This window comes from Acinetobacter variabilis (assembly GCF_000369625.1).
GTDB classification, from domain to species: domain Bacteria; phylum Pseudomonadota; class Gammaproteobacteria; order Pseudomonadales; family Moraxellaceae; genus Acinetobacter; species Acinetobacter variabilis.
This window is the reverse complement of record NZ_KB850111.1, coordinates 1-115,343: the sequence shown is the minus strand read 5'-3', so window position 1 is coordinate 115,343 and position 115,343 is coordinate 1. Positions and strand designations below refer to the sequence as shown.

Below are 115,343 nucleotides of genomic sequence, written 5' to 3'. Positions count from 1 at the left end.
GGGTTTGTAGGAGCAACCTTTGCCATCTGGCTCACCACCCGTAAAACCTTGCCTTGTGCCCGTCTGATTCTAGGTGCTGTTCTGATGGGGCTAGGCATGTCAGGAATGTACTATGTGGGGATGCTGGGCCTGAATGTTAAAAATCATGTGACTACCTATCACCCTTTATTAATGATCTGTTCGATCCTGATTGCAACGAGTGGAGCGGGACTCAGCTTCTGGGTGGCATTCAAATATCGACAGGCAGTACAAAGTACGATCCGGATGAAGCTCGTGGTCGCGAGTATGCTTACGTTGACCATTGTCGGGATGCATTATACGGGTATGGCGGCACTCAGTTTTTATGAAGATGCCCATCCATTGAGCCAGATCAGTCATTCCCATTATGACTTGTTATTTTCAGTCATACTGATTAGTTGTCTGGTACTGGTGACTGCATTTGGTGTAGCCATGCTGGAGTTACGCTTTGAATCACGTAACCGTCAGCTGATGCTGGCCAATAAAGAGCTGGCGAATCAGGCGATTCAGGATAATCTCACCAAACTGCCAAACCGATTATATCTGGTCAAATATGCACAATTGCTATTTTCTGACCGGCAGCAAGATGCCCAGCATGAAATCGCTTTTCTATACATTGACCTAGATCGCTTTAAAGCCGTGAATGATGTATTTGGCCATCACGTTGGAGACCAGCTACTGATTCAGCTGGCTTATCGTATTCATCAAATTCTGGGAGATGATTCCAAACTGCTGTGCATCGGTGGTGATGAATTTCTGCTGGTGCTAGAAAATACTTCAGTAGAACAGGCCTCGAAAATATCAGAAAAGATTCTGGAACTGATTCAGGAAAGTTTCCAGATCAGTGGCAAGACCATTAATATCTCGGGCAGTATCGGGATCACCATGTATCCGAAGCATGGTCAGAATCTGCAGGATCTGCTGATCAATGCAGATGCCGCCATGTTGACTTCCAAGTATCAGGGACGGAATACCTATTCTGTTTTTAATTTCTCGACCGATCAGCATGAAAGCAAAAGCCAGAGCAAACTGATCAATGATCTGTATAAAGCAGTAGAAGAGCAGCAATTTATCTTGGTTTATCAGCCAAAATTTACCCATGATGAGCAGATCTGTGGTGTAGAAGCGCTAATCCGCTGGAAGCACCCATTGCATGGTTTGTTGGGTCCGAACATGTTTATTCCCGGAGCAGAAAAAACCGGTCTGATTATTCCGATGGGCTACTGGGCTTTGGAGCAGGCCTGTAAACAGATTCAGCTTTGGGAAGCTGATCATGCTGATTTTTTCCCGATCGGAGTCAATTTATCTGCAATTCAGTTTGAGCATAAGCATCTGATCAGTACGCTGGAGCAACTTCTGAATCAATATAAAATTGATCCTCAACATTTGATGATTGAGATTACTGAATCGACTGCCATGCATCATATTGATTCGAGTATCCGGACTTTGCAGCAGTTGCGTCAAATGGGCATCCAGCTAGCGATTGATGATTTTGGTACTGGGCATTCCAGCTTTCTGTATTTAAAAAACCTGCCTGTCGATGAGTTAAAAGTTGACAAGGAATTTATTCAGGGTCTGAGTGCAGGTTCCAAGGAAGAAATGATTCTGGAAAGTATTATTCAGCTGGCCATTAAACTCGGCCTGAAAGTAAAGGCTGAAGGAATTGAAACTGTGCAGCAAGCGGAAATTTTGACCCGTTTGGGCTGTCAGCAGATGCAGGGCTATCTGCTGGGTAAACCGATGGATGTTGAGCAACTTGAAGCTAGGACCTTTGTTTCTTAAATTCATTAAATCACTATTTAGAATTTTTTTTTATTAAACTAATCAATTGTAAATTATAAAATTTATGTGGTTATCGATTTATAATTTTTAGATTGAGTAGTGAATTCAATCTGCTAAATAAACGAGTCAAAAAAATATCAGTTCAACCGGAAAAGAGAATGGGAAACTACGATTTCTCCAGTTTATAGGGCTGCTTATTGGCTCTAGAAATCTGCTACAATATCGTCAATTTTTTCATATTGATCGTATTTGATCTTGAGCACTGCGGTTCTGCAGTAGGTATTTTCCATGAGTTTTAAAGATGAGTTAGCGGCGCAGGTCGCTCAGCGACGTACATTCGCCATTATTTCCCACCCAAATATTTGACACCATTTCAAGCCCATTTAACCTATTTCAAATATAATAATAAAACCATTGTAAGTACTGTAAAAATATAAAAATATTGTTATTCTTTGTCTGATATGTCTTTCAACCCCGTTCAATAGATTTCAAGTCTAGTCAGTATGTTTGTGTACATATGTGTGTACATATTTTCTAGAATTTTCTATTTGAAAAAAATATGTACACAGGTGGAGTAAAATGCCTTTAACAGATACGTGGCTTAAGAAGAATCTAGATCGTGAACGTTCAGCAATACATACGGAGCCTGATCAAGATGGATTGAGCGTTCGTGTTTCTCAAAAAGGAAAGCTCACTTTCCAGATGCGTTTTCGATATAACGATAAGCAAGCTCGTTTAGACTTGGGAACCTATCCAAATATGAGCCTTAAAGAAGCTCGTATTGAATTGCAGAAAATGAAAGCAATTTTAGAAAAGGGACATGACCCACGTATTCATAAAAAAGTAGAACTTCACAAGATCACAGAGGCTATAACTTTTGAAGCGTTATTTCGTGAGTGGCATACGAAATATAGTATTCCAAACAAAAAAAATGCAGATCAATATTTGAGATCATTTGAACTTTATGTTTTCCCAAAGTTAGGTAGCATACCTGCTGAGCAAATTACATTACATATGTGGTTAGATTTACTAGAAGAGCAATTTAAACAGTCGCCATCGATAACTGATCGCATTCTTACGAATACAAAGCAGTGTTTGGATTGGGGGATTAATCGAAAATTAATTGAGCGAAATCCCATAAGACATATCACTGGAAAGCGTGACTTAAATATTAAGAAAAATAAAACTGTTCGAGTATTACAAGATGATGAGTTGTCTTTAATTTTTAAAATTTGTGATGAGTCTAGAACATCATTAAGGAATGTTTTATTTCTCAAGTTATGTTTGTTTTATGGTAATCGATATAGTGAGTTGAGGCTTGCACGGAAATCAGATTTTGATTTTAGTAAAAATACATGGACAGTACCGTATGAAAATCATAAGACAGGAGAAAGTAAAGGTGACATTGTTCGACCTATTATTGATGAGATCAAACCGTGGCTTCAGTCTGCAATGGATTTGAGTAATTCTGAATACATTTTCCCACATGAAAATGGCAAAGAGCCAATGGGGCGTAGTGGGCCAACAGATACCCCTTATAACTTCATGCAATTTGCAAGGAAGAATTATAAAATTGAAATGGATCATTGGTCTATGCATGATTTGCGGCGTACAGCAAGGACAAATTTCAGTGCGTTTACAAGTAGGGATGTTGCGGAACTGATGGTTGGTCATGTGATGCCTGGGGAACAGGGGACATATGACTATTATGATTATCAAAAAGAGATGTCGAAGGCTTATAAAAAATGGTGGAAAAAATTAAGTAATCTGTCTAGATAGACAGATTACTCATTTGGTTGTTATTGAAATATTTGATTAGCCATTCGTTAAACGTTTCTTCATCCCAAAGGCTAGTAGAGCCAGCGCATTTCTTAATAGGTTGAGGCATTGGTTGCTCGAACATTTTTTGATTAGGTTGTTGGTAACGCCATAAAGTCGATGCAGAGCAATTTTTGAGTTTGTGGCGAATTTCTTTAGATGTTAAGTAGCCCATATCTTTGATCCTTTTGTGATTATCGCAATTAGAAAAAAGAACTAATTTTTTAACCTTAAATATTGGCTGGAAATCAACCTATAATGTTAAAACTATTAGATCAGTTCATTGATGGGGTAACTATAAAATTTAGAAAATGTTTAAAATAGAGCAGTACGCATATCTGGAAATATAGTAGTATTATGCTATGCAATTATCTGTATTTTAATAAATTATGATTGATAAAAAATTATCAAGGTTAGAGCAGTTTGAGCAGGATATATGGTTAAACTTTTGTTACTACTATCAGTGTGAATTGGATAATGAATTAATAGAAACGGAGAATCAATCATATATTGATCAAAAAGAAAAAATCATAAAAAGAATGCAGCAGAATGATTTTCCATTGAGTGAGCAGTCAGCTTTTCATTTAGAAATGATGGGGGATGTGGTTTCAATCCCTTTCAAGCCATTCCAGATTGCACAGCTTTTAATGCAGATAAATACATTAAGACCTGAGGTGAATAACTTGCCTGCCAAAATTTTCCAAAGGCATTATTCAGATATTTTAATTGCTTATGTGCAAATGCTTGGTGGGGTGGAGTTTATTCAGAACAGTACACTTGCCAAAAGTGCAAAGGCAATCATTGCAGTCAAAGCTCGTTACGACAAGCAGTTATACCCAAGACGTGAAATTATATATCGTATTTTAAGGGAACAAGTGGCACGTCATGGTAAATGGAAGAATCTAAATCAAGCTGTTCATTTTGTGCTTGATGATCTGGTCAAAGCTTTTGAGGTTTACGATATTGAGTGGCTTCAGTCTGAACTTGTGCTTAAGCAAAAAATGCTCAGTGAATGGCTTTGTTGCACAAAGCTGTTCTTAAGGACTCCTTCGGCAATATAATTTCCAAATGAAGAAGCCTACACACAAAATCTACCGCACAACCAATTGGCCCGCATATAACCGAGCTCTCATTAATCGTGGGAATATTGCCATTTGGTTCGATCCAAAAACACAATGGTATGCAGAACCTCAAGGCAAACAAGGTCGAAGTCAAACCTACTCCGACATAGCGATTCAATGCTGTTTGATGATCAAATCTCTATTTAGACTCACTTTACGCATGGTTACTGGTTTTGTTCAAAGCTTAATTAAACTTTGCGGATTAGATTGGACAGCACCAGACTTCACGACGCTTTGTAGAAGACAAAAGTATATTGATATTCAAATTAACTACCAGAAAAGTCGTGATGGGTTACATCTACTCGTCGACTCTACGGGTTTAAAATTTTTAGGTGAAGGCGAATGGAAGCGTAAGAAGCATCAGCCTGAATACCGTCGGCAATGGCGTAAACTGCATATTGGTATAGATGCTGAAACACTGCAAATACGTGCCGTTCAGCTTACGACAAATAATGTCAGTGATTCACAAGTACTTGGTGATTTACTCGATCAGATTCCTCAAGATGAGCATATTGACTCCGTTTATACCGATGGTGCTTATGACACAAAGCGGTGTCGCCAGTTGATCACAGATCGAAATGCCCATGCGATTATTCCACCCAGAAAAAATGCGAAGCCTTGGAAAGATACAAAAGTTCATTCGCTAGAGCGAAATGAATTACTTCGCACTGTTAAACGTTTAGGCAGGACACTATGGAAAAAATGGTCGGGCTACCATCAGCGAAGTCTGGTAGAAACCAAGATGCACTGCATCAAATTATTAGGCGATAAGCTCAGTGCTCGGAATTTTGATAGCCAAGTCAACGAGATTCATGCACGTGTGGCCATCTTAAATAAGTTTACGGAGCTCGGCCGACCTCACACCCAAGTTGTCACTTAAATTTAAACAACTTAGGAAAGCTCTATCTTTAAAATCTTTATGCAACAAAGCCGTATGAAAGTGGAAAGAAAACTTTGAATTTGTTGATTGAAACGAAAGATAAGGCAAACTACACCTTATCCGAAGAAGAGCAGCGTAAAATTAAACATGCAGAACTTTTATTTCAAAATGTCAGAGATGATGTAGACGTTGTTTTTAAAACTCAATTTGAAAGTGAAAAAGTCGTTGAAATTATTAAAAATGTTATTGGTAAAAAGGCTAGTAAAGGTTAGATTAAAGGCAATATTAATGTTGGCTTGATAAGCAAGTTGAGGGGATACATGAAGTTGGTTCATATTGTTGATAAAGATCAAAATATGTGGATTGATGTGAATGTATTCTTTCAACAGTCTGAAATGGAGCTGACTCAATGGCGTAGTCAAATAAGGGAGCGATATAAACGGGATAAAAACAAGCCTCATTTTACTTGCGCTTGGTGCCAATCCCCAGTGACCCTTGCCAGACGTATAGATCACATGGAGATCAATTCCTCGGCAACATTTTTTTTTAAACATATTCCTGAGTTGGAAAATAATCCAAACTTCCAATGTCCTGTAAAGCATATCAAACAGTTATCAGAGCAAGAAAAAACTGCTCTAAAGTATCAAATTGCGAAAGAAACTCAACAACATAAATTGCTGAAAGAGAACATATATAAAAGCCTTCAAGTAGATGAAGCTTTTAGTGATATTCATATTGAGCAAGTTCGTAAAAGTATTGATCTAAAGCAATGGCGTAGACCAGATGTATCTTCATTATATAAAAAGCAATTAGTTGTTTTTGAAGGACAACTTTCTACAACTTTTTTGAATGTGATTATTGATCGTAAGATTTTTTATCAAGATAACAATGCTTGCTTACTGTGGATTTTTAATCATTTTGAACCAACAGAAAAAGCGAAGAAGCAGTCAATGCAAGATATTTACTACAACAATAATGCAAATGCCTTTGTAGTGAATGATTCTACAGTCGCTCAATCAATTAAAACAAAAGTTTTTACTTTAGAGTGTCATTATTTAAAGCCTGAAATAAAGAATAATCAAATCATTAATCAGTGGAATACTGAGTTCGTCGAATTCCAAAACTTAGTCCAGAACGAAGCTACAAAGCAAATATACTTTTTTGATTATGAAGCTGAATATCAAAAGCTAAAGCAAAAATTAGGCTTACGTCATAGTTATTTACAAGAGAGTAAGAATCAAAAAGATAAACTAAAAGTTCAGAAATATATCGAATCACTAGAACAGGTTGATCTTGATACAAAAGTTCCATCAAAAACTAAATCTGAATTATTGGTCGAGTTTACTAAACTATGGATAAAAACTCATTACCTTACCGATAGTCAATTCAACTTTCAGTGGTTTTCCATCCGTAAAGAGCTTGAGCTAATGGGTATTAGTACACCTAAATACATTTTACATGCACCCTATAAAACAGTGGTCAACTCAATTTTAAGTGCAAAATTTGGTTACGTTGTAGGTAACAATATTAATGATATGGTGAGTGTAGCTCATAACTTGATGGAACATCATCCAGCTTACATTAAGCATTTGATGCTTACTTTAAAAGTAACAGGCAAACCCGATTTATTAAACGAGAGAGATAGTTCGGGTAAATGGAAAGAGCGTTATAAAAAATATGTTCAACAGCCAGAAGAGTTTAAAATTTATAAACATGATTTAAATCAATTTATTGAATTTTTAGTTCCTGAGTTTGAAGGACGCTTAATTGCTTGGGGTGAAAGCTGTGAACTTCATTCAAAAATAAATTTACCAAAGTAGGTCTATTATGAAATACCAACCGCCTTATACCATCACCTCAAAAATCATTCATCTGATTGCTCAGATCAGTGAAAATATAGGGCGTTTGACTGTTTTAGAGGAAATTCAGGACAGCTTAAAACTCAGAAAAGCCAATCGTATCCGTACTATTCAAGGTTCTCTTGCAATAGAGGGGAATACGTTAAGTACAGAACAAATCACGGCGATTCTAAATGGTAAGACTGTGATTGCACCTCCGAAAGAAGTTCAGGAAGTACGTAATGCCATTAAAGCCTATGAAGCATTTCAGCAGTGGCAACCAAGCCAAGAAAAAGACCTATTACAAGCGCACCAAATTTTAATGACAGGCTTAATTGATGAAGTCGGTCAGTATCGTCATGGTGGTGTCGGTGTAATGTCAGGTGATCGAGTAGTGCATATGGCTCCACCTGCGAATCAGATTAACCGTTTGATGGCTGATTTACTTAATTGGTTGAATGACAGCGATATACATCCACTGATTCAAAGTTCAGTATTCCATTATGAGTTTGAGTTTATTCATCCATTCGCAGATGGTAATGGTCGAATGGGGAGGTTGTGGCAGACATTGATTTTAAGTAGATGGAATCCAATCTTTGCCAATATTCCAGTTGAAAGCTTGATTTACCAAAATCAAAAAGCTTATTACGAAGCGTTGCAAGCAAGTACAGATCGTACTGATTCAGCCCCGTTTATAGAATTCATCTTACACATGATTTTAGATGCCATTCTTAGTTCAACTGATACCGCTCAAGATAGCGATCATGTTACCGCTCAAGTTAACGTACAAGTGAGCGACCAAGTTCAGCGTTTACTTTCGGCAATGAAGCAAGAAGATTATACTTTAGCTGAATTGATGCAATTGGTTGGATTAACTCATCGAGCAACATTCCAAAGGAATTACTTAAATCCTGCAATAGAAGCTGGTCTGATTAAACGCACCATTCCTGATAAGCCGAAAAGTCCGAAGCAAAGATATAGATTAAAAAGATAACAATACTTTCAATTGTGGATAAATCAAGACATATCCGCAATCAGTAAAATCCTATTCAAATCTGCTACAATTACGCCAATTTTGAATTCCCACTTTTTCAGTTTTAGTACATATTTAGAAATGTGTACATAACTGTGTACATATTGTAGATTTTTCTCATGTTTAAAGATCAATTAGCTAGAGAGGTAAAGGCTCGTAGAACCTTTGCTATTATTTCCCACCCCGATGCCGGTAAAACCACCATGACAGAAAAACTGCTGTTATGGGGTCAGGCCATTCAGGTTGCAGGTATGGTGAAAAGCCGTAAATCGGATCGTGCAGCCACTTCTGACTGGATGGAAATGGAAAAAGAGCGTGGGATTTCGATCACCACGTCCGTCATGCAGTTCCCGTTCAAGGACAAGATGATTAACCTGCTGGATACCCCGGGGCATGAAGATTTCTCGGAAGATACTTACCGTACCCTCACTGCGGTAGACTCAGCGCTGATGGTGATTGACGGTGCAAAAGGTGTCGAGGAACGTACCATCAAATTGATGGAAGTGTGTCGTATGCGTGACACTCCTATCATTTCTTTCGTCAACAAAATGGACCGTGAAATCCGTGAGCCTTTAGAGCTGCTGGATGAGATCGAAAATGTCCTGAAAATTAAATGTGTCCCGATTACCTGGCCACTCGGTACAGGACGTGACTTCGCTGGTGTCTATAATCTGCTCGAAGAAAAGTTCTATGTCTATAAAGCCGGTTTTGGTTCAGTGATTACTGATATCGAAGTTCGTGATGGCTATGACCATGCTGATTTACGTGAAAAAGTCGGTGAGCTGGCTTGGGCGGCATTTGAAGAATCATTGGAACTGGTACAAATGGCCAATGAGCCATTAGATCGTGAAGAATTCCTGGCAGGCCGTCAAACTCCAGTGCTGTTCGGTACAGCTTTAGGTAACTTCGGTGTCGACCATGTTCTGGATACATTTAGCGAATATGCACCGCCTCCCAAAGCGCATCCAACTCAAGACCGTAAAGTAGAGGCAGATGAAGAAGGTTTTACAGGCTTTATCTTCAAGATTCAGGCCAATATGGACCCGAAACACCGTGACCGTATCGCTTTCATGCGAATCTGTTCAGGTAAGTATGAAAAAGGCATGAAAATGAAGCATGTGCGTATCGATAAAGATATCCGCATTAGCGATGCCTTGACCTTCCTGGCTGGTGACCGTCAGCATCTGGAAGAAGCATGGCCGGGTGATATTATCGGTCTGCATAACCACGGTACCATCCAGATCGGTGATACTTTCACTTCAGGTGAAAAACTGCAATTTACCGGTATTCCGCACTTTGCACCGGAAATGTTCCGCCGTGTCCGTCTGAAAGATCCGTTGAAGTCAAAACAGCTGCAAAAAGGTCTGAAAGAGCTGTCTGAAGAAGGTGCAACTCAGGTCTTCATGCCACAAAACAGCAATGACCTGATTGTTGGTGCTGTGGGTGTGCTGCAGTTCGAAGTGGTGGCGTATCGTCTGAAAGAAGAGTACAAGGTGGACTGTATTTATGAGCCGGTGAGCATCAATACAGTACGTTGGGTATCTTGCGAAGATGAGAAGAAATTTAATGAATTCAAGAAAAAAGCCCATGACCAGTTATCTGTTGATGGTGGTGGTCATTTGACTTATCTTGCACCAAGCCGAGTGAACTTACAGCTGATGCAGGAACGTTATCCGGATATCGTATTCCGTAACACACGCGAACACTAAGCCTTCAGGCTTGGAAAATGTTAAACAGCTTCTCCGGAAGCTGTTTTATTTTGTGCTACATTTAGACGACTCATTACTTATATCTCTAAAAAATCATGAAGTTTAGTAAGGAAATCCTGCTCGGTTCAGTCATTGGCTGCAGTTTGTTACTTGGTGCATGTGATAAAAATGAAAAAGAACAGCCAGTGACGGAACAGAAAAAATCTGCAGCAGTCACCCCTGAAGAAAAAGCCAAAGTTTTGCCTTATCTGAATATCCAGGAGAAATCGGCCGATATTGCTTTGCCATTTTGTGAAACTAAAAACTGTATTAATCTGGATATTCAAACCTTAAAGACAGCTGATTCCTGGCTAAACCAGTCTATTGAAAAGCAGCAAGCAAAAGTCATTCAGGATCAGATTGGCCTAAAGCAGGATATGAGTCTGCAGCAGGCGGTTAATGCGTATGTAAAAAAATCAGATGCCTGGCAAGCCCAGCTCAAACTGAATAAAGCCTATGAGTTATCGCTGTATACCCGTATTCCTTATCAGCGCAATCAATTTGTGTTAATGCAAATTGGGGTAGACAGCACTCAGGAAAATATCCGCGTCAATGAACGCTATTATTTCTTTGTGGCTGACCGTGTGCAGCAAAAAATACTCAGTCCGCTAGATATTATCAATCCTGAGCAGCAATTGCAGATGGATCAGATTGTGCAGCAGGCTTACCAAAAATGGTTAAAGGACAATAATGCAGAAGTCCAGCAGAAAGCACCAAAAAAACTGTACTGGGGGCAGGCGGACTGGTTCTTCGATCAGGAAGGAATTGGCTTACATTATCGTAGTCAGGAAATTAGCAAAGATGCCAAACAACTGGACATCTATTTAACCAAAGAACAAACACAACAAGTCTTGAAAGTGGATATTTATCAGAATATGTTCTAACAGGTAGGTCCTGCAAGGATAAATAATGATGTTGAACAAAGGTTAATGCATGTCAAATTATAAGAATGTTTTATGTCTGTCAGTATTGGCATCAGCGGTTTTGCTGAGTGCCTGCCAGCCTAAGGAAAAAGAGCCGAAAGAGCCTGCTGCGCCTGAAGTGGTACAGGCTCAGCCTGAAGTGCTGAAGCTGAGTGGTGATACTGAGAAGCTGAAACTGGCCTTGCCTGAATGTGAAGGAAAAAACTGTCCTGAGATTTCTATCGAGAGATTGAAAAGCAATCAGCCATTTATCGATGAATGGATAGATCAGCAGATTCTGCAGCAGCTACAGGGCATTTTGTCTATTGATGCGATTGAACCGGCGAAAGCATCTGCAGCAAGTGAAGCTGAAGCCGCTGCTTCCGAACCAAAAACTGCATTAGCCAATGTCAAAACTCCAAAACAGCAGCTTGAACAGCAGATTCAGCCGCATATGCAGACTTTCCTGAATCTGGATAAGGAGTTGAAAGCACTCAGTGCCAGCCATAGTATCAGCTTGATGATCAAACCGAGAATTCTACAATCTGGTGATCCACTCGCGACTGTGGTCTTAAACAGTACCCATTATCTCGGTGGTGCGCATGGCGCTTCTGCTCAAACCTACTACAATTTTGATCTTGAGCAGAAAAAGCTGATTAAGCTGGATGATATCATTCTGCCTAAACAAAAGGCTCAGCTCGAAGCCAAAGCTTATGAGGCTTTTAAAATCTGGGTGATGGAATCCAAACTGGCCAATGATGTAGCTGAATATGAACAGGCCTGGAAATTTAAGCTGACAGATAATTTTTACCTGTCTAAACAGGGACTGGCGCTGCAATATGCCGAATATGAGATTGGTCCTTATGTGGTGGGTTTGCCACGTCTGGTCATTCCTTATGAACAGCTGAATGGCATTCTGAAACCTGAATATCTGCCTCAAACAGAGAACGCTGCTTCAGAAGCCGAGCCTGCAACTCCTGCCAAAGCACGCTGATGGTTTCGTTATTTGATACCCATACCCATTTTGATGTTCCCGATTTCGATCATGATCGGGAACAGCTGGCTTATGCATCCAAAGCAGCAGGGGTGGAGCATCTGGTCTTAATTGGTTTTTTACAGAGCCGGTTTAAGGATTTATTGCAGACGCATCATTTTATTAATCAGTTAGACAATGCGCCTCAAAGTCATCTGGCACCCGGCCTGCATCCATTTTATATTGAGCAGCATCAACCTGAGCATTTACAGGATCTGGAGCAGTTATTAAGCACAGAGCCTTGTATTGCCATTGGTGAAATTGGTCTGGATACTTTCGATAAACGGCATAAACAGCCGGAACTTTTTCAGAAACAGAAAGATTTTTTTGCTGCACAGCTGGAACTGGCGCAGCAGTTTGATAAACCTGTGTTACTGCATATCCGTAAATCTCATGCCGATGTTTTACAGATTCTAAAACAGCATCAGTTTAAACAGGGCGGTATTGCCCATGCCTTTGGTGGCGGGATTGAAGAAGCCAAAGCCTTTATCAAGCTGGGCTTCAAGCTTGGAATAACAGGACAAATCACCAATCCGAATGCTAAAAAACTGCATCAGGTGGTACAACAGGTAGGGCCGGAATATCTGGTGCTTGAAACCGATTGTCCGGACATGACGCCTTTATGTTGCCAGCATTCTACTGAGCAGCGAACTCGCAATACGCCTGCCAATCTGCCTTATGTCCTGCAAGGCCTGGCCAAGAGTCTGCACATGGATCAAGATGAACTAGCACAGCAGCTCTGGAAAAATACCCATCAGGCTTTACATCTGGCGATTTAAGATAAAACCCTACATCGGTCGGAAACTGGATTCCAATTTATGATCCAGTGAAAAAAGGCGCATTATGCAATTTCTAAAATGCTTTAGACTTGGCATCATGCATATAAATTATTTTGAGTGAGATTCACATGGCACAAGGACTATTGGCGGGTAAGCGCTTCTTGATCGCAGGTATTGCAAGTAAATTATCAATTGCTTTTGGTATTGCTCAGGCATTACATCGTGAAGGTGCAGAACTCGCTTTTACTTATCCAAATGAAAAGCTGAAAAAACGTGTAGATGATTTTGCTGCACAATTCGGTTCTGAATTGGTTTTTCCTTGTGATGTGGCAGTAGATGCAGAAATTGACAATGCATTTGCAGAACTGGCAAAACACTGGGATGGTCTGGATGGCGTCGTACATTCAATCGGTTTTGCGCCAGCACATACCCTAGATGGTGACTTTACTGATGTAACCGACCGTGAAGGTTTCAAGATTGCCCATGACATCAGTGCGTACAGCTTTATCGCGATGGCACGTGCTGCGAAGCCATTACTGGCTGTACGTCAAGGCTGCCTGTTAACGCTGACTTATCAAGGTTCTGAGCGTGTGATGCCAAACTACAACGTGATGGGTCTGGCGAAGGCCTCTTTAGAAGCAGGTGTACGTTACCTGGCATCTAGCCTGGGTGCAGAAGGTATCCGTGTGAATGCGATCTCAGCAGGTCCAATCCGTACATTGGCGGCGTCTGGCATTAAATCATTCCGTAAAATGCTGGATTTGAATGAAAAAGTGGCTCCACTAAAACGCAATGTGACCATTGAAGATGTCGGTAATGCAGCCTTGTTCCTGTGCTCACCATGGGCAAACGGGATCACTGGTGAAATCATGTATGTCGATGCGGGTTATAACACAGTAGGCATGAGTGCTGAACTGATGCTGGATGCAGAATAAGTCTTTTTAAAAGATCAATTTTCAGCAAAGAAAACCCCTCATTATTGAGGGGTTTTTATTTTTAACTTTAATTGTTAATGATGTAAGTCTGATGACAAGGGATACAAGAATTCGGATCAAAATAATTTATCTTTCAGGACTTTCCCACTAAGATGTTTAATATAAAAACAATACAGGATAATAAGGATGTTTAAAAATTTTTTAATCAGCATGATTTTTGTGATGGACACAGTGGGGATCACCACGTCGAGCATGGCAGAAGAAAATCACTATCATGACAATATGCATGAAATTGACCATCATTTAAAAAATTTCAAATCTGCCAAAGATAGCAAAGAGGCGCGGGCAGCATTGCAAGGTATGCAAAAATCTGTGGAAGTTTGCCAGAAAAATTTACCCTCAGGTCTGCAAAAGCTAAAATCCAAAGATGCGAAAGTTACGGCTTATCAGGGATTGTTAACTGACTTATTGAAAGAGATTAAACAAGCTGAACAATTTGTTGCAGCCAATCAGCTAACCAAAGCCCAAACTCTCACAGTGAAAATGGATCAGATTAAAAAGCAGGGGCATCAAGCCTTTAAATAAGCCATAAAAAAGACCGCTATTGCGGCCTTTTTTAACTTCAAGATCAAGTGATTAAGCTTGACCTTCAACAGCAGCAGCTTGCGCACGTTGCATGTTCGCTTCAAATTCAGCATCGAAGTTGATTGGTGTAAGCAGTAATTGCGGGAAGCTGCCTTTAGTCACCATATCATTCACCGCTTCACGAAGGAACGGGAACAGGATGTTCGGGCAGTAAGCACCAAGAATGTATGGCAGACGCTCTTCTTCAACGCCATCAATCAGGAAAATCCCTGCTTGAGTCACGTCAACGATAAACGCTGTATCACCTTCATTGGTCGCTTGAACCACAACTTTTAAAGCCACTTCAAAATGAGTCGGATCAATTTTTTCTGCAGAAGAAGAAAGGTTGATGTTTAACTCAGGTTGCCATTGCTTGGTAAAAACTTGTGCCCCAGGAACTTCAAAAGAAATATCTTTAGTGTAAATACGCTCTAATGCCAATTGTGGTTGAGCTTGTTGTTCTTCACTCATTCTTTAATCCTTGATATGAGGTAGGTTTTAGTAGATTAAGCCAATAATTCGTCTAGTTTGCCTTCACGCTCTAGGGCATAAAGTTGATCAAAACCACCGATAAATTGTTCATTAATAAAAATCTGTGGCACGGTACGATGATTGGTGCGTTGCATCAATTCAAGACGTACTTCAGGGGCTTCATTGGATAAATTAATTTCTTTAAATGCAACACCTTTGCGCTCAAGGAGCTGTTTTGCACGGATACAATACGGACATACTGTCGTCGAATAGATAGTAACTTCAGCCATGATCAATCTCCTGTTCGCAGATTATTTGCTTTTCACCAAAGGTAAACCTTGAGCTTTCCAGTTTGTAATGCCGCCATCCAGACGGTAGGCATCTGCATGACCTACCTGTTGAAGCGCAGAACCTGCAACTTGCCCAAGATTACAAATGAACACCAACGGGCGATCAGATGCTTTTAACTCATCAACGTGTTTTGTAATTTGGCTATATGGAATGTTACGGCTACCACTAATGTGACCTTCACGGAAGTCTTTGGCATCACGTAAATCAATCAGCATGGCATTTTTTGCTTTAACTAAAATTCCCAGCGATTGCGGAGAGATTTTGCGACCATTACGTTGACCTTCGATGATGAAGAATACAACCACGAGTACCGCGAGTGTTCCAAACAAGAAGGGGTGATTCCCCATAAACTCGAACCAACGTTCCACAATTCACCTAATTACAATTTTAAAATTGCCAAGAGTATAGCTCATAAATATGGTGATCAAAATCACCGCTTCAAGGGCTAAGCCTTAAGAAAATTAATTTTTTTGCTGCGCTTCGTTAATTTCGTCAATTAAACGTAAATAGCTGTCTAGTCGGCGCGGCAAAATTTCCCCTGTCGAGGCTGCCTGACGTAAGGCACACTGCTTTTCATGTTTATGTGTGCAGTTACGGAACTGGCAGTGACCGAGCAGGTTTTCAATTTCCGGAAAACCGCTTTGGACTTTGTCCAAGGTCAGATGCCAGAGACCAAATTCACGGATTCCCGGTGAGTCGATGAGAGCAGCGTCATTACCAAAGGAAATCAGACGTGTGGAGGTCGTGGTATGTTGCCCCAGTGCTGAGTTTTCAGAAATGACATTGGTTTTCTGTGCAGCATCCGGAACGATCGCATTAATCAGCGTACTTTTACCCACACCAGACTGACCGACAAACGCTACAGTTTCCTCATTCAGACGAGCGGACAGTTCTGTCAGATCGCCATCGGACTGGGTTTGCATGACTTCATAACCCAAATCTTTATATTCTTTAAACAAATCCAGAATCGGATCATTTTCCTTAAGCAAATCTGATTTATTGAGCACTAAAAGTGCTGGAATCTCTGCATCTGCACAAGCCACCAGATAACGGTCAATCAAACCCGGGGCTGGCTCAGGCAATGGTGCAAACACAATCACAATCAGGGAAATATTGGCGGCAACCGGTTTAACCTTGTGGTAACGGTCAGGACGGGTCAGCAAAGAAGTGCGCGGATGAATCGCCGTAATAATGCCGAGTCCGGTATTTGGATCAGCCTGCCATCTGACTCGGTCGCCTGTTACCAGCAATTCCAGGTTGGTTCGGGTATGGCAGCGCCAGACACTACCCAGTTCAATCGGCTTCCAGAAGGGCTCAGGTTCGCCTTCAGCCACGACCGGTTTTTCAGGATGCTGTTCAGGTACGGACAAGGCCTGGACTTCAAGCTGGCGGCCATAATGCTGCACGACCAGCCCTTCCAGGTCTTGAGAGGTATCGATCTCTTCCTGACGCGTTTTATGCTGTTTTTGAATACGACGTTGTTGTTGTTCAGTTAAACGACGTTTACGTATTAAAGCCATTCAAATCCTAAAAAACCATGGGAGCGAGATGGCAAAAATAGCATGAAGCGGGGTGTCAGTTACAGCATCGACGTAATAAATTTGCTACTATAAATGTTTTATAGCCTAATAAGATTGCACATTTATGAGCAGCACCCCGGATAGCCGCCTGATTTGGATTGACCTGGAAATGACAGGTCTGGATACAGACAATGACCAGATTATTGAAGTTGCCACGATTGTAACGGACGATAACCTAAATATTCTTGCCGAAGGGCCCGTGCTAGCTGTGCATCAATCTGACCGTATCCTGAATGCGATGGACGAGTGGAATACTCGCCAGCATGGTCAGTCTGGCCTGATTGAGCGCGTACGCCGCAGTAAATTGACTGCTCAGGATGCAGAACGTGAAACCATTGAATTCCTGAAAAAATGGGTGAATCCAAAAGTATCGCCTATGTGTGGTAACTCGATCTGTCAGGATCGTCGCTTTCTGCACCGTTTAATGCCTGAACTGGAACAGTATTTCCATTACCGTAATCTGGACGTATCTTCAGTAAAAGAGTTGGCAAAACGCTGGCGTCCTGAAATCATGAGTGGCCTGAAGAAAAATGCTTCGCATCTAGCCATGGATGACATTCGTGATTCGATTGCTGAACTGAAATATTATCGTGAATATTTCTTCATTATGAATAAATAATCCGAACAGTGAAAAAGAGGCGAAAGCCTCTTTTTTATTTGCTCGCAGAAAGTTTCTTGCGATAAAAGTTTTCACTACTCTCAAACAGTACCCAGGTCAGAAGCACCAGAGCAAGATGGGTCTGGGTTTCATATTGATCCAAAATAATCAAGGCAAATAATCCCAAAGTCAGGATACGGATCATGATACTAAGATAATAGTTTTTCTGCTTTTTAAAGGTTAAACCGTAAAGATAGAGCAGGAACAGTAAAACCATCAGGGCAAAAAGGGCGTTAAATAGCATGCTGATCTGACTCCCTTTAAGGTAATCCTAATTGAAATATTGTGAAGTTTATTATGGTTGTAATTTGATCGATTTTACGTGTTTTAGCGATGGCGCAAGAAGGCTTTTTTGACTGATTTTGTATCTGGATTTTAGTGGCAGTAAAGTGCCCATGATTTTGCTAAAATACTCTGGTGTTTTTCTTGCTATTGATGACCTATGACTGATCTGCTTCAAGATGATGAGTATGACCGCCGCTTTGCGGGTGTAGCCAAAATTTATGGTGACGATAGCTTTCATCATTATGAAAACAGTCATGTGATGGTGATCGGAATTGGTGGTGTTGGTTCATGGGCAGTCGAAGCACTGGCACGTACCGGGATTGGCGAGCTCACACTGGTCGATATGGATGTGGTCGCAGCATCGAATATTAACCGTCAGTTACCAGCCATGACCGCAACACTGGGATGTGAAAAAATCGAGATCATGGCAGAACGCTGCCGCTCGATTAATCCTCGAATTAAAATCAATCTGATTGATGATTATCTGACGCCAGAAAATGTGAAAGAAATTCTGTCAGGAAATCCTGACATCATTCTGGACTGTATCGATGACGTCAAAGCAAAGTTTGCCTTGATGCTGCATTGCCGTTTTAACAAGATTCCATTGATTGTATCCGGTGGAGCAGGCGGTAAACTGGATCCGTTAAAAATCCGGGTAGCCGATTTATCCAGAACCGAACAGGATCCAATGCTTGCAAAATTACGTGCGCAATTACGTGCTAAAGGCATCTGTAAAAAGCCAAAAGAAAAATTTGGGATCACTTGCGTCTACTCTATCGATAATCCATTCTCGAGTGCAGATGTTTGTGCAAGCGCAGGCTTGCGCTGTGGTGGTTATGGTTCTGCAGTGGTAGTGACTTCTAGCTTCGCCATGGTTGCGGTATCGGAAGTATTGAAAAAGCTTGATAGCAAAAGACTGAAAGCCTAATTAAGTCAACAAAAAAAGCACACAATTTGTGCTTTTTTTTATGCTAAGTTTAAAATGAATTTTTATACATATAACAAAAACAATCTTTTGGTTTTGGAGCAGCTATGTGGTTTTTGCTAGTGCTGGTTTTGGGGATTGGGGCTTTAGCAATCTGGATGTGGAAACGTCCTGATCCGGTGAAACGTGATCAGGCCAAAGCCGTGCATCATGATCTATGGATTGAGCAGATTGATGCTCAATTGAAATATGCAACCCGTCTAAGTACGGATCCACATTATCCGGATTATGAACGCGCCTATCAAATTTATCAGGGGCTGGCCCAGCAGCAGGAATTGCCACAGGCTTATGTGGGTATGGCCTTGATGCATTTAAACGGACAGGGGCGTGAGCAGAGCACGGAAAAAGCGATTAGCTTTCTTGAAAAAGCTTATAGTTTAGGTGGGGAAGATGCAGCCTATCATTTAGGTCAGATCTATGATGGTCATCAATACCAATTAAATAATCCTGAAAAAGCCTTGTACTGGTATCGGTATGCGGTCGCGCGCGGTCATCTGGATGCGCAGTATCGCATCACTGAGCTGTCCGAATCTGATCATGACACTGCAGAACAGCAACGTCTGCAACTGTTAATTCGAAATGCCGAGCAGGGACATGCCAATTCACAGTATCAGTTAGCCCAATATTATTTGGCAGATGGTGCAGCGCAAGATTTAAGTTTGGGGATCCATTATCTGTTTCTGGCAGCACAGCAGGATCACTTGGCGGCCAATCAGGATATTGCCGAAGCCTATGCAAATGGCAAAATCTTGCCCAAAGATCAACAGCAGGCTTTGAGTTTCATTAAACGCTGTATTCATCTTGGTGATCAGAGTGGTTTATATGATTACTATGCTGGCGTGTTACTCGGCACTATTGATCCTGATCAACGTCAACGGGTGTTTCAGCATCTATTACAGCAGTCCAAAGAACATAAAGATGCACAGGCCAAAACTCTGATCGGTCTGGCCTATTTTCATGGTTGGTATGTGCAAAAAAATGAAACCATGGCATTTCGTTACTGGTCTGAAGCAGCACAAACTCAGCATCCTCAGGCCTTGAGTCTGATTGCCGCACTATATTTTGAATCCTATCTGGTCGCACATGAACCGGAGAAAGCATTTGAACTCTATCAACATGCCTTGCAAAGCGATCCTGGTCATCGATTTAGTCATATGGGTCGGGCACTCTGCTATTTAAACGGAGTGGGGGTAGCCAAAGATACGACTAAAGCTACCCAAATGATTCAGGCAATCGCACAGCAAGAGCAACTTGCAGCACAGTCTGAAGCTGATCTGATTTATATAGTGGGACGTTTTTATGGCTTGCCTGAATATCCACTACCGACACGAGAAAAAGCAATTCAATATTTGAATCAGGCGGTGGCGAAAGGTTCAAGTAAGGCTGCCTGGTATTTGTATCAGGCTTATAGTGATTTTTATCCAGTCTTTGCAGTGAATGAGGAACAGGCCAAACGTTATCTGCATCAGGCAGCTCAATTGGGAAATGCACAAGCACAGGCCGAATTGGGCATGATGCATTTAAAGGGCAAGAAGGTGGAGCAAGATACGGCTTTAGGACTGAAGTATCTGCAACAGGCTGCGAGCCAGCATAATGGTCTCGCACTAAATGCTTTAGGTGAAGCTTTGGAACAAGGAATTGGTATTGAAGCCAATTTGGATCAGGCAATCCAGTGCTATCGTAAAGCGGCTGCGCAGGTGAATGCCGATGCTTATAGTCATCTGGGGTGCTTATATACCAAAGGCATTGGTGTAGGACGTGATATTGCAATTGCCCGTCAATGGCTGGAAAAAGGCAGTCTGTTAGGACATGAGCCTTCTATTGAACAGCTCAACAATGTAAATGCTTATCTGCATATGTAAACTTCAAAAAAAGCCGCTGACTAACAGCGGTTTTTTATTGAGTTAAATGTATTGCTTAAGGCAGTTGCTTGATCGGGCTACCCCCCAAAGCTTGCATCAGGGTCACATAAGCATTGTATTGGCTTTGTCGGGTTTGCACCAAAGACAGACGGGCATTACGTGTAGTCTCTTGTGCATCCAGCAGATTTTTCAATGCCACTGCACCATTACGATAACGCACTTCAGTCAAACGTTCTGTACGTTCAGCCAGTTCAACATTACGTTGTTGTAACGCAACCTGTTTGGTGAGTTCAGTGCGATTAGACAGGGCATTCTCTACATCGGCAAAAGCTTCGTACATGGTCTGACGATACTGGATAATTGCCTTTTCGTATTCCAGTTCATTCACCTGTAAATCACGTTTCATATCATTCCATTGCAGGAATGGCAGGCTGAGTCCTGCGCCTAAGGTCGCCACCGGATTTTTAAGTGCATCTGACAATGATGAACTGGTGCCTACGCCAGTACTTAGGCTGCCAGTCAGGCTGATCGAAGGATAATAACTGGCCTTGTTGGCATCCTTGTTGGCCAAGGCTTTACGCAAACGCAGTTCAGTGGCTCTCAAGTCAGGACGGCGGGAGAGAAGGCTAGCAGGCAAGCCAGCTTCAATCGACGGTAAGGCAATATTCGGTAAACGTTGAGGTTCCTGAATCGAAAGCTGTTGCACAGGCATATTCATGAGTACTGCCAGTGCCGTACGTGTTTCCACACGCTGCTGTTCAATTTGGCTTAAGGTCGCTTGCTGGCTTTGAATGGCCTGTTCAGCTTGAGTCAGATCGAGACCAGACACTGCACCGGCACGATACTGGACATTGACCAGATCATACGTACGCTGTGCAGTCGCCAGGTTTTGTTGAACCACGCTATAACGTTCATTTAGATAACCCAGCTGCCAGTACAGTTGAGCAGTCGTACCAATCAGACTTTGTGCAGTCGCCTGTAAGTCCTCTTCAGATGCCAGGGCCTCCCAACGCGCTGCTTCAGTCTGATTGGCCAGTTTACCGAACAGATCCAGTTCATAGCTTAAGCCAGGGAAATTAACCCCAAAACCGGATGAACTGCTGCCATCTTCCAGATCAAAGCTTCTACGTGTGGTTAAACCAGCATCACTGATACGTACACCTTGCTGGCTTTGTGTCTGTCTGGCTTGAATACGGGCTTGCTGCAAATTGATCCCGGCCACGGCCAGATCACTATTGGCTGCCAGTACGTCATTCACCAGACTATTTAATTGGGGATCTTTAAATAGAGTCCACCATTGATCTGCGAGAATATCAGCATGAATTTGCTGACTTACAGCTTTACTGTTTTGAAAGTTATTAGGTACCTGTACAGCAGGTTGTTCATACGGCGTTTTCACCACGGCCGCACAGCCGACCAATGAACTCCCTAGAATCAGGGCACTGGCAAGTTTGGTAAGAGTATGCATATCAGATTCCTTATTCTCGAGAAAGTGCATCGACCGGATTCAAACGGGCTGCATTACGTGCCGGGATAAAGCCGAACACAATACCGATCAGACTTGAGCAGACAAAGGCCGCGACAATCGATGTGGTTGAGTATGCCATCTGGAAGGTTCCTTCAGCAAAATGGGTAATCAGCTGACCGATACCGAGTGACAGCAATACGCCTAAGATACCGCCCAGAATACAAACCAGAACAGCTTCAATCAGGAATTGCTGCAGAATGTCACTTTGGCGCGCACCGACCGCCATCCGTACCCCGATTTCTTGCGTACGTTCAGTCACCGAAACCAGCATAATGTTCATCACACCAATACCACCGACCACTAGGGAAATGACGGCGATAGCCGAAACCAGAAGCGTCATGGTCTGAGTGGTTTCTTGAATGGTTTCACGAATACTGTCGGAGTTTTGCGTAAACACATCTTGAGCACCATGGCGTTGTACCAATAGGCTTAAAATGGCATTTTCCGCAGCCGCACTTGGATATTCATCTTTAATACGCACAATGATACTGCGTACATTGGATTGTCCCAGCATACGGCTCATGACGGTTGAATAAGGCAAATACACATTCAGGCTGTCTGAGTTGCCCATCATGCTTTTTTGTTCTTCAATGACGCCAATCACCCGACTCGGTACACTACCCAATAGAATGACTTGACCGACAGGATTAGTGCCATCCGCAAAGAAAGTGTTTTTGGTATTGCTATCAATCACCACGTCCTGAGCTTGTTCGGTCACACTTTCTTTATCAAAGGGCTGACCTGACTCGAAGTTCATACCTTTGACATAGAAGAAGTCTTCACTGACACCGTTGACCGTGGTCGATGCTTCGATCTCTTTGAAGCGTCCGGTGACACTACTGTTGACCGATGGACTGACACCATCGACATAAGGTTGTTCCGATAGGGCAGTAGCATCATCAGGAATCAAGGTTTTCACTTGTGCAGTTCGGGAATTATCCCCAAAGCCCCGGCCTTGGAACACGGTAATGGTATTGGTCCCAAGACTGCTGATATTTTCCAGAATCTGCTTTTGTGAGCCATTACCGAGGGCAACGACTGAAACCACCGACGCGATCCCGATAATGATGCCGAGCATGGTCAGGAAGGTCCGCATCCGGTGTGCATTCATGGCCAATAAGGCCATACGGAAAGCTTCACCGAGACGGTCTACTGCAGAACGCCAGCTCGAGATTTTCTTTTGTTCATTTCGAACCAGATTTTCTTTCTCGAAACCATCATCAACTTCAGGCACATTCGGTTTGTCTGAAATGATATTCCCGTCTGAAATTTCGATAATGCGCGTGGCATTTTTAGCAACGTTATGATCATGGGTAACCAAAATAATGGTATGACCTTTGGCATTCAGTTCACGCAAAATGCGCATGACCTCAATACCACTGTTTTTGTCCAATGCCCCGGTGGGTTCATCGGCCAAGATCACATCACCACCATTCATTAAGGCACGAGCAATCGATACACGTTGTTGCTGACCACCAGACAGTTGGCTCGGACGGTTTTGGGTTTTGTCTCCCAGTCCTAGATCGGTCAGTAATTGCTTGGCACGAGCATTACGCTCGGTCGCATCGGCACCGGCATAAATTGCGGGTACTTCAACGTTGCCCGTAGCATTTAAATCACCCAATAAGTGATAGCGCTGGAAAATAAAGCCGAAATACTCACGACGCAATTGAGCTAATTCATCAGGCTCAAGCTCGCGGGTTTCACGTCCTTTAACTTTGTAGCTACCGTTGGTGGGTTTGTCCAAGCAACCTAAAATATTCATTAAGGTTGATTTACCTGAACCCGACTGACCTACGATTGCCACTAATTCACCGGGATAAATCTCAAGATTAATCCCTTTAAGAATCTGAACAGTGCTTTCACCGGCGGGGAATTCACGAGTCAGATTCTTAACCTCAAGTAGAGGTGTTTGATTTTGACTCATAATTACATTCTCATTGGGCCGCCAGCACCACCACGATTGCTGCGTTTAGCTGAATCATTTGAAGTATCTGAACCATCTGCAATCACCACTTTATCGCCTTGATTTAAGCCGCGGATGACTTGAGCTGTGACGCGGTTATTCAGACCAATTAATACAGGTTGAGGTTTTGCAGAACCATCTGCTTGTAATACACGAACCATCGATACAGTTGCTTTTCCTTGTTTAACCAAGGCTTTTTCTGCTTCAGTGAGTTCTAAGCGTTTAGGTCGATCCGTTTTATTTTCACCTTGTTTCGCATCAGCAGGAGCGGCAGCATTATTGGCTTGTGTTTTATCGCTATCGGGACTTTGTGCACGGCGCTGCGGACGGTTTGAGGTTTGCACCGCTGCGGCAGGAATAGTCAGCACATTTTTCGCTTCATCTAAAATGATGTAGACCTGAGCAGTCATATCAATACGTAATTTACCATCTTCATTCGGTACATCAAATAGGGCGTTGTAATACACCGCAGTACTTGATGATGAAGTCGATGTGCTGTTGCTTTCGGTATTGATCGAGTCCGGTGCAGGTTCAACTTGACGTAATGTTGCATAGTGTTTGGTTTCACTGTCACCTAAAGTGGTGAAGTAAACACTTTGACCTTCCTGAACTTTCATCACATCGGCTTCAGAAATTTCCGCTTTAATGGTCATGGTATCCAGCTGCGCCAGTTTCACAATCGTTGGTGCACTTTGATTGGCGTTTACAGTCTGACCTTCTTCAGTCACGATCGCTACAATGGTTCCGTCCATTGGCGCCACAATTTGGGTATAACCGAGATCTTCTTTCGCAGTGGCTAGAGTTAAACGTGACTGTTCGATCTGTGCATTAATCGCGGTGATATCTGCCTGAGCGGTTTTGTAGCTGGCTAATGCAGATTCTAGTTCTGAACGCGAGGTTGCATCTTGGGCATACATGGCTTGCTGACGCTTATACTCGGCTTCCACCTTAGCGAGGTTGGCCTGTTTCACGGCAAGCTGTGCCATCTGGTTTTTAATACTGGCTTCAGCAGTCTTTAAATCATTTTCCTGACGAACAGAGTCAATTCGGGCAATCAGTTGGCCTTGTTTGACCTGATCGCCAAGTTGCACATACATTTTTTTAACCTGACCCGAAACCTGGGCACCGACACTGACCATTTTGGTGGCTTCAAGTACACCAGTTGCCAGTACCGAATTTTCGATATCCCCTTGGGTCACTTCAGCTGTAATGTATTGTGGCTGCTGCTCTTTAGGTTTCAGAAAATACCAGGCAGTGGCTGCCACCAGGATGGCAATTACAATCGCCATAATGAGTTTCGTAGGTTTTATTTTTGGCATATGGATTCAGATTTGGGTCGTAGGATAACAGTTGATTATAAAAGCGAAATTAGGATAAAACGTGAATTTTTTTTATTTAAAATGAGAACTATTTTCCACTGCCTGGTTTAAAAAAACATATAAGATAAAACCTGATTTTATATAAGGGATTCATTGAACTACTCCTATTAAAATCATCTTTTTTAGATGAAATTTTATACGATTTAGTTATCTGAAAAATATTGATCATATGATTAATCAATTAAAACTTCATGGGAGTATAAAGTACGTCTTAGATAGACTACATGCAAAAACCTGGCCACTAAACTGCTGATAAAAATACGCCATAATGCTGCTAATGAGCGAAAAAATAATACGACTTTACTAAGAAAATTGATGAGGTTCATAGATGGAATGAAAGTTACAATATTGGAATTGAGGTGATTGATCATCAACATCGCTAGATTCTGGACTATATAAATGCTTTAGAGCAGGTCAAAAGTACCGGAGATCGCGATAAAATCAGGGAGGTTTTAGACGATTTAATCGACTATACCCAGTCACATTTCAGCTTTGAAGAAAACCTGCTGGAACAGGTGAGTTATCAATATTTGACTTCACATCGCGGTATACATGAATTATTTGTCAAAAAATTAAATGATTATCGCCTGAAGTTTGAGCAAGGTCAGTCCATTGAAAAAGATTTGCATTGTCTTCTGTCCAAATGGCTCATCAACCATATTCAGCACGATGATCAGGATTATGTCGAAGCAGTACGGGACAATATGTTGAGTTATCTGCGAACACAGGAAAAGAAAAAAGGCAAAGGCTGGTTCGCGCGTTTCTTTAGTTAGGCACTCGGGGATGTAAACAAGCTTTGACCACACATTTCAGCAATGGCCTGCAAGATCAGATGTTCAGGGTTCTCTCTGGACATCCCTTTGATTGCAGCGTCGATCCGGATCAAAAGCTGAGGCCAGCTTAAAAAGCGCTGTGGACTTAAACGACGCAAGGCTTGCTGATATAAGCTCACTTTAGTCTTCCAGATACCGATTTGTAAGGCATTTTGTGGCTGTTCAAATAATTGCATCAATAGACGCATTTCTTTGCTGATACTCCACAAAATCAGGCTCATTGGCTCGCCTGATGCAATCAGATACTGGAAAATCTTAATTGATTGCGCTAGATTCCCATTGAGCAGGGCATCACTCAGGTCATAGGTGTTGTAACGGGACTGGTCCTGCAAGCAGGCATACAGATGGTCAATCTGGATAATATCTACTTCAGCAAAGGTATCCGCCACTCGCATCAGGCTATTTTTGGCAGCTAGTAAATTGTGTTCATGATGCTGCTCTAACCATTGCCAGGCATCATTGGCCAGCTTAATTCCCAGTTTTTCCGCTTCAATCCCGAGGATCTGTTGACGATCTTTTGGGTAGTTCGCTACCAGTGATACATTCACGCCATTGGCATCAATGGTCTGGAAAAAGCTGGATTTCAGACTGCTGGAATCCTGCTTCGGCATGACCACCAACAGCAGGTTATCACTGTCCTGTTGCAGATAGTTTTTTAACAGTTTGAGACCGCTGGCATCAGGTTTGATATTGCCATGCACTTCAATTGCCAATTGGCTAGAAAATAATGACAGGCTGTTTAAAGCATTGAAGACATTTTTCCAGTCAGAGGCAGAGCTAATATCATAACGCTGGCGTTCAACTTCACGGCTTTGCCAGCTGCTACGAAAGGCATCTACCAGATTCTGTTCCAGCAAAGGTTCCTGACCATGCAACACCCAGGCACCGCGAGCTTCATTGACACGTTTTAATGCCTGGAGGTAATCAAGTTTCATTGGGTCGTCTTATTTGGCTGGTTGAGTCGAAGTTTCTGGTTTTGCCAATGGCAAACGATTCGATGAAATTTGACGGGCAATCTGCTGGGCCACATCATCAATCAGGACCTGATTTAAGAATTTTTGTTCCTGGTCATCCGTATTCACGGTTTCAATATCATATTGATAGGTACGGGTCGCGATTACTGTACGAGGTTCAGTCACCGGATTGCCTTGTGCATCTTCAATTCGGAAAGTAACATTCAGACGCAATAAGGTTTCTACCAGTTTGCCATTCAATTCTAGACGGCGAGGGGTGTAATCTAGGACACGTAAGACATAAGCATTAGGTGCATTACTCAGCTGTACTCCGGCAGCACCCAGATAAACGGCTAGTTTTTCCTGAAGATCTTCAGTATTGTCAGGCAAGGCCAGACTCATGACTGAGTAAGCTACAGGTGCGGAACTCGGATTGGTTCCTTTTAAATGAAAGCCACAGCCAACGAGGCCTGCACTTAGACCACAAGTTAAAACAATTGCTGCTAAACGTTTGCCTAAATGCATGAGTATCCTCTTTTTCCCTCAGGGAAATATTTGAAATCCTGAACCGGATTGTAAAGTCAAAGCCCGTTGGCTGGCAACGGGCTTTGTTTGGAATTGTGAAATCCTTTCCCTCATCCAAACCTTCTTCCAAAGGGAGAAGGAATTTCCCTCTCCTACAAGGAGATGGTTAAGGATAGGTTAAATTTAATCCCTCCCGACCTCCCTTTAAAAAAGGGAGGAGACTTCATTTTTTATTTGAAGTGGGAAGTCCCTCTTTTGCAAAGGGGGATTTAGGGGGATTAAATTAAACCACCAAGTTCACTAGCTTATTCGGCACCACAATTTCTTTCTTGGTTGGACCAGTCAGGAATTGTTGAACTTCAGGCAAGGCTTTCGCTTGCGCAAGAATGTCATCTTTAGATGCATCCACAGACACTTCAAGTTTGCCACGAAGTTTACCGTTGACCTGAACCACGATGGTTTGGGTATTACGAGTCAATGCAGATTCATCCACTTGTGGGAACTGCGCTTGAGTTAACTCGATTCCAAACTGAGCCAATAAAGTCTGACTTAAATGTGGTGCAAATGGCGCAAGTAAAATTAAAAGCGTAGTGATCGATTCACGTGCTACAGCAACGTCATTATCATCTTTCGCTTCAAACTTGTTGTTCGCATTTAACAGTTCCATCATTGCTGCAATCGCAGTGTTGAATGCGTGACGACGTTCGATGTCATCACCCACTTTCTGAATGGTTTCGTGAGTCTTACGGCGTAAGTCTTGCGCAGCTGTAGAAAGAGCGGCTTTATCGAATTCAGTCGCAGTATTACCTTTTTCAAGGAAACCTGTTGCCAAACGCCATACACGTTTCAGGAAGCGGTTTGCACCTTCAACACCGGCATCAGACCATTCAAGTGATTGATCAGGTGGTGCAGCAAACATCATGAACACACGTGCAGTATCTGCGCCGTATTGGTCAATAATCGCTTGCGGGTCGATCCCGTTGTTTTTCGATTTCGACATCTTCTCTTGACCGCCAACGACAACGTCTTGACCATCTTCTTTGTATTTCGCAGAAGTGATACGACCTTTTTCGTCTTTTTCAAGCTCGATGTCCGCAGGGTTGAACCATGTTTTCTTACCTGATTCCGCTTCGCGGTAATACGTATCAGCAAGCACCATACCTTGGGTTAACAAGTTAGTGAACGGTTCGTTACCTTGTACCACACCTTCATCACGCATCAATTTGTGGAAGAAACGTGCATAAAGCAAATGTAGAATCGCGTGTTCAACACCACCGATGTATTGATTGACAGGAAGCCAGGTTTGACCCGCTTCAGGTTTCACCATGCCATCGGTAAAGTCTGGAGATGCATAACGTGCATAGTACCAAGAAGATTCTACGAATGTGTCTAGCGTGTCTGTTTCACGACGCGCATCGCCACCACAGCAAGGACAAGTGGTTTCGTAGAATTCAGGCATTTTGTTCAGTGGGTTACCTGAACCATCTGGAACCACGTCAGTTGGCAGTACAACAGGAAGCTGGTCTTCAGGCACTGGAACTTGACCACACGTGTCACAGTTGATCATTGGAATTGGACAACCCCAATAACGTTGACGAGAAACACCCCAGTCACGTAAACGGAATTGAACTTTCACGTTGGCAAGACCTTGTGGTTCTAGTTTTGCCAAGAAAGCATCAAATGCGCCTTGGAAATCTAAACCATCAAATTCACCTGAATTAACCAGTTTACCTTCTTTAGAACCGTACCATTCTTGCCATTGTTTTGCATCAAACTCGCTATCATCAGCACCTTTGGCATCAATCACTTGCTTGATGGTTAAGCCATATTTATTGGCAAATTCGAAGTCACGTTCATCGTGTGAAGGCACCGCCATCACCGCACCTGAACCATAAGACATCAATACATAGTTTGCAATCCAAACAGGAACTTCTTCACCTGTTACAGGGTGCTTTACAGAAAGACCTGTTGCCATGCCTTTCTTCTCGGCAGTCGCTAGATCCGCTTCTGCCACAGAACCCATACGGCATTCTTCAATGAATGCTTGAAGCTCAGGATTATTTTCTGCTGCTTTCAATGCCATTGGATGTTCTGCTGCAACTGCAACATAAGTTACACCCATTAAAGTGTCAGCACGTGTGGTGAATACTGTTAAACCATCTGCATAGATGTCTGGATTCGCTGAAGGGAAGGTAATGTCCATCCCTTGTGAGCGACCAATCCAGTTACGTTGCATGGTCAAGACTTGTTGTGGCCAACCGTCTTTGAGTGTGTCTAAGTCATCCAATAATTCTTGCGCATAGTCAGTAATGCGGAAGTAGTACATTGGGATATCACGTTTTTCAACCAATGCACCTGAACGCCAGCCGCGACCATTTTCAACCTGTTCATTGGCAAGAACGGTCTGGTCTACTGGGTCCCAGTTGACTGTAGAAAGTTTACGGTAGATCAGGCCTTTTTTATAAAGCTGAACGAATAGCCATTGTTCCCAGCGATAGTATTCTGGTGTGCAGGTTGCGAATTCACGATCCCAATCTACAGACAGGCCAAGTTTCTTCAACTGATTACGCATGTAATCAATATTTTCGAACGTCCATTTTGCAGGAGCGACCTGGTGTGCAATAGCAGCGTTTTCTGCAGGAAGACCGAAAGCATCCCAGCCCATTGGTTGTAATACAGTTTCACCTTTTAAACGGTGGAAACGACTGATTACATCACCAATAGTATAGTTACGCACATGACCCATATGCAGTTTGCCACTTGGGTAAGGGAACATCGAGAGGATATAACGACGTGGACCTTCTATAGTGTCGGCAACTTTAAAGGCTTTGCGAGATTCCCAGTCCTGTTGGACTTGAGGCTCAATCGCACTGGCTTGGTATTCTGAGTCAATGTGAGTAGTCATATACGTAATACAAGAGAACGGTTAAAAAATTATGAGGCACAGCATAGCGCAAAATGCACTTATAGTGAATTTTGCGGATGGGATTCTGCAGGAAAAATCTAAATTGACAGACGAGTATGATTAGAAAGCTACACGCTCAGACTGACCACGTTGTAAAGCTTCATTGGCTTCACGCTGTTGCTGCTCATTTTCAGAAACGACAGGCACAGGTGCAGATGAATTTGAGTTACCCGTTTCGGTCTGGTTCTCATTTTCGGTTGTTCTTGATGGTGTAGGCGCGGAATTGGTCCAGCCATAGGTTTCTACTTTGCTTTTGTGCTTGGCATTTTTAGGAGGCGGGGTTTTAGTGTAGTGAGTCACGCCTTTGGCATCTACCCATTTATAATATTCAATCGCTAAAGCAGAGCTGCTCGCTACACCTAAAACAAGCGTAGTAGCAAAATTTAATGCGGTCAGGAAAGATCTTTTCATCAGTAAAAGTCCTGAAAATTTCAAGCGGTTAAATAGAGTTTTTATTGTAGAGAGTTTTTTGCCATAAGATGATTTTTAATTCAATTAATTTTGTGATCAGTAGTGGTTTTATGTTTCAAGCTAATGCTAAAAAAGAGTAATTTTATATAAAAAGAAATTTATTTATAAACAGTTGCATTGAATTTCTTAAAAATTCATTCAATTTTTTTATATAAGACATATTAAAAATTTATAAAATTAAAGTTTTAAGTATATGAAATTTATTGATTTAAATTAAAATTTTAAAGCTAAAAACCACAGTTAAAGTCGAAATTGTCTGTAAAAGCAGCAAATTTTAGACGTATAAACAATAATAGCCTGTTTTTTAAACTTGACTTTACAGACTGAAAACACAAGAATGCTGCAGTAGTTTTATATGCCTTAGATCGATCACCCTTCGAACAAGTGTCATTTCATGCAGTGGGCGATTTCTCTAGCCGAGAAATTGAACAAAGCTAAGCAAAATATGTTTATCCCAACATGTTTTAGGTCTTGTATTGCTCGAACAGTAAAGAGACCAGATTTTTTTTCCTATTGCTATGAAAACTATGAAATTTATGTGCTATAACAGTGCAGACAGTTAATGAATGAACACTGCAAATGCCTCCCATTTGTGCAGTGAATAATATTAGGGTGAATCACGTTGGAACTTTTATCTGGTGGTGAAATGCTCGTTCGCGCATTAGCGGATGAAGGCGTTGAACATGTTTTTGGATATCCAGGCGGCGCAGTTCTACATATCTACGACGCGCTATTTCAACAAGACAAAATTAATCATTACCTCGTACGTCACGAACAGGCTGCCGGCCATATGGCAGATGCATACTCGCGCGTAACAGGTAAAACTGGTGTCGTGCTTGTGACATCAGGTCCGGGCGCAACCAATACCGTAACTCCAATTGCAACAGCTTATATGGATTCCATTCCAATGGTGATCCTGTCTGGTCAGGTTGCAAGCCATTTGATCGGTGAGGATGCGTTCCAAGAAACTGATATGGTCGGTATTTCTCGCCCAATCGTTAAGCACAGCTTCCAGGTTCGCCATGCCAGCGAAATTCCGGCAATTATCAAAAAAGCATTCTATATCGCGTCATCTGGCCGTCCAGGTCCGGTGGTTGTTGATATTCCTAAAGATGCAACTAACCCGGCAGAGAAATTTGCTTACGAATATCCTGAAAAAGTGAAGATGCGTTCGTATCAACCACCATATCGTGGTCACTCAGGTCAAATCCGTAAAGCGATTGATGAACTGATTCATGCGAAACGCCCAGTGATTTACTCAGGCGGCGGCGTGGTTCAGGGCAATGCTTCAGCACAATTAACTGAGCTTGCACATCTATTGGGTTACCCGGTTACCAATACCCTGATGGGCCTTGGTGCATTCCCGGGCGATGATCCACAATTCATCGGCATGTTGGGTATGCACGGAACTTACGAAGCCAACATGACCATGCACAATGCAGACGTGATTCTGTGTGTAGGCGCGCGTTTCGATGACCGTGTAACCAATAACCCGGCGAAATTCTGCCCGAATGCGAAAGTCATTCACATTGACATCGATCCGGCGACCATTTCTAAAACCATCATGGCGCACATTCCAATCGTGGGTGCAGTAGAACCTGTGCTGAACGAAATGCTGAACCAGTTGAAGCAAATGAATGTGTCCAAGCCAAATCCTGAAGCGATTGCGGCATGGTGGAAACAGATTGATGAATGGCGTCAGGTTCATGGCTTGAAGTTCGATGTACCGACTGATGGTTCGATGAAGCCTCAGCAAGTGGTTCGTGCTCTAGACAAAGTCACCAATGGCGAAGCGATCATTACCTCTGACGTTGGTCAGCATCAGATGTTCGGTGCATTGCATTATCGCTACAAGCGTCCTCGTCAATGGATCAACTCTGGTGGTCTAGGTACCATGGGTGTGGGTCTGCCATATGCAATGGCGGCTAAGCTTGCATTCCCAGATCAGCAAGTGGTTTGTATTACTGGTGAAGCGTCTATTCAGATGTGTATCCAGGAACTTTCTACCTGTAAGCAATATGGCTTGAACGTTAAAATTCTATGCCTGAACAACCGTGCCCTGGGTATGGTGAAACAGTGGCAAGACATGAACTACGAAGGCCGTCACTCTAGCTCTTATGTAGAGTCTTTACCTGACTTTGCAAAATTGATGGAAGCTTATGGTCATGTAGGTATTCAGATTGACCATGCAGACGAGCTTGAGTCTAAGCTTGAAGAAGCGATGGCGATCAATGACAAGTGCGTATTTATTAACGTAATGGTTGACCGTACAGAACACGTATATCCAATGCTGGTTGCGGGTCAATCGATGCAGGATATGTGGTTAGCAAAAGGGGAGCGCACGAAATGAGACATATTATCTCTGTACTCGTAGAAAACGAAGCAGGCGCGCTTTCTCGCTTGGTAGGTTTATTCTCACAACGCGGCTACAACATTGAAACATTGAACGTTGCGCCAACTGAAGACCCAACACTTTCACGTCTGACTTTGACGACTTATGGTGATGATCACAAGATCGAACAGATCACTAAGCAGCTGAACAAGCTGGTAGAAGTGGTTAAAGTGGTGGATCTGTCTGAAGGTGCGCATATTGAACGTGAATTGATGTTGATCAAAGTGAAAGCTTTAGGCGCAACCCGTGATGAAATCAAACGTACGACCGATATTTTCCGTGGTCAGGTGGTTGACGTAACGCCAACAACTTACACGATTCAAATCGCGGGTACGACTGAGAAAATCGACGGTTTTATTGATGCATTAGCGGAAAACACGATTCTGGAAGTGGTGCGTTCAGGCGTATCAGGTATCGCACGCGGCGAAAAAGTACTAACCATCTAAATTTTCTAAATTATTTCCTCATTCTAATAAGAAGGGGGCTTCAGGCAATGTGATCAAGGATCATTGCCTGATGAAACGGACACACAAGCATTTAAGCGGAGACAGCAATGCAAATTTTTTACGATAAAGACTGCGACTTATCTATTATCCAATCTAAGAAAGTAGCAATCATTGGTTACGGTTCACAAGGTCACGCACACGCGCTTAACCTTAAAGATTCTGGCGTTGACGTAACTGTTGGTCTACGCGCGAATTCTACTTCTTGGAAAAAAGCTGAAAACGCTGGTCTTAAAGTTGCTGAAGTTCCTGCTGCTGTAGCTCAAGCTGACGTAGTAATGATCTTGACTCCAGATGAGTTCCAAGCTCAACTTTACCGCGACGTGATCGAGCCAAACATCAAAGAAGGCGCGACTCTTGCATTTGCTCATGGTTTCTCTGTTCTTTATAACCAAGTTGTTCCACGTAAAGACCTAGATGTAATCATGGTTGCGCCTAAAGCTCCTGGTCACACTGTACGTTCTGAATACCAACGTGGTTCAGGTGTTCCTGACTTAATCGCGATCCACCAAGATGCTTCTGGTAATGCTCGTAATGTTGCGCTTTCTTACGCTTCAGGTGTAGGTGGCGGCCGTACTGGTATCATCGAAACTTCTTTCCGTGAAGAAACTGAAACTGACTTGTTCGGTGAGCAAGCAGTTCTTTGTGGTGGTGCTGTTGAACTGGTTAAAATGGGCTTCGAAACTCTGGTTGAAGCTGGTTATGCGCCTGAAATGGCTTACTTCGAATGTCTACACGAACTTAAACTGATCGTTGACTTGATGTTCGAAGGCGGTATCGCGGACATGAACTACTCAGTATCTAACAATGCTGAATACGGCGAATACGTAACTGGCGTTGAAGTAATCAACGAACAGTCTCGTGAAGCAATGCGTAATGCGCTTAAACGTATCCAATCTGGTGAATACGCGAAGATGTTCATCCAGGAAGGTGCGTTGAACTACCCATCTATGACTGCTCGTCGTCGTCAAAACGCTGCACACGGTATCGAACAAACTGGTGCTAAACTGCGTGCGATGATGCCTTGGATTCAAGCAAACAAAATCGTAGACAAAGAAAAGAACTAAGTTCTAATTTCTGAGTTACAAGGCCCTTGTTTTATAACAGGGGCTTTTTTATATCTTGTAAAAATGACTGACATCCTTAGTTAAAATTGTGTGTCTCAAAGAAAGGAAAGCAGTGGTTTTCATTCCTTGCGCTTCATTCAAAGCAATGCTTTGCTTCCTTGCACTTCGTACAAAACAGTGTTTTGTACTCGTTCATACCTTGGATTCAAGCAAACAAAATCATAGATAAAGAGAAAAACTAATTTCTTGAATCATTTGATTTGAATGCGAAAACCCACTCACTAGAGTGGGTTTTTATATAGTCAAATAATAATTTAAATAAATATAAGAAGATAAGATGAAAGATCGAACTGAATTTTTAATATGGAAAATCATATCTATGCTTGGACTGAAGTGGGAGTAGGTGATTAAGAGCTTGAGCAATGTGGAGTCGAATTTAAAAATACCGAAACTTTATAGCAACAAATCCAAACGATTATTTATCGTGATGTATTGGGGATTTAGCTGGTTTTCATTAAGTTTATTGTTAGCTGTCTTAATTCCAATTTTATGTTTATTGTTTGGAGTAGATTTGTTGCCTGACTGGGAATTTGAGGATAAAAGGTGATCTCAAAAAATAAATCATATCCCAAAATGGCAATTATTTTATAAGTTGAATCCATCGGCATGAATCAGGTATTTAATCGGTTATTAGTTGAGCAGAAGTATAGTAAAGAAATTGAAAAGGCAGATAGAACAGGCGTAAAGCATCAGCAAGTTTAATAATGTAAGAAATATTCAGCTCCCATAAATCAATTCATAAAACAGTCACACCTTAATTTCATACTTGATCAAAAGTATGGATAGTTATATCTCTTTAACTTTTAAATGCTTTGAAATAACCAAATTTTGAGTAAGAGCAAGGCAAGAAGCGGCTTCCAGATACATTTTCACCAAAGTCTTGGGCGCTATAACTGCACTATACTCGAAGCACATTCGATCCTTCTCAGGTTTTGTTAAAGGCTAGATAATTATTCTCAAAGAATGAATTGAATGTGGTAATTCAGACTTATTTCACTGAATACCAGTATAAATAAATTATCTATTAACAGTTCAGGGATAGGTCGGATTGAAAGCTTAGAAAATATAGTGCAGGAGGCGATGGCCAGCGGTGGAGCAATGATCGCTAATGATCATGGATGTACTTGTTTACAGCTGCAACATGATCGGAAAAGTTGGCTGAGTAGGTTGGGATAGTAGTAAGAATTCATCTGTTAGATGTTTGAATTAGGCGATTTATAACGATTACAGAAGGATGCAGGTATTAAGAAACTAAAAAAGGTGAATAGCGATTATCTCATGCGTCAATTTGAACAAGCTCTATTTTTCAGTCGTACAAAACCTGAAATGCAGGGCATAAAACAATAAGAGCTCTACAATGAAATTTCAGAATGCAAAATTAAAGTTTTTAGAAATTGATTTAAAAGGCTGTATTTATCTTAATCATTTTTCACATTCAGAACGCATTGCGGCTTTTTTTAAAATCATTAGCCGGTTGGGCAATGGCGTATTCTGGTATTTGATGCTCATTGCCGTCTGGCTGATTCAGGGTCTGATGTATACCTTACAGATTGTTTATCTGGTGTTTGGCAGTATGGTTGGGACCCTGATTTATAAACTCTTAAAAACCAAAACAGTACGGCCACGTCCTTACCAGGTGCATCAGGTGATTCGGCTTTGTGAGCATCCGCTGGACCATTTTAGTTTTCCTTCGGGACATACCTTGCATGCGGTGATGGTCACAATCGTACTGGGTTATATCGTACCTTTCTTGCTGTTTTTAATGTTGCCATTTGCCATTCTGGTGGCGATCTCTCGAATGGTTTTAGGCTTGCATTATCCGAGTGATGTGGCGGTAGGAGCCATATTGGGCGCACTGGTAGCCACCATGATTGTATTTACGGCACCTTTTTTTAATATCATGTTGTAAAAAATTACGAGATGATCTGGCAAAGGCTCGCAGAAATTTGCAGATTTGCTAAAGTACTACATCACAGTAAATAGGCTTAGGAATAGACATGGGTTTACGTTGGACTGATACCCTCGATATCGCGATTGAATTGTATGAAGCGCATCCAGACGTGGATCCGCAATGGGTTCGCTTTACTGACCTGCATGCCTGGGTATGTGCACTTCCTGATTTTGAAGATGATCCAACCAAATCAACCGAAGGGCTTCTGGAAGCCATTCAAATGGCATGGATTGACGAAGCACGTTAATTGCCAATTGAAAAAAGCAATTTTTTTACAGTTTAAAGGCAGAAAAAAGTCCATTATTCGGTATAATGCGGCAAATTTTCATGTCAACAATTGACTTAAGGAGCCAATCATGGCTATTGAACGTACATTATCTATCGTAAAACCAGACGCAGTTGCTAAAAACCACATCGGTGACATCTTTGCTCGTTTCGAAAAAGCAGGTCTTAAAATCGTTGCGACTAAAATGAAACACCTGACTCAAGCTGAAGCTGAAGGCTTCTACGCTGAGCACAAAGAACGTGGTTTCTTCGGTGACCTAGTTGCATTCATGACTTCTGGTCCAGTTGTTGTTTCAGTTCTTGAAGGCGAAAACGCTGTTCTTGCTCACCGTGACATCCTTGGCGCGACTAACCCTAAAGAAGCTGCTCCTGGTACAATCCGTGCAGACTTCGCTGTAAGCATCGACGAAAACGCTGCTCACGGTTCTGACTCTGTAGCATCTGCTGACCGCGAAATTAACTACTTCTTCGCGCAAACTGAGATTGCTCCACGTACTCGTTAATACGCAGTATTCAAACCAGATAAGTGTTATTATACTTATCTGGTTTTTTTATTCTCTGAATAATTCTTTGCTCAGATATTGAGCTTCTCCTTTCATCTTTAGACATGGTTTAGGTATACACATGAGTACTGAAGTGGTCGCTACATCAGCAGTTTCTGATGCACAGCAACAATCTCCGTCCACTCCTGCACAGCAAAATTCTGTGGAAAAAGTGAACTTACTAGGCATGTCACGTCCGCAAATGGAAAAATTCTTCGAAGATATGGGCGAGAAGAAGTTCCGTGCCGGTCAGGTGATGAAATGGATTCATCAGTATTTCGTGACTGATTTTGCCGAGATGACCAATATCTCAGGCAAGCTGCGTGAAAAACTGGAAAAGATTTGTGAAATTAAAGCGCCAGAAGTGGTGCATAAAAACTATTCCAAAGACGGTACCCGTAAATGGGTATTCCGTGTCGGTGATGGTGACGGCTCTCTGGTTGAAACTGTCCTGATTCCGGCAGAAGACAAGACCGGCTCACGTAAGACCCTGTGTATTTCTTCACAAGTAGGCTGTGCCCTGGACTGTTCATTCTGTTCAACCGGTAAGCAAGGTTTCCAGCGTGACCTGACTCAAGCTGAAATCATCGGTCAGTTGTGGATGGCAAACTACTCCTATATGGAAGAAGTGCCTGTGGCTGAGCGTGAGCGTTCAGTGACCAACGTGGTGATGATGGGTATGGGCGAGCCATTGCTGAACTATGACGCTGTATTAAATTCTATGCGCATTATGCTGGACGATTTTGCTTATGGCATGTCTAAACGCCGCGTGACGCTTTCAACGTCTGGTGTCGTGCCGAAAATTGACCAGTTGGCACAAGATATTGATGTGGCTTTGGCGATCTCATTACACGCAACCAATGATGAACTGCGTAATGAACTGGTGCCAATCAACAAAAAATATCCGCTAGAGCAGCTTATTGCCGCTTGTCAGCGTTATATCACTAAAGATGGTAATGAAAGTGCGCGTAAGCACGTAACCATCGAATACGTAATGCTGGATGGCGTAAATGACAAGCCTGAACATGCCCAGCAGATGATCAAGCTGCTCAAAGATCTGCCAAGCAAGATTAACCTGATTCCATTTAACCCGTTCCCGCATGCGCCATATGGCCGTTCAAGCCGTAACCGGATTATTTCTTTCCAAAAAACTTTGTCTGATGCCGGTTTTGTGTGTACGATTCGTCAGACACGTGGTGATGATATCGACGCTGCGTGTGGACAACTGGTAGGACAAGTCGCTGACCGTACCCGTCGTGCGGAACAGTGGAAAAAGAAAATTGCGCAGTCCAACGAGATTATGCGCTCACAAGGATAACAAGAGGTCGCCAATTGAGTAATCTGACATCTAAACTTGCTTTGGTTTCAGTAGTATGTGGGTCTTTGGTTTTAACTGCGTGTCAAACGCCAGATCTGGGTCAGAAGGACCCGGAAAAAGCCACCAAGGTTCGTACTCAGTTGGCGGTTGAATATCTTAAAAACGGTGATCTGGATTCAGCTAAACGTGCGCTGGATCAGGCACTGGAAACTAATCCGCGTGATTCGCAAGCCAATATGATGATGGGCGTGCTGCTTCAGCAGGAAGGCAGCAAACCTAATCTTGAAAAGGCCGAAGGTTATTTCAAGCGTGCAATTTCGGCAGATCCCAAAAATGCCCAGGCACGAAATAACTACGGCACCTATTTATATCAGCTTGAGCGCTATAAAGATGCGATCGAGCAGTTCGAAATTGCCGGCGCAACTTTAGGTTATGACCAGCGATTTCGTGCCCTTGAAAATATGGGACGGATTTACCTGAAACAGGGTGATTTGGTGAATGCTGAAAAATCATTCAAACAGGCACTACAGGCTAATCGCGCTTCGTATATATCAATGTTAGAGTTGGCAGAAATTTTTTATCTGAACCAGCAGTTCCCGGCCGCGACTCAAATGTATGAACAGTTTGTACGTGGCGTGGGGCAGAAAAACCAGAGTGCCCGTGCGCTCTGGATTGGCATTCGCACTGCGCGTGCCAGTGGCGATCAGTTAGGCATGCAGGTATTGGTCAATCAATTACGTGCATTGTTCCCTGAAAGCCCGGAATACCAACGTTATTTGCAATTACAGTACAGTACTGAGGCCGTATGGAAGTAAATCCTAATTCAGATTCGAATAATTCGAGCGTAGCTCCAAACGCGTTAGGAAATGTTCAGCGTCCAGGTGAGTACTTACGCAAGATTCGTATTAATCAGCAACGTGAGCTTGAAGACATTGCCAAAGAACTCAATATTCCGGTAAAGACCCTGAATGCCTTGGAAAAGGATGATTATAAATCTTTGCCTGAAGCGACCTTTATCAAGGGCTATTACCGCACCTATGCCAAATATCTCGGTGTCGATGCTTCTAGCCTGATTCAGCGTTTTGATGAAATTTATGCCAATGATACCGGTATGGTTGCAACGCACGCCCTGAAAGATTCTCCAATCAAGATCATGGGTAAATTGCCAGGTTCAAAACGTGATCGTAACCGCAAATGGTTAAAGCGTGGCCTGATTGCACTGGTTATAGTACTGATCTTGGGTGCACTGGTCGCCATGATCCAGAACTGGTCAGAGAGCAGCGAGAATAGTGCCGAAGTTGCGGACACCTCTTCTGATGTCGAAATTTTAAATCTGGATGCCGGTGCTGCCATGTCCGGTGATCAGCTCAAGCTTGATTTTAGCCGTCCGACCTCTGTGCATATTGTAGATGCAGGTGGTAACGTGCTGGCCACTGGTCGTCAGGCGTCTACTATAGAGCTGAACGGTGAAGCGCCATTCCAGATCCGACTGGATGATGCGACAGCAGTATCACTCAGTTTAAATAATGAAAGTATTGCATTGTCACCTTATACGGTTAACGGAAAAGCAGATTTCCGTTTATCACGTTAATGGTGAGCAGATAGGGCGAAATCATGATCGTAAATCCAATTCAGCGCCGTCCAACACGTAAAATCCGTGTCGGTTCTGTCTATGTCGGTGGTGATGCACCGATCACTGTTCAGTCAATGACCAATACTGAAACCTGCAATGTCGCAGCAACTGTTGCTCAAATTCAGCGTTGTGTGGATGCAGGCGCAGACATCATGCGTGTCTCTGTTCCAAGTATGGAAGCAGCGGCCGCATTTGGTGAAATTCGTAAGCAAGTTGACGTACCACTGGTCGCAGATATTCACTTCGACTATAAAATTGCGCTGGCTGTTGCTGATCTGGGTGCAGACTGTCTGCGTATTAACCCGGGGAATATCGGTTCGGAAGCCAAGATTCGTGAAGTCGTGGCAGCAGCACGTCATAATGACATTTCTATGCGGATTGGCGTGAATGCCGGTTCACTGGAAAAAGATATCCAGAAAAAATATGGCGAGCCAACAGGTGAAGCATTGCTGGAATCTGCGATGCGTCATATCGACATTCTGGATCGTCTGAATTTCCATGAATTTAAAGTATCGGTTAAAGCTTCAAATGTGTTTTTGACTATGGATGCTTATCGTCTGCTGTCTAAACAGATTGATAATCCACTGCACTTGGGTGTGACTGAAGCGGGTGTGTATCGTACCGGTTCAGTAAAATCAGCGATTGCTCTTGGCGGTCTACTGATGGAAGGCATTGGCGATACCATGCGTATTTCTCTGGCAGCCGAGCCTGAAGAAGAAATCAAGATTGGTTTTGATATCCTGAAATCGCTGGGTCTTCGTTCTAATGGAATTAACTTCATTGCCTGCCCAAGCTGTTCACGTCAGGAATTTAACGTGATTAAAGTAATGCAGACCCTTGAAGAACGTCTGGAAGATGTCCGTGTTCCGATGGATGTGTCTGTGATTGGCTGTAAAGTGAATGGTCCGGGTGAAGCCAAAGAAGCCGATATTGGTGTAGTAGGTGCAAGTCCGCGCTCACTGGTGTATCGTAATGGTGAAAAGAGTCATTTAATCGATACCAATCAACTGGTTGATGAAATCGAATCAATGGTTCGTCAACGTGTTTCCGAGCTTGAAGAAGCCAAATCAAAAGAAATTATTCGCACAAGTTTTTCTGAGTAGATCATGAGTTCAATCGTCGCAATCAAAGGTTTTAATGACATTCTCCCAACGCAAACCCCAGCTTGGAGACGTCTTGAACAGCATCTGTCAGGTCTGATGGATGCCTATGGCTATCAACAGATCCGTTTGCCGATGGTTGAACAGACCAATCTGTTTAAACGTTCGATCGGTGATGCCACAGATATCGTTGAAAAAGAAATGTACACCTTCCTGGACAAAGGTAATCCGCCTGAGTCTCTGACTTTACGTCCTGAAGGAACAGCGGGCTGTGTACGTGCGATGCTGGAACATAACCTGCTTCGTGGTGCAACACCGAAAGTGTGGTATATCGGACCGATGTTCCGTTATGAAAAACCGCAAAAAGGCCGTTATCGTCAGTTCCACCAGTTTGGTGTGGAAACCTTTGGTGTGGCAACACCTGATCAAGATGCAGAGCTGATTCTGATGACTGCGCGCCTTTGGAAACGTATGAGCGTTGCTGACAAAGTTCAACTTGAACTGAATACACTGGGCGAGTCTGATGAACGTGCAGCGTATCGTGCGGCACTGGTAGAGTTCCTGCAAGCGCATAAAGCGGATCTGGATGAAGATTCTCAACGTCGTCTGACGACTAATCCGCTGCGTATTCTGGATTCCAAAGATGCCAAAACTCAAAGCATTCTAGAAAATGCGCCAAAACTTCACGACTTTATGGGTGAAGAAACACTGGCACACTTTAACCAGTTACAACAGTATTTGTCAGATGCCGGTATTAGCTTCGTCATCAATCAGAAACTGGTACGTGGTCTGGACTACTATAACAAAACCGTATTTGAATGGACCACTACTCACTTAGGTTCGCAAGGTACTGTGTGTGCTGGTGGTCGTTATGATGGCTTGGTCGGTCAATTGAAAGGCAAAGCGGATCAATCTGTGCCTGCAGTTGGTTTCGCGATGGGGATGGAGCGATTATTGCTTCTCCTGGAACAGGTGGAAGACAATACGCCAGTACGTGATTGCGAAGTATTCCTGGTTGCCGATCCTGCTTCTCAAGGTAAAGCACTGGTATTGGCTGAACAGATTCGTGATCAATTGGAAGCTGCAGGCAGTAATATTCGTCTGAAAGTCGGCTCTCAGGGTTCAATGAAATCGCAAATGAAAAAAGCCGATCAGGCCGGTGCTTTATATGCAGCCATTATCGGTGAGCGTGAACTTGAAACACAAAGCTTTACGGTGAAAGAGCTGGCGACTGCAGAGCAATCTACTGTGCCATTTGCTGACTTTGTCGCATTTTTCAGTACTAAAATTTCTTCAAAATAATCGATAAAACATTAGGAAAAAGGTAATCGCATGAGCGCAATGACTGATGATGAACAACTTGAAAGTTTGAAATCCTTCACGAAGAAGTATGGTTCTTCGATCATTATCGGGATTCTGGTTGCGCTGATTGCCTTTTTCGGATGGGAATATTGGCAGAAGAAAAACTTGGCAGAATCGCAAATGCAGACTGCCAAGGTTCAGCAATTGATGGATGAAGCACAGGCTGCAGATGGTGATGCTTTTGCCAAGCTGTCTGAAACTGCAGACAAGATTGTTAAAGAAGCACCGGATTCGGCCCAAGCGATTCAAACCCAGCTGGTCATGGCGAAACTGGCTTATGACAAGCAAGATTATGCTGCCGCTGAGAAAGCATTGCAAAAAGTTGAAAACTCTAAAGTTGACGATAAAGGCCTAGTTCAGGTTGTTAAATTGCGTCTGGCTTATGCACAATTAGCACAGAAAAAATATGATGCAGCCCTGAAAACTTTAGATGCAGTCACTGAACCTGCATTTAAAGCAACCGCTGATGAAGCTCGTGGCGATATCTATGTTGCCAAAAATGATATTGAAAATGCCAAAAAAGTATATCAAAGTGCATGGGATGCTTTGATTGAACGTAAAGAAGAACGTCAAATTTTACAAATTAAGCTCGAAAGCGTAGGCGTGTTGGTCGATGACCCGGAAATCGAACGCCCAATTATAGAAACACAAGTGGAAGAAGCTGAATGAACAGAACATATAAAATCACCTGTGCTTTAACTGTTTTAACTCTTGCACTCGCTGGCTGTGCGGGTAAGACCAATAAAGTACCAGAAGTAAAACCGAATCCACTTCCAAAAATCAGTCAGACTAAAACACTTGTTCCTGTATTTTCGACCAGTGTTTCTTCAACAGAGAAGGCTGATCCGCTACGTTTACGTCTGGATGCGGATAACGGAGTCGTATTTGCGATCGACCCTAAGGGTGAAGTCACTGCTTTTAATGGCAAGCAGCGCCTGTGGCAGAAAAAAGTCAGCAAAGATACTTTAAGCTCTGGCGTTGAAGCCGCTGATGGGATCGTGGTGGTTGGCAGTAATAAAGGCCAACTGATCGCACTAGATCAGCAGACTGGTGAACAACGCTGGACTGCACAATTGACTGGTGCCATTTTGGCGCCTTCACTGGTTCATGCAGGTCGCGTAATTACTGTTACTAATGATGGTACTGTATATGCCCACGAAGTGGCTTCAGGCGCTCAGGTATGGACCTACGATTTACCGAATGTCCAGTTTAGCCTGCGTGGCATGGCGGCTCCAGTGCCTTTAGATGCACGTAATGTATTGATTGCGACTTCAAATGCTTATATTTATGCAATCGATGCCCTAAGTGGTGTGCCTAAATTGCAGCGCCGTGTTGCGATTTCTGATGGTCGTTCGGACATTCAGCGTTTGATCGATATTGACGGTGATCCTGTCGTAGCAGGTCAGTTTATTGTGACCACTAGCTATCAAGGTCAGGTGACTGTATTTGATCTGGCTTCACAACAGGTAATCTGGAGTGAAGATGCTAGCAGTATCCAGCGACCGGAAGTGGTTGGTAATGGCGTGTTTGTTGCCCAAACCGATGGTAAAATCAGCGCTTATGAAATTACCACTGGCCAGCCTTTATGGGAAAATGACCAGTTGTTGAATCGTCAGCTGAGCAATCCGGTAATGCTTGGAACTGAACTTGTCGTAGGTGATCTAGACGGAGTACTGCACCTGTTAGATCCATCAACAGGACAGATTATTGGCCGTGCTAAAACTTCTGGTGAAGTGCGTCATTTACGCGTAATTGACAACCAGCTCTATGTTTCGACTCGCAAGGGTGCATTAAGCATCTGGCAGAATCGTTAATTTTTGTTTGGCTTATGCTAAAATAAGCCAACCGTATTTTTTACGCGGGGTGATTGAATATTCAATGCCCCGTGTTTTTATTTATTTTAGGCTTTAATCCTATTCCCTTTTTCTTCCAAAACTTTCTGATGTTCAGGCCATTTTTAGACAGCCTGATATTGAATAAAGGTTAATCTATGAAACCCGTAATTGCGCTCATTGGTCGTCCGAACGTCGGAAAATCAACTCTGTTTAACCAGATAACCAAGAGCCGTGACGCATTGGTGGCAGACTTTGCAGGTCTGACACGCGACCGTAAATATGGTGATGCGATCTATCAAAACAAATCTTTCATTGTCGTAGATACCGGTGGTATCGGTGAAAATGAAGGTGGTATTGACTCCTACATGGCTGAGCAGTCTAAAACCGCGATCCATGAAGCTGACATGATCATTTTTGTGGTCGATGCACGTGCCGGATTACTGGCATCTGATGAACAGATCGCTCGTGAACTGCGTACTTTGGGCAAGAAAGTTTTCCTTGTAGCTAACAAAGTTGATGGTGTACATGCTGAAGCTGCTCTGGTTGAGTTTTATAAACTCGGTATGGGTGAGCCTATGCAGGTTGCTGCCAGCCACGGCCGTGGCGTACAGCAAATGCTGGAAGAAGTACTTGAAGGTGTGCCTGAAGATGAAAGTCCGGAAGAACATGACAAGAATACTGGTCTACGTCTTGCAATTATTGGTCGTCCAAACGTAGGTAAATCGACACTGGTAAACCGTCTATTGGGTGAAGAGCGTGTTGTAGCGTTTGACCAGCCAGGAACGACGCGTGACTCGATCTATATTCCTTTTGAGCGTGATGGTCGTCAATACACCCTGATTGATACCGCTGGGGTACGCCGTAAAGGTAAGGTTGATGAAATGATTGAGAAATTCTCAATTGTGAAAACCTTACAGGCGATGAAAGACGCGCACGTAGTGGTGATCGTGGTGGATGCTCGTGAAGGCATTGTAGAGCAGGACTTGCACCTGATCGGTTATGCGCTGGAAGCTGGCCGTGCCATGGTGATTGCGATCAATAAATGGGACAACATGTCTGAATATGATCGTAAACAATGTAAGCTCGATGTAGAGCGTCGTTTTGACTTTATTCCTTGGGCTAAAATCCACCTGATTTCTGCGTTACATGGTACAGGGGTCGGGGAGATGTATCCATCGATTCACCGTGCTTATGATTCTTCACATCTGAAAGTATCACCAGCGAAGTTGACCCAGATCCTGAATGATGCCACTGAAGCGCACCAACCACCTACTGTACAAGGTCGTCGTATCAAGATGCGTTATGCGCATATGGGCGGACAGAATCCACCGACCATCGTGGTTCACGGTAATAAGGTAGATAAGACACCTGCGGACTATCGCCGCTACCTAGAAAACGTATTCCGTAAAGTGTACAAACTTGAAGGTACACCGGTAAAAATTGAATTTAAAACCTCAGAGAACCCGTTTGAAGGCCGTAAGTCACAATTGGATGAACGTACTGCTGCGCGTCGCCGTCGTTATGTACAAAAATTCAAGAAAGCCGAGAAAAAATTTAAACGTGGTTAATTGCCATATTTAAATAAAAAAGCCTGCAAAAGCAGGCTTTTTTATTTATTCATATTTTAGATTGAGCATTTTTTTGCTTTTGGCGGATTCAAGCAGCAAGTGCAACAGTATAAAAACCAGCCATAACTTCACTAGGCGTATACCAGCCTAGTGTTTTTCTAGGGCGATGATTGAGAGCAAATTCTATCTGCTCTATTTGTTCATTTGACACTTCATCAAACGAAGATGATTTTGGCAGATATTGCCTGATCAGACCATTGGTATTTTCATTTCTGGCTCGTTGAATCGACTTGTATGGATCTGCAAAGTACGTCTCTATCCCTGCTTCCGTTATCCGCCGGTGCTCGGAGAACTCCTTACCATTATCAAAGGTTACACTGTAGGCATGACTGCTGCGCAAACATGCTAAAGCACACGAGATCGTTTTAGTTGTGGTTCTAGTTTGTCCCAAATGAACGATATGTACATACAAGCTTTTGCGCTCAACCAGAGTTAATAATGCCCCCTTGTGATTCTTGCCTATCACGGTATCACCTTCAAAATCACCTAGGCGTTGACGTTTCTCGATGACCTCATCGCGACAGTGAATACTTGTTCTATCAACGAGTTGGCCTCTACGGTCTGTATTTTTATAGCCTCGTTTACGATATTTCTTTTGATGTCTTAAATGAATGTGGAGCTTACCGCCTTTAGATTTATCTAGATAGACGTACTGATAAATCCATTCATGTGAAGGCACATCAAGCCAACCTCGTTGTGTTAAAGCACCTGAAATTTGCTCAGGAGACCAATCTAAGCCAATCAGATAACGAATATAAACGAGAGCAAAATCCGTCATTTGTGAAGAGGATCGATATCGTCTTTGACTTGAAAATTTCTCTGCCTGTTGAGCTCGATATCCACGTTTTCCAGTATTTCTTTTGATCTCACGATAAAGGGTTGATCGAGAACGTCCAAGCTCCCTGGCAAGGGTAGAGATTGAAGATTTGCTTTTCAAAGCAGCATAAATTTCGTATCTTTCATCTTGAGAAAGTTGGGTGTATTGCTTCATTGGGTGCTTTCCAATTGCGAGTTGAAAAAAGTCTAATGATTTTAATACACCTAACTTTTTCAACTAACTACAAATATGTCGCACTTGGTATTTGAATCTGCGTTTTGATAAATACGGATATTTTCAAGATTAGCTAAAGCTACGTCAGCATCGGCTTGAGAAGCAGCAATATTATTTTGATTGTTATTGCCAGTAAAAGCATTGGTAATTTCAGTTGCGCGCGCAACTGTTTGTGATTGACCTGCAAAAGCAGATAATGCACCACTTGCAATACCTGCCAATTTAGAAACAGGATTATTGGCTTGAGCATTCGCCTGGTTGAGTGCATTTTGACTTGCTTCTAAGGTGCGTTCAAAGCTGCGCGCTTCTACTGCCAAATCTGTACAATCTAATCCTTTTAAGTATGTTGTTGAGTAGACACCGTTATTTTGATTTGAAGCATTATTATAATTGGAAGCATAAGCACGGTCTGCACGTGCAACAGCAGCATTCGCCTGTGCGCGGCTACGCTCCATATTTGCTTCAGCCTGATCCATGATTGCGCCGTTTCTAGCTCCCATAACTGCAGTAGCAGCTTCTAGCCAAGAGCCAGCTTGTGTTGAAAATGATAGTGCAGCAATTGCAGTACTGAGTATGATTTGCTTAAAGATATGACCCTCTGTTTTTTCTATGTATAAAATTGTAGTTGGATTGTAACTATTTTTTATTCAATTAAAAATAGCTTGAAAGCTCAATTATTTATTTTGATTTACAGTATATTTTATTGTTTTATTTAAGTTTTATTAAAATATATTTTAAGATATTAGCTATAGTTTGTCAGAGAGGCAATCAGGTTGATTTATACTGAAAGCCCTAAAAGTAACATTTTTTATAAGGGCGACTATTTTTGAAGTTTATTATTCATATTGATTGGATTGCGCTGGCACCACGATTTAGACATTTACAAGACTTAGATCGGAAAACCTATATTCAGCAGCGTAAACAATTAATTTATAACTATCGTAATCAGTTACTTTCAAAACAACTCAATCGACCGGTCCAGTCTTCAGATTTTGCTGCCACCGAATACGGCAAACCCTATCTTCCGGCCTATCCAGACTTTGGCTTTAATCATACTCATAGCCAAAACTTCTATGCATTAGCAACAAGCAAAAGTATTCAGAATTTGGGGATCGATATCGAAGAACTTAATCGAAATGTACGTTTTGAAGCCTTAGCCCAACATGCTTTTCATCCTGAAGAGCTGAAACAGTGGCAAGCATTACATTATGATCCTGAATACTGGTTTAAAGTCTGGACCACCAAGGAGGCAGTCCTAAAAGCGTCAGGACTTGGAATCCGGATAAACCTGAATGAGCTGAATACCCAGATTCATCCACATCAGGATGGAGGACGTTGTGAACATCCAGAAATTGGAATTTATGCCTATCAAAACTATATCTTAGCGGGTTGCATGCTCACTGTGGCCTGGCAAAGCGAGCATTCCTGTAAAGGCCTAAGATTTCCAGCGATTCAGATTCATCAAGCTGTTTAAAAGTAGAGTAAGCCCAAAATATTTCTTATTGTTTGGCAATCATTAAATTACTCAGCCGGTTAACGAACTGTGGACTTATTCGAGATAAGTGAAATAAAAACTTACTCTTGAATCCGACCGGATGATGCGTCACTTGCCAAATTGAATCTTTTAGCTGTGCCAGTTTGAAAATATCCTGCACTACATCCTCAGCTTTTAGATGCACGCCCATTTTTTTGATACTTTCAGCCTGCATATCTTTCACCATTGCAGTGCTAACAAAAAGCGGCATCACATCGAATACCCGAATGCTATATTTTTGCCATTCAATATCCAAGCCTTCAGTCAAACCACGAACCGCAAATTTGCTGGTTGCATAGGAAGCCAGATCCGCTTGGCCATAAATCGCTGATGCTGAAGATAGGTTAATGACCCGAGCAAAGGAAGCCTGCTTTAAATAGGGCAAAGCAGCATAGCATGACAGCTATTCAGGACGCCTTTGATATTCACGTCAAGGGTACGATGGTGATCTGTAATATTGGTTTCTTCAAAAGGACCGGAATATAAAATTCCGGCGTTATTTACCAGAATATTGATTTCACCGGCCCAGGATGCGAATTCAGATAAGGCTCTTTCCCATGAAGTATAATCGGTTACATCCAGAAAGCCGGCTTTGGCATGTTCACCGAGTTGCTGGGCCAATTGTTCTGCCTGTTCATGATTAATATCATAAATTCCGACTTTATAACCTTGCTGGTAAAATAGCTTAGCTGTCGCGGCACCAATTCCTTGTGCTGCACCACTAATCAATATACTGTGCATGTGCTTGATCTCCTTATTGTCTTTTTTTCTTGAGCATAGGAAGAAACAGGCAAAATAATGCGGCTATTTGGTAAAGAAGAGGTTTTACAGTGGAACAATTACTCCAAGTCATGCGTGAGTTACGTGAAAAATGTCCATGGGATCGGCAGCAAACTCCCGAATCTCTGACCAAATATGCGATTGAGGAAGCCTATGAAGTTGAAGCAGCGGTGCGTTCTGGCCAAGCTGATGAGGTGCGGGATGAACTGGGTGATTTGCTCTTACAGGTCGTATTTCAGTCACAAATGTATAGCGAGCAGGGCGCTTTTGATTTTCAGGATGTGGTGCAGGCGATTACCGATAAACTGATCCGTCGTCATCCGCATGTGTTTCAGGCGGAACAGTTTGCACAGCTGAGCCCTGAAGATGTCTCGGTGCTCTGGAAAGAAATCAAGCAGAAAGAAAAACAGGGTAAGCCACGTTCACGTTTGGATGAGGTTAAGCATGCACCCGCACTGCAACAGGCGGATGAGATCCAGAAAAATGTCGCCAAAATCGGCTTTGATTTTCCAGATGTCGCGGGTGCCTATGGCAAGCTGGAAGAAGAACTGGATGAGCTAAAAGAAGCCGTTGCTGGACAAAATTCCGATGAAATACTCGAAGAATTTGGCGACTGCTTATTTTCACTGGTGAATGTTGGTCGTAAACTTGGTGTCTCAAGCGAGATGGCATTATTGGGCACAATCCATAAATTCCGGACCCGCTTTGCCCTGATGGAAGATCAGGCAGAACAACAGCAACTCAACCTGGAAAGCCTGTCATTGGCTGAATTGGATCAGCTCTGGGAACAGGCCAAATTAGAATTAAAACAAAGAGCCGCTCATGAACAAAGTACAACATCGCATAGGTCCGGCATGGATTAATACTGTCCTGCTAGGCATTTGGCTGGCCTATACTTCAATTGAAACAGTACATGCAACTGCAACCGATTATGCAGAATGGAAAGTACGTCAGCAGCAGCATGATGCACGCCTGAAGAAGAAAATTGCTGCTGCTACCCCCGTTTCTGAAAACAATCATTATCTGGCTAAACCTGCATTATCCGCCTCTTCAGCTACTGATAAAATTAGCTTGAATCAGGCCAGTATCGAGCAGTTACAGCAGTTAAATGGCATCGGGCAGAAGAAAGCGGAAGCGATCATTGAATACCGGCAGAAAAACGGTAAATTTAAAACAATTGAAGATATTCAACAGGTCAAAGGAATCGGGCCGGCCTTATTTGCCAAAAACAAGGATAGACTGGCTTTGTAACCCTGCTGAATTTAGCGTAAATAAGCCATCCATCTGAACCATGAGAATGACATAATCAAATTGCCCTTTAGCGGTGTAAGCGATATGATTAGCGTCATCTTAGAATTTTACGTTCAGACGTAGGAGACAGCGTCTTTTGCAAACTTTGCGCGCGTCAAAATGTGGTTTATCAACCGCTCAATTACCTTCTTATATTCTCGATGTGATTGATGCCTTAACTAAGGCAGGCTATGAAGCTTATATCGTAGGTGGTGGTGTCCGGGATCTGATGCTGGGTTTAAATCCCAAAGATTTCGATGCAGTGACCAATGCTACACCAGCTCAGGTTAAAGAAGTGTTCGGACGGCGTTGTCGGATTATCGGACGACGTTTCGAGCTGGCGCATGTCTATTCGGGCCGTGAACTGGTTGAAGTGGCAACTTTCCGTGCGCCTCCTAAAAAAGCGGTGACCTCTGCAGCAGGGATGATCCTGCGCGATAATAACTGGGGCACCATTGAGCAGGATTTTGCTCGTCGAGATTTTTCAATCAATGCCATGTATTATCAGCCACGCAAAGGTATCGTGCTGGATTTTTGCAATGCAGTAGATGATATTAAACATAAAACACTGCGTTTACTGGGTGATCCGACTTTAAGATTTGAGGAAGATCCGGTTCGGATGCTGCGAACTTTACGTTTTGCAGCCAAACTCAATTTCAGTATTGATGAAGCCATTCTGGATATTTTCACTCCGGAAATGACCCAGCTTCTACGTGATGTGTCTCCACACCGTCTCTATGATGAATCGCAAAAGCTATTCACTATGGGACATCTGAATCGTGTGATGCCAATGCTGATCGATTTTGGCATCTGGCGTCAGCTGTTTGCGGATATCAAACCAAACATTACTGCATTTATTGAACTGGCAGCGAAAAATACCGATCAGCGTATTTCAATTGGCAAGACCATCAACCCGGCTTTCTTCTATGCGGTATTGTTGTGGCAACCGTTCCTGGAGCGCTGTGATTTCTATCTGTCCAAAGGTGTAGTGCCGGCGGAAGCACGTGCGCAGGCAGGACTGGATGTACTGAAACGTCAGGCCACTCGTACCGTGATTCCACGCTTTGCGGAAACTTTCATTCGTGAAGTCTGGGAAATGCAAACCCGCTTGCTCAATCCAAAACCACAGCAAATTGAAGCATTATCAGGTCATGCACGTTTCCGTGCCGGCTTTGACTTTTTGTTGCTGCGTGAAAAATCAGGCGATGAAACTGCACAGGGCATGGGAAGTTGGTGGGAAGCCTATCAGCAAATGAGCAGCGATGAAAAAGAGCGTGCCATTGCCCAATATAATCGTCAGCGTGCCAAGAGCCGTCGCAAGGCTTCTCAGGAAGAACATCTGGAACAGCGTCTGGCTGCACAAGATGTAGTAACCGAGATTGAACCTCTGGTGAATGAGCCGGAACCACGTAGCCGTCGTGCGCGTAAAGCCAAATTTGAGAATGAGCGTAGCAAACCGGTTTCTCATGTGGCGGCCGGTGCCAGCGGTGACATTGGTGCAGACCATCCAATTACCAAGCGTAAACGGGTGCAGCGTGATTTAAGCCAGGTTATTTTTGGGCCTACACAATGACAGTGACCTATATCGGTTTAGGAAGTAACCTGGGCGATTCACGCCAGATTCTGGCTGAAGCCGTGCAAAAGCTGGCAAGTCTGGGACAGGTCAAAACCTCGCATCTATATCAAAGCCCACCTATGGGGCCACAAGATCAGCCCAATTATTTTAATGCTGTCGTACAGTTAATTACGGATCTAGCACCGCTGGATCTGCTGGATCGTTTGCAAACCTTCGAACAGGAGGCTGGGCGTGTACGTCTACGCCATTGGGGTGAGCGTACCTTGGATCTGGATCTGCTCATTTACGGTGATGAGCAGATTCAAAATGAACGGTTAACCGTACCGCATGTGGGCGTGCTGGAACGTGATTTTGTATTGGTGCCATTACTGGATATTGATGCCAACTTGCAGCTCAATGGAAATACATTAAAAGACCTGGACATCGTCAAGCAATCAACCTTAAGGGTTTTTGATCGCACGAATTGGGCAAATATTTAATTTTTAATTATTGGCATGTTCGAGAGAACTTCAATAATAGAGGAACATCTTCATGATCAGTCTCAGTGATTTAAGACGATATAAAGCGGAAGGACGCAAATTTTCTTGCCTGACTTGCTATGATGCCAGTATGGCCAAAGCCATGGAAATTGCTGAAGTTGACAGTATTCTGATTGGCGACTCTTTGGGTATGTCGATTCAGGGTCGTGATTCAACCTTGCCTGTGACTGTAGAAGATATGGCTTACCATACCGCAGCGGTTCGCCGTGGCAATAAGCATGCACTGATTATGACTGATCTGCCATTTATGAGTTATGCCACTCTGAATGATGCGTTACAAAGCTCAAAAACGGTGATGCAAGCCGGTGCACAAATGGTCAAGATGGAAGGTGGTACCTGGTTGGCGGAAACCGTTCAGATTCTAACCCGTAACGGGATTCCAGTCTGTGTTCACTTGGGTCTCACTCCACAGTCGGTGCATGTCTTTGGTGGCTATAAGCTACAGGCTCGTACCCGTGAAGCGGCCGATCAACTGATTGCTGACTGTAAGGCGGTGGTTGAAGCCGGTGCAGCAGTGTTGTTACTGGAATGTGTGCCTGCACAATTGGGTCAGGAAATTACTGAACTATTCCCGCATATTCCGGTGATTGGCATTGGAGCAGGGGCAGCCACTGATGGTCAGGTACTGGTCGTTCAGGACATGCTCGGTCTGACCTTTGGCCACACCGCAAAATTTGTACGTAACTTTATGAAAGAACAGTCTGGTGCGACTGCAATTCTGGATGCATTTAAGGCCTATCATGCGGCTGTGTTAGATGGTTCATTCCCAGCACCTGAACAAACATTCCAAGTCGAGTTGTAACATGAAAACAGAAACAACCATCCAAGGATTATCTGCTTCGCTCAATCCTGCACGTTCTGCGCGTAAAATTATTGGTTTTGTCCCGACCATGGGTAACCTGCATCAGGGGCATCTGAATCTGGTGCGTGAGGCGCGTAAACTGTGTGATGTCGTTGTTGTGAGTATTTTCGTTAATCCGATCCAGTTTGGACCAAATGAAGATTTTGATAATTATCCACGTACTTTAGAACAGGATCAGCAGTTACTGGCAGATGTAGGTTGTGACATTGTCTTTGCCCCAACGGTAGAGCAGATGTATGGTAACAAGCCACGTCTAACCAATATCAGTGTGTCTGGTATCACCAATGACCTGTGCGGCTTACAGCGTCCAGGTCATTTTGATGGTGTAGCGGTCGTGGTGACTAAATTATTTAATATTGTTCAGCCCAACTATGCCTTCTTTGGTCAGAAAGACTATCAGCAACTGGCTGTGATTCGTCAGTTTGTTCAAGACCTCAATATTCCGCTGGAAGTGATTGGTGTACCAATTGCCCGTGCTGAAGATGGTCTGGCACTCAGTTCACGCAATGGCTATCTAAGCGAGCAGGAACGTGCGACAGCACCGGTTATTTTTCAAAGTCTGAAAACTGCTGAGCAGCAGTTACATGCAGGTAAAACTTTGGAGGAAGCACTGGCAGGTATCCGCCAAACTTTGACAGATGCAGGTCTGGTAGTGGACTATGTAGAAGCCCGTACACCGGAATTACAGAAAATTGATGAGTTTAATCAGGATGTCGTGATTCTGATCGCGGCAAAATTAGGAAAAACTCGTCTGATTGATAATCTGCAGATCAAATACGCAGCTGGATAAGTAAAAGGATCGTAAGGCATGAAGCGCATTTTAATTATGACAGGACAATCTGGCTCAGGTAAATCTTCTGCATTGCAGGTACTTGAAGACTTGGGTTATTACTGTATTGATAATCTGCCTTTGGCCTTACTTCCTGAAATTGTGGCGAAGCTGGATTGTGAAAATAATCTGGAACAGTTAGCGCTTGGGGTGGATGTACGTAGTACCCGTGCAGATTTGCAGGAATTCGACCATGTATTTGAACAGTTGCAACAGCATGGTACGGTAGATGTCATCTATCTGACCACGCAGGATCAGGAGCTGATTGCCCGTTTCAGTGCATCACGCCGTCCGCATCCTTTGGCTGCTCGTTTTAAGAGCCTGCATCAGTGTATTCAGGAAGAAAAAGTCCTGCTAATGCCGATCCAACTCCGTTCCACAGTGCATATCGATACCACCGATAAAAGCGTGCATGATCTGAAACATACCTTGCTGTACAAGCTGGGGCAGACCGATAACCTGATTGTGATTCTGCAATCTTTTGGCTATAAGCATGGAATTCCTTTGGATGCTGATTATGTTTTTGATGTCCGTCATTTGCCGAATCCGCATTGGGAACTCGAACTGCGCAAATACTCAGGCCTCGATCAATCAGTACAGGAATTCCTGGAGAAAAGTGATCAGGTCGAAGACATGTTTCAGGATATTTATCACTTTTTAGACAAATGGCTGCCGACCTTTGCTGAGGGTCATCGTCATTATATGACCATCTCAATTGGTTGTACTGGCGGCCAACATCGTTCTGTTTATATTGTGGATAGACTAAAAAAAGCGCTTGAGGCAAAATGGTCTATTCAAGTCCTCCACCGAGAAATGAAGCACTGGTCATGATTGATACGACTGTTGACGTAATTAATAAACTAGGTTTACATGCGCGTGCGTCAGGTAAACTCATTGAAGTTACCACCAAATTTCGTTCCAGTATCCAGATTGGCAAGTCGGACAAATTGGTTGATGCCAAAAATATTATGTCCTTGCTGATGCTTGGTGCGGGCAAAGGAACAACTTTACGCTTAGTGATTGAAGGTGCAGATGAGGAAAAGGCTTTATCTGAAATTCAGGCACTGTTTGCGGCAAAATTTTATGAGGCAGATTAATCGTGGCACGTCGACCGAGCAGTTTAACTGAAGAAGACTTTGAATCTTTAGAGGGACGCGCAAGTAAAACCGAACAGAAAAAAGCAGTTCAGCGTATGGCTGCTTTAGGCGCACAGTTGGCAGAACTGAGTGCGAAACAAATTAAAAATTTACCCGTTGAAGAGCGTCTGATTGAAGCTTTGCTGGATGTCCAGCAAATCAGTTCACATGAAGCACGCCGTCGTCAATTTTCACGTATTGGTAAATTACTCCGTAATGAAAATGAAACCGTGATTCTGTCTTATCTGACTCCGAAACAGGGTTTGAAAAAGACAGCACAATTGCAGCGTTGGGTTGACCGTATCGTGAAAGATGGTGATCCTGCGATTAACGAATTTACCAAAACCTATAATGCGACAGAGCGTCATACCTTACGTCAGCATTATTTACGTGTGCATCGTGATCTAAAAAATCAGGCACCGGAAGAAGAAGTGGCAGCCTCAAAGCAAAAGCTGTTTAACTATGTGCAGCAAGTTGCCCTGATTTCAGATAACTGATTGTAATCTGAATTAAAGAAAAGCGACATTTTGTCGCTTTTTTATTCACTCTAATTAATTTTAATTTTTTATAAGAATTCAAGAATGTTCCTATAAGTCATTGTTAACTGTAAAAAAATGTAAACTTTTAATATTTTTGATTACTTAAGAAATAGGTTTTAGTGCATAAATAAACTATTTAAATTTCTCAATATTTTATGATTGTTAAGAATATTTAAAAGGTAGAAATAGATTTAGGTCAAAGTTAATATTATCAGCGCTCTACTTTTCTAGAAAGTGACAATAGGTAGTATCTATATATTTGAAAATTCAAAGGCTTTTATTTACCTGAAGATCAGAAGAAAAGTGAGCTGTTTTTATCTTCGTATAATTTGGATATTAAGGTGATATCGAAACAATTTGAAATGAATTCAGGAATTTCAAATAATTATATGTAATTTTTTATAAGGAGAATATTTTCTCAAGTAATTCTTAATATTTAAATATCAATGCATTGAAACAATGAATGTATCTTTAGAGAAATAAGTTAACAAATCCTTTGGTCCATAAATGAGATTTTAACGTTGAGTAAATATAGAATCTTTGTTATTGATTGTATCAATTTAGTCGGTTGTAATTTTTATTCTCTATTCCATAACATCCAGAGAGGCAGACATGGAACTAAAACTGCTAGAGATCGGTCAGAATACGGAGCAGTTAAGCTCGTGCCGTATATCTCTCATTTTAGGTGTCTATACCTCTGACAATTTATTAGACACCTTCTGTAAAGTCGCGCGTAAAGTACTCGGCGCCAAGACCTGTATCATCGGATTCCATACGGAACCCTATATCTGGCACAGCTGTCCGCTCGGTTTTCGCGGTTTACACGTACCACAGAATGTGGACATCCCTAAATATTTACAAGAAATGGATGTGATCGATCAAAATCATCCTGCATATGCAGAATTATCAGATTACGTAAAAAGCCTTGGTGTCGCCCATCAGCGGCTGGTGGCATTTAATTTAAAATCAGCTCAAGGGCAGTCTTTAGGGCAGGTGGTTTTCTTTGATGATCAGACTGAAGGGTTTGATCAGGAAGATATTATTATTGTTCAGCAATTTGCTGAAACTTTAGTCAAGCGAGTCAAACTGAATGAAGAGCATACTGAACTAAAAGAGTTATACGAACAACAATGTGCACAAAACTTTAGTAAAACCAAATTCTTCCAGATTATTGCTCATGACCTGCGTGCACCTTTCCATGGCCTGTTAGGCTTCTCGGAAGTATTGGCGCAGGAACGTGACACTCTGGATGAATCCAGTATCCAGAGTATTTCTGATTATTTATATGATACGGCTCAATCGACGTATAACTTGTTAGAAAGTCTGTTGACCTGGGCGATGGCAGAGGGTGGACGTTTTGTTTATCATCCGATTAATTATGAATTAAAACAGTCTACTAAAATTGTCTGTGATGTACTGAAAAGTCTGGCGCTGAAAAAGAATATTGAGCTGATTGACCAGGTTCCTGAAGATATCAAGGTACATGCTGATATCAACATGATTACTTCGGTCTTGCAGAACCTGGTATCGAATGCTCTGAAATTTACTCCAGTGGATCAGGGTGGACAGGTGATTCTGGCTGCTGAAATGGAAGGTGAGCAAGTCAAGATCACTGTTCAGGATGCTGGTCTCGGTATGACTGAAGAACAGATGGAAAATCTGTTTAGACCAAATCTCACGGTGAGCTTAAAAGGCACAGACAATGAGAAAGGCGCAGGTCTAGGTCTGGTACTATGTAAGCGTTTTGTAGATCTGAACCATGGACAGATTGCCGTAGATTCTAAAGAAGGCGCTGGAACCACCTTTATTGTGTATTTACCTAAAGTGACCAATGATCATCAGGCATTGGTACTTGAAGATCTGCATACTGAAAAGTCCTGAAAATCATAAATTTCTTTTAAAACCGTTCCCACTCGGCCTGAACTCCTGCTATAACTAAATAAAAGTTTTGAGGGAATCACCGAGTGATGGACGCGGTACAATTGCAGAAAACCTTAAGAGCCAGTCAGTATGCAGAACAGGTATTGGCCAATCATCAAGATCTATTGAATCAGGATTATGCAATTGATCAGTTTCAGGGATCACTCGGCACTGAACAGATTCAAAACTTAATTAAGGCCAATTTATTAAATATCAGTGATGAAACCATGTGGATGCGTAGTTTACGTATTCTACGTGCTCGTCTGATGTTTCGCTGGATCTGGCAGGATGCCAATCAACTTACCAATGTCATCACGCTGACTCGCGAGCTGTCTGATTTCGCCGATGCCTGCATTTGCGCTGCCAAAGAGTTTGCCCGTATTCCTCTAGTCGCCAAATATGGTCAGCCAGTTGGTTATAACGGTAAAGTTCAAGATCTTATTATTATTGCGATGGGCAAACTGGGCGCTCAGGAACTCAACCTTTCCAGTGATATCGACCTGATTTTTGCCTTTGATGAACAGGGTGAAACGGATGGGCGTAAATGCATTGACGTTCAGCAGTTCTGTATCCTATGGGGACAAAAGTTAATCTATCTGCTGGATCATATCACTGCTGAAGGTTTTGTATTTCGTGTCGATATGCGCTTGCGCCCTTGGGGTGATGGTTCTGCTTTAGCCATCAGTCATGCCGCACTAGAAAAATATCTCAGCCAGCATGGCCGCGAATGGGAACGTTATGCCTGGATCAAAGCCCGCATCGTCAATCCGAGTCCAGAAGGTGATGAACTGCTGGATATGACCCGTCCTTTCGTCTTCCGTAAATATGTCGATTACAGTGCTTTCGAAGCGATGCGTGAAATGAAAGCAATGATTGAGCGTGAAGTACAGCGCCGCAATATTGAAGACGATATCAAGCTTGGGGCAGGCGGGATCCGTGAGGTTGAATTTATCGTGCAGGTTTTTCAGCTGATTTATGGCGGAGCCAAGTTAGAGCTGCAAGATCGGCAATGTCTGGTCAGCTTGAATCATCTGGATGAGGCTGAACTTCTGGATGAACAGGCGGTGACTGATCTCGAAGATGCCTATTTATTCCTTCGTCGGGTAGAGCATGCTATTCAGGCGCTGCATGATCAACAAACCCAATGTTTGCCGACTGAGCCAGATTTACGTCAACGTATTGTGGATACTTTAGGCTTTGCAGACTGGTCCGCCTTTATGGAAGTGCTGGATCAAAAACGCGCTAAAGTGATTTACCAGTTTGAGCACTTGATCAAGGAAAATGGACCAGAGCCTCAAGGCAAAAGTTTTTCTCAGTTGGAACAACAGCTGAATGAAGTCTTGGATGATCATGCAAAAAATCTGGTGCATGAATTCTGGCATGGTCATGCCTTAAAAAAATTGCCAGCTAAAGCCATTCAACGTTTAAAAACGTTTTGGCCTTATCTGATAGAGGCGATTCTAGAATCAGATAAACCGCAAGTTGCACTGGTTCGCCTGATGCCATTGGTTGAATCAGTCATGCGTCGTACGGTGTATCTGGTGATGCTGATTGAAAGTAAAGGTGCTTTACAGCGTTTGGTCAAGATGGCGACTGTCAGCCCCTGGATCTGTGAGGAACTTACCCATTATCCGGTATTGCTGGATGAGTTCCTGTCGATGGATTTCGAATTGCCTAAACGTCAGGATCTGGAAGACAGCCTGCGTCAGCAATTGCTCAGAATTGAAATTGACCAAGTCGAAGACCAGATGCGAGTGCTGCGCCTGTTTAAAAAATCCAATGTCCTTGCGGTAGCTGCCAGTGATGTACTGGCAGAAAGTCCTTTAATGAAAGTCTCGGATGCCTTAACAGATATTGCAGAAGTCTCGGTGAATGCTGCGCTGCATCTGGCCTATCAGATTGTGGCCAAACGACATGGTTTTCCGCTGGATGCAGAAGGGCAGCGCTGCTCAATAGAACATACGGCTTTTGCCGTCATTGGCTATGGCAAAGTCGGTGGCATTGAGTTGGGTTATGGTTCGGATCTGGATCTAGTCTTCATTCATTATATGGGTGAGCAGGCAGATACGGACGGTCTCAAGCCGATTAGCGGTTTTGAGTTTGCCATGCGTGTGGCACAGAAGTTTATGTCGCTCATGACCACACAAACACTGGATGGGCGTGTCTATGAAGTCGATACCCGTCTACGTCCTTCTGGAGAAGCAGGGCTACTGGTCACTAGTCTGAAAGCATTTGAGCAATATCAGTTGAAAAATGCATGGTTATGGGAGCATCAGGCCTTAGTACGTGCACGCTCCATTGCTGGGGAAGATAGCCTGAGAGAGACATTTGAAGCACTACGCTGTAAGATTCTTACCCAGAAACGCGATATCTGTCATGTACGTAGTGAAGTTCTGAAAATGCGTCAGAAAATGAAAGATCATCTGGGTTCTTCCAAAGAGCAAAAAAAAGATGGGATTTTTCATTTAAAACAAGATGCAGGTGGTATCGTTGATATCGAATTTATGGCACAGTATGCGGTGTTAGCTTGGAGTGGGACGAATAAAGATCTCGCCCATTACTCCGACAATGTAAGAATCCTTGAGGATGCCGCAAAATCAGGTTGCTTATCCAGCGACGATGCGACTGCTCTGATTCAAGCTTATCTCCGTGAACGCGCCGAGAGCCACCGCTTAGCCCTTGCAAATCAATCCATGCAAGTGTCTGCAAGCGACTGGCACGATACCCGAAAGACCGTTTGCAAGTTATGGCAAAGACTGATTGATCCAAGTGCATTATTTGCACTGGATAGTGAATAATTGTGAAAAATTGGAGTTTGTGGCATGAATTTGGCTGATCGTGATGGTTTTATTTGGCAAGATGGACAACTAGTAGACTGGCGTGAGGCGAAAACTCACGTATTAACACATACTTTGCATTACAGCATGGGTGTGTTTGAAGGTGTCCGTGCTTATGAAACCCCGAATGGAACGGCTATTTTCCGTCTGAAAGAACACACCAAACGTTTGCTCAATTCTGCAAAAATTTATCAAATGAAAGTTCCATTTGATCACGCAGCTTTAGAACAAGCGCAAATTGATGTGGTTCGTGAAAATAAATTGGCATCTTGCTATTTACGTCCAATTATTTTTATTGGCTCTGAAAAATTGGGTATTGCCGCAACTGACAATACTATTCATGCTGTAGTTGCAGCATGGAGCTGGGGTGCTTACCTTGGTGATGATGCGATGGCGAAAGGTATTCGCGTAAAAACTTCATCATTCACACACCATCATCCAAACGTGACGATGTGTAAAGCAAAAGCATCTGGTAATTACACATTGTCGATTCTTGCTCACCAAGAAGTGGCACATTCAGGTTATGACGAAGCAATGCTGCTTGATCCGCAAGGCTATGTATGCCAAGGTTCAGGCGAGAACGTATTCCTGGTACGTGATGGCGTAATTCACACTCCAGACATCGCTGGTGGCGCGCTAGACGGTATCACTCGTCAATCGATTATTACCATTGCTAAAGATCTTGGCTATGAAGTGGTAGAACGCCGTATTACCCGTGACGAATTCTATATTGCAGATGAGGCTTTCTTCACTGGTACTGCTGCTGAAGTCACACCAATCCGTGAATATGATGACCGTCAAATTGGTGAAGGCGTACGTGGTCCAATCACAACTCAAATCCAGAAAGCTTATTTTGATGCGGTTCAGGGTAAAGACCCTAAATATGCACACTGGTTAACTTATGTAAAATAAGTGAATTAGTAGACTTCTTGCGTTAGTCAAAATTTAAACAGCCTAAAGCTACATTTTATAAGGTTTTAGCCAATTCAAAAATTAGGTAAAACGATACTTTCGCAAGAGGTTTAGTAAATAAAAAAGGACTCGTTTGAGTCCTTTTTTATTTTTATTGAATCTTAGGAAAAATACTAAAACTATTAAGTTGTTAGGTAGAGAAGTCAATAAATTGCAGAAAAATGACGAGTTTCATATTTTGGAAAGTTATATATTTACTGTAAAAATAAACTAATAAGCGTAATGAACGACTAAAATTAGTGTTGTTCTATATTTATCATTCAAATATGAACTTTATTTCGATCTAAGCTGCTGGAAAAATATTCAATTCTTGTGATGAAAAAATGAAGATTATATTTTTTCATAAGATTTACGGTAAACTGTGCGGAAATGAAAAGCAATAGGTTCAGTCAGTACCAGTAATGGTATGATACTGATATTGCATAGGTGGATGATGGGTGCATGAACGCAAAGCAAAATGACCTTAAGACTCAGGGTAAACAATCACCTGAGCAAAATATTGTGATCTGTATGAAATGGGGCACAAAATATGGGTCTGAATATGTCAATCGCCTTTACAATATGGTGAAGCGACACACTACCGTTGATTTTCAAATGGTGTGTTTAACTGACCGTACTGAAGGGATTGATCCAAATGTGCAATGCTTTCCTATTCCACCTTTGGCATTGCCTGAAGGTGCGCCTGAGCGTGGCTGGAACAAGCTATCTACCTTTGAACCTGATCTCTATGGTTTGAAAGGCAATGCTTTATTTTTAGATCTGGATGTTGTCATTGTCGATAATATTGATGAATTCTTTACGCATCCGGGTGACTTTCTGATTATCCATGACTGGAAACGACCATGGCGTATTACTGGGAATAGTTCAGTTTATCGCTTTAAGCTCGGAGCTTTTCCAGGTCTGTTGGCCTATTTCCGCGAACACTTTGATGAAATCCGTCAAAAATTCCGTAATGAGCAGGCTTATCTGTCTTGGTATGTAGACCAGAAGAGGAAACTTAGCTATTGGCCGGATAGCTGGTGCAAAAGTTATAAATACCATTGCCTACAAAAAATTCCAATGGCTTATTTCAAGCCGCCAGTAAAGCCTGAGGGCGTAAAAATTATTATTTTCCATGGGGAGATTAACCCACCTGATGCCATTAATGGTGGTGGGGGTAAATGGTATCGGTATGTGTTGCCATCCCAGTGGATCAAGGATGCTTGGCAGTAATTCAAATTAAATGGTTTAAACATGCCTGTAAGAAAGAAAAGTAAGTTTGAACAATGGTTTTCATTTAGCCGACATCAGCGTCGCTTTGGTGCTGACAAGGTTTATGCCCAATTCGATGATATTGATATTGAGCAATTAAAAACTGAAATGATCGCGGGCGATACTCCGAATTATACGCATGGTTCAGCCAAAGATCTCAATGAACATATCGAACAGCTGCAATCAGAATTTATTGGGCAGCCTAAATTAAATTATTACCATGCCAGTCTGATTGTCTTGATTCGCCGTGAGGTTGATACTCAAAATAATTATGCGAAATTTAAAGCATTATGGATGACTGAACGGGATTTTCTTATACAGTCGCTAAATATCCGCTGGCTAATTTCAGCATGTGATACTTTTATTGATTTTGATGAAGATATTACTTTAAAAGCGATTCTTATGAATGCTGTGGTTCTTATTAATACTTTAAAACTACAGGAAACTGAGCGTTTTTTATGTGATCAGTCTTTAGTAGTAAATCAGCAACATCAGCATTTATTACAAAACCAGCGTTATGCACTATTTGACGGTACATCTGCATTTTCGGTAGGCACAGATGATACTTTACGGAATATGCGCTGGCGTTTGGAACAGATCTGCGATATTCATCCACTTGGGCAAATTGTACTGGAAATTTTTGATCGGCTTCAGCTTGAGCAAAATAATAATGTCTATTCCCGTTTTAAGCAGCGTCATACGCGTGAAAAAACCAGGTGGTGGTAATTGTGAATACTTTAATTATCAATTTAAAAAGTTCACAGGATCGTCGTGATTTTCAAAAAAGACAATTTGGGAAATTAGGACTGGATTTTGAAATATTAGAAGCATTTTCAGTTGCTGATCTGAGTGAAGAACAATACCAAAAATTTGGTTTTGGCTGGCAAAGGCCTTTGCGTAAAGTTGAGGTAGCGTGCTTTCTCAGTCACCAAAAAGCCTGGGAAGAAGTAATAAAAAGGAATCAGCCCTGTTTAATTCTTGAAGATGATGCCGTATTGGCTTCCAATACAAAAGAAATTTTAAACGAAATTGAACAGCATCAATTTTCAGATGTGGACTTAATTAATCTAGAAGTAAGAAGTCGTAAAAAAATTATTAGTCGGACACCCGTGTGTATCTTAGGTTCTACTCAGGTCAAATTATATGAATTATATCAAGATCGTACTGGAGCAGCAGGTTATATCCTCTACCCGAGTGGCGCGCAAAAATTATTAAATCGTTTGGCGCAAACAGCACCAGCAATTGCAGATGGATTTATATTTTCGGCTTATGAGTTACAGTGTTTGCAAGTTGAACCTGCAGTGATTATTCAAGAAGACCAGCTTGGCGCTTATGGTCTCTTACAACAAGAGAGTTTTGATTCGACCATTGGGCGCTCTGAACACTTTAAACCTGAATTCATCTCTATCAAAGAAAAATACAAGTTTAAAAAAAGGCGGTTAGCGGGACAAATAACTATGGCTATACGATATTTGCAGGTCATGGGAAAGGCAGAAAAAAGATTGATCAATCTAGATCAAGAAAAATTTATTCAGGATTAGTGCTTCATGAAAAAAACAATCGTATTAGCCATTTTTACTTTACAGGGAAATGGCGCTGAACGTTTTGCTTTAACCTTGGCAAAGGGCCTAATTGATGCAGGTCATGAAGCACATATTGTTTATTTTAAAAATATTATTGATTTACCGATTCCTGAGGGCGTAAAACTTCACTTTTTTGATTATCAAAAGTATCGTGCAATTCCTAAATTTATGCGTGCCAGTTTTGCAGCAAAAGCATTTGATCGGTTTGTTATTAAAAATATTGGGATCCCTGATCTTGTCCTATCAAACTTATTTCCTGTTGATTTTATATTATCAAAAAGTCAGTTACCGAATGTTCATTTAGTCATTCATAACACGACGAGTTTAGAATATGGTGAAAGATTAGAGGGAATGAAAAAACAGTTGGATAAAGTTTATTTAGCCAAGCCTTGTGTAGCAGTAAGTAAGGGTGTCGAAAAAGACTTTATTAAAGTATTTGGCTCAAAAAGTCGGATTACTACAATTTATAATCCGATTGATGTGGAACAAGTGGTTTCAACAGCAAATGAATATATTCCTGATATTGAAAAACCATATATTGTAAATGTTGGAAAGTTTAAGCAACAGAAACGACATGATATTTTAATTAAAGCTTATGCAAAAGCCAATGTTCAAGAAAAACTGGTTTTGGTCGGGACTGGTGAACTATTAGAAACTTCTAAAAAATTGGTTAAAGATTTAGGGATAGAAGGCAAGGTTATTTTTACAGGCTTCAAAAAAAATCCCTATCCATATATTAAGCATGCAAAATTTATGGTTTTGTCGTCTGATTTTGAAGGGTTGGGTTTAGTAATTTTAGAAGCTTTAGCTTTGGGTATTCCCGTTATAAGTACTGATTGCCCTTCAGGTCCCAATGAAATTTTACAAGCTAATAATCTCGTTGCTGTAGGCAATATTTTTGAACTTTCGCTTAAAATCAATCAAGCATTAAAAGAGGTAGATAATTATTCAACAAATTTGAATCCATCTTTTACCCAAAGTTATGCTGTTGCGGAATATATACGGTTAATCGATTAACTTAATAAATTTATCAGCCATCTCTTTAATATCGTAACGTTCTGATAAGTTTGGGGGAATTTGATATGGATTTTCTAATATATCTTCGATAGAATTTTTTAATTCTGCACGATTATTTGGTTGTACTAGACCGCGTTGCATATCAGGGGTAAAAAATTGATGTGATACTCCTTCGCTGCAATTATATGCAACGACATGAGTGCCATTTAATAGAGCTTCTCCAATAACAAGACCGAAGCCTTCTGTCTGAGAAGGGAGAACTAATATTTTACTCTTTTTAATATACTCGATAGGCTCATCCACCCAGCCAGTAAAATGAACACGATCGCTAATATTTAGTTGATTGACTAATTTTAAAAGTTTGTCTTTTCTTGCTCCATCACCAATAATAATCATATTTTTAATAATATGAGAATTTTTTAGAGCAAATAAAGCATGTTCAATTTGTTTGGAAGGTGATAAACGACCAACATAGCAAATATCCCATACTTTTTCTTTCTTTTCAGATTGTATTGTATCTTTTAAATTTAATCCATTATAAATAACATTTATATTAGAATTCTCTAAAATTTGAGAATATTTCAATTTTAAATCTTTATTAAGTACGATAAAATTTTTGTTTGAAAACACTTCCTTAAATTTATTAATAAATTTTCTCTTCTTATATATATTTCTTAATATTTTAATCGGGTTTAAAGTTTTATTAAATTCAGGAAGAATGTCTGCTTGTGACCATATCCATATATTTGGATGATTAATAAATGATATGCTTAAATATGCATACCAAATAGTTAATATAACAGCTTCAGGTTTTATTTCATCAATAAGAGACTGGAGTTGTTCTTTCTTACTAGATTCTAATTTTTTGTCTATTAATAACTTTCCACTAACAAATTTAATAGGAAAATCAATAGATTGAATATTGAAACTCATAGTCTTTTCTTTATAATTATTTATATTAATTAAGGTTATGATGTTTATTTCATAGCCTCTCTCTTGCAGTTTTTTTGCAAGATTAAGAGTCATAATTTCTGCACCACCACCTTTAAGATGATCAATAATAAAAAGAATTTTTTTCTGATCTTTCATTTTAAACCTAATTTTTAAGTTTTAATTTAAGTAGCTAATTTTTACTATGAGTAATATAAACTTTTGTCATTTTCCAACTTCCTAAACCGTTTATATCCCCACAAATACTGCTCTGGAGCAATGTTAATCATTCGCTCCATTTCCTTGTTTAAGGTATCTACAGAAAGCTGTAAGTCTTTAGAGAGAATATCAATTGATAACTCAGTTACATGAATATCAAAGCCGTTTAGATCATCATGACGTAAACAACTTAGACCAATCACAGAGCATTGGGTTTTTGCAGCCAATTTAGAGAGCAGGGTAGAAGATAGAGCATTCTGTCCATAAAAAGGTGAGTAAATACCACCACTTTCTTTGGGCACATGGTCAGGAAGAATGGCAGCGAATCCACCTTGTTTTAGATGCTTGAATAAAGCCCGTACTCCCGTTTCATCAGTTGGAACAAGGGTAGCATTTAAACGCTGCCGTGCTTCCAGCATAAACCGATCAATATCAGGATTTTTACTTGGCTTATACATGATGAATGGACTAGTGTGTTGATTCACCCAGGCATTAAGCAGCTCCCAAGTGCCAAAATGAGGAACGACTGCCAAAGTTCCATTCGGATTTTTCAGTGCATCAATAAAAATCTCTGGATGATGAATATTCCGGATTTGTTTTAATGCAAACTCAGGTTCAGAACCCCAAATTTTAACTGACTCGGCATAGGTCATGCATTGGCTTTGGACACTTTGTTTTGCCAGTCGTGTGCGTTCCAATGCTGACAGTTCAGGATAGGCAATTCCTAAATTAATTTCTGTAGTACGGCGAATCGATGAATTCGTGATATAGAGAAGTGATCCAACACTTTTCGCCAAATTTTGAATGAATCTTAACGGGAGTTTGGAGAAATTCTTGAGTAATGCGTACATAATATGCAGCTTGCCTGATTAAGATTCTTGATCAGGATTGCCTTTAAGCACCATATAAATCAGGCCTACAAAAATGACAAGTGCACCTAAAATACTGCTCAGACAGAAGTACACAATACGGTCATTGGTGTCCAGGTTAAACAGGTTGTTTGCAAGGATATAGCGCATGAACAGCCATTGTACGACTGAAAACACGATCAGCATGATGCCACGGTTACGAACAGCAGGACGCATCGCCATTGCCAAATCACCTAAAAATAGAAACTGAAGCTATTATGCCACTGTCGTGCAGGCTTCTCAATGCAATAAAAAAGCCCTGCTAGAACAGGGCTTTTTTTACTTAAATCATCAAGAAATTATTCTTGAGATTCAGCTTTTGGTTTTTCACGTAAGCGAATACCCAAATCACGTAGTTGAGTAGGTTCAACTGGTGCAGGTGCTTGAGTCAATGGACATTCAGCAGTTTTGGTTTTCGGGAATGCAATCACGTCACGGATTGAAGATGCCCCAGTCATCAACATCACCAGGCGATCCAGACCGAACGCCAAACCACCGTGAGGAGGCGCACCGAATTTCAATGCATTTAATAAGAAGCTGAATTTTTCTTCTGCTTCTTCTTCAGAAATACCCAGCGCCTCAAAGATCGCTTTTTGCATTTCCAAAGTATAAATACGCAGTGAACCACCACCGATTTCAGTACCATTCAATACCATATCATAAGCAACAGACAATGCTTCGCCTGGATTATTCTTCACATCTTCAACGCTTGATTTAGGAAGCGTGAACGGATGGTGAACAGAAGTCCATTTGCCATCATCAGTTTCTTCGAACATCGGGAAGTCAACTACCCAAAGCGGAGCCCATTCGCAAGTTGCAAGGTTCATGTCATGACCAATTTTCACACGAAGTGCGCCCATTGCATCATTCACAACTTTGGCTTTGTCTGCACCGAAGAAGACGATATCGCCATTTTCAGCACCAACACGTTTCAATAGATCCAGCACGATAGGCTCGATGAATTTAACGATTGGAGATTGAAGACCTTCGATGCCTTTTTCAAGTTCATTAACTTTGATGTAAGCCAGACCTTTCGCACCGTAGATACCAACGAATTTAGTATATTCGTCGATTGCACTACGTGGCAGTGAACCCGCACCTGGTACGCGAAGTGCAACAATACGGCCTTTAGGATCTTTTGCAGGACCTGCGAATACTTTGAACTCGACGTCTTGCATCAAGTCTGCAACGTCAACAAGTTTCAAAGGAATACGTAAGTCTGGTTTGTCAGAAGCGTAGTCACGCATTGCTTCTGAATAAGGCATACGTTGGAATTTGTCGAATTTGATGCCAAGAAGTTCGTCGAACATCTTAACAGTCATGCCTTCCATCAAATCCATAATATCGTCATCGCTCATAAACGATGTTTCGATGTCGATTTGAGTGAATTCAGGCTGACGATCCGCACGTAAGTCTTCATCACGGAAACATTTAGCGATCTGGTAGTAACGATCTACACCACCTACCATCAACAACTGTTTGAACAGCTGTGGTGATTGTGGAAGAGCATAGAAGCTACCATTAGATACACGGCTTGGAACTAAGTAGTCACGCGCACCTTCAGGAGTCGCACGAGTCAAGATCGGAGTTTCAACGTCCAGGAAACCGTGATCGTCTAAATAGTTACGAATCAGGTTGGTCACTTTAGAACGGAAACGTAAACGATCGATCATTTCAGGACGACGGATGTCCAAGAAACGATATTTCAAACGAATTTCTTCAGAAATGCTTGTGTTTTCGTCATTTAATGGAAACGGAGGAGTTTCAGACTGAGCAAGAACTTCGATTTCTTTACCCAATACTTCGATTTGACCACTCACCATGTTGGCATTTTCAGTACCCGCATAACGGCGACGTACACGGCCTGTAATTTTTAATACGTATTCAGAACGTGCTTTGTCTGCTGTTGCAAACGCTTCAGGTGTATCTGGGTCGATAACCACTTGAACAAGACCGTCACGGTCACGCATGTCAAGGAAGATGACACCACCGTGGTCACGGCGACGGTGTACCCAACCGCATAATGTTACGGTCTGGTCAATTTGAGCTTCGGTTAAAGAACCGCAGTAATGAGTTCGCATCATAGCGTTAAAAATCCAACTATATGGGTTAAGGAAGCGTATACGTAAACAGCGTACCGCCTTTAGCAAAGGTAGGATTATGCCTCTTTGGGAATGTTGTCACAAGAACTTGAGGCAAAAACAGTATCATTTTAAAGTGAATAAGCAGGAAGTGGGAGATTATGCTAGCCCATACGCCGATCACGATCCAGAAATAAAAATAGCAGACAGCCCAGACTAAAGGTTATTAAAAAGCCCTGGCTAAATTCATTGATAGAGCGGCCGGTAAAATAATACAGATCAGACCGCCAGACCTCATCCGGAATGTAGCGCATATAGTCCCATGTCGAAAATAAACCTGTGAGCGTAGAGAGGCCTAATAGACCCCAGCAAAAGATGAGGATCTTGTGACTGACGCTTAGATATTGCCGATGAGTTTTATAGTAATGCAGACTCATCCACAGGATAAAAGGTAGAGCTAGGGCAGAAGTCCCGATCTGTAAAATCCGGTGTAGTGGATAAGTTCGTCCTAAAATTTGATACTGCTGGCTGAGAATGTCATAAAAGGCAAAGGTTCGAAAATCCGCATGGGTCAGACCATCCCAAATAATATGAGTGGCTGTCCCAATCACCACTGCAATACACATAGCGCAAATAAATCTGAACGCTGAAAATAAGTTATGAATATTTAAGTCATGCTGTATGCCAATAAAACGATAAATCACTGGCCGGTAAATCAGGTACCAGACCGCACAAAAAATAAGACCAATCCATAAATCAGGATGAATCAGCGAAGACCATAAATGGGTGATATTAGAATTTTTATGGGTGAAAAGCCGGTACAGGTCTGGAACCATGCTACCAATCGCCAACGCAGCAACAGGGAGCCGGTTGCCAGTTAAATATGAAATAGGCGGAGCGAGTACTGCATGAGATAAAGTAAAGGGCATAAAAATAGGATTTTATTGCAATAAAAAATATTCAAACGACATTCTAATAAAATATCTCATTGATTATCGTAAAGGATTGCAAAAGCAATGAAATGTTATATTATAACACTATTCGAAATTGCTGAATTTGAGCTTGGGTCATGTCCTTTTCTAAGAATCTAATAACACTCTCAATTTTTGCTGTAGTTGCGCCTACGGTATTTGCAGAACAGTCATCTTCTACTACGCCTGTACAAACCATGGACACCATTCAGGTACAAGCTCATCCATTGGTACAGACTGCGGCAGATTTTGCAGTTGCTGATCTGATGGTGGATCAGAAAGCTTTATCTGAACGTGCGACGACTATTGGTGATGCGCTGGCAGATGAACTTGGGGTGTATTCAAATCAGTATGGAACCGGAGCGAGCCGTCCGGTAATTCGAGGACAAGATGGTCCACGTGTCAAAGTTTTGCAGCATGCTTCAGAAACGGCTGATGTATCGACCTTATCTCCTGACCATGCGGTGACGGTTGATCCGATTCTGGCCAAACAGGTCGAAGTGATTCGTGGCCCATCAACTTTGCTCTATAGCGCGGGAACAGTCGGTGGTCTGGTTAATGTCACTGATCAGAAGATCCCAACCCAAATGCCGGAAGATGGTCTGGAAGGGACTGTTGGACTACGTTACAACTCGGGCAGTGATGAAAAACTGGCAAGAGCAGGCGTGACTGCTGCAGTCGGTGAAAATTTTGCCCTGCGTGTCGAAGGTACCAAACATAAGGCCAATGACTATATTGCGCCTGATTATGTAGTAGAAGAACCCCATGGCGATCATTCACATTTTCACAAAGAACGTCGTGTAGGTAATACCTTTGCTGAAGGACAGACCGTGAATATTGGTGGATCATGGATTCATGATCGTGGTTTCGTTGGCCTGTCTTATAGCAACCGTCAGGATGAATATGGCTTGCCGGGGCATAGTCATGAATATCATGGCTGTGTATTGCATGGTGATCATTTCCATGGCTGTCCAGAGCTGGGTGCTACCGCAGAGCATGATGAAGAGCATGGCGGACCATGGGTAGATCTGAAATCTGAACGTTATGAAGTACGTACTGAACTGGAACAGCCTTTTGCTGGTTTTGACAAGTTACGTGCCCATGCCAGCTTTACTGATTATGAGCATGATGAGCTGGAAGAAAATGAAGTCATTAGTAATTTCAAAAGCAAAGGCTACGATGGCCGTCTAGAACTAGTCCATGTTCCGGTTGCTGGTTGGGAGGGCGTAATTGGCACCCAATATAGCCAGCAGAAAATCAATCTGGCTGCTACAGAACATGATCATCATGAAGATGGTGACGAGGATGATGAAGAACATCATATTCATGGTTCAAGTGTGGTCATGCCAGATACCAAAACTGAAAAATACAGTCTGTTTGCCTTAGAGCATAAACAACTCGGTGATGTGCATGTCGAACTGGGTGCACGTGTCGATCATCAAAAAGTACAAGTTGAATCTGAACAGAAAAATTATTCAGGCACAGGCATCTCTGCTTCAGCAGCGGCGAATTGGGAATTTGCCCCGAACTATAAGTTATCCATTGTAGGTTCACATCAGCAACGTTTACCACTGGCGCAAGAGTTGTATGCCAATGGCCTGCATTTTGCCACCAATACCTATGAAGTCGGTAATCCTGATCTGGAAAAAGAAAGCTCGAATAACCTAGAGCTGGGTTTTGAATATGAAGGTGACAAGCTGGATTATCATGCGCATATTTATCATAACTGGTTTGATGACTATATCTACGGTGCGACAACCGCCAGAAATGGAAATTTGCGTGGGGTAGAATATACCCAAGATAAAGCCCGTTTCTATGGGGCTGAAGCAGAAGCTACTTATGCATTAAATGACACATACAAGTTAGGTGTGTTCGGTGATTATGTACGCGGCAAAATTGAGGGTGAAAATGCACCACGTATTCCAGCAGGCCGTTTAGGGACCAAGGTTGAAGCAGACTTTGCCGATGGCTGGTCAGGAATGGCAGAGTATTATCATGTCTTCAATCAGGACAAAACGGCCAGTTATGAAGATGAAACCCAAGGCTATAACATGGTCAATGTCGGCTTAAGCTATGCCAATAGCATTGCTGATAAAAATGTCTATCGGGTTTATTTTAAAGCCAATAATCTGCTCGATGATCAGGTCTACTCACATAGTTCATTCCTGTCGAATATTCCACAAATCGGACGTAATTTCACAGTCGGTGTACAATATGATTTCTAGGATTCAGTTGAAATAACTGACTGAATCCAAGTCTTGTCACTGAAATAGACTTGAAAAATCATCAGATTAAACCTAGCCTGAGCATATTGGGTTAGGTTTTTTCTTATGCGTATCTTTCAACGAATTCACAATAAACTGAACTGGTCAAATCGCCGTTATGCGGCCTTGATCATTGGTGTGCTGATGGCCAGTTATCTGGCTTCAGCAATTTATCATACTTATAAACCGTTACCTGAAGGGCTGAATTACACGGGTAAGCTGCGCCATGCACAGGTGAAATTTCTGGTCGATCAGACTTATCTGGATGCACAGGGCAAGCAACAACTGGATCATCAGATTTTTAATGAAATGCTGAAGATGGTTGAGGAAGCAAAATCCCTGATCGTGCTGGATATGTTCCTGTTTAATCAGCAAACCGGTGCCTCTAAACAGGAACATCAGGCACTCAGCAAACAGCTCACAGAGGCCTTACTTAACAAGCGATTAATGCAGCCTGAAGTGGAAATCAAATTTATTACCGATCCGATTAATTCTGTCTACGGTGGAATTACAGCACAGCATTATCGTGAACTGCGTCAGGCGGGAGTAGATGTAATCGAAACCAATCTGACACCGCTGCGTGCTTCTAATCCAAGCTGGTCAGGTTTCTGGTATCTGTGCTGTCAGGGGATTGGCAATAATCCGGAAAAAGGCTGGTTGCCGAATCCGTTTGGTCCAGAAAAAGTGACCTTACGCAGTTATTTCGACTTATTTAATTTCAAGGCCAATCATCGTAAAACACTGGTCGTGGATACAGATCAGGGCTGGAAAGCATTGGTCACTTCAATGAACCCACATGATGGCAGTTCACGGCATTCCAATATCGGTCTACTGGTTTGGGGCAGAACAGCGACTGATATTCTTGCGACAGAACAGGCAGTCGGGATCATGTCTCAAGCCAATATGCCGGCTGTGATTGCAGGTGAGTTTGAAGCGGAAAAAAACCAGCCTCAAGTTCAGGTGTTGACTGAAAAAGCCATTTATGAGGGAGTTCTAAAGCTGCTTGAAACAGCGAAAGCAGATGAGCAGATTGATCTGGCCATGTTCTATCTGTCAGAACGTAAGATTGTAAAAGGGTTGATTGCAGCGCATGAGCGCGGAGTGAAACTTCGGGTTTTACTTGATCCAAATAAAGATGCATTTGGTCGTGAAAAAAATGGCATTCCTAACCGGCAGGTGGCTTCAGAACTGCATAAAGCTGGTATTCCGGTACGCTGGTGTAACACTCAAGGCGAGCAATGTCACAACAAAATTCTGATGAAATACGGTGCCCAGCAAGCTGAAATGATTTTAGGTTCTGCCAATTTCACGGCACGTAACCTGAAAAATTATAATCTGGAAACCAATCTGCGTGTGATGGGTCAGCCTCAGGCGGAAGTCTTTAGCGATGCGCAGCAGTATTTCAATACGGCCTGGTCTAATTTGAATGGCCGTTCCATGAGCGTGGACTATGCTCAATATGCTGAAGAGTCATTCTGGAAATACTGGCTCTATCGTTTTATGGAATGGAGTGGCTGGTCGACGTTTTGATTTTAAATCCCTCCTGACTTCCCTTTAAAAAAGGGAGAAAATCCCTCTTTGATAAAGAGGGATTTAGGGAGATTTCTAGTATTAGCTTTTCGATTCTGGATTCGGCGGAACCAGTTGATCCAGTTCTTTATCTGTCAGCTCATCCAGTTCAGAAATATCAGTCTTGATTTTCCATTGAGATTCATCATCCACCGGATTTGGTAAACGTGCTTCTAGCCAGTCACATACCACATTTGGTGGAAAGTCAGCATGATTGCACTGGATCACCCAAGACAGGAAATCTTTGGCTACACCATTCATATACGGCGGGGGAGAAACTGGAAGAAACTGAGTCGGCAGGCGCTCATTCTTAGAAATATAGTTCAGGACATGACCCAGTTCCTGCACAGTTTGCCATGCTAAAGGATGATCAACGTTGATCTGAAATTTAAACCACCAGGCCTGTTTCCCATCCGAGCCATAGCTATCAATCAGTCCTTTTTGAACACTGGGTACCTTGCAAAAATATTCATATAAACGATCGAAATTTAAATCAGACACAGTATGCAACTCAAAGCATTAAAAAAGTGATATTAGCATACGCACTTCAGCGCTCATCACGCAAGCCTATTAAAGTCATGGAATCAATTACAAAACTTTGCAGCAGCAGGAGATTTACCCATATTTTCTGCATGGGTTTTGGTTAAAATATAGGCAGAAATCTTTGGAGGACGCACTTATGAAAAAATTAGCTTCAGGTGCATTGCTGGCTTCATTTCTGTTCGGTATTGCAGTGCCCGCTTGGGCGGATAATGCCTGGGTAGGCTATACCGGTGTTGATCGTTCTAAACCCCAGCATCGTCCTCCATCGCGTCCTCATTATGCACCACAACCGCCTCATTCGCAGCGGCCTTATTATCCGCAACGTCCATCCCATGGCGGATATTATCCTCCTGCCCAAAGCCAAAGCGGGTTCAATATCCAGTATCAGGCACCGACCACGATTTACCAGAATTCCAATAGCTATAGCTGGGTGAATGGTGATCCAAATGTGGCTCGCATTGAAAGTTCGCGATATACAGTGATTAGTGACTGGCAGCGTTTGGGATTACCGGCCCCACCACGCGGAAGTTACTGGATTTATGAAAATGGACGTTATGTGTTGATGAATAATCGTTAAAAGAAACTCCCTCTCTTGTTAGGAGAGGTGATTAATTACCCTCTTGCGAAGCAGTGCTTCTCACCTTTTGCAAAGGGGGACTTTTCTATGACTATGCCAACTCATCATCCTCAGGTCGTGGAGTTTTACCTTCTGGCAATGGCTTTTCGCTATGCTTGTCGCGAATGACGGATGGATAGGTCCAGGATGCATAACGAACCACTAGGATGGCAAAAGCCAGAATCAGAATCGAACCGGTAATAATGACCTGATCCATGCTGGCTTTGTGCGTATGTTGAATATCGGAAATCAGTAAACGGGTCAGGGCAGTAATTGCAATATAAATCAGGAACCGAACCGGCATATGATTGGTCTTGAAATAGATGCCGACCATGGCACCAAGTTCCAGATAGATAAACAGCAAAAGAATATCGTCAATGGTGGCAAACTGTTTGACGGTTAAAATGTCAAATACGGTATGACCTGCGGACCAGATCACCATACAGCCAATAATGAACAGCGCAAGATAATGGAAACTTTCAACAGCAAGGTTGCCAAAACGGTCGAGGAGAGTTTCTATTCTTTTTACTTTAGATTCAGATTTACTCATGTTCTCCTCCTGATTTTTCATGTGAAATAATATATGAACAGGAAAGAACTAGCAAAGATCATGCACAAAAAGAGAAAAATAAAATACAAGTGAAATTATTTGAACTTTTGCACTTTTTTGTACTAACTTGTTATATTGTATGAGAACTACATTGAATAAATAGGAGAAAAAAATGTTGGACAAAATTCAAACAAAAATTAGTCAATTAGAAGCAGGAAAAAAATTAATCCTGGGCGCGGGGATCAAGGCTGAAGAGATGCAGAAGGTACTTGAACTGTGTGAATCTCTAGAGTCGCAAGGGGGAATTAAAATAGTAAATAAGCATTTCAATCCTAAAATAACGACGCAACCAGATACGATCTTGATTGAAAAAGTATAGTGTATAAAAAGCCCTGCAGATGCAGGGCTTTTTATATGGATTCACGTCAAGATTAAGCTTGAGTCGTGAAGTAATCTTCAGAGAAATTCATCACTACTTCGCAACCGGCTTTCACTTTAGTAATACGCAGTGCAAGTTCAGGCAAGATGCGTTGCGTGAAGTAACGCGCCAGTGCCAGTTTGTTTTGGTAGAACTCGCCATCTTTGTCTTTTGCAGCATTGGCAATGCGCGCAAACATATAAGAGAAGCTCAATAGGCCTACTGCATGTAGATAATCGACTGCTGCAGCATTCGGGAATTCTGCATTTTCGCCAGCAGCTTCAAGTACAAACTGAGTCAATGATTCGACTTCAGTAGCTGCATCTAAAGTTGCATCTTTAATGAAGTTCAGGTCTGCATCCAACTGGTTCGCAAAGTCGCGAATTTCTTCGATGTATTCGCCGATGTACGCACCGCCACATTTAATGGTTTTACGGCCGATTAAATCTTGAGACTGAACGCCGTTGGTTCCTTCGTAGATCTGTGAGATACGCAGGTCACGGATACATTGTTCCATACCCCATTCACGGATATAACCATGTCCACCAAAGACCATTTGTGCATCTAGGGTTGCCTGGAATGCAGTATCCGTCAGGTAAGCTTTTGCAATTGGTGTCAACAGCGCAACACGGTCATTAGCTTTTTTCACGGCTTCAGGATCAGTCGAGAACTTGGTGATATCCAGTTGCTGACCGACATACACCGCAAAAGCACGAGATGCTTCGTTATTCGCACGAACATTCAACAACATACGACGTACATCACCATGTACTAAAATGCTGTCTGCCGGTTTAGCCGGTGATTGAGCACCAAGTGCACTACGACCCTGTAAACGATCTGTCGCGTATTGTGCAGCATTTTGATAAGCAAACTCTGAGGCGCCTAGACCCTGGATGCCCATAGACAGACGTTCGTAGTTCATCATCACGAACATGGCTGCCAGACCTTCGTTTTCTTTACCAACTAGATAACCTTTGGCGCCGTCAAAGTTCATTACGCAAGTTGCAGATGCCTTGATCCCCATTTTGTGTTCGATTGAACCTGGACCTACCGGGTTACGTTCGCCAATTGAACCATCTTCATTGACCAGGAACTTCGGTACGATGAACAGGGAAATACCACGAGAGCCGGCAGGCGCATCAGGTGTTTTTGCCAGTACCAGGTGAATGATATTTTCAGCAAGATCGTGATCACCACCAGTGATAAAGATTTTGGTACCGGTAATGCTATAGGTACCATCTTCATTACGTTCAGCTTTGGTTTTGATAATACCCAGATCAGTACCGGCATGTGGCTCAGTTAAGCACATGGTGCCTGACCATTCGCCAGAGTAAATTTTAGGAAGATAGGTTTCTTTTTGCTCTTGAGATGCATAGCTGTTTAAAGCCATACCTGCACCCACAGAAAGAAGTGGGTAGAGCATGAAAGATGGGTTAGTTGCAAACAGCATTTCATCAGAAAGTACGGTGAGCATTTTCGGCATTTCTTGGCCGCCCCATTCTGCATCTGCACCCAGACCGATCCAGCCGCCTTCAGCATATTGTTTGAATGCTTCTTTAAAGCCAGCTGGTGTGGTGACATTGCCATTTTCATATTTTGCGCCTTCTTCATCGCCGGTACGGTTCAGAGGAAGCATGACGTTTTGCGCAAACTTAGCCATTTCTTCAAGAATGGCTTCTGCTGTGGCAGTATCCAAGTGGGCAAGATTTTCATTCGCCTGCCAGAACTGTTCTGCATTGAAAACATCATTCAGGATGAATTTCATGTCAGCAAGTGGCGCGTTATAAATTGGCATAGTATGTCACCTGTTTTATTGTTTAATTGGATTGTTTTGGCTCAGTCTAAAGCATTAAAAATCTGAATGTTAGACAACTAAAGGTTAATTCTGTAACTCTTTATAAAGAAAAAGGACTGCCTGAAGATGACCGTCCTTTTTCTTATTATGCATTTAAAACTGCATCAGCTTAGAATGCGAAATGTTCAGCATCTAAAGACATAAGCGGTTCTACACCAGTTGCAATCACGTCAACGTGTGAACGAACACGTGGCAGGATTTTCTTGAAGTAGAAGCGTGCAGTCGTCAATTTAGCATTGTAGAAGTCAGCATCAGTGGTACCTGCAGCAAGAGTCTCTTGAGCAACCAGTGCCATACGAGCCCACAGGTAAGCCAGTGTTACATAACCAGAGAAGTACAGGTAATCTACTGCAGCTGCACCCACTTCTTCAGGATTTTGCATCGCACGCATACCAATCTGCATGGTCAGGTCGCCCCATTCTTTGTTCAATGCCGCAAGCGGTTCAACAAATTCTTTCATTGCAGAATTGTCTTTGTTCGCTTCCGCAAATTTGTGGATGATCTTGGTGAAGTCTTTCAACATCGCACCTTGAGTACCCAGTACTTTACGGCCTAACAGATCCAGTGCTTGAATTTCAGTGGTACCTTCGTACAGGCAGGCAATACGTGTATCACGTACGATTTGTTCCATGCCATGCTCAGAGATAAAGCCGTGACCACCGAAGACTTGAACACCATGTTTCGCAGCTTCTGAACCGGTTTCAGTCAGGAATGCTTTTGCGATTGGAGTTAATAGTGACAGGATATTGTCAGCGAACTTGCGTTCTTCTTCAGAAGTACCTTGTTCAACCACATCAGCATATTGAGCCAACAGGTAAACCAGTGCACGACCACCTTCAGCAAATGCTTTTTGAGTTAAAAGCATGTTACGTACAGCTGGGTGAACGATAATTGGATCTGCTTCTTTTTCAGGTGCCTTAGGACCAGAAAGAGAGCGCATTGCCAGACGGTCTTTAGCATAAGTTAAAGCGCCTTGGAACGCTGCCTCAGATGCAGACAGACCTTGTACAGCAGTACCGATACGTGCAGTGTTCATGAACGTGAACATGCAGTTCAGACCACGGTTTTCAGGACCGATCAGGAAGCCTTTTGCGTTATCGAAGTTGATGACACAAGTTGCGTTACCATGGATCCCCATTTTGTGTTCGATTGAACCACAACGTACACCGTTACGCTCGCCGATTGAACCGTCAGCATTCAGGTTGAATTTTGGTACGATGAACAGAGAAATACCTTTAGTACCTTTAGGCGCGCCAGGCAGACGAGCAAGTACGATGTGAATGATGTTCTCTGCCATGTCATGTTCACCAGCAGAGATAAAGATTTTCTCGCCAGAGATTGCATAGCTACCATCAGCTTGTGGCTCAGCTTTAGTACGGATGATGCCGAGGTCAGAACCTGCATGAGATTCAGTCAGACACATGGTACCTGTCCATTCACCTGAAACCAGTTTAGGCAGATAAGCGTCTTTTTGTTCTTGAGAACCGTGGTGTTCTAAAGTACGAACTGCACCATGAGACAGACCAGGGTACATACCCCAAGCCCAGTTCGCAGTACCCACCATTTCAGAAATAGTGATACCTAAAGAATTTGGTAAGCCTTGACCGCCGTATTGCTCTTCCGCAGAAAGAGAAGGGAAGCCTAGCTCGATGTATTTCTGGTACGCTCCTTTAAAGCCAGTCGGTGTTGTTACAACGCCGTCATTCCAGGTACAGCCTTCACGGTCGCCTACTTGATTTAGAGGAGATAATTCATTTTCACAGAAGTCAGCTGCAGCTTCTAGGTACTGATCAACCAACTCACGGCTTACGTTTTCTTGAAACGCAGGAAGTTTTGCGTAATGTTCTTCAACATTTAATAATTCGTGTAGAACGAATTGCATGTCACGTAAGGGCGCTTTGTATTGTGGCATATCGGTTTCCTCAATACTGGTTTAGACCAGCGTTATCATCCTAAATTAATTGAAACGTGCCTTCAGTGACACGTATTGCTATGAATCTAATCGTGCAACATCTTGCCCGGCCATACAAGCTTTCAGGCGGCTTTCTTGGTGACTATAAAGTCAAAGATTAATCTGCACAGAACAGTAAACATATTGACTGCAAAGACTTTTGTAGGAATTAGCAAAATATGAATGGTCAAAAGAGGACTGAGGAGTCAGCCATAAAAAAAGGCACCCGAAGGTGCCTGAATTTGAAGGAATAAGAAACGTAGAAGAAGATCAAGATGCAGCTTTAGTCATCTTGATGGGTGCATTCGGCTGGAAGTGCACGATACATTGACCATCAATAGTTTGAGCACCCGCTTTCACTTGAACTGCCTTGCCGTGGGTTTGACCTTTACAAGCGTTGGCAAACGCAGTTTGTAAAGCCTGACGTTCTGATAAACGCTGATCATACTGTTTAACCATTTCTGCACGTTGACTATCCGTTAATGCTTCTCCACGGTTCATACCACCTCGGAATTCATCACGCATCGGACGATGTTCACCGCGCATGCCACGGAATTCACCACGTTGAGCTTTCATGCCTTTATGGTCGGGTTTGAAAGAAATCTTGCATTGACCATCAACGGTTTTATCACCCGCCTTGATTTGGACTGCACTGCCTGCAGCTTTGCCGTCACAGGCCTGTTGAATCTGTTTATGCAATTGCATGCGTTCTGCACGAGCGGCTTTGAACTGCTCGCGTTGCTCTGGAGTAAGACGATGCTGTTTTTGACCTTCATGATGTTTCATCATGCGAGAATGATCTTTCTGCTCATTCACGTTGCTAGTCGATTGACAGGCAGTCAATGCACCCATCGATAAAACACTGGCACTGATTAAGGCGATTTTTGTCATTGCTTTCATGTTTTTACCCCATACAAGAGCTGATTTTTTTGATGAGTAAAGATTAAATAATAAAGATGAAGAAACAATGGAGAGTTTTTTAAGTCTGTGTTCGCTACAATAATGAATATAGAGAAGAAAAACTGAGATTTTTACTTTGAAGGTTCGCCGTATTCCGATTGCATTACGTCTGTTTTTGACTGTTTTATTGACCACCCTGGTAATTACCACGGTGAGTCTGGGCGTATTGCATCTGAATATGCAGCGCAACTTTACCCGCTATGTGGCGGATGTAGAAATGCAGAAGCTGGATCATGTGATCGAGAATCTGGCTGATGTCTATACGGTATATGAAGACTGGGGTAACGCCATTCAGGCGCAGATTCTGCAAATCGAAGGTGAAGCTGCACCGGATGATTATGACCGTTTATCGCGCTGGTGGTTGCGCCGTCAGTATGATATTGCCTTGCAGCAGCGTTACTTTCAGGAGCAAACTTTAGCCACTGTAGCGCCTTCAAGTATGGTCGAGCCAAATCTGACACCGCGCTCAGTCAATGAAGAAGAATTGCGTATTCTGGCGTCTAACTTGCCATCACAATTCCAGCCCTTTGAAGGTTTAAGATTTCCACTTAGCTCCAATCAGAACCTGTTTAGAACTGACCGTAAAGACAATAATGGCGGTCAACAGCCAGTCCAGCAGCCTACTGGCAAGAAGCAGTTCATCCAGATGCCAGACCGTCTGGGTCTGAGTTCACGCCTGTCACTCTATGACGCCAAACGTCGTTTTGTAGTAGGCGAAGCATCAGATGAGCAGATTTCCTATCGTCCGATCATGGTTGAAAATCAGGTGGTCGGTTATTTGGGTTTGAAACCGGTTTTAGACCAAGATGATGCTTTAAGTATTAATTTCTTTAGTAATCAGAAACGTTACCTATTTTTAGTTTATGGTTTAAGTATTCTAGCCAGTCTGATTGCTGCATTATTGCTGGCAACTTATTTTAAAAAACCGATTCAGCGTTTGTTGAATGGAACACGTGAATTGACTCGTGGTAATTATCAGCATCAGGTAAAAGTGAAACGTAATGATGAGCTGGGTGATCTGTCTAATGAACTGAATCAACTGGCAGTGATTCTGGATCAGCATGAAACTTCACGCCGTCAGTGGGTAGCAGATACTTCACATGAACTGAAAACTCCGCTGGCAGTCTTGCAGGCACAAATTGAAGCGATGCAGGATGGAATCCGTAAACCGACACCAGAGCATTTTGCATCGATGTTGGCACAGGTAACCAGCCTGAAAAAACTGACCCAGGATCTGGCAGCTCTAGCACAAGCGGATGCCCAGCAATTACAGTTTTATTATGCAACTGTTAATCCGTGGGATGTGGTGCAGCAGGAATTAATGAACTTTCAGCCTAAATTTGAACAGGCTGACCTGAAAGTGACTGTTGAAGGTGACGGTGCTGAAGTTGATCTGGATCTGGACCGTTTCAAGCAGATCGTAGCCAACCTGCTCAGCAACAGTATTCGTTATACAGAAGCCGGTGGCCAGGTACATATTCATACCGAACAGAATGAGAAAGAATGGACCTTATATGTCGATGACAGTCCATTCGGTCTGACTGATGAGCAGCTGACTCGCATTGGTGAACGTTTCTATCGTGTCGATGATTCGCGTACTCGTGCCACCGGTGGGACAGGCTTAGGTCTGGCCTTATCTTGTAAAATTACTCAGGCTATGGGTGGTAGCTTAAGCTTTGCACATTCACCATTAGGTGGTTTACGATGCAAACTAAGTTTTCCTAAGCAATTGAAACCATAAAGGAAAATATATTCATGAAACATATCATGCTGGTTGAAGACGAAGTCGAACTTGCCCTGTTGGTGCGAGATTATCTAGAGGCTGCTGGTTTTGAAGTCAGCGTGTTTCATGATGGGCAAGAAGCATATAATAGTTTTACCCTGCGTAAACCGAGCCTGATGATCTTGGACTTGATGGTGCCGCGTATGGATGGTCTGACCATTTGCCGTAAAGTGCGTGAACAGTCAGACTTGCCGATCATTATGGTGACTGCGCGTACCGAAGAAATTGACCGTGTACTGGGTCTGAATATGGGCGCGGATGACTATATCTGTAAGCCATTTAGTCCAAAAGAACTGGTTGCCCGTGTACAGGCCGTATTACGCCGTTTAGACCGTAAAGCTGAGCCGGAAAGCAATGATTTATTCCGTATGGATAAATCACAACAGCGTATCTGGTATCAGCAAAAAGCCTTGAACTTGACCCCGACTGAATTCCGTTTGCTAGAGCTGTTCCTGGAGCATGTCGGCCAAGTGTATTCACGAGCACAATTACTAGATCATATCAATCCGGACAGTTTTGACGTGGCAGACCGTGTGATTGATAGTCATATCAAAAACCTGCGTCGTAAAATTTCAGATGCGGCAGAAACCGGAAACCGTCATGAGTGGATTCAGGCTGTTTATGGTGTAGGGTATCGTTTTGAATATCCTGAGGACTAATATTCGAATTAATTAGAGAAAAGCGGATAGACTTATTGGTTTGTTCGCTTTTTTTTGTTTCTGCAAATGATCAATATAAGAGAGTCAAAATAATGAAAATTATCATTCGGGATGAACGGCTAGAAGATATTCCAGCCATTGCTGAATTGACCCGAGCGGCTTTTCAAAATGCTGACCATTCAAGTCATACTGAACAATTTATTGTCAATGCTTTACGTAAGCATGGGCAGTTAACGATTTCTCTAGTTGCACTTGAACATAACCAGCTGGTAGGCCATGTGGCTATTTCACCTGTTAGTATCTCTTCAGGTGAAACTGGCTGGTACGGTCTTGGCCCAATTTCGGTATTACCTGCAAAGCAAGGACAGGGAATCGGCACTTTACTTCTGCAAGCAGCTTTAGATCGCTTGCAAAATTTGGGTGCTGAAGGATGTGTAGTGCTCGGTGATTCTCAATATTATGGTCGTTTCGGGTTTAAGGCCTTTTCAGAACTTTACCTCAAGGATGTTCCACCAGAATATTTTCAAGTCATTGCATTTAATGGATCTATTCCACATGGAGAAGTGGTCTACCATGAGGCGTTTAATGCAACGCAATAATTCATCAAAAAAGAGCCGTTTCTATTTATGAAGGTATGGAGTTTTAAAATATAAATACCTTTTTACTAGCATCTATTATGAAATCAATTATTTATATTTCTTTTTATCTTAGTAGATATAAAAAAATAAAAGTTTAATAATTAATAACTTAAATTTATGTATTAGTTGATTAGTTGGATACCCGCTACAATTCGGTTTTTTATTCATCATGAGAGCGTGTCTTGGAGAGTGAAACACCGCAACTACAGCGTCGTTTGAAGAATCGTCATATCCAGCTGATCGCTATGGGCGGGGCCATTGGAACCGGATTATTCTTGGGGTCCGCACAGATTATTCAGTCCGCAGGACCTTCCATTATTCTGGGCTATTTGATTGGTGGTTTGATTGCATTCCTGATTATGCGCCAGTTAGGCGAGATGATTGTGCATGAGCCTGTGACTGGTTCATTCAGTTATTTTGCATTTAAATACTGGGGTAAATTTCCAGGCTTTTTAACCGGCTGGAATTACTGGATTTTATATATTCTGGTCGCAATGACAGAGCTGACCGCCATTGGCAAATATATCAATTACTGGTGGCCACATATTCCAGCCTGGGTATCTGTACTCATTTTCTTTTTGGCGGTAACCCTTGCCAATCTGGCCAATGTCAAAATTTATGGTGAGTCTGAATTCTGGCTATCGATGATTAAAGTCTTTGCCATCATTGTAATGATTATCTTTGGCATATATTTACTCCTCACTGCTGATGCAACTTCAACCGCTTCGATCAGCAATTTATGGATTCATGGTGGATTTTTTCCGAATGGCTTTGATGGGCTGTTTTATATGCTCGCCTTTATGATGTTTGCTTTTGGCGGCATTGAGCTGATTAGTATGGCAGCGGCAGAAACCGAAAATCCTGACAAGAACATTCCACGTGCCGTGAATCAAACTGTGATTCGGGTATTTTTATTTTATATCTGTTCGCTTGCCGTATTACTTTCACTTGTACCATGGAATCAGCTGAATTTAGGCGATTTAGATCATAGTCCATTTGTAATGATTTTCAGCCAGATGGGGATTGAATGGGCTGCACATTTACTGAATTTTATTATTTTAACTGCCTCACTTTCAGTCTGTAATAGTGGCATGTATGCCAATAGCCGTATGTTGATGGGGCTGGCTCAACAAGGGAATGCACCACAATTATTTAAGAGCGTAAATAAACATGGTGTGCCTGTGGCTGCGGTATTGTTCTCAGCATTTTTGATCTTTGGCTGTGTGATCCTGAATTACTTTGTGCCTGAAAAAGCGTTGAGTTACCTGATTTATATTGTAGTAGCAGCTGCGGTATTGAACTGGATGATGATCAGTTTGATTCATTTGAAATTTAGACAAACCATCAAACGAAAGGGGATTCAAACCAGATTCCCAGCGATCTTTGCGCCGTTTAGTAACTATTTTGTTTTAGCTTTTATGCTGATGATTTTATACATCATGTGGACGCAAGGCTTTATGTTGTCAGTGTTGATGTTGCCGGTGTGGATTGCGGTGTTGTTTGGCGTGTTTAAGTTTCTGAATAAAAGGAATGCTTAGGCCTAAAATCTCCAATCAGAAGAAGCCCGACCAGAAATGATAGGGCTTTTTTTCATATTGTCGCAATATCTAAAGCTTCTAGATGAGTTAAGGTTTATTTTGATCTTAGTGGCAGAATATACTGAATACAGTCTTTAAGGTCATTTCCCAATAAAGGAAAGATGGTCCAAGCATGAAGCAGTTGCTGTTTATGAAAACCTGTTTTTTCTAATACTTGTCTTGACGCTAAATGTTCAGTAGCGCAAAAGGTTTCAATTTTCGTCAGTTTTTGGCTTTGTTTTAGAAATTGGATTACCGAAGTCATCGCTTCACACATAAAACCTTGTCCCTGATAAGGAGTTCCAAGTCCGAAGAGAATTTCTCCAATGTCATGCCTTTGTATAAAGATCAAAATACCCGTAGGTTGCTGAGTTAAATGATCTGCAATAATTCACATAAACTCAGGGTCTGAGTCTTCCCACTTTTGTTCCGCCCAGTTTTCTAAAGTTTGTCGAGTTTGAGTTTGATTCCGATGTGGATGTCTTTGCAAATATTTTGATGCTGCTAGATCGCTAAAATAGTTTTGAAATAAATTGATTTCATCACCACAGTGGTAGGAGCAAAGAATTAAACGCTTTGTCTTTAATGTTATTGGTTTGATCTTAGTCATCGGTGGTATCTGCACTTATTTTTCTAATGTTCGTAATAATTCAATTCGTACTTTTTCTGCTTTCTTTAATTTCGATATTACTAATTCATAAGAATTCTGTACTAGATCCTTAACCAGAGATTCATCCAGTTCATTATCTTCATACACTGAAATCCAGTGTTGTTTATTCATATGCCAGCCCGCATGGATATAAGAATAAGTATCTCGCAGCATAGCACCATGATCAGGCGCTACTTTTAAATTAATGACAGCTTTGCCTTGAAGATAGAACTGAAGCATAAAGACTTTATCTAGCACCTTGAATACATCACAACCTTCACCGAAAGACTGAGTCACAGTGACTTCAGGTAAACTTAGCGCTATCTGTGCTGAGATTTGATGTAAGGTCATAAGTTACGAATAAATCAAAATAAAACTGTGGATAATGCTTAAATTATCCACAGTTTTTGGTCGTCTTGTGAATAAATTAAGATGAACAACTCACCATGACTTCAGGCACATCACTCGGCAATGGCCCTAGATCTTCAGGGTGTTCCAGATTTCGCTGTTTTAAATAAGGCTGACTTAATAATTTAAACAGGCGATCGACTTCGGAAAAATCATCCCGCTCAGCCAGTTCAATTGCTTTCTGTGCCATATGATTGCGCAGGATATAGTGCGGATTGACGAGCTGCATGGCTGCATCTAATTCTTCAATATCCTGATGGTCACGGATCGCTTCGTATTGAGTCAGGAATGCTTCAAACTGACGGCGATCCAAACACTCATCCTTAATTGCTTCATATTCATGATTTTGCAGGCGAATAAAGTTTTGCGTATAGTCGAGTTGCTCACTTTGCAAGATTCTGAGAAAAGCCATGGCGCAGTCAAAGCTGTCTTTGTGAAAATTCGGTAAGCCCATTTTCTGGTTTAGGCCATGCTTATAATGTTCCAGGAAGGTCGGTTCATAATGTTCCAGACATTGGGCCAGATCCTGTTTCCATTGTTCTTCATCATAGTTTTCAGGACATAATGGAATCAGGTTATTCAGCCACATCCACAAGTTCCAGTGGCCGATGCTTGGTTGCTGCTGATAAGTATAACGACCCTGATAATCCGAGTGGTTATTAATCCAGTTGGGACGGAACCGCTCCATAAACCCATAAGGACCAAAGTCTAGCGTTGAACCGGTAATATTCAGGTTGTCGGTGTTCATGACACCATGCGCAAATCCGACCAGTTGCCATTTGGCGATCATGACTGCAGTACACTGAATGACTTGAGTGGCAAATGCCAGAATAGGCTGTTCTGCTTGCAGACATTGCGGATAATGCCATTCCATACATTTTTGTGTGAATACAGGCAGCAAGTCTGGCTGATACTGATTGATCCATTCAAAATGTCCAAACCGGATATGACAGTCAGACGTCCGTAATAGCATCGCGCCCGGTTCCAGTTTTTCACGCTGTACGCCTTGAGCGGAAGAGGTAAAGCCGACAGCATTACTGGATTCTACACCTAGCGCATTTAAGGCATGTCCGGCCAGATATTCCCGAATTACCGAGCGTAACACTGCGCGACCATCTCCCATACGTGAATAAGGCGTTGCGCCTGCACCTTTTAAATGCAGGTCAATGGTTTGATGATCTTTATCCAGAATCTGGGCGATCAGTAAACCGCGTCCATCACCCAATTGACCTGCCCATTGACCAAACTGATGGCCGGCATACACCATGGCCAAAGGTTCAAATTCGGCAAAGGTTTTTTGACCATTACAGATTTCGACCCATTGTGCTTTATCTTCCTCAGACCATTGCAAATGATCAGCAAGCGCAGCATTAAAATGTCCCGCTTTAGCACCTTTTAAAGGTAGCGGAGGCTGATGATGGTAAAGGCGAGGAGGGAGAGTCTGATATCGAGAATTAAAATACATAGCAGTCAAAATATTTAGGCAATAAAAGCAATATAACAAAGATCTCTGTTTAAAACTGTTGTAAAAGGGAAGTATAAGTAAGATGAGTAGAAATAAAAAAAGCCCCTGATTTCAGGAGCTTTTTTGAGAATTCAAGTCTTATTGAGAGACAGGCGCTTTTTTCAAATTACGCACTAACAGATTCAGTGTTTCACGATGATGAGAAAGACGCTGTTCAACCAGTTGGAATTCAACTTTAAGCTTGTCATCCATCTGATGAATCTTTTCTGCCACAGCAGCTTTTTTCACCTGAATTTCCTGTTCTTTAAGTTTGGCCCAGTCATTCAATGTTTGAGTAAAGGCTTCATATTCTTGAGCAATCTTACTTTTCACATTGATAATGTCTTCATTGACATTATGGCCATATACTGCCAGATCCTGCTCGGCATATTTAAACTTCATTGCCAGTTCAGCTTTTTTAATATTAAAGCTTGGAATACGGCGCAGATTTTTAGCCAGACTCAGTTTAGAGCAAGTCCAGATTAACCATTTGGTTGGGTCATATTGCCACCATTTCACGCCATTACGGTAATCGTACTGGAAAATGTGATGGTAGTTATGATAACCCTCACCCCAAGTAGCAATCGCTAACCAGAAGTTGTCACGTGCAGTGTTTTCATCCGTATAAGGACGTGAACCCCACATATGGCAGAGTGAGTTAATGAAGAAGGTCACGTGATGGCTGAGGATTAAACGAACCAGACCACCCAATAACAATACACCCCAGACATCGCCTACAGCCCAGCCGATTGGCAACAGGATTGCAGCATGTACTGCAATTACTAGAGGCACATAGTATTTGTGCTGGAACATAACGACTTTGTCGTTTTGCAGGTCTGGTGCATTCTTATAGTTTGGCTCTGCAGCAGGATAGTCACGCAGCATCCAGCCCAGGTGTGCATACCAGAAGCCGTTATTAATTGAATATGGGTCTTTTTCCACGTCATCGACATGACGGTGATGGGTACGGTGACCTGAACCCCAGTACAGAATACTGTTCTGCACCGCAAAGGTACCCATGATCATTAAAATGATTTTTAAAGGTAAAGTCGCTTCATAAGCACGATGTGCCCAAAGACGATGATAGCCCGCTGTAATCCCCAGGCTGCTAACGCCGAGCAAAACAAACATACTGATCCAAGCGGCAAGGCTAAAATCATAGTGATACGCATATAACGGAATCGCGATAACAGCTACAATGGGTAAAACTACCAGAGCAAACACAGCGACCCAGTTAATTGGGGCTTGAGGTAGGGGAGCATTCATCTCCAACAGCACTCCTGGAACCTGGGAAGGTATAACAAAAAACAGAGGCCGCTATTGTCTATTTTAACAGCGGTTAATTCATTCATATTAGCATGCCCCCTAGGGCATCACTAGCATTATTGTACGGTTGTACTGTACTTATCGGTAACAGAATAAATAGGAGGGAAACTACCATTTTCGCGGGCTAGACAGGCTCTGATTTCCGAGTAAATCACTGAGGTTTTTGAAGCTTTTAATCAAATTTATTTTCTGAAAATGAGTCAAATGAATGTTCATTTTTTCTACTAGATTGCAGAGAAATAAATTTGTAAACAATCCCGTCATTTAAAGTTAAACAAGATTACAGTCATGGATTTTTCTTTAAATTGTTTTTCAAGGTTTAAACAAAAATGATCTATGTATAGAATCTTGCATTTTGGATTATTTAAAGATGTTGCATCATTAACTTCGGATAATCGGTAATGAGACCCTGAATACCCCAGTCGCGTAATTCTCTGGCACGATTAACATCATTTACGGTCCAGACGCTGATAGTGAGTTCGGCAGCTTGTGTGGCTTGAATAATATCTTTGCTAGCCAGTTCATTCATCCAGCCAATCTGGCAGCATCCAAGTTCTAAAGCTTGATCAATCGCCTGATATTTCACATCTGTTTCAATCAGAAGGCCGCGTTTTAAACTGGAATTTTGCTGTTGCAAAGCCTGATGAATTTTTGGATCAAAACTGGTAATCACGACTGAATGCTCATAACCCTGTAACTGCTGTTCAAGCTCAAGCGTGATTTTTTCGGCATCTGCCTGGCTCGTTACACTTTTGACTTCAACTTCAATATGATCAAAGTTATGAATCACGGTTAGGGTTTGATCCAGCATGGGAGTGGCTTCGACCTTTTTCCATTCTGACCATTTCACTGCGTGGTTATATTGACTGAGATCCTGACGGCTACATTCGTAGAGGGGTTTTTGCAAACCGGTAGTGCGTACAAAGTTATCATCATGCATGATGATCAGGGCATTATCTTTAAGCTGGCGTACGTCAAATTCGACTGCGCGAATCCCGATATCCTGAATATATTGAAAACCGCCTAGTGTATTTTCAGGCGCTTCCCCACGCGCACCGCGATGTCCGATTATGCGCATGCTGCGATAACCTGAAAAAGTGAAGATGAAAACATAATGATGAAGAGTTGTGACAGGAGTATTGCAATATTCTGCGCCTGAAACACTTTGTTGCAAATACCGTTGGCGCAGAATTTTCCGTGCAATTAAATATATTTTAGTGGATTTATTGATCAATGGTCTCATTGATATTTTTTTGCCATAACACCTCAGAACCACCTTCAGCGCGTTGCAAGGTGCGTGAAGCCACAAACAGCCAGTCAGATAGGCGATTTAATAGCTGCAGGGAAGTCGCCTGAATATTCTGGTCGCGTGAGTGAACCGACATCACGCTGCGCTCTGCACGACGGCATACAGCACGAGCTTGATGTGCATAACTGCATGCCAATGTACCTGCAGGTAAAATAAATTCTTTGAGCATTGGCAGGCTTTCATTCATGCGGTCAATGTCTTGCTCTAAGTATTCAATCGCAAGCGGTTGTACGAGGTGGTAATTGGGGATACAGACTTCACCGCCTAAATCGAATAGCCAGTGTTGGATCAGGCTGAGCGATTTGTCCCAAGTGTTTTTGTCTTGAATGCTGCTATGTGTAATTTGTGAGCGCAATACGCCAATGCAGGCATTAAGTTCATCGACATCGCCCAATGCATGAATGCGTAAGTCGTCTTTGGCGACACGTGAACCATCGCCCAGTCCTGTTGTGCCTGAGTCGCCTGTGCGGGTGTAGATTTTACTTAAACGGTGGCCCATGTTCGTTCCTTGTTTGAAAGTGAAAGTTGCGTTTATGTAGTCGTAAGAAATAAAAGTTGGCGCAATAAAAAAAGGATAATGTCGGTCATTACATTATCCATAAACTGCGCTGTTTTAAAGTTTTTGTTGTTATGCGGGTTTTAGTAGCGGAAAGTTACACCTGCAGAAGCGAGGCGACCGCCGTTGATGTAGTAGCTGCCGCTACCGTAAGCGGTTTTATAACCTGTATCACCAATATTCTGAATGTTTGCAAAAACTTTCATATTTGGATTGATGTTATAGAAACCGTGCATGTCAATTCTGAGATGCCCTGGAATCGTAATATCATCATAGGCGCTGTTGTCGTATGAGCTATTTGCCGTTAGTGTGGTAGAAAAACCAATTTTGTCATCAGCCCAGCCAGTAGTTAAAGCTGCGCTTTGGCGCGGACGACGGCTTAAACTAGCATTCGTTTTTTCGTCTTTTGCATCAACATAGTTATAGCCAAGATTGATATATAGGTTGTCATCTTGCCACTTGATGTAGGCTTCACCACCTTCAATTTTTGCTTTATCAATGTTTTCCATTAAGTTTTTGGTATTGTCATAATCGATTAAGCTATCAACTTTTGTCGAATACAACGAAAATCCAGTAGAAATATTGTAAGCCAATTTCTGATCTAAACCAATTTCATAAGAAATACTTTCTTCTGGATTTAAATCTGGGTTACCACCGTAGGCGTACATATCATTCAACGTTGGCGCTTTAAATGCAGAACCAATATTGGCGTAAATACTGGTTAATGGCAGCAGTTGGTAACGTACGGCACCTTGTGCAACAGTATGTGTGCCAAACTTTTCATTATCTTCAACACGTAGACCAAGCTGTGTATTTAACCCATTGTTTTGATATTGATGTTGTATGTAATAACCAGCAGAATCTATATCACCTTTATAAGGAGAACCATAAGAAATCACATCACCTTGAGTTTCTCTGTAAGTGCTACCTAATAAAATATTCTGGTGAGGCGTAAATTGCCATTGCCCATACAACTCAGCTTCTTGAGTTTTACTATGAATGAAATCAGTTGAACTGTTTTGATCAATATCATCTTTAAATTGTGATAAGCGAGCATTTAAAGAAAGATTAGAATTGAGATTCACACGGCCTTTTAAATTGATAATCTGATTTTTAAAATCTTGGCTGATGTTGTTGCCGTTATTATCGTATTGACTTGTTCCTTGGTTCTCACTGAAATCGACAGATGCAACATAGCCATCCTGTTCAATTCCCAGCTTTGCGCTATAGCCTTTTTGATCAAAGGATGCATTAGACGCATTTTTTGAATCTTTTACTGGTGTGCCATCAGTCTCTAAACGCTGACCGCGAACCTGAGCATAATAACCGTCTTGGGCGAAGTCTGCACCGATGATGCTTTTATAGGTATTGTTTTCACCCATTTCACCAGTGATGAAAGCACTGTTTTTAGTTGGTGTTTTTGTGATAAGTTGTACAACACCACCAATTGCATCTGTACCGTATAGAACAGATGCTGGTCCTTTAAGAACTTCGATTTGCTTGATGTCTGTTGTATCAATAAATGGAAGCGAAGCAGCGCCAGAGGTTGCTGAATTTAGTCGCACACTGTCACGCAAGACTAATGCTTGATCAGATTCGGCGCCACGTAAGAAAATAGAAGATGCTTGACCATAACCGCCGCTTTGAACAACTGTGATCGCTGGGTCAGTCATTAATAAGTCAGGCAGTGATGCAATTGGCGATAGTTCCAAAATCTTTGGCTCAATAATATTAATCCGCGCAGGCACATTACCAATTTTTTCTTCAGAACGAGTTGCCGTGACCACAATCGTATCTAAAGCAGCATTCACCACACGCTGATCTTGCGATTCTGAAGCAAAAACTGAAGTTGAAAAACCCATTGCAAGTGCAATTGCGCCCACTAAAGTAGTAGGCTGAAACAGAGTAGACATGACTTTGCTCCATACATTCACCCCACGTGAATGATTGAGTTAAGGGCACAACAAGCAGGTCTCCGGACTTCAATGTGCCAAGCATCTTCTAATTTATGATTGCTTCGCTGTATATCCACCTTCCCATATTGTTCATACAGTGGTGTAAATCATAAGATTTAAATTGATATACGTTTCATGGTTACCGTTGCGGGGGCAGTGTTGGACTTTCACCAACTTCCCTAAAGCTCAAAGCTAGGACTCGTTGCATTTGTGCGAAGTATAAAGTCTGTATGCCATTTAAACAACGGAAATGCAGAATAATCCGCCTGAACTTCACTCAACCCCTTAAAATTGCATTACAATGATTCGCCCCAATATCTGATTTTGTTAGTGTGAACAGACAATTTAACAGTCACGCACAGCAAGATCAGCAAAATGAAGATTGAAAATCAGGATTAGAGTCCAAAACGATGCGTACCCGTGCCAAAATTTGCGGAATCACGCGAATTCAAGATATAAACAGTGTTGTGCATGCGGGTGCAGATGCAATTGGCTTGGTGTTTTATCCTCCAAGTCCGCGCAATGTGAGCATTGAACAAGCACAAGGCTTGCTGCAACACATTCCCGCTTATGTGCAAGTGGTCGGTTTATTTGTCAATGCAACGGCAGATGAAATTGCCACTGTATTGAAACAAGTGCCTTTAGATATTTTGCAATTTCATGGTGATGAAAGCCCTGAACAATGTCAGGCCATTGCCCAGCAAGTTGGACGTCGCTGGTACAAAGCGATTCAGGTCAAACCTGATCTGGACGTAGTCGCTGAAATTCAACGTTATCAGGCAGCAGGAGCCAGCGCAGTACTGTTAGACGCTTGGCATCCTGATTTAAAAGGTGGCACCGGACACAGCTTTGACTGGAGCACTTTTCCTCAATTAGATATTCCCTTGATCCTGGCTGGGGGCTTAAACCCGGACAATATCGAGGAGGCAATTCACACCACACAGGCTTATGCTGTTGATGTTAGTGGTGGTGTCGAATCCGCAAAAGGTATAAAAGACCAACAACTCATAGAACGCTTTATGCAAGGAGTCCATCGTGGATCAGCAAAGTACTAATCACAACAAGCCCGTGATTGACTATACCCAATTCCCGGATGAGCGTGGACATTTCGGTATCCATGGCGGGCGTTTTGTGTCAGAAACTCTGATGGCGGCTTTACAAGATCTGGAAAAGCTTTATTTCCGCATGAAAGATGATGAACAGTTTCTGGCAGAATTCGACCGTGATCTAGCCTACTACGTAGGTCGTCCTAGTCCTTTATATCATGCTGAGCGATGGTCAAAAGAGTTGGGTGGTGCGCAAATTTACTTAAAGCGTGAAGATCTGAACCATACCGGCTCGCATAAAGTAAACAACACGATTGGTCAGGCTTTACTGGCTAAACTTTCAGGCAAAAAACGCATTATTGCGGAAACAGGTGCCGGTCAGCATGGCGTAGCAACGGCAACCATCGCAGCACGTTTAGGTCTTGAATGTGTGGTGTTCATGGGTGCTGAAGACGTGAAACGTCAGGCGATGAACGTTTACCGTATGCGTTTGCTAGGTGCAACAGTTGTCCCTGTAGAAAGTGGCTCTAAAACATTAAAAGATGCCATGAACGAAGCGATGCGTGACTGGGTTACCAACGTTGACTCAACTTATTATGTGATTGGTACGGTGGCAGGTCCGCACCCATATCCACAATTGGTTCGTGACTTCCAGTCCATTATTGGCCGTGAAGCACGTCGTCAGATTCAGGAACAGGCAGGTTGCCTTCCAGATGCATTGGTTGCTTGTGTGGGGGGTGGTTCAAATGCGATGGGCTTGTTCTATCCATTCCTGAACGACCAGGATGTGAAAATGTATGGTGTTGAAGCTGCAGGTTTAGGAATCGAAACTGGCAAGCACTCTGCACCACTGAATGCGGGTCATGTCGGTGTACTGCATGGTAACCGTACGTATCTGATGTCTGATAAAGAAGGTCAGATCATTGAAACGCATTCAATTTCTGCTGGTCTGGATTATCCAGGCGTAGGTCCGGAACACAGCTTCCTGAAAGATATGGAACGCGTGAACTACGTGCCGATTAATGATCAGGAAGCGTTACAAGGTTTCCGTGATCTAACCAAGATCGAAGGGATTATTCCTGCGCTTGAAAGTTCACATGCGATGGCTTATGTCACTAAACTTGCACCAACCATGGACAAGGATCAAATCATTATTGCGACCGTTTCTGGTCGTGGTGATAAAGACTTGATGACCGTTGCCCGTATTGATGGTGTAGAAATGGTCGAGATGTAAAATCTCCCCCTAGCCCCTCTTTTTCAAAGAGGGGAGAAAACCCTTCTTTCTAAAAGGAGGGCAGGGTGGATTAAGAAAAATCGTGTTGAATTATTCAGCACGATTTTTTATTTTTATAGGTAAGAAAATTTTTAGAGAGTAATAGGAAGAAGCAATCTGGTTCAAAATAGGATAAAAATTATTCAAGTTTTGGATAAAACAGCAAAAAATCAGTTTCTCATTCAAAAAATTAAAATGGTTATTTTAAGCAGAATTGGCCGGAAGAGCTGACGAACGGTTTTAAAAAATTCTTTATCAAATCTCAATAATCGGCATAATAGCTTCAAGCAAAAATAGTTTTTGATTGAGATGGAATGTCTTAATGGATTTAATTCAGGAAAATGGACAACCACGTTACGGACGTTTCAAAGAAATTCCAAAAAGTATTGATTACAATGCGTACCAGTACAAAAATCCCTATGGTGATGTACTCAAGGGATGGCGTAAGCAACTAAAATATAAAAAATTTAAATTCTGTAGTATTCAACACGAACATTATACGATTGGCCTTGCGATTGCTGATATCGCTTGGGCTGGGCACAGTTTTTTCTACATCTATAACCATAGTACTAACGAAGTGCAGGAATGGAATGCGATCAATTTCTTCTCGCGCAATACGGTGCTAGACGAACAGCCATTATTTAATCATAGTTATTTTCACAAATCTCCCTTTCAGATTGATATCCAGCATGCCAATGGGGTGCGTTATATCCATGTGACCAAATATGGTGAAATCAAGCTTAGTGCCCGAATTTTCTGTGCAGGTACAGATCCGCTGAGTATGTGCAGTCCGACCGGAATCAATGGCTGGACCTATACCCAGAAATTGACCACTTTGGGTTGTGAAGGTTATTTCGTAAATAAGCAGGGTGAAACCATCCAGTTTAATGAGCGCACCTTCGCCTCTCTGGATGATACCTGTGGCTTTTTGCGTCCTGAAACTGCCTGGTTCTGGCTATCTTGTAATTTCTGGGATGCCAATCATAACCGTATCGGGATCAATCTCGCTTCCGGTGTTAATGAAAGCTTTGGTAATGAAAACTGTTTGTGGGTAAATGGCAAAATTTATCCTGTGGCGGATGTGTTGTTTCAGCAGGAATCTGACGAACGTTGGAACATCCAGTCATTAGATGGCTGCTTGAACCTGAATGTACACACAGGCTGGCGCCGTTATGAAAATCTGAATCTGCGTCTGGTCGGCAGCCAGTTTAGCCAGTGGCAAGCAAAAGTATCAGGGACTATCCGGCAGGATGGCCAAGATATTGTACTGGTCAATGAATATGGACTTTTAGAACAGCACTATGCCAAGTGGTAACCTATTTTATTAACTTTTAAACTCCTAAAAAAGCCTTCGATTTTGAAGGCTTTTTGATTTCTAGGTTTAATCTTCTGCAGCTTGCCAGAAGGCTTCTCCTGCCTGAATCGGATCGCCGGTTTCTGCCAGCGTTTTTACCCAAACATCATATTGAGCAATCACTGGGTGCTGGGATGGATGGAAATCCTTTTTAAACCAGTCACGATACTGTTTACCCATACGAGTCAGAGTCCCCTTTTTGCCAAAGAACCACGGTAAGCCACGGATATTCATTTGCAAGCGTTGCAGCGGGCTAAAGCCATCATGTTTGAGCATGACATTGGCACGGTAAATGGTAAAACCAAACATCAGAAAAGTCGTGATGAGCAAGGTATATTGACGCAGCCATTCTGGCGTTTTTGCCACATCTTTCATAACATCAAAAGCCACATCACGATGTTCCATTTCCTCAATCGCATGCCAGGCAAACATAGCACGGACAAAAGGATGGGCATTTCTTAAAGTATCTTTTTGCCCATAAAAAGTTTCAGCCATGAGCGCGGTCAAATGTTCCGCGGCTGCAGTGACTGCAATATTGTACTCAGGTGAACGGTTCTTCAGGTCATAGTTCATCATGTAATTCAGACGCTGAATAAACTGATCGACCGGCATGCCTTGTTCCCGCATCAGGTTATTCATCTTGTCATGGGCAATACCATGTTGTGCTTCCTGACGGATAAAATCAGCTACCCGTTTTTGCAGATCTGGATCTTTAATTTGGTCGCGGAATAGTCGCACGCTCTGAATGAAATAACGTTCACCATCAGGAAAGGTCAGACTCAGTGCATCAAACATACGGGTCAGGAATGGATCGCCACCAAACCAGTAACGCGGAATTTCACTCAGCTTAAAATCAAGATTGCTGCGTACCACAGGCTGTATGTAAGATTTTAAAGGTGCGTTCATCTGCTTTCATTCTTTTTCTGGAGATGCTGACAGTATGTTCAGAATTGCACAAATTGTTTTGACAGGTATGGCCAATTTTTATACATTTTACGCCAAAGAAAAATAAAATATATATTCGCAGCAGAGACAGGGACGCGCTCATGCAGGACATCAAAATCTCCAATGGTTATATCCAGTTATGGGCCACCTATTTGCGTAGCTTAAATATAGAGCCTTTAACCGCAGGGTTTCTTGCAGATCTACAACCTCAGCTCATTGGACTGATTGATCAGCCTTTTGATGCCCAAGTGCCCCTCGATTTTCTTAATAGCATTCTGTTAAGAACCCAAAAACAGCTAGTATGTCCGCAGTTAATTTTTGAAATTGTGCAGTGCATTCGGCCAGAGCATTTTGGTGTGCTGGGCTATATGGTTTCCAAAAGCAGCAGTATTCCTGAAATCATCGGCTACATCATGCGTTTTCAGCGACTGGTCATTGATGGGAGTGAATTTGTCCCATTGCAACTAAGACAGCATGCGCAGAGTATTGAATTGTATTGGATCTATCAGGATGAGCGTTATAACCTGCTGAATGAGCTGACCATCGCAGCCATGGTGCAATTGGGACGTTTTATTTTGCAGGATCATCCTTTGCTCTTGCGTCAGGTGCGCTTTGCCCATGCGCCAGAAATTGCCCGAATTCATTATCAAAAATTCTATGCTGCGGAAGTGCAGTTTTCACAGCAGGATTATGGCTTCGAACTGGATATACAGGGACTGAACCTGAAATCGGAACAGGCCGATCCAATGCTATTACAGTTATTGATTCGTCAGGCTGAAGAAGCGATTGCAGCTAAACGACCTGTGGAAAGTATTTTGGGTCAGGCCCAAAAAGTGGTCGCGGAGCATCTAAGAAGCAGACAGCAGGCCATTAAAATTGAACAGCTGGCCGAGCAACTGTTTGTATCGACCCGCACTTTACAACGTCAACTAAATGAGCAAGGTAGTTCTTTTAAAAAACTGTTGGAGCAGGAAAGGATCAGGCGCTGTGAAAGTTTATTGCATCAGCCTCTAAGCCTGACCGAGATTGCCCAGCAACTGGATTATTCTGACCAGTCAGCTTTGGCCCGAGCTTATAAGGCAGCAACAGGCCGGACTTTATTGCAATATAGAAAACAATTAAAACAGGATCAGGCATAAAAAAACGGCCATCATCGGCCGCTTTATCTCATGACTTAATTTAAGCTGTTTTTAATTTAGGGTACCGGAAAGCAATTGCAATCACCGCAAATATTGCCAGAATCCAGCAATAATACACGCCCCCGATTAGCTCGACTGGAGAAAGTTTGGCAATTGAACAGGCAAGTAATAATTGTGCGCCATAAGGAATCAGACCTTGTACCACACAGGAGAAAATATCCATCAGGGCGGCGGCACGTTTTGGATCAACCCCGTATTCTTTCGCCACTTCACGGGCCATATCACCAGCCAGAATAATCGCGACAGTATTATTTGCCACAAACAGGTTGGAAAATACGACCAAGAAACTGATCCCGATTTCACCGGCACGTTGACGGCCTACTTTAAATAAGCGAGTCAGCGCGTAGATGCGTTCGATCAGCCAGCGTAAACCACCTTCACGTTGCATGATCGCAGACAGGCCACCTAAAAACATGGATAACAATGCCACTTCAAACATGCCGACAAAGCCATCATAAATGGAAGTGTTCAGCTTGAGGATATTGAAATCTGGCGTAGCAAATAGACCGAATAAACCCGATAACACGACACCGATGGTTAAAACCGCCAGAACATGCAGACGGCTAAAAGCCAGTAAAAAGACCGCAATATAAGGCAAGACTAGAATCCAGTTAAAGTCCTTGTATTCTACGGGGCTGGAACTGCCAGCATTGAAGATATAGATCAAAATCGTGACGATGGAAGCCGGTACAGCAATCCAGACATTGACGCTGAATTTGTCACGTAACTGAACTTTCTGGCTGCTGGTTGCAGCGATGGTAGTATCTGAAATCATGGACAGGTTATCACCGAACATTGCTCCACCGACCACGGCTCCAATCGCATAAACCACCGGAATCCCGGTTACTTGTGCAAAGCCAAAGGCAATCGGTGCACAGGCGGCAATAGTTCCCATTGAGGTACCCATCGCCGTCGCAATAAATGCCGAAATCACAAAAAGCATCGGTAAGACAAAACTCGGAGGAATAACAGACAGGCCCATTTGTACAGTGGCATCAACACTGCCAATCGCACTGCTGACACTGGCAAAAGCACCGGCCAGCATAAACACCATGAACATCAGAATCAGGTTGGGATGGCTGGCACCTTTTAGAAATTCTTCAATACCCTGGTTGAGTTTGCCACGATACACTAATGCAGCCAAGATAATCGCGGGCAGGGCAGCAACAGGCGCTTTAATCTGATAAAACGCAAATTCAGTTCCGATCAGAGAATGATAGATCCCGCTACCTAAAAAGATGGTTAAAAATACAATAAGCGGCAACAGTGCAATGGCGCGCGCCTGCACTGTACCTTCAGAGTCAGTCTGCATAGGAGATAAAAAAATAAGAGAATGGGGCTAGTATAAAACAGGTTTTGCAATTTCAGAAAACTTTAAATGAATGCGCTAACACCTGCATTTTTATTAATTTTTCCATGATAAAAATAAGTTTATCTAAATATTCAACATTTTAGGGAATGCCAAAATTAGGCATCTTTGATCATTGAGAAAAAAATCAAAATAATCGTAAATAGATCCCTTCGGGTTGTTCTGAAATCCTCGCACAGGAAATGAAATGCCAGAGGTCGATGTTGCACACTGTTCAATGTACAAAAAATAGCGTTACAATGCGATGTCTTGTATTTCTACATAGTCAATGTCTCAAGTTTGAAACACCTTAAGGAAAGCTCAGCCCTATGTCACGTTTAGCCACACGATTTGGACAACTTAAATCTCAACAGCGTAAAGCTTTAGTTTCTTATGTTATGGCTGGTGACCCGCATCCAGAGGTAACCGTACCTTTGCTGCACCAGATGGTGGACGCTGGCGTCGACGTGATTGAATTGGGTCTTCCTTTTTCAGATCCAATGGCAGATGGTCCGGTGATTGCTCTGGCCGCTGAACGCGCGCTGGCCGGTGGCACCAATACCCTAGATGCACTGCACATGGTGAAAGAATTTCGCTTGAAAGACCGCGAAACACCAGTGGTACTCATGGGTTATCTCAATCCGGTTGAAGTCATTGGCTATGAAAAGTTTGTGGCTTATGCCTATGAATGCGGTGTCGACGGCGTGCTTCTGGTCGATCTTCCTCCTGAAGAAGCTCAAGATCTGGGTCAAGTGCTGGAAAAATATGAAATGGATCAGATTTTCCTGTTGGCTCCGACCTCAACTGATGAGCGTATTCAGCATGTAGTAAAACAGGCCAATGGCTTTATTTACTACGTGTCGCTGAAAGGCGTAACGGGTGCTGCGACATTGGATGTATCTGAAGCCGCTGCACGTATTCAGAAAATTAAGGCAGAGACAGATGTTCCTGTAGGCGTTGGTTTTGGTATTAGTGATGCTGCATCTGCGAAAGCGATGGGTGTTGCTGCCGATGCAGTTATTGTGGGAAGTGCGTTTGTAAAACAGTTTGCAACCCTCGCGCCAGAACAAGCCGTTATTGCGACGGTGAATAAAGTCAAGGAGCTTCGAGCAGCGCTCGATGAGTTATAGTATGAGTCAACAAGTGAAATCAGGCAAAATTCTGAGCCCATCGACCCCATGGACGGAGCGTATTGTTCCGGGCATTCATGTACCTGATGAGCAAACCACCCTAAAAGCGACATTCACAGAGCCAACAATTGAGTGCCCTGAATGTCATGCTTTGGTGACACGTACTGCAATGTCATTTAATGCTTATGTTTGTCCACAATGCGATGAACATCTGAAAATGAAAGCACGTGACCGTCTGAACTGGTTCTTTGATCAGGTACAGACTGAAATGGGTCAGGAATTTACTGCCAAAGATCCACTGAAATTTGTCGACAGCAAAGCTTATCCAGAGCGTATGTCGGAAGCACAAAAGAAAACAGGTGAAACTGAAGCACTGATCGTGATGCAAGGTCTGCTGAAAGGTGTACCAATGATTGCAACCGCATTTGAATTCGACTTCATGGGCGGCTCTATGGGCACTGTAGTGGGTGACCGTTTTGTGCAGGCAGCGGAGCGTGCGATTGAAACACATCAGCCTCTGATCTGTTTTGCAGCTTCTGGTGGCGCGCGTATGCAGGAAGGCATGCTGTCTTTGATGCAAATGGCACGTACTTCAGCAGCGATTCAGCGTTTGAAAGAAGCAGGTCTGCCTTATGTGGTGGTATTGACCCATCCAGTCTACGGCGGTGTAACTGCATCTTTAGCCATGCTGGGTGATGTGCATCTGGCTGAACCGAAAGCGATGATTGGTTTTGCGGGTAAACGTGTGATCGAGCAGACCGTGCGTGAAAAACTGGACGAACCGTTCCAGCGCGCTGAATATTTGCTTGATCATGGTGTAATCGATCAGATTGTTCACCGTCATGCATTACGTGATACAGTTTATCGTATTATCACGAAATTGATGAACCTGCCTTGAATACAGCACCATTAGCAACTGATTCACTTGATACATGGCTCGATTATTGGAGCCATGTTCACGTTACGGGAATTGATTTAGGTCTGGAACGTGTCATTCCTGTGGCTGAAAAGCTGGGGGTGATCAATCCGGAGGCTAAAGTCCTGACGGTTGCCGGAACCAATGGTAAAGGTTCAACGACCACGACTCTGGCTGCCATTCTTAATGCTCAGGGTTTTAAGGTCGGACTGTATCAGTCTCCTCACGTATATCGCTTCAATGAACGGGTGAAATTACGCGGGGTTGAAGTCGAAGACCAGTTGCTGATTGATGCTTTTGTTGAAGTCGATCGGGCACGTCGCGAATGCGATTTAAGCCTGTCATTCTTTGAAGCAACCACACTTGCTGCATTTGTGATTTTTAAAAATGAACTGTGTGATGTGTGGGTGCTGGAAGTCGGACTAGGCGGTCGTCTGGATGTGGTCAATGTGGTTAATCCGGATGTTGCGGTCATCACCAATATCGGACTGGATCATACTGACTGGCTTGGTGATACCATCGAAAAAATTGCCTTTGAAAAAGCTGGCATTATCCGTCCGAGTATTCCCGTGATTTTTGGCGGTCAGCAAGATATTCCACAAGCCATTCTGGATAAAACTGCTGAATGTAATGCGCCGTTGTATGCTATCAACCGTGATTATTTCTATGAAGCCTTTGAAGATGGCAAAACCTGGGCATTTGCATCATCAGGTACGACTTTAAAATTACCGTCAGGTTCACTGGCGCTGGATAATATTTCGACAGCGGTTGCAGCGATCTTGCTGAGTGATCTGGAAGTCAACCAGACAGCGATTGCGGAAGGAATTCAGGCAGCTAAATTGCCGGGACGTTTTGAAGTTCGAGAAATTCAGAATAAGACTGTAATTTTTGATGCCGGGCATAACCCGCATGGGGTAGAGTTCCTGTTAAAACAATTGCACAATTATTTAAATTACAAAAAGAAATATAAAGAAGTCATTTGTGTATTTTCCATGCTGGCAGATAAAGATATAAATTCTGTCGTCAAGTTGTTGAAAGACACTGTTCATTTGTGGAAAATTGCACCATTATCTGTGCCACGTGCGGCAGAGGTCACACTCTTGACTGATGCATTGCAAGGTGAATTGATAGAACAATTTGACAATGTAAAATTAGCTTTTAAATCAGCGCTGGATGAAACAGAGAATAATCAGCTGATTTTGGTATGTGGATCATTTCATACCTTAGAAGCGGTATGGGAGTATTTGGAAGAATGTCAATGAATAACAAACAACGCTGGATGGGTGGCGTTGTTTTACTAGGTGGTGGTGTTTTATTGGCAGCATTACTCCTGAAAGGCCAAAATGAAATTCATCAGGATCGTCAGCAAAACCCGGCACTGGCTGCAGAAGTAGAATCAAAAGATACAGTCAACAATTCATTAGGTTCTTTAACAGTCGATGTGGAAACAGAAAAACGTCTGCTGGAACAGCAGCGTCGTGACCGCGAAAAAGCAGTGGCTGAACAGGAAGCCCGTGCAGCTGAATTTTTAGCCATGCAACAGCAGGCTGAGGCAGATGCAGCACGTCGTGCGGCTGAAGAATATGCCGCTTTGAATGCTCATCGTATGGGACAGCAAAGTTCAGACAATATTCCGCCTGAACTGGCTGAAGATGAACAGACGAAGCAAAAACGTCTGGCTGAAGACAAGGCTGCTGCACAAAAAAAGTTAGAACAGCAGAAGCTTGAGCAGCAAAAAGCCCAAACTTCAGCTGATACTGCCAAGAAACAGGCAGAGCAGAAGGCTGCAGAAGAAAAACGTAAACTAGAAGATAAACGTAAAGCTGAAGAAGCACATAAAGCAGCTGAAGCAAAACGTAAGGCCGAGGAAGAGCACAAAGCGGCTGAAAAGAAAAAAGAAGCTGAGCATAAAGCTGCTGAGGAAAAACGTAAGGCAGAAGAGAAGCGCAAAGCTGAAGAGAAGCATAAAGCAGAAGAAGCCAAGAAAAAGGCTGAAGCTGAAAAAGCCCGCAAACTCCTTGAAGGTGAAAGTGATAAGCAGTGGATGGTGCAGGTGGCCCTGGCTGCCAATGAAGCCAATGCTGATGCCATTGCGGCCAAACTGCGAGCCAAAGGTTACAAGGTCACCAAGAGCCAGACATCTAAAGGTGTGCGTATTATGGTCGGTCCATCTAAAGACCGTGAAACAGCAGATGCACTGCGTAAGAAAATCGCGTCTGATGCCAGCCTGAATATGAAATCAGCTTGGGTGAATGATTGGGTGCCGCTAGATAAGCGTTAACTCTCTTACTTAACCGAAGTTTCTGTAGATGGATTCGCGAGTTGCTCGCGAATCCATTTTACATTTTCAGGGGTAAATAATTTTTCAATATTGCGCCAAATGGAATGAAAGCCATAACCGCCATGCTTCATTTCCCGTACTGCGTCTTCAATGCTCCAGTTCTGGAAAATAATCCGGTACATGGCGACACTGGCACCGGTACGGTCTGAACCGTGATAACAGTGTAAAAGTATTTTTTCATTATTTTGCCGTGCCTGTTGAATCAACTGCATTACGTTCAGTAAATCCTCGCGATTCATAGCCCAGGTATGAATGGGAATATGCTTAAGCTTGAGGTATTCATTTGACAAAATATCTGTATCTTTATCGCGTGAACGCAGGTTGATCACCACATTAATGGCATATTGTTTTAATAAGGGCGTCAGTTCATGGCTTGGCTGTTCACTTCGGTAGAGTTCATCGCTGATCTGATAAAAATTATGTTCTTCATGTAGTTCCCGTCCCCAGTGCATTGGGCGTTCCTGTTCAGGCAGCACTGGAGTACAGCCGGATAAAACAAGTGTGGAAACCAGAAGAAGTACATAATTATTTTTCATTACAACCTGACTCATCTTTTTAAGTATTCTCTTCAACAGCATATCGGCTTTTTCAAAAAAAAAGCCTGTCCGAAGACAGGCTTGATGGAAAAGTTCGAAAACCCGGCTCGTCGGTGGGTATCAAACTAAGCATGAAATTGATGCTTGATGCATGACGACTAGCATTTTCATGGTGGAGAGTTGATTGCGGTTTTTTAATATTCAAAAAGGATATAACAGCATTTAGCTTATCCTCTTGCACCCACGGCATAGCCGTGGGACTTCTTGCGGAATATATTCCTCAGGGCGGAGCAGTGCTCCGTTTTAACTTGAACTACGCGCTTCGCTTGTCTTGCGCTAAATTAAGGCAGCGTTTCAAATACTGCGCACTTCGTTTGCCTTGCGCAAAATTAAAAAGGAGTCCTTTTAATTTTGCTCAGGCTGTGGTGTCAGACGTAGGTATGGAGTTACAGCTTTATAACCTTTCGGAAAACGTTGTTTGATTTCTTCCTCATCTTTCAGTGAAGGTACAATCACCACATCATCGCCATGTTGCCAGTTAGCCGGGGTTGCGACTTTATGGTTGTCAGTTAATTGTAGAGAGTCGACTACACGTAGTACTTCATGGAAGTTGCGGCCTGTTGATGCAGGGTAGGTAATAATCAGACGCACTTTCTTATTTGGATCAATGATTACCAGAGAGCGTACAGTTAAAGTTTCGCTGGCATTTGGGTGAATGAAATCATACAGTGTAGAGACTTTGCGGTCCTGATCTGCAATGATCGGGAAGTTAACGGTGGTATCTTGAGTTTCATTAATGTCTTTGATCCAGCCATGATGCGATTCAACATCATCTACAGAAAGGGCAATTGCTTTCACGCCGCGTTTTGTAAACTCATCTTTCAGCTTTGCGGTAAAGCCCAGTTCAGTGGTGCATACAGGCGTGTAGTCCGCTGGATGTGAAAATAAAATGCCCCAGCTATCGCCTAGAAAGTCATAAAAGTTAATTAAGCCTTCGCTAGATTGCTGTTCGAAATTCGGTGCGGTATCGCCTAAACGTAAACTCATTTTCTTGCCTCAATTGATCTTGTAATGTGTCGATGAGAATAAATATGAACCAATTTTTTTATGATTTAAAATAGTGTTTTTAGAATTTCTTATGAATAAACCGAATAAAGAAATAGGCTGTCGATTCAGAATCAGACAAATCAGTCGTCTAATTAACTATGTTGCATGGGTAAAATTTGCTACATTACTTTGCCTTAGGTCTCAGGGCTAGGACGAAGGATGAGTTTTTTTCATTGGTTTTCTGGCAAAACCCTTGTAGTTCAAATTTCTAGCACCATAATAACGACTAAGAACATATTTATTTGACAAGCAAGATTTAGAGAGTCTATTCATGTTGGCAAGTCTGATCGGAGGAATCTTCGGTACCAAAAATGAGCGCGAACTCAAACGCATGCGTAAAATCGTAGACAAGATTAATGCGCTCGAGCCGACGATATCAGCCCTAAGCGATGCAGACTTATCTGCAAAAACTGAAGAATTCAAACAACGATATAATAAAGGTGAAAGCCTAGACAAGTTACTTCCTGAAGCATTCGCAGTCTGTCGTGAAGCTGCAAAACGTGTTATGGGAATGCGTCACTACGACGTACAGTTGATTGGTGGTATTACCCTGCATGAAGGCAAGATTGCCGAGATGCGTACCGGTGAAGGTAAAACCCTGATGGGGACGCTGGCCTGTTATCTTAATTCATTGAGCGGGCAGGGTGTCCATGTCATCACGGTGAACGACTATCTGGCACAACGTGATGCCGAGTTAAACCGTCCATTGTTCGAATTCTTGGGTTTAAGCATTGGGATTATCTATTCCATGCAGAATCCGATAGAAAAATCTGAAGCCTATAAAGCAGATATCACTTACGGTACCAATAACGAATTCGGTTTCGATTATCTTCGTGACAATATGGTGTTCTCGCTGACTGAGAAAAAACAGCGTGGTCTGACCTATGCCATCATCGATGAGGTCGATTCGATCCTGATCGATGAAGCACGTACACCACTGATTATTTCTGGTCAAAGTGAAGATTCTTCCCAGCTTTATGCAGCAATCAATAACATTCCGCCGAAGTTAAAAGCACAAAAAGAAGAAAAAGTACCGGATGGCGGTCATTTCTGGATTGATGAAAAACAGCGCTCTGTTGAAATTACAGAAACCGGTTTTGAGACCATAGAAAGTGAATTGATTGCAATGGGCTTATTGGCTGAAGGAGAAAGCCTGTATTCAGCGTCTAATCTGAATTTGCTGCATCATGTGACTGCTGCGATTCGTGCGCACTATTTATATCAACGTAACGTGCATTACATCATCCATGAAGGTGAAGTGATCATTGTTGATGAAAATACCGGTCGTACCATGCCGGGCCGTCGCTGGTCTGAAGGTCTGCACCAAGCGGTTGAAGCAAAAGAAGGTCTGGAAATCCAGCCGGAAAATCAGACCCTTGCAACTACCACATTCCAGAACTATTTCCGTCTGTATAAAAAATTATCCGGTATGACCGGTACAGCAGATACTGAAGCTGCGGAAATGAAAGAAATTTACGGTCTGGATGTGGTAATTATTCCAACTCACCGTCCAATGATCCGTAATGACCAGAACGATTTGATTTACCTGAATCGTGAAGGTAAATACAATGCGATTATTCAGGAAATTCAGCGTGTTCACGAAGCTGGTGTTGCGCCAATCCTGATTGGTACTGCTACTATTGAAGCGTCGGAAATTCTTTCTGACAAGCTTAAAGAAGCTGGTATTGAACATGAAGTCCTGAATGCCAAACAGCATGAACGTGAAGCGGATATTATTGCCCAAGCGGGTGCACCGCGTGCCGTAACCATTGCCACAAACATGGCTGGTCGTGGTACCGATATTTTGCTGGGTGGTAACTGGAAAGCGCTACTGGCTAAAATTGAAAACCCAACCCCTGAAGATGAAGCACGCCTAAAAGCAGAATGGGAAGCGAATCATGAAGCAGTTCTCGCTTCTGGTGGTTTGCATATTATCGGTTCTGAGCGTCATGAATCTCGCCGTATCGATAACCAGTTGCGTGGTCGTGCGGGCCGTCAGGGTGACCCGGGTGTATCGCGTTTCTACCTGTCTCTTGAAGATGACTTGATGCGTATCTTTGCGGGTGACCGTGTGGTTGCCATGATGCGTGCGATGGGCTTAAAAGAAGATGAAGCGATTGAACACAAAATGGTGTCACGCTCAATCGAAAATGCACAACGCAAAGTAGAAGCACGTAACTTCGACATTCGTAAGAACCTGTTGAAATACGATGACGTGAATAACGAACAGCGTAAAATCATCTATAGTCAGCGTGATGAGATTCTGGCTGAAAGCTCATTGCAGGATTATATCGAAGAGATGATCCGTGAAGTGATGCAGGGCATGATCGCCAATTATATTCCGCCTGAATCGATTCACGATCAGTGGGATATTGAAGGTCTGGAACTTGCACTACGTGAAGACTTATCGATTGATCTGCCAGTCGCACAATGGTTAGAGCAGGATCGTCGTTTAGATGAAGAAGCACTGGTTGAACGAATTACTGAAGAAGTGGTAAATCGTTACCGTTCACGTCGTGAACAAATGGGCGCTGAATCTGCAGCATCACTCGAACGTCATTTCATGTTGAACTCTCTGGACCGTCACTGGAAAGAGCATCTGGCTGCGATGGATTACCTGCGTCAAGGAATTCATTTACGCGGTTATGCACAGAAAAACCCAGAGCAGGAATACAAAAAAGAAGCCTACAACCTGTTTGTAAACATGCTGGGGGTGATTAAATCTGACGTCATTACTGATCTGTCACGCATCCATGTGCCAACACCTGAAGAACTGGCTGAAATGGAAGCACAGCAGCAGGCACAGGCTGAAGCGATGCGTTTGCAGTTATCTCATCAGGAATTTGATGGATTACTGGCTGAAGAAGATGAAATCACCACTGAGCAAAGTGCGCAGGCTAATCCAGTTGCACCAGTTTTTGAAGCACCGGCAAGCCGTAATGCACCTTGTCCATGTGGTTCAGGTCTGAAATACAAACAGTGTCATGGCAAGATCTAATTTCTGCTAAGTTTCTAAACTATAAAAAGATCAGGGTCAAATGGCCCTGATCTTTTTATGTATATGGACTTTTCAGCTGGTGAATACAGTTTGCACTGTGCGGGATTAAATGGTATTTAATGACAGATTGAACACCGCAAAGTGGAAGAAACAATGACAAAAGTATTAAAAACGATGATGGTTGCTGCTTTGGCAATCCCGGCTTTAAGTTTTGCAGAAACAGCAACAACGACACCTGCTAAAGTTCAGCAGGCCATTGGTCCAACTACGGCTCAGGTTCAGACGGGTGCAGATGGTCAGGTGACCATTGCAAGTCCGCGTACTGGCATTCGCTATACCTTTAATAATTCAAACCGTCCAATCGTTTTGCAGACTGCAGCGATTGCAGCAGCCAATGCAGCCAATGCTGACCGTATTGTTGCTTCTAACCCTGCACTTTCTGTGGCAAGTCAGCAACAGGCAAAACAGGCTTTATTGAATGAATCAACCCAGTTGGCTAAAAACTAAGTTTGATCTAGTTTAATAAAACCAGTCACTATGACTGGTTTTTTATTGTGAAAAACCATAAGAAAAGTGAGTGTTCATCTGGCTTTGGCTCGATTTTTTAATGAAGATCAACTAAGCTGTATTTTTCTGAAACTTCAATATTGGACATTTAAAAATGGCAGTTGGTGACGTATCTATGCCACAGATGCATGTGGTAAAAGGGGTGAGAATTGGTTCGGCAGAAGCGTATGTGCGCTATCAGAACCGACGTGACCTGGTGATATTTGAACTGGCTGAAGGCTCCAATGTTGCAGGCGTATTTACCCAGAATGCTTTTTGTGCTGCCCCTGTACATGTTTCTAAAGCACATCTGGCGGTAGGTAATCCACGTTATTTAGTGATAAATACCGGAAATGCCAATGCGGGTACAGGTGCTACAGGTATGGCGAATGCTGAAGCCACTTGTGCCAAACTGGCTGAACTTGCAGGCGTGAAAGCTGAAGAAGTATTGCCATTTTCAACAGGGGTAATTGGTGAACAATTACCAATGGAGCATCTGCTCAGTGGCTTGCGGCCTGCATTAGACTCATTGCGTGATGATGCCTGGATCGATGCTGCAACGGGTATTATGACCACAGATACTACGCCGAAAGGTGCATCTGAACAGTTCGAGCTGGATGGTATTACTTATACCATGACCGGAATTTCCAAAGGTGCCGGTATGATTCGCCCAAATATGGCGACTATGTTGGGTTATGTGGCGACTGATGTACCAATCAGCCGTGAACTGGTTCAACAGCTTTTATCTGAGACAGTGAATCAGTCATTCAACCGCATTACCATTGATGGTGATACCTCTACCAATGACTCTTGTATTTTCATTGCTACGGGTCAGGCCGGTGGAACAGAAATTTCATCAGTTGAAGATCCACGTTATGCAGCTGTGCTTGAAGTATTAATGCGTACTATGAAGCGCCTTGCGCAATTGATCGTGCGTGATGGTGAAGGCGCAACCAAATTTATTACTGTGGCCGTAGAAGGCGGTGCCAATACTCAGGAATGCTGTGACGTGGCCTATAGCATCGCGCATTCTCCATTGGTAAAAACTGCGATCTTTGCTTCTGATCCAAATTGGGGCCGTATTCTGGCTGCGATCGGTTATGCAGGTGTGGCGAATTTAGACGTTGCAAAAATTCAGGTTTGGTTAGATGATGTACAAATCTGCAAGGATGGTGGTGCAGCAGCAGACTATACCGAAGAGGCAGGTGCACGTGTGATGGCACAAGCTGAAATGACGATTCGTGTTGATCTTGGACGTGGGGAAGCAAAAGATACAGTCTATACCTGTGACCTGTCCTATGATTATGTGAAAATCAATGCTGATTATCGTTCATAATTCAGATTGTTTCTAAAGCCTCCGTTGTGGGGCTTTTTTTATATCTTATGATTTTTAATGACTGGTCAAAAAAGCATTTCGCCAGAGATGACCGGGATGTAGAGTGAAAGGTTCATTGAATAATGAACTATGAGGGTAGAGTAAGAGTTATTATGAATGATGCGACCAAATTAATAGCCAATGAAGCCAAATCGATTGTGCAGGCGCATTTAGATCGTTTAGGAGAACCCAAAGAGCATCAGATCAGTGCACAGGCCAAACAGGAAAAATTTACACAGATTCAAGCCGAACTAGAAAAGCAGAATGCAGTGCTAGTTGCACACTATTATTGTGATCCTGAAGTACAGGAACTGGCAGAATTGACTGGTGGCTGTGTGTCCGATTCATTGGAAATGGCGCGTTTTGGACGTGACCATCCTGCGTCGACCTTAGTGGTAGCTGGGGTTAAGTTCATGGGTGAAACTTCAAAAATACTTTCACCAGAAAAAACTGTCCTGATGCCAACTCTTGAAGCGACCTGTTCACTGGATTTGGGCTGCCCGGTAGAGGAATTTACCAAATTCTGTGATGCGCATCCTGATCATACTGTAGTGGTGTATGCCAATACTTCGGCTGCAGTTAAAGCCCGCGCTGACTGGGTCGTGACTTCAAGTTGTGCAGTGGAGATTATTGAACACCTCGATAGTTTGGGCGAGAAAATTATCTGGGCACCGGATCAGCATTTGGGGCGCTATATCCAGAATAAAACTGGCGCTGACATGTTACTGTGGGATGGCGCGTGTATCGTCCACGAAGAATTCCGTTCGCGCGGAATTGCTAATATGAAAGCCTTGTATCCAGATGCGGCAGTGCTGGTCCATCCAGAATCACCGATGTCTGTGGTAGAAATTGCTGATGCAGTCGGAAGTACTTCTCAGTTAATCAAGGCAGCTCAAACCTTGCCAAATCAGCGTTTGATCGTGGCAACAGATCGCGGTATTTTCTATAAAATGCAGCAGGCTGTGCCAGATAAGATTCTGATTGAAGCTCCAACCGCTGGAGAAGGAGCAACCTGCCGTTCATGTGCACACTGCCCTTGGATGGCCATGAACGAGCTAGATGGAATCTTGCATGTTCTACAACATCGTGATCAGGAGATTCATGTTGAACCCGCATTAGCTCAGCGAGCCAAACTGCCTCTGGATCGTATGCTGGATTTTAGTGCCAGCTTGAAACGCTAGAATTTTGTATAAAAAATGTCTGAAATGCTTGATAAATAAACGCTTGAAGTGTTTTTTTGATTTTTTTTAAATATAGGTGTTGACGTCTTATGGCGTCACGCCTAGAATGCACACCGTACCAAGCGATAAGCTTGATACGAAAGCTGAGATGAATCGGAGCATAGCACAGCCTGGTAGTGCACCTGGTTTGGGACCAGGGGGTCGTAGGTTCGAATCCTACTGCTCCGACCAATTCTTCAAGGCGGATGGTGAAAATCATCAGTAAAGCGCTTGTAGCTCAGTTGGATAGAGCATCCGCCTTCTAAGCGGATGGTCACAGGTTCGAATCCTGTCAGGCGCGCCATTTTTGGTGGCTTGATATTTAAGAACCAAGGCAATGGTGGATGTAGCTCAGTTGGTAGAGCCCCGGATTGTGATTCCGGTTGTCGTGGGTTCGAATCCCATCATTCACCCCAACTCTTTTGAGTTGAATATCGGAGCATAGCACAGCCTGGTAGTGCACCTGGTTTGGGACCAGGGGGTCGTAGGTTCGAATCCTACTGCTCCGACCACCTTCTTCATGGTGGTTAGGATTAATGATACCGCGTAAAGCGGTTTTTTTATGTCTAAATAATGAAGACACCGTGATGGTGGATGTAGCTCAGTTGGTAGAGCCCCGGATTGTGATTCCGGTTGTCGTGGGTTCGAATCCCATCATTCACCCCAACTTTTTTTTGAGTTGAACATCGGAGCATAGCACAGCCTGGTAGTGCACCTGGTTTGGGACCAGGGGGTCGTAGGTTCGAATCCTACTGCTCCGACCATCTATAAAAATGATTAATTATATGGATACCGCATTAGGCGGTTTTTTTATGTCTAAAATTTAAGTACGAACTAAATTTATCAATCAAAATAGAAATAGATTAGAAACGGCTTTGTTGCACAAAGATTTGAAATGCAAAGTGCCCCTAATTGAGCCAAATTTAAGGCGTAACTTGGGTAAGTGGTCGACCTAATTCCGTAAATCTGTTGAGGACTGCTACACGTGCATGAATTTCATTCACCTGACTAGGAAAGCTTCTTGCCATTAATTTATCGCCTAATAATTTGATGCAATGCATCTTGGTTTCCACCAAACTGCGGCGATGATAGCCT

General features: G+C 42.6%; 103 protein-coding genes, 6 tRNA genes, 6 pseudogenes and 1 riboswitch (1 of these 116 running past the window's edge). Of the genes and pseudogenes, 75 read left to right on the top strand and 40 right to left on the bottom strand.

The genetic code is table 11. The annotated features are described in order from the left end of the window. The 3 genes and pseudogenes from F897_RS00560 to F897_RS00555 all read left to right on the top strand — a co-directional run. Positions 1-1,800, top strand: the 3' portion of a protein-coding gene (locus F897_RS00560) for a bifunctional diguanylate cyclase/phosphodiesterase (RefSeq protein WP_005232194.1). The gene continues 258 nt to the left of window position 1, outside the view; the window shows 1,800 of its 2,058 coding nt (coding positions 259-2,058); its start codon lies beyond the left edge, outside the window; the stop codon is at positions 1,798-1,800. 288 nt (positions 1,801-2,088) lie between these two features. Continuing rightward, positions 2,089-2,160, top strand: a pseudogene (locus F897_RS18170) (hypothetical protein); the annotation flags it as partial. 219 nt (positions 2,161-2,379) lie between these two features. Further along, a complete protein-coding gene (locus tag F897_RS00555) occupies positions 2,380-3,579 on the top strand; it encodes a tyrosine-type recombinase/integrase (protein ID WP_005232192.1) in 1,200 nt (399 codons plus the stop codon). Here F897_RS00555 and F897_RS00550 read toward each other — a convergent pair. Further along, complete coding sequence (locus F897_RS00550) at positions 3,572-3,793, bottom strand: hypothetical protein (protein ID WP_005232189.1); 222 nt, start codon at positions 3,791-3,793, stop codon at positions 3,572-3,574. The genes F897_RS00555 and F897_RS00550 overlap by 8 nt on opposite strands. A gap of 214 nt (positions 3,794-4,007) precedes the next feature. On the opposite strand from F897_RS00550, the pseudogene F897_RS00545 reads away from it, so the two are divergent. The 11 genes and pseudogenes from F897_RS00545 to F897_RS00495 all read left to right on the top strand — a co-directional run. Beyond that, positions 4,008-4,631: pseudogene (locus F897_RS00545) on the top strand (hypothetical protein); the annotation flags it as partial. Between the two features lie 55 nt (positions 4,632-4,686). Continuing rightward, positions 4,687-5,619 (top strand): IS5 family transposase, encoded by a 933-nt coding sequence (locus tag F897_RS00540; protein WP_004811110.1) that lies wholly within the window; start codon positions 4,687-4,689, stop codon positions 5,617-5,619. Positions 5,620-5,693: 74 nt separating this feature from the next. Next, a complete protein-coding gene (locus F897_RS00535; RefSeq protein WP_005232184.1) occupies positions 5,694-5,891 on the top strand; it encodes a hypothetical protein in 198 nt (65 codons plus the stop codon). A gap of 48 nt (positions 5,892-5,939) precedes the next feature. Continuing rightward, positions 5,940-7,439, top strand: coding sequence for a DUF6035 family protein (locus F897_RS00530; RefSeq protein ID WP_005232182.1), 1,500 nt, complete (start codon positions 5,940-5,942; stop codon positions 7,437-7,439). A gap of 7 nt (positions 7,440-7,446) precedes the next feature. Then, positions 7,447-8,451 carry a Fic family protein gene (locus F897_RS00525; protein ID WP_005232180.1) on the top strand — a complete coding sequence of 335 codons (1,005 nt, stop codon included), beginning with the start codon at positions 7,447-7,449 and terminating at the stop codon, positions 8,449-8,451. A gap of 158 nt (positions 8,452-8,609) precedes the next feature. Beyond that, positions 8,610-10,199 carry a peptide chain release factor 3 gene (locus F897_RS00520; RefSeq protein WP_004782060.1) on the top strand — a complete coding sequence of 530 codons (1,590 nt, stop codon included), beginning with the start codon at positions 8,610-8,612 and terminating at the stop codon, positions 10,197-10,199. Between the two features lie 95 nt (positions 10,200-10,294). Continuing rightward, the gene (locus F897_RS00515) at positions 10,295-11,122 is read left to right on the top strand and encodes a hypothetical protein (RefSeq protein ID WP_005232178.1); all 828 of its coding nucleotides are present in this window, start codon (positions 10,295-10,297) and stop codon (positions 11,120-11,122) included. 49 nt (positions 11,123-11,171) lie between these two features. Next, a complete protein-coding gene (locus F897_RS00510) occupies positions 11,172-12,134 on the top strand; it encodes an RsiV family protein (protein WP_005232176.1) in 963 nt (320 codons plus the stop codon). Continuing rightward, complete coding sequence (locus F897_RS00505) at positions 12,131-12,952, top strand: TatD family hydrolase (RefSeq protein WP_034169895.1); 822 nt, start codon at positions 12,131-12,133, stop codon at positions 12,950-12,952. The genes F897_RS00510 and F897_RS00505 overlap by 4 nt, the downstream gene beginning before the upstream one ends. Positions 12,953-13,080: 128 nt before the next feature. Beyond that, the gene (locus F897_RS00500; RefSeq protein ID WP_005232173.1) at positions 13,081-13,887 is read left to right on the top strand and encodes an enoyl-ACP reductase FabI; all 807 of its coding nucleotides are present in this window, start codon (positions 13,081-13,083) and stop codon (positions 13,885-13,887) included. 186 nt (positions 13,888-14,073) lie between these two features. Further along, positions 14,074-14,472, top strand: coding sequence for a cytochrome b562 (locus tag F897_RS00495; RefSeq protein ID WP_005232171.1), 399 nt, complete (start codon positions 14,074-14,076; stop codon positions 14,470-14,472). Between the two features lie 51 nt (positions 14,473-14,523). Here the strand turns inward: F897_RS00495 and secB are convergent, their stop codons facing one another. The 4 genes from secB to rsgA all read right to left on the bottom strand — a co-directional run bounded on the left by secB (position 14,524) and on the right by rsgA (position 16,853). After that, positions 14,524-14,982, bottom strand: a complete 459-nt coding sequence (gene secB / locus F897_RS00490; protein ID WP_004782070.1) for a protein-export chaperone SecB — start codon at positions 14,980-14,982, stop codon at positions 14,524-14,526. 35 nt (positions 14,983-15,017) lie between these two features. Beyond that, positions 15,018-15,272, bottom strand: coding sequence for a glutaredoxin 3 (gene grxC / locus F897_RS00485; RefSeq protein ID WP_004782071.1), 255 nt, complete (start codon positions 15,270-15,272; stop codon positions 15,018-15,020). A gap of 21 nt (positions 15,273-15,293) precedes the next feature. Next, a complete protein-coding gene (locus tag F897_RS00480) occupies positions 15,294-15,701 on the bottom strand; it encodes a rhodanese-like domain-containing protein (RefSeq protein WP_005232169.1) in 408 nt (135 codons plus the stop codon). 93 nt (positions 15,702-15,794) lie between these two features. Beyond that, a complete protein-coding gene (gene rsgA / locus F897_RS00475) occupies positions 15,795-16,853 on the bottom strand; it encodes a ribosome small subunit-dependent GTPase A (RefSeq protein WP_005232167.1) in 1,059 nt (352 codons plus the stop codon). A gap of 124 nt (positions 16,854-16,977) precedes the next feature. Between rsgA and orn the strand changes: the two genes are divergently transcribed. Further along, a complete protein-coding gene (gene orn / locus F897_RS00470) occupies positions 16,978-17,532 on the top strand; it encodes an oligoribonuclease (protein WP_004782074.1) in 555 nt (184 codons plus the stop codon). A 34-nt stretch (positions 17,533-17,566) separates the two neighbouring features. On the opposite strand, the gene F897_RS00465 is transcribed toward orn, so the two are convergent. Further along, a complete protein-coding gene (locus F897_RS00465) occupies positions 17,567-17,815 on the bottom strand; it encodes a hypothetical protein (protein WP_005232166.1) in 249 nt (82 codons plus the stop codon). 198 nt (positions 17,816-18,013) lie between these two features. On the opposite strand from F897_RS00465, the gene F897_RS00460 reads away from it, so the two are divergent. Both F897_RS00460 and F897_RS00455 read left to right on the top strand, forming a co-directional pair. Beyond that, positions 18,014-18,784 (top strand): tRNA threonylcarbamoyladenosine dehydratase, encoded by a 771-nt coding sequence (locus tag F897_RS00460; protein WP_005232164.1) that lies wholly within the window; start codon positions 18,014-18,016, stop codon positions 18,782-18,784. Between the two features lie 104 nt (positions 18,785-18,888). After that, on the top strand, positions 18,889-20,703 hold the full coding sequence (locus F897_RS00455) for a tetratricopeptide repeat protein (RefSeq protein ID WP_005232162.1): 1,815 nt from the start codon (positions 18,889-18,891) through the stop codon (positions 20,701-20,703). Positions 20,704-20,758: 55 nt separating this feature from the next. Here F897_RS00455 and F897_RS00450 read toward each other — a convergent pair whose 3' ends face one another. The 4 genes and pseudogenes from F897_RS00450 to F897_RS00440 all read right to left on the bottom strand — a co-directional run. Then, the gene (locus F897_RS00450; RefSeq protein WP_005232159.1) at positions 20,759-22,171 is read right to left on the bottom strand and encodes an efflux transporter outer membrane subunit; all 1,413 of its coding nucleotides are present in this window, start codon (positions 22,169-22,171) and stop codon (positions 20,759-20,761) included. A 10-nt stretch (positions 22,172-22,181) separates the two neighbouring features. Next, positions 22,182-24,158 (bottom strand): MacB family efflux pump subunit, encoded by a 1,977-nt coding sequence (locus F897_RS00445; RefSeq protein WP_005232157.1) that lies wholly within the window; start codon positions 24,156-24,158, stop codon positions 22,182-22,184. Between the two features lie 2 nt (positions 24,159-24,160). Further along, positions 24,161-24,430: pseudogene (locus F897_RS18245) on the bottom strand (permuted SH3 domain-containing protein); the annotation flags it as partial. Between the two features lie 84 nt (positions 24,431-24,514). Next, positions 24,515-25,516: pseudogene (locus F897_RS00440) on the bottom strand (efflux RND transporter periplasmic adaptor subunit); the annotation flags it as partial. A 443-nt stretch (positions 25,517-25,959) separates the two neighbouring features. Here F897_RS00440 and F897_RS00435 point away from each other — a divergent pair. Next, positions 25,960-26,349, top strand: a complete 390-nt coding sequence (locus F897_RS00435; RefSeq protein ID WP_224214010.1) for a bacteriohemerythrin — start codon at positions 25,960-25,962, stop codon at positions 26,347-26,349. On the opposite strand, the gene holA is transcribed toward F897_RS00435, so the two are convergent. From holA to F897_RS00415, 4 genes are all read right to left on the bottom strand, one after another. Then, complete coding sequence (gene holA / locus F897_RS00430) at positions 26,346-27,344, bottom strand: DNA polymerase III subunit delta (protein ID WP_005232151.1); 999 nt, start codon at positions 27,342-27,344, stop codon at positions 26,346-26,348. The genes F897_RS00435 and holA overlap by 4 nt on opposite strands. A gap of 9 nt (positions 27,345-27,353) precedes the next feature. Continuing rightward, positions 27,354-27,887, bottom strand: a complete 534-nt coding sequence (locus F897_RS00425; RefSeq protein ID WP_005232148.1) for an LPS-assembly lipoprotein LptE — start codon at positions 27,885-27,887, stop codon at positions 27,354-27,356. A gap of 283 nt (positions 27,888-28,170) precedes the next feature. Next, positions 28,171-30,792, bottom strand: coding sequence for a leucine--tRNA ligase (gene leuS / locus F897_RS00420; protein ID WP_005232146.1), 2,622 nt, complete (start codon positions 30,790-30,792; stop codon positions 28,171-28,173). 120 nt (positions 30,793-30,912) lie between these two features. Next, a complete protein-coding gene (locus tag F897_RS00415) occupies positions 30,913-31,263 on the bottom strand; it encodes a DUF4124 domain-containing protein (RefSeq protein ID WP_005232144.1) in 351 nt (116 codons plus the stop codon). Between the two features lie 682 nt (positions 31,264-31,945). Here F897_RS00415 and F897_RS00410 point away from each other — a divergent pair. The 14 genes from F897_RS00410 to der all read left to right on the top strand — a co-directional run bounded on the left by F897_RS00410 (position 31,946) and on the right by der (position 46,939). Next, positions 31,946-33,673, top strand: a complete 1,728-nt coding sequence (locus F897_RS00410) for an acetolactate synthase 3 large subunit (protein ID WP_034580267.1) — start codon at positions 31,946-31,948, stop codon at positions 33,671-33,673. Continuing rightward, positions 33,670-34,161, top strand: coding sequence for an acetolactate synthase small subunit (gene ilvN, locus F897_RS00405; RefSeq protein WP_004782091.1), 492 nt, complete (start codon positions 33,670-33,672; stop codon positions 34,159-34,161). Before F897_RS00410 ends, ilvN begins: the two co-directional genes overlap by 4 nt. A 107-nt stretch (positions 34,162-34,268) precedes the next feature. Then, a complete protein-coding gene (ilvC, locus tag F897_RS00400) occupies positions 34,269-35,285 on the top strand; it encodes a ketol-acid reductoisomerase (protein ID WP_005232140.1) in 1,017 nt (338 codons plus the stop codon). A 1,417-nt stretch (positions 35,286-36,702) separates the two neighbouring features. Next, on the top strand, positions 36,703-37,254 hold the full coding sequence (locus tag F897_RS00395) for a phosphatase PAP2 family protein (RefSeq protein WP_004782094.1): 552 nt from the start codon (positions 36,703-36,705) through the stop codon (positions 37,252-37,254). 88 nt (positions 37,255-37,342) lie between these two features. Further along, positions 37,343-37,543, top strand: coding sequence for a Fe-S cluster assembly protein IscX (gene iscX, locus F897_RS00390; protein ID WP_005232138.1), 201 nt, complete (start codon positions 37,343-37,345; stop codon positions 37,541-37,543). A gap of 109 nt (positions 37,544-37,652) precedes the next feature. Beyond that, positions 37,653-38,084, top strand: coding sequence for a nucleoside-diphosphate kinase (gene ndk / locus F897_RS00385; RefSeq protein WP_004782097.1), 432 nt, complete (start codon positions 37,653-37,655; stop codon positions 38,082-38,084). A gap of 121 nt (positions 38,085-38,205) precedes the next feature. Continuing rightward, positions 38,206-39,441 (top strand): dual-specificity RNA methyltransferase RlmN, encoded by a 1,236-nt coding sequence (rlmN, locus tag F897_RS00380; protein ID WP_005232136.1) that lies wholly within the window; start codon positions 38,206-38,208, stop codon positions 39,439-39,441. A 14-nt stretch (positions 39,442-39,455) separates the two neighbouring features. Continuing rightward, positions 39,456-40,256 (top strand): type IV pilus biogenesis/stability protein PilW, encoded by an 801-nt coding sequence (pilW, locus tag F897_RS00375; protein WP_005232134.1) that lies wholly within the window; start codon positions 39,456-39,458, stop codon positions 40,254-40,256. Beyond that, entirely contained in the window at positions 40,247-41,032 is a 786-nt protein-coding gene (locus tag F897_RS00370; protein WP_005232131.1) for a helix-turn-helix domain-containing protein, read from the top strand. The genes pilW and F897_RS00370 overlap by 10 nt, the downstream gene beginning before the upstream one ends. A 23-nt stretch (positions 41,033-41,055) precedes the next feature. Further along, positions 41,056-42,177, top strand: a complete 1,122-nt coding sequence (ispG, locus tag F897_RS00365; protein WP_005232130.1) for a flavodoxin-dependent (E)-4-hydroxy-3-methylbut-2-enyl-diphosphate synthase — start codon at positions 41,056-41,058, stop codon at positions 42,175-42,177. Positions 42,178-42,180: 3 nt separating this feature from the next. After that, complete coding sequence (gene hisS, locus F897_RS00360; protein ID WP_005232127.1) at positions 42,181-43,476, top strand: histidine--tRNA ligase; 1,296 nt, start codon at positions 42,181-42,183, stop codon at positions 43,474-43,476. A 30-nt stretch (positions 43,477-43,506) separates the two neighbouring features. Continuing rightward, on the top strand, positions 43,507-44,205 hold the full coding sequence (locus tag F897_RS00355) for a YfgM family protein (RefSeq protein ID WP_005232125.1): 699 nt from the start codon (positions 43,507-43,509) through the stop codon (positions 44,203-44,205). Further along, complete coding sequence (gene bamB / locus F897_RS00350; protein WP_005232124.1) at positions 44,202-45,350, top strand: outer membrane protein assembly factor BamB; 1,149 nt, start codon at positions 44,202-44,204, stop codon at positions 45,348-45,350. The genes F897_RS00355 and bamB overlap by 4 nt, the downstream gene beginning before the upstream one ends. Before the next feature lie 176 nt (positions 45,351-45,526). Next, positions 45,527-46,939, top strand: coding sequence for a ribosome biogenesis GTPase Der (der, locus tag F897_RS00345; RefSeq protein WP_005232122.1), 1,413 nt, complete (start codon positions 45,527-45,529; stop codon positions 46,937-46,939). An 88-nt stretch (positions 46,940-47,027) separates the two neighbouring features. On the opposite strand, the gene F897_RS00340 is transcribed toward der, so the two are convergent. Together F897_RS00340 and F897_RS00335 are read right to left on the bottom strand one after the other, a co-directional pair. Then, positions 47,028-47,990, bottom strand: coding sequence for an IS30 family transposase (locus tag F897_RS00340; protein ID WP_004780562.1), 963 nt, complete (start codon positions 47,988-47,990; stop codon positions 47,028-47,030). A 59-nt stretch (positions 47,991-48,049) separates the two neighbouring features. Beyond that, positions 48,050-48,550, bottom strand: coding sequence for a hypothetical protein (locus F897_RS00335; RefSeq protein WP_005232120.1), 501 nt, complete (start codon positions 48,548-48,550; stop codon positions 48,050-48,052). Positions 48,551-48,903: 353 nt separating this feature from the next. Here F897_RS00335 and F897_RS00330 point away from each other — a divergent pair, with 353 nt between their 5' ends. Then, positions 48,904-49,524 (top strand): 4'-phosphopantetheinyl transferase family protein, encoded by a 621-nt coding sequence (locus F897_RS00330; protein WP_051069686.1) that lies wholly within the window; start codon positions 48,904-48,906, stop codon positions 49,522-49,524. A 25-nt stretch (positions 49,525-49,549) separates the two neighbouring features. On the opposite strand, the pseudogene F897_RS00325 reads toward F897_RS00330, so the two are convergent. After that, positions 49,550-50,325, bottom strand: a pseudogene (locus F897_RS00325) (SDR family oxidoreductase). Positions 50,326-50,414: 89 nt separating this feature from the next. Here F897_RS00325 and mazG point away from each other — a divergent pair. The 16 genes from mazG (at position 50,415) to F897_RS00245 (ending at position 66,715) form a co-directional block, all read left to right on the top strand. Next, complete coding sequence (mazG, locus tag F897_RS00320) at positions 50,415-51,227, top strand: nucleoside triphosphate pyrophosphohydrolase (RefSeq protein ID WP_005232113.1); 813 nt, start codon at positions 50,415-50,417, stop codon at positions 51,225-51,227. Further along, the gene (locus tag F897_RS00315; RefSeq protein WP_005232111.1) at positions 51,187-51,615 is read left to right on the top strand and encodes a ComEA family DNA-binding protein; all 429 of its coding nucleotides are present in this window, start codon (positions 51,187-51,189) and stop codon (positions 51,613-51,615) included. The genes mazG and F897_RS00315 overlap by 41 nt, the downstream gene beginning before the upstream one ends. A gap of 136 nt (positions 51,616-51,751) precedes the next feature. After that, entirely contained in the window at positions 51,752-53,227 is a 1,476-nt protein-coding gene (pcnB, locus tag F897_RS00310) for a polynucleotide adenylyltransferase PcnB (RefSeq protein ID WP_005232109.1), read from the top strand. Further along, a complete protein-coding gene (gene folK, locus F897_RS00305) occupies positions 53,224-53,709 on the top strand; it encodes a 2-amino-4-hydroxy-6-hydroxymethyldihydropteridine diphosphokinase (protein ID WP_005232107.1) in 486 nt (161 codons plus the stop codon). Before pcnB ends, folK begins: the two co-directional genes overlap by 4 nt. A 52-nt stretch (positions 53,710-53,761) precedes the next feature. After that, a complete protein-coding gene (panB, locus tag F897_RS00300; protein ID WP_005232106.1) occupies positions 53,762-54,571 on the top strand; it encodes a 3-methyl-2-oxobutanoate hydroxymethyltransferase in 810 nt (269 codons plus the stop codon). A gap of 1 nt (position 54,572) precedes the next feature. Continuing rightward, the gene (panC, locus tag F897_RS00295; RefSeq protein WP_005232104.1) at positions 54,573-55,421 is read left to right on the top strand and encodes a pantoate--beta-alanine ligase; all 849 of its coding nucleotides are present in this window, start codon (positions 54,573-54,575) and stop codon (positions 55,419-55,421) included. Between the two features lie 18 nt (positions 55,422-55,439). Further along, positions 55,440-56,291: an RNase adapter RapZ gene (rapZ, locus tag F897_RS00290; RefSeq protein ID WP_005232102.1), complete on the top strand. Its 852-nt coding sequence runs from the start codon at positions 55,440-55,442 to the stop codon at positions 56,289-56,291. Further along, complete coding sequence (locus F897_RS00285) at positions 56,288-56,557, top strand: HPr family phosphocarrier protein (RefSeq protein ID WP_034169914.1); 270 nt, start codon at positions 56,288-56,290, stop codon at positions 56,555-56,557. The genes rapZ and F897_RS00285 overlap by 4 nt, the downstream gene beginning before the upstream one ends. A gap of 2 nt (positions 56,558-56,559) precedes the next feature. Next, positions 56,560-57,093, top strand: coding sequence for a ribosome biogenesis factor YjgA (gene yjgA / locus F897_RS00280; protein WP_005232100.1), 534 nt, complete (start codon positions 56,560-56,562; stop codon positions 57,091-57,093). Between the two features lie 654 nt (positions 57,094-57,747). Then, complete coding sequence (locus tag F897_RS00275; RefSeq protein ID WP_005232098.1) at positions 57,748-59,016, top strand: sensor histidine kinase; 1,269 nt, start codon at positions 57,748-57,750, stop codon at positions 59,014-59,016. An 86-nt stretch (positions 59,017-59,102) separates the two neighbouring features. Continuing rightward, the gene (gene glnE, locus F897_RS00270; protein ID WP_034580256.1) at positions 59,103-61,853 is read left to right on the top strand and encodes a bifunctional [glutamate--ammonia ligase]-adenylyl-L-tyrosine phosphorylase/[glutamate--ammonia-ligase] adenylyltransferase; all 2,751 of its coding nucleotides are present in this window, start codon (positions 59,103-59,105) and stop codon (positions 61,851-61,853) included. Between the two features lie 24 nt (positions 61,854-61,877). Further along, the gene (locus F897_RS00265; RefSeq protein WP_005232095.1) at positions 61,878-62,804 is read left to right on the top strand and encodes a branched-chain amino acid transaminase; all 927 of its coding nucleotides are present in this window, start codon (positions 61,878-61,880) and stop codon (positions 62,802-62,804) included. Positions 62,805-63,305: 501 nt separating this feature from the next. After that, positions 63,306-64,076 (top strand): hypothetical protein, encoded by a 771-nt coding sequence (locus tag F897_RS00260; RefSeq protein WP_005232093.1) that lies wholly within the window; start codon positions 63,306-63,308, stop codon positions 64,074-64,076. Between the two features lie 21 nt (positions 64,077-64,097). After that, on the top strand, positions 64,098-64,841 hold the full coding sequence (locus tag F897_RS00255) for a hypothetical protein (RefSeq protein WP_005232091.1): 744 nt from the start codon (positions 64,098-64,100) through the stop codon (positions 64,839-64,841). 2 nt (positions 64,842-64,843) lie between these two features. Continuing rightward, on the top strand, positions 64,844-65,656 hold the full coding sequence (locus tag F897_RS00250) for a glycosyltransferase family 25 protein (protein WP_005232090.1): 813 nt from the start codon (positions 64,844-64,846) through the stop codon (positions 65,654-65,656). Positions 65,657-65,662: 6 nt separating this feature from the next. Next, positions 65,663-66,715, top strand: coding sequence for a glycosyltransferase (locus tag F897_RS00245; RefSeq protein ID WP_005232088.1), 1,053 nt, complete (start codon positions 65,663-65,665; stop codon positions 66,713-66,715). On the opposite strand, the gene F897_RS00240 is transcribed toward F897_RS00245, so the two are convergent. The 5 genes from F897_RS00240 to F897_RS00220 all read right to left on the bottom strand — a co-directional run bounded on the left by F897_RS00240 (position 66,704) and on the right by F897_RS00220 (position 71,782). After that, a complete protein-coding gene (locus F897_RS00240) occupies positions 66,704-67,804 on the bottom strand; it encodes a glycosyltransferase (protein ID WP_005232086.1) in 1,101 nt (366 codons plus the stop codon). The two genes, F897_RS00245 and F897_RS00240, sit on opposite strands and share 12 nt — an antisense overlap. A 44-nt stretch (positions 67,805-67,848) precedes the next feature. After that, positions 67,849-68,715 (bottom strand): lysophospholipid acyltransferase family protein, encoded by an 867-nt coding sequence (locus F897_RS00235; protein WP_005232084.1) that lies wholly within the window; start codon positions 68,713-68,715, stop codon positions 67,849-67,851. An 18-nt stretch (positions 68,716-68,733) separates the two neighbouring features. Then, the gene (locus F897_RS00230; protein ID WP_005232078.1) at positions 68,734-68,955 is read right to left on the bottom strand and encodes a hypothetical protein; all 222 of its coding nucleotides are present in this window, start codon (positions 68,953-68,955) and stop codon (positions 68,734-68,736) included. Between the two features lie 116 nt (positions 68,956-69,071). Continuing rightward, positions 69,072-70,856, bottom strand: a complete 1,785-nt coding sequence (gene aspS, locus F897_RS00225) for an aspartate--tRNA ligase (RefSeq protein WP_005232075.1) — start codon at positions 70,854-70,856, stop codon at positions 69,072-69,074. Positions 70,857-71,017: 161 nt separating this feature from the next. After that, a complete protein-coding gene (locus F897_RS00220; RefSeq protein ID WP_005232074.1) occupies positions 71,018-71,782 on the bottom strand; it encodes a DUF4184 family protein in 765 nt (254 codons plus the stop codon). Between the two features lie 140 nt (positions 71,783-71,922). Here F897_RS00220 and znuD point away from each other — a divergent pair, with 140 nt between their 5' ends. Next, entirely contained in the window at positions 71,923-74,049 is a 2,127-nt protein-coding gene (znuD, locus tag F897_RS00215) for a zinc piracy TonB-dependent receptor ZnuD (RefSeq protein ID WP_005232071.1), read from the top strand. 105 nt (positions 74,050-74,154) lie between these two features. After that, positions 74,155-75,618, top strand: a complete 1,464-nt coding sequence (locus F897_RS00210; protein WP_005232069.1) for a phospholipase D family protein — start codon at positions 74,155-74,157, stop codon at positions 75,616-75,618. Between the two features lie 81 nt (positions 75,619-75,699). Here F897_RS00210 and F897_RS00205 read toward each other — a convergent pair whose 3' ends face one another. After that, positions 75,700-76,158 (bottom strand): hypothetical protein, encoded by a 459-nt coding sequence (locus tag F897_RS00205; RefSeq protein ID WP_005232067.1) that lies wholly within the window; start codon positions 76,156-76,158, stop codon positions 75,700-75,702. A 178-nt stretch (positions 76,159-76,336) separates the two neighbouring features. On the opposite strand from F897_RS00205, the gene F897_RS00200 reads away from it, so the two are divergent. Then, the gene (locus F897_RS00200) at positions 76,337-76,777 is read left to right on the top strand and encodes an RcnB family protein (RefSeq protein WP_005232066.1); all 441 of its coding nucleotides are present in this window, start codon (positions 76,337-76,339) and stop codon (positions 76,775-76,777) included. A 91-nt stretch (positions 76,778-76,868) separates the two neighbouring features. Here the strand turns inward: F897_RS00200 and F897_RS00195 are convergent, their stop codons facing one another. Further along, complete coding sequence (locus F897_RS00195) at positions 76,869-77,366, bottom strand: phosphate-starvation-inducible protein PsiE (protein ID WP_005232065.1); 498 nt, start codon at positions 77,364-77,366, stop codon at positions 76,869-76,871. Between the two features lie 172 nt (positions 77,367-77,538). Between F897_RS00195 and F897_RS00190 the strand changes: the two genes are divergently transcribed. Continuing rightward, entirely contained in the window at positions 77,539-77,745 is a 207-nt protein-coding gene (locus F897_RS00190; protein WP_004782155.1) for a hypothetical protein, read from the top strand. 52 nt (positions 77,746-77,797) lie between these two features. Here F897_RS00190 and F897_RS00185 read toward each other — a convergent pair whose 3' ends face one another. The 3 genes from F897_RS00185 to F897_RS00175 all read right to left on the bottom strand — a co-directional run bounded on the left by F897_RS00185 (position 77,798) and on the right by F897_RS00175 (position 82,490). Next, complete coding sequence (locus tag F897_RS00185) at positions 77,798-79,579, bottom strand: acyl-CoA dehydrogenase C-terminal domain-containing protein (RefSeq protein ID WP_005232064.1); 1,782 nt, start codon at positions 79,577-79,579, stop codon at positions 77,798-77,800. 169 nt (positions 79,580-79,748) lie between these two features. Next, the gene (locus F897_RS00180; RefSeq protein ID WP_005232063.1) at positions 79,749-81,551 is read right to left on the bottom strand and encodes an acyl-CoA dehydrogenase C-terminal domain-containing protein; all 1,803 of its coding nucleotides are present in this window, start codon (positions 81,549-81,551) and stop codon (positions 79,749-79,751) included. 309 nt (positions 81,552-81,860) lie between these two features. Continuing rightward, entirely contained in the window at positions 81,861-82,490 is a 630-nt protein-coding gene (locus tag F897_RS00175) for a hypothetical protein (protein WP_005232061.1), read from the bottom strand. A gap of 136 nt (positions 82,491-82,626) precedes the next feature. On the opposite strand from F897_RS00175, the gene baeS reads away from it, so the two are divergent. The 4 genes from baeS (at position 82,627) to F897_RS00155 (ending at position 87,168) form a co-directional block, all read left to right on the top strand. After that, the gene (gene baeS, locus F897_RS00170; RefSeq protein ID WP_005232059.1) at positions 82,627-84,291 is read left to right on the top strand and encodes a sensor histidine kinase efflux regulator BaeS; all 1,665 of its coding nucleotides are present in this window, start codon (positions 82,627-82,629) and stop codon (positions 84,289-84,291) included. 14 nt (positions 84,292-84,305) lie between these two features. Beyond that, complete coding sequence (locus tag F897_RS00165; RefSeq protein WP_005232057.1) at positions 84,306-84,992, top strand: response regulator transcription factor; 687 nt, start codon at positions 84,306-84,308, stop codon at positions 84,990-84,992. A 92-nt stretch (positions 84,993-85,084) separates the two neighbouring features. Beyond that, on the top strand, positions 85,085-85,591 hold the full coding sequence (locus F897_RS00160; RefSeq protein WP_005232056.1) for a GNAT family N-acetyltransferase: 507 nt from the start codon (positions 85,085-85,087) through the stop codon (positions 85,589-85,591). A gap of 221 nt (positions 85,592-85,812) precedes the next feature. Beyond that, positions 85,813-87,168, top strand: a complete 1,356-nt coding sequence (locus F897_RS00155) for an amino acid permease (protein WP_005232055.1) — start codon at positions 85,813-85,815, stop codon at positions 87,166-87,168. 94 nt (positions 87,169-87,262) lie between these two features. Here F897_RS00155 and F897_RS18165 read toward each other — a convergent pair whose 3' ends face one another. The 8 genes from F897_RS18165 to F897_RS00120 form a co-directional block, all read right to left on the bottom strand. Continuing rightward, positions 87,263-87,559, bottom strand: coding sequence for a GNAT family N-acetyltransferase (locus tag F897_RS18165; protein WP_164071332.1), 297 nt, complete (start codon positions 87,557-87,559; stop codon positions 87,263-87,265). Positions 87,560-87,598: 39 nt separating this feature from the next. Then, positions 87,599-87,817: a hypothetical protein gene (locus F897_RS17635; protein ID WP_164071331.1), complete on the bottom strand. Its 219-nt coding sequence runs from the start codon at positions 87,815-87,817 to the stop codon at positions 87,599-87,601. A gap of 15 nt (positions 87,818-87,832) precedes the next feature. Next, the gene (locus F897_RS00145) at positions 87,833-88,207 is read right to left on the bottom strand and encodes an MmcQ/YjbR family DNA-binding protein (RefSeq protein ID WP_005232053.1); all 375 of its coding nucleotides are present in this window, start codon (positions 88,205-88,207) and stop codon (positions 87,833-87,835) included. A gap of 76 nt (positions 88,208-88,283) precedes the next feature. After that, positions 88,284-89,729, bottom strand: a complete 1,446-nt coding sequence (locus tag F897_RS00140) for a protein adenylyltransferase SelO (RefSeq protein WP_005232052.1) — start codon at positions 89,727-89,729, stop codon at positions 88,284-88,286. Between the two features lie 138 nt (positions 89,730-89,867). Further along, positions 89,868-91,034 (bottom strand): acyl-CoA desaturase, encoded by a 1,167-nt coding sequence (locus F897_RS00135; RefSeq protein ID WP_005232051.1) that lies wholly within the window; start codon positions 91,032-91,034, stop codon positions 89,868-89,870. A 424-nt stretch (positions 91,035-91,458) separates the two neighbouring features. Beyond that, positions 91,459-92,172, bottom strand: coding sequence for a glycerophosphodiester phosphodiesterase (locus F897_RS00130; RefSeq protein ID WP_005232050.1), 714 nt, complete (start codon positions 92,170-92,172; stop codon positions 91,459-91,461). 145 nt (positions 92,173-92,317) lie between these two features. Then, complete coding sequence (locus tag F897_RS00125; protein ID WP_005232049.1) at positions 92,318-92,902, bottom strand: cob(I)yrinic acid a,c-diamide adenosyltransferase; 585 nt, start codon at positions 92,900-92,902, stop codon at positions 92,318-92,320. 140 nt (positions 92,903-93,042) lie between these two features. Continuing rightward, entirely contained in the window at positions 93,043-94,872 is a 1,830-nt protein-coding gene (locus tag F897_RS00120; protein WP_005232048.1) for a TonB-dependent receptor plug domain-containing protein, read from the bottom strand. Between the two features lie 36 nt (positions 94,873-94,908). Further along, a riboswitch (cobalamin riboswitch) is annotated at positions 94,909-95,132 on the bottom strand. Between the two features lie 192 nt (positions 95,133-95,324). Here F897_RS00120 and F897_RS00115 point away from each other — a divergent pair. The 3 genes from F897_RS00115 (at position 95,325) to F897_RS00105 (ending at position 98,548) form a co-directional block, all read left to right on the top strand. Beyond that, a complete protein-coding gene (locus F897_RS00115) occupies positions 95,325-95,969 on the top strand; it encodes a phosphoribosylanthranilate isomerase (RefSeq protein ID WP_005232046.1) in 645 nt (214 codons plus the stop codon). Beyond that, the gene (gene trpB / locus F897_RS00110; protein WP_005232043.1) at positions 95,950-97,194 is read left to right on the top strand and encodes a tryptophan synthase subunit beta; all 1,245 of its coding nucleotides are present in this window, start codon (positions 95,950-95,952) and stop codon (positions 97,192-97,194) included. The genes F897_RS00115 and trpB overlap by 20 nt, the downstream gene beginning before the upstream one ends. Before the next feature lie 361 nt (positions 97,195-97,555). Next, positions 97,556-98,548 (top strand): DUF2804 domain-containing protein, encoded by a 993-nt coding sequence (locus F897_RS00105; protein ID WP_005232041.1) that lies wholly within the window; start codon positions 97,556-97,558, stop codon positions 98,546-98,548. A gap of 66 nt (positions 98,549-98,614) precedes the next feature. On the opposite strand, the gene F897_RS00100 is transcribed toward F897_RS00105, so the two are convergent. Continuing rightward, entirely contained in the window at positions 98,615-99,493 is an 879-nt protein-coding gene (locus F897_RS00100) for a metal-dependent hydrolase (protein WP_005232040.1), read from the bottom strand. 140 nt (positions 99,494-99,633) lie between these two features. Between F897_RS00100 and F897_RS00095 the strand changes: the two genes are divergently transcribed. After that, the gene (locus F897_RS00095; RefSeq protein ID WP_005232038.1) at positions 99,634-100,671 is read left to right on the top strand and encodes a helix-turn-helix domain-containing protein; all 1,038 of its coding nucleotides are present in this window, start codon (positions 99,634-99,636) and stop codon (positions 100,669-100,671) included. Between the two features lie 40 nt (positions 100,672-100,711). On the opposite strand, the gene F897_RS00090 is transcribed toward F897_RS00095, so the two are convergent. Continuing rightward, the gene (locus tag F897_RS00090) at positions 100,712-102,043 is read right to left on the bottom strand and encodes a Na+/H+ antiporter NhaC family protein (protein WP_005232036.1); all 1,332 of its coding nucleotides are present in this window, start codon (positions 102,041-102,043) and stop codon (positions 100,712-100,714) included. Positions 102,044-102,408: 365 nt separating this feature from the next. Here F897_RS00090 and trpA point away from each other — a divergent pair, with 365 nt between their 5' ends. From trpA to F897_RS00070, 4 genes are read left to right on the top strand one after another with little or no spacing between them, the layout of a single operon-like run. Next, complete coding sequence (gene trpA / locus F897_RS00085) at positions 102,409-103,209, top strand: tryptophan synthase subunit alpha (RefSeq protein WP_005232034.1); 801 nt, start codon at positions 102,409-102,411, stop codon at positions 103,207-103,209. A gap of 1 nt (position 103,210) precedes the next feature. Continuing rightward, entirely contained in the window at positions 103,211-104,107 is an 897-nt protein-coding gene (gene accD, locus F897_RS00080; RefSeq protein WP_034169942.1) for an acetyl-CoA carboxylase, carboxyltransferase subunit beta, read from the top strand. Beyond that, complete coding sequence (gene folC, locus F897_RS00075; RefSeq protein ID WP_005232032.1) at positions 104,104-105,387, top strand: bifunctional tetrahydrofolate synthase/dihydrofolate synthase; 1,284 nt, start codon at positions 104,104-104,106, stop codon at positions 105,385-105,387. The genes accD and folC overlap by 4 nt, the downstream gene beginning before the upstream one ends. Beyond that, complete coding sequence (locus F897_RS00070) at positions 105,378-106,406, top strand: SPOR domain-containing protein (protein ID WP_414631433.1); 1,029 nt, start codon at positions 105,378-105,380, stop codon at positions 106,404-106,406. The genes folC and F897_RS00070 overlap by 10 nt, the downstream gene beginning before the upstream one ends. A gap of 5 nt (positions 106,407-106,411) precedes the next feature. Here the strand turns inward: F897_RS00070 and F897_RS00065 are convergent, their stop codons facing one another. Continuing rightward, positions 106,412-107,002 carry a dual specificity protein phosphatase family protein gene (locus F897_RS00065; RefSeq protein ID WP_005232030.1) on the bottom strand — a complete coding sequence of 197 codons (591 nt, stop codon included), beginning with the start codon at positions 107,000-107,002 and terminating at the stop codon, positions 106,412-106,414. Between the two features lie 405 nt (positions 107,003-107,407). Beyond that, positions 107,408-108,049 (bottom strand): peroxiredoxin, encoded by a 642-nt coding sequence (locus tag F897_RS00060; RefSeq protein ID WP_005232029.1) that lies wholly within the window; start codon positions 108,047-108,049, stop codon positions 107,408-107,410. Between the two features lie 331 nt (positions 108,050-108,380). On the opposite strand from F897_RS00060, the gene secA reads away from it, so the two are divergent. The 10 genes from secA to F897_RS00010 all read left to right on the top strand — a co-directional run bounded on the left by secA (position 108,381) and on the right by F897_RS00010 (position 115,012). Then, entirely contained in the window at positions 108,381-111,107 is a 2,727-nt protein-coding gene (gene secA / locus F897_RS00055) for a preprotein translocase subunit SecA (RefSeq protein ID WP_005232028.1), read from the top strand. 153 nt (positions 111,108-111,260) lie between these two features. Beyond that, a complete protein-coding gene (locus tag F897_RS00050; RefSeq protein ID WP_004782196.1) occupies positions 111,261-111,614 on the top strand; it encodes a hypothetical protein in 354 nt (117 codons plus the stop codon). Between the two features lie 154 nt (positions 111,615-111,768). Next, the gene (gene argJ / locus F897_RS00045) at positions 111,769-112,989 is read left to right on the top strand and encodes a bifunctional glutamate N-acetyltransferase/amino-acid acetyltransferase ArgJ (RefSeq protein ID WP_005232027.1); all 1,221 of its coding nucleotides are present in this window, start codon (positions 111,769-111,771) and stop codon (positions 112,987-112,989) included. Positions 112,990-113,141: 152 nt separating this feature from the next. Next, positions 113,142-114,209, top strand: a complete 1,068-nt coding sequence (nadA, locus tag F897_RS00040) for a quinolinate synthase NadA (RefSeq protein ID WP_004782199.1) — start codon at positions 113,142-113,144, stop codon at positions 114,207-114,209. 154 nt (positions 114,210-114,363) lie between these two features. Continuing rightward, positions 114,364-114,440 (top strand) — tRNA-Pro (locus F897_RS00035). Positions 114,441-114,475: 35 nt separating this feature from the next. Beyond that, positions 114,476-114,552: transfer RNA gene (locus F897_RS00030), tRNA-Arg, on the top strand. Positions 114,553-114,588: 36 nt separating this feature from the next. Continuing rightward, positions 114,589-114,664: transfer RNA gene (locus F897_RS00025), tRNA-His, on the top strand. Between the two features lie 19 nt (positions 114,665-114,683). Then, positions 114,684-114,760, top strand: a tRNA-Pro gene (locus F897_RS00020). Between the two features lie 78 nt (positions 114,761-114,838). Beyond that, positions 114,839-114,914: transfer RNA gene (locus F897_RS00015), tRNA-His, on the top strand. Positions 114,915-114,935: 21 nt separating this feature from the next. Continuing rightward, positions 114,936-115,012: transfer RNA gene (locus F897_RS00010), tRNA-Pro, on the top strand. A gap of 159 nt (positions 115,013-115,171) precedes the next feature. Here F897_RS00010 and F897_RS00005 read toward each other — a convergent pair. Continuing rightward, positions 115,172-115,343, bottom strand: a pseudogene (locus tag F897_RS00005) (IS5/IS1182 family transposase); the annotation flags it as partial.

Bases quoted from the DNA above. Each gene is read 5' to 3' on its own strand.
- F897_RS00145 (WP_005232053.1), bottom strand. From the start codon at position 88,207: ATGACCTTACATCAAATCTCAGCACAGATAGCGCTAAGTTTACCTGAA.
- F897_RS00415 (WP_005232144.1), bottom strand. From the start codon at position 31,263: ATGAAAAGATCTTTCCTGACCGCATTAAATTTTGCTACTACGCTTGTT.
- F897_RS00115 (WP_005232046.1), top strand. From the start codon at position 95,325: ATGCGTACCCGTGCCAAAATTTGCGGAATCACGCGAATTCAAGATATA.
- F897_RS00165 (WP_005232057.1), top strand. From the start codon at position 84,306: ATGAAACATATCATGCTGGTTGAAGACGAAGTCGAACTTGCCCTGTTG.
- F897_RS00200 (WP_005232066.1), top strand. From the start codon at position 76,337: ATGAAAAAATTAGCTTCAGGTGCATTGCTGGCTTCATTTCTGTTCGGT.
- F897_RS00130 (WP_005232050.1), bottom strand. From the start codon at position 92,172: ATGCGCATAATCGGACATCGCGGTGCGCGTGGGGAAGCGCCTGAAAAT.
- trpA (WP_005232034.1), top strand. From the start codon at position 102,409: ATGTCACGTTTAGCCACACGATTTGGACAACTTAAATCTCAACAGCGT.
- rlmN (WP_005232136.1), top strand. From the start codon at position 38,206: ATGAGTACTGAAGTGGTCGCTACATCAGCAGTTTCTGATGCACAGCAA.
- F897_RS00220 (WP_005232074.1), bottom strand. From the start codon at position 71,782: ATGCCCTTTACTTTATCTCATGCAGTACTCGCTCCGCCTATTTCATAT.
- ispG (WP_005232130.1), top strand. From the start codon at position 41,056: ATGATCGTAAATCCAATTCAGCGCCGTCCAACACGTAAAATCCGTGTC.
- glnE (WP_034580256.1), top strand. From the start codon at position 59,103: ATGGACGCGGTACAATTGCAGAAAACCTTAAGAGCCAGTCAGTATGCA.
- F897_RS00495 (WP_005232171.1), top strand. From the start codon at position 14,074: ATGTTTAAAAATTTTTTAATCAGCATGATTTTTGTGATGGACACAGTG.
- F897_RS00260 (WP_005232093.1), top strand. From the start codon at position 63,306: ATGAACGCAAAGCAAAATGACCTTAAGACTCAGGGTAAACAATCACCT.
- F897_RS00100 (WP_005232040.1), bottom strand. From the start codon at position 99,493: ATGAACGCACCTTTAAAATCTTACATACAGCCTGTGGTACGCAGCAAT.
- F897_RS00265 (WP_005232095.1), top strand. From the start codon at position 61,878: ATGAATTTGGCTGATCGTGATGGTTTTATTTGGCAAGATGGACAACTA.
- der (WP_005232122.1), top strand. From the start codon at position 45,527: ATGAAACCCGTAATTGCGCTCATTGGTCGTCCGAACGTCGGAAAATCA.
- znuD (WP_005232071.1), top strand. From the start codon at position 71,923: ATGTCCTTTTCTAAGAATCTAATAACACTCTCAATTTTTGCTGTAGTT.
- F897_RS00105 (WP_005232041.1), top strand. From the start codon at position 97,556: ATGGATTTAATTCAGGAAAATGGACAACCACGTTACGGACGTTTCAAA.
- F897_RS00340 (WP_004780562.1), bottom strand. From the start codon at position 47,990: ATGAAGCAATACACCCAACTTTCTCAAGATGAAAGATACGAAATTTAT.
- grxC (WP_004782071.1), bottom strand. From the start codon at position 15,272: ATGGCTGAAGTTACTATCTATTCGACGACAGTATGTCCGTATTGTATC.
- secB (WP_004782070.1), bottom strand. From the start codon at position 14,982: ATGAGTGAAGAACAACAAGCTCAACCACAATTGGCATTAGAGCGTATT.
- F897_RS00465 (WP_005232166.1), bottom strand. From the start codon at position 17,815: ATGCTATTTAACGCCCTTTTTGCCCTGATGGTTTTACTGTTCCTGCTC.
- holA (WP_005232151.1), bottom strand. From the start codon at position 27,344: ATGAAACTTGATTACCTCCAGGCATTAAAACGTGTCAATGAAGCTCGC.
- ndk (WP_004782097.1), top strand. From the start codon at position 37,653: ATGGCTATTGAACGTACATTATCTATCGTAAAACCAGACGCAGTTGCT.
- folK (WP_005232107.1), top strand. From the start codon at position 53,224: ATGACAGTGACCTATATCGGTTTAGGAAGTAACCTGGGCGATTCACGC.
- F897_RS00255 (WP_005232091.1), top strand. From the start codon at position 64,098: ATGCCTGTAAGAAAGAAAAGTAAGTTTGAACAATGGTTTTCATTTAGC.
- rsgA (WP_005232167.1), bottom strand. From the start codon at position 16,853: ATGGCTTTAATACGTAAACGTCGTTTAACTGAACAACAACAACGTCGT.
- bamB (WP_005232124.1), top strand. From the start codon at position 44,202: ATGAACAGAACATATAAAATCACCTGTGCTTTAACTGTTTTAACTCTT.
- panC (WP_005232104.1), top strand. From the start codon at position 54,573: ATGAAAACAGAAACAACCATCCAAGGATTATCTGCTTCGCTCAATCCT.
- F897_RS00355 (WP_005232125.1), top strand. From the start codon at position 43,507: ATGAGCGCAATGACTGATGATGAACAACTTGAAAGTTTGAAATCCTTC.
- iscX (WP_005232138.1), top strand. From the start codon at position 37,343: ATGGGTTTACGTTGGACTGATACCCTCGATATCGCGATTGAATTGTAT.
- F897_RS00070 (WP_414631433.1), top strand. From the start codon at position 105,378: ATGTCAATGAATAACAAACAACGCTGGATGGGTGGCGTTGTTTTACTA.
- F897_RS00455 (WP_005232162.1), top strand. From the start codon at position 18,889: ATGTGGTTTTTGCTAGTGCTGGTTTTGGGGATTGGGGCTTTAGCAATC.
- F897_RS00195 (WP_005232065.1), bottom strand. From the start codon at position 77,366: ATGAGTAAATCTGAATCTAAAGTAAAAAGAATAGAAACTCTCCTCGAC.
- F897_RS00335 (WP_005232120.1), bottom strand. From the start codon at position 48,550: ATGGGAGCTAGAAACGGCGCAATCATGGATCAGGCTGAAGCAAATATG.
- F897_RS00050 (WP_004782196.1), top strand. From the start codon at position 111,261: ATGACAAAAGTATTAAAAACGATGATGGTTGCTGCTTTGGCAATCCCG.
- F897_RS00500 (WP_005232173.1), top strand. From the start codon at position 13,081: ATGGCACAAGGACTATTGGCGGGTAAGCGCTTCTTGATCGCAGGTATT.
- F897_RS00450 (WP_005232159.1), bottom strand. From the start codon at position 22,171: ATGCATACTCTTACCAAACTTGCCAGTGCCCTGATTCTAGGGAGTTCA.
- F897_RS00065 (WP_005232030.1), bottom strand. From the start codon at position 107,002: ATGAAAAATAATTATGTACTTCTTCTGGTTTCCACACTTGTTTTATCC.
- F897_RS00125 (WP_005232049.1), bottom strand. From the start codon at position 92,902: ATGGGCCACCGTTTAAGTAAAATCTACACCCGCACAGGCGACTCAGGC.
- F897_RS00240 (WP_005232086.1), bottom strand. From the start codon at position 67,804: ATGAAAGATCAGAAAAAAATTCTTTTTATTATTGATCATCTTAAAGGT.
- F897_RS00395 (WP_004782094.1), top strand. From the start codon at position 36,703: ATGAAATTTCAGAATGCAAAATTAAAGTTTTTAGAAATTGATTTAAAA.
- F897_RS00315 (WP_005232111.1), top strand. From the start codon at position 51,187: ATGAACAAAGTACAACATCGCATAGGTCCGGCATGGATTAATACTGTC.
- F897_RS00550 (WP_005232189.1), bottom strand. From the start codon at position 3,793: ATGGGCTACTTAACATCTAAAGAAATTCGCCACAAACTCAAAAATTGC.
- F897_RS00275 (WP_005232098.1), top strand. From the start codon at position 57,748: ATGGAACTAAAACTGCTAGAGATCGGTCAGAATACGGAGCAGTTAAGC.
- nadA (WP_004782199.1), top strand. From the start codon at position 113,142: ATGAATGATGCGACCAAATTAATAGCCAATGAAGCCAAATCGATTGTG.
- F897_RS00190 (WP_004782155.1), top strand. From the start codon at position 77,539: ATGTTGGACAAAATTCAAACAAAAATTAGTCAATTAGAAGCAGGAAAA.
- F897_RS00285 (WP_034169914.1), top strand. From the start codon at position 56,288: ATGATTGATACGACTGTTGACGTAATTAATAAACTAGGTTTACATGCG.
- ilvC (WP_005232140.1), top strand. From the start codon at position 34,269: ATGCAAATTTTTTACGATAAAGACTGCGACTTATCTATTATCCAATCT.
- orn (WP_004782074.1), top strand. From the start codon at position 16,978: ATGAGCAGCACCCCGGATAGCCGCCTGATTTGGATTGACCTGGAAATG.
- leuS (WP_005232146.1), bottom strand. From the start codon at position 30,792: ATGACTACTCACATTGACTCAGAATACCAAGCCAGTGCGATTGAGCCT.
- ilvN (WP_004782091.1), top strand. From the start codon at position 33,670: ATGAGACATATTATCTCTGTACTCGTAGAAAACGAAGCAGGCGCGCTT.
- F897_RS00515 (WP_005232178.1), top strand. From the start codon at position 10,295: ATGAAGTTTAGTAAGGAAATCCTGCTCGGTTCAGTCATTGGCTGCAGT.
- F897_RS00230 (WP_005232078.1), bottom strand. From the start codon at position 68,955: ATGGCGATGCGTCCTGCTGTTCGTAACCGTGGCATCATGCTGATCGTG.
- F897_RS00425 (WP_005232148.1), bottom strand. From the start codon at position 27,887: ATGCATTTAGGCAAACGTTTAGCAGCAATTGTTTTAACTTGTGGTCTA.
- F897_RS00540 (WP_004811110.1), top strand. From the start codon at position 4,687: ATGAAGAAGCCTACACACAAAATCTACCGCACAACCAATTGGCCCGCA.
- F897_RS00210 (WP_005232069.1), top strand. From the start codon at position 74,155: ATGCGTATCTTTCAACGAATTCACAATAAACTGAACTGGTCAAATCGC.
- aspS (WP_005232075.1), bottom strand. From the start codon at position 70,856: ATGATGCGAACTCATTACTGCGGTTCTTTAACCGAAGCTCAAATTGAC.
- panB (WP_005232106.1), top strand. From the start codon at position 53,762: ATGATCAGTCTCAGTGATTTAAGACGATATAAAGCGGAAGGACGCAAA.
- F897_RS00160 (WP_005232056.1), top strand. From the start codon at position 85,085: ATGAAAATTATCATTCGGGATGAACGGCTAGAAGATATTCCAGCCATT.
- F897_RS00555 (WP_005232192.1), top strand. From the start codon at position 2,380: ATGCCTTTAACAGATACGTGGCTTAAGAAGAATCTAGATCGTGAACGT.
- F897_RS00120 (WP_005232048.1), bottom strand. From the start codon at position 94,872: ATGTCTACTCTGTTTCAGCCTACTACTTTAGTGGGCGCAATTGCACTT.
- F897_RS00520 (WP_004782060.1), top strand. From the start codon at position 8,610: ATGTTTAAAGATCAATTAGCTAGAGAGGTAAAGGCTCGTAGAACCTTT.
- F897_RS00185 (WP_005232064.1), bottom strand. From the start codon at position 79,579: ATGCCAATTTATAACGCGCCACTTGCTGACATGAAATTCATCCTGAAT.
- F897_RS00510 (WP_005232176.1), top strand. From the start codon at position 11,172: ATGTCAAATTATAAGAATGTTTTATGTCTGTCAGTATTGGCATCAGCG.
- F897_RS00530 (WP_005232182.1), top strand. From the start codon at position 5,940: ATGAAGTTGGTTCATATTGTTGATAAAGATCAAAATATGTGGATTGAT.
- F897_RS17635 (WP_164071331.1), bottom strand. From the start codon at position 87,817: ATGACTAAGATCAAACCAATAACATTAAAGACAAAGCGTTTAATTCTT.
- F897_RS00135 (WP_005232051.1), bottom strand. From the start codon at position 91,034: ATGAATGCTCCCCTACCTCAAGCCCCAATTAACTGGGTCGCTGTGTTT.
- F897_RS00245 (WP_005232088.1), top strand. From the start codon at position 65,663: ATGAAAAAAACAATCGTATTAGCCATTTTTACTTTACAGGGAAATGGC.
- F897_RS00370 (WP_005232131.1), top strand. From the start codon at position 40,247: ATGGAAGTAAATCCTAATTCAGATTCGAATAATTCGAGCGTAGCTCCA.
- rapZ (WP_005232102.1), top strand. From the start codon at position 55,440: ATGAAGCGCATTTTAATTATGACAGGACAATCTGGCTCAGGTAAATCT.
- F897_RS00060 (WP_005232029.1), bottom strand. From the start codon at position 108,049: ATGAGTTTACGTTTAGGCGATACCGCACCGAATTTCGAACAGCAATCT.
- accD (WP_034169942.1), top strand. From the start codon at position 103,211: ATGAGTCAACAAGTGAAATCAGGCAAAATTCTGAGCCCATCGACCCCA.
- hisS (WP_005232127.1), top strand. From the start codon at position 42,181: ATGAGTTCAATCGTCGCAATCAAAGGTTTTAATGACATTCTCCCAACG.
- F897_RS00095 (WP_005232038.1), top strand. From the start codon at position 99,634: ATGCAGGACATCAAAATCTCCAATGGTTATATCCAGTTATGGGCCACC.
- F897_RS00235 (WP_005232084.1), bottom strand. From the start codon at position 68,715: ATGTACGCATTACTCAAGAATTTCTCCAAACTCCCGTTAAGATTCATT.
- F897_RS00090 (WP_005232036.1), bottom strand. From the start codon at position 102,043: ATGCAGACTGACTCTGAAGGTACAGTGCAGGCGCGCGCCATTGCACTG.
- secA (WP_005232028.1), top strand. From the start codon at position 108,381: ATGTTGGCAAGTCTGATCGGAGGAATCTTCGGTACCAAAAATGAGCGC.
- F897_RS00180 (WP_005232063.1), bottom strand. From the start codon at position 81,551: ATGCCACAATACAAAGCGCCCTTACGTGACATGCAATTCGTTCTACAC.
- F897_RS00460 (WP_005232164.1), top strand. From the start codon at position 18,014: ATGACTGATCTGCTTCAAGATGATGAGTATGACCGCCGCTTTGCGGGT.
- argJ (WP_005232027.1), top strand. From the start codon at position 111,769: ATGGCAGTTGGTGACGTATCTATGCCACAGATGCATGTGGTAAAAGGG.
- F897_RS00445 (WP_005232157.1), bottom strand. From the start codon at position 24,158: ATGAGTCAAAATCAAACACCTCTACTTGAGGTTAAGAATCTGACTCGT.
- F897_RS00175 (WP_005232061.1), bottom strand. From the start codon at position 82,490: ATGAAAGCAATGACAAAAATCGCCTTAATCAGTGCCAGTGTTTTATCG.
- F897_RS00140 (WP_005232052.1), bottom strand. From the start codon at position 89,729: ATGTATTTTAATTCTCGATATCAGACTCTCCCTCCTCGCCTTTACCAT.
- F897_RS00525 (WP_005232180.1), top strand. From the start codon at position 7,447: ATGAAATACCAACCGCCTTATACCATCACCTCAAAAATCATTCATCTG.